General features: G+C 69.8%; 102 protein-coding genes and 2 tRNA genes (2 of these 104 running past the window's edge). 41 read left to right on the forward strand and 63 right to left on the reverse strand.

Annotated elements, in window-relative coordinates; all coding sequences use genetic code 11:
- The 6 genes from TSH58p_RS13770 to TSH58p_RS13795 all read left to right on the forward strand — a co-directional run.
- Window positions 1–58: the 3' portion of a F0F1 ATP synthase subunit delta gene (locus TSH58p_RS13770; protein ID WP_109070483.1), read on the forward strand. Its footprint begins 512 nt before the window's first position; only the last 58 of its 570 coding nucleotides appear in the window; the start codon falls outside the window, past its left edge; it ends in the stop codon at window positions 56–58.
- Window positions 58–1587 (forward strand): F0F1 ATP synthase subunit alpha, encoded by a 1530-nt coding sequence (gene atpA / locus TSH58p_RS13775; protein ID WP_035671446.1) that lies wholly within the window; start codon window positions 58–60, stop codon window positions 1585–1587. Before TSH58p_RS13770 ends, atpA begins: the two co-directional genes overlap by 1 nt.
- Window positions 1588–1659: 72 nt before the next feature.
- Window positions 1660–2550, forward strand: a complete 891-nt coding sequence (locus tag TSH58p_RS13780) for a F0F1 ATP synthase subunit gamma (RefSeq protein WP_109070482.1) — start codon at window positions 1660–1662, stop codon at window positions 2548–2550.
- 84 nt (window positions 2551–2634) lie between these two features.
- Window positions 2635–4074 carry a F0F1 ATP synthase subunit beta gene (atpD, locus tag TSH58p_RS13785; RefSeq protein ID WP_109070481.1) on the forward strand — a complete coding sequence of 480 codons (1440 nt, stop codon included), beginning with the start codon at window positions 2635–2637 and terminating at the stop codon, window positions 4072–4074.
- Window positions 4075–4164: 90 nt separating this feature from the next.
- Complete coding sequence (locus TSH58p_RS13790) at window positions 4165–4578, forward strand: F0F1 ATP synthase subunit epsilon (RefSeq protein ID WP_109070480.1); 414 nt, start codon at window positions 4165–4167, stop codon at window positions 4576–4578.
- 200 nt (window positions 4579–4778) lie between these two features.
- On the forward strand, window positions 4779–5597 hold the full coding sequence (locus tag TSH58p_RS13795) for an acyl-ACP desaturase (protein WP_109070479.1): 819 nt from the start codon (window positions 4779–4781) through the stop codon (window positions 5595–5597).
- A 25-nt stretch (window positions 5598–5622) separates the two neighbouring features.
- Here the strand turns inward: TSH58p_RS13795 and TSH58p_RS13800 are convergent, their stop codons facing one another.
- The 9 genes from TSH58p_RS13800 to TSH58p_RS13840 form a co-directional block, all read right to left on the reverse strand.
- A complete protein-coding gene (locus TSH58p_RS13800; RefSeq protein WP_109070478.1) occupies window positions 5623–6120 on the reverse strand; it encodes an RNA pyrophosphohydrolase in 498 nt (165 codons plus the stop codon).
- Between the two features lie 5 nt (window positions 6121–6125).
- Window positions 6126–7388 carry a divergent polysaccharide deacetylase family protein gene (locus tag TSH58p_RS13805; protein ID WP_109070477.1) on the reverse strand — a complete coding sequence of 421 codons (1263 nt, stop codon included), beginning with the start codon at window positions 7386–7388 and terminating at the stop codon, window positions 6126–6128.
- A 16-nt stretch (window positions 7389–7404) separates the two neighbouring features.
- The gene (locus TSH58p_RS13810; protein ID WP_109070476.1) at window positions 7405–8826 is read right to left on the reverse strand and encodes a S41 family peptidase; all 1422 of its coding nucleotides are present in this window, start codon (window positions 8824–8826) and stop codon (window positions 7405–7407) included.
- Window positions 8827–10239, reverse strand: a complete 1413-nt coding sequence (locus tag TSH58p_RS13815; RefSeq protein ID WP_109070475.1) for a murein hydrolase activator EnvC — start codon at window positions 10237–10239, stop codon at window positions 8827–8829.
- A 13-nt stretch (window positions 10240–10252) separates the two neighbouring features.
- Window positions 10253–11818, reverse strand: a complete 1566-nt coding sequence (gpmI, locus tag TSH58p_RS13820) for a 2,3-bisphosphoglycerate-independent phosphoglycerate mutase (RefSeq protein ID WP_109070474.1) — start codon at window positions 11816–11818, stop codon at window positions 10253–10255.
- 181 nt (window positions 11819–11999) lie between these two features.
- Window positions 12000–12458: a 23S rRNA (pseudouridine(1915)-N(3))-methyltransferase RlmH gene (gene rlmH, locus TSH58p_RS13825; RefSeq protein WP_109070473.1), complete on the reverse strand. Its 459-nt coding sequence runs from the start codon at window positions 12456–12458 to the stop codon at window positions 12000–12002.
- Window positions 12459–12500: 42 nt separating this feature from the next.
- Window positions 12501–12941: a ribosome silencing factor gene (gene rsfS, locus TSH58p_RS13830; RefSeq protein ID WP_014239450.1), complete on the reverse strand. Its 441-nt coding sequence runs from the start codon at window positions 12939–12941 to the stop codon at window positions 12501–12503.
- Entirely contained in the window at window positions 12938–13555 is a 618-nt protein-coding gene (locus tag TSH58p_RS13835) for a nicotinate-nucleotide adenylyltransferase (protein ID WP_109070472.1), read from the reverse strand. Before TSH58p_RS13835 ends, rsfS begins: the two co-directional genes overlap by 4 nt.
- Before the next feature lie 123 nt (window positions 13556–13678).
- Window positions 13679–14959 (reverse strand): glutamate-5-semialdehyde dehydrogenase, encoded by a 1281-nt coding sequence (locus TSH58p_RS13840; RefSeq protein ID WP_109072299.1) that lies wholly within the window; start codon window positions 14957–14959, stop codon window positions 13679–13681.
- Window positions 14960–15157: 198 nt separating this feature from the next.
- On the opposite strand from TSH58p_RS13840, the gene TSH58p_RS13845 reads away from it, so the two are divergent.
- Both TSH58p_RS13845 and TSH58p_RS13850 read left to right on the forward strand, forming a co-directional pair.
- On the forward strand, window positions 15158–16021 hold the full coding sequence (locus TSH58p_RS13845; RefSeq protein ID WP_109072298.1) for a c-type cytochrome: 864 nt from the start codon (window positions 15158–15160) through the stop codon (window positions 16019–16021).
- A 109-nt stretch (window positions 16022–16130) separates the two neighbouring features.
- A complete protein-coding gene (locus TSH58p_RS13850; RefSeq protein ID WP_109072297.1) occupies window positions 16131–16874 on the forward strand; it encodes a sulfite exporter TauE/SafE family protein in 744 nt (247 codons plus the stop codon).
- Between the two features lie 14 nt (window positions 16875–16888).
- Here TSH58p_RS13850 and TSH58p_RS13855 read toward each other — a convergent pair whose 3' ends face one another.
- From TSH58p_RS13855 to rplU, 5 genes are all read right to left on the reverse strand, one after another.
- The gene (locus TSH58p_RS13855; protein ID WP_109072301.1) at window positions 16889–17572 is read right to left on the reverse strand and encodes an HAD family phosphatase; all 684 of its coding nucleotides are present in this window, start codon (window positions 17570–17572) and stop codon (window positions 16889–16891) included.
- Between the two features lie 8 nt (window positions 17573–17580).
- Complete coding sequence (gene proB, locus TSH58p_RS13860) at window positions 17581–18777, reverse strand: glutamate 5-kinase (protein WP_247895503.1); 1197 nt, start codon at window positions 18775–18777, stop codon at window positions 17581–17583.
- Entirely contained in the window at window positions 18722–19963 is a 1242-nt protein-coding gene (obgE, locus tag TSH58p_RS13865) for a GTPase ObgE (RefSeq protein WP_109072296.1), read from the reverse strand. The genes proB and obgE overlap by 56 nt, the downstream gene beginning before the upstream one ends.
- A 159-nt stretch (window positions 19964–20122) precedes the next feature.
- Window positions 20123–20401: a 50S ribosomal protein L27 gene (gene rpmA / locus TSH58p_RS13870; protein ID WP_109072295.1), complete on the reverse strand. Its 279-nt coding sequence runs from the start codon at window positions 20399–20401 to the stop codon at window positions 20123–20125.
- Window positions 20402–20434: 33 nt separating this feature from the next.
- A complete protein-coding gene (gene rplU / locus TSH58p_RS13875; protein ID WP_014239459.1) occupies window positions 20435–20752 on the reverse strand; it encodes a 50S ribosomal protein L21 in 318 nt (105 codons plus the stop codon).
- A 209-nt stretch (window positions 20753–20961) separates the two neighbouring features.
- Here rplU and TSH58p_RS13880 point away from each other — a divergent pair.
- Window positions 20962–21051: transfer RNA gene (locus TSH58p_RS13880), tRNA-Ser, on the forward strand.
- Between the two features lie 77 nt (window positions 21052–21128).
- On the opposite strand, the gene TSH58p_RS13885 is transcribed toward TSH58p_RS13880, so the two are convergent.
- From TSH58p_RS13885 to TSH58p_RS13910, 6 genes are all read right to left on the reverse strand, one after another.
- The gene (locus TSH58p_RS13885; RefSeq protein ID WP_146205959.1) at window positions 21129–21971 is read right to left on the reverse strand and encodes an alpha/beta hydrolase; all 843 of its coding nucleotides are present in this window, start codon (window positions 21969–21971) and stop codon (window positions 21129–21131) included.
- Window positions 21961–22662, reverse strand: a complete 702-nt coding sequence (locus tag TSH58p_RS13890; RefSeq protein WP_109072293.1) for an ABC transporter ATP-binding protein — start codon at window positions 22660–22662, stop codon at window positions 21961–21963. Before TSH58p_RS13890 ends, TSH58p_RS13885 begins: the two co-directional genes overlap by 11 nt.
- Complete coding sequence (locus tag TSH58p_RS13895) at window positions 22662–23420, reverse strand: ABC transporter ATP-binding protein (RefSeq protein ID WP_247874270.1); 759 nt, start codon at window positions 23418–23420, stop codon at window positions 22662–22664. The genes TSH58p_RS13890 and TSH58p_RS13895 overlap by 1 nt, the downstream gene beginning before the upstream one ends.
- Window positions 23417–24463 carry a branched-chain amino acid ABC transporter permease gene (locus tag TSH58p_RS13900; RefSeq protein ID WP_256380049.1) on the reverse strand — a complete coding sequence of 349 codons (1047 nt, stop codon included), beginning with the start codon at window positions 24461–24463 and terminating at the stop codon, window positions 23417–23419. The genes TSH58p_RS13895 and TSH58p_RS13900 overlap by 4 nt, the downstream gene beginning before the upstream one ends.
- Window positions 24464–24581: 118 nt before the next feature.
- Window positions 24582–25955 (reverse strand): diguanylate cyclase, encoded by a 1374-nt coding sequence (locus TSH58p_RS13905; RefSeq protein ID WP_109072290.1) that lies wholly within the window; start codon window positions 25953–25955, stop codon window positions 24582–24584.
- Window positions 25956–26150: 195 nt separating this feature from the next.
- Window positions 26151–27521 (reverse strand): hypothetical protein, encoded by a 1371-nt coding sequence (locus TSH58p_RS13910; RefSeq protein ID WP_109072289.1) that lies wholly within the window; start codon window positions 27519–27521, stop codon window positions 26151–26153.
- A 254-nt stretch (window positions 27522–27775) separates the two neighbouring features.
- On the opposite strand from TSH58p_RS13910, the gene queC reads away from it, so the two are divergent.
- Window positions 27776–28471 carry a 7-cyano-7-deazaguanine synthase QueC gene (gene queC / locus TSH58p_RS13915; RefSeq protein WP_109072300.1) on the forward strand — a complete coding sequence of 232 codons (696 nt, stop codon included), beginning with the start codon at window positions 27776–27778 and terminating at the stop codon, window positions 28469–28471.
- Between the two features lie 194 nt (window positions 28472–28665).
- Here queC and TSH58p_RS13920 read toward each other — a convergent pair whose 3' ends face one another.
- From TSH58p_RS13920 to TSH58p_RS13935, 4 genes are all read right to left on the reverse strand, one after another.
- Complete coding sequence (locus tag TSH58p_RS13920; protein ID WP_109072288.1) at window positions 28666–29580, reverse strand: branched-chain amino acid ABC transporter permease; 915 nt, start codon at window positions 29578–29580, stop codon at window positions 28666–28668.
- A gap of 22 nt (window positions 29581–29602) precedes the next feature.
- Window positions 29603–30769, reverse strand: coding sequence for an ABC transporter substrate-binding protein (locus TSH58p_RS13925; protein ID WP_109072287.1), 1167 nt, complete (start codon window positions 30767–30769; stop codon window positions 29603–29605).
- Window positions 30770–30820: 51 nt separating this feature from the next.
- Window positions 30821–31459 carry an elongation factor P hydroxylase gene (locus tag TSH58p_RS13930; protein ID WP_109072286.1) on the reverse strand — a complete coding sequence of 213 codons (639 nt, stop codon included), beginning with the start codon at window positions 31457–31459 and terminating at the stop codon, window positions 30821–30823.
- Between the two features lie 118 nt (window positions 31460–31577).
- Window positions 31578–33587 carry a methyl-accepting chemotaxis protein gene (locus TSH58p_RS13935; RefSeq protein ID WP_109072285.1) on the reverse strand — a complete coding sequence of 670 codons (2010 nt, stop codon included), beginning with the start codon at window positions 33585–33587 and terminating at the stop codon, window positions 31578–31580.
- Between the two features lie 402 nt (window positions 33588–33989).
- Between TSH58p_RS13935 and TSH58p_RS13940 the strand changes: the two genes are divergently transcribed.
- From TSH58p_RS13940 to TSH58p_RS13950, 3 genes are all read left to right on the forward strand, one after another.
- Window positions 33990–35141: a glycosyltransferase family 2 protein gene (locus tag TSH58p_RS13940; RefSeq protein WP_109469232.1), complete on the forward strand. Its 1152-nt coding sequence runs from the start codon at window positions 33990–33992 to the stop codon at window positions 35139–35141.
- Window positions 35138–36829: a glycosyltransferase family 39 protein gene (locus TSH58p_RS13945; RefSeq protein ID WP_109068692.1), complete on the forward strand. Its 1692-nt coding sequence runs from the start codon at window positions 35138–35140 to the stop codon at window positions 36827–36829. Before TSH58p_RS13940 ends, TSH58p_RS13945 begins: the two co-directional genes overlap by 4 nt.
- A gap of 185 nt (window positions 36830–37014) precedes the next feature.
- The gene (locus TSH58p_RS13950) at window positions 37015–38193 is read left to right on the forward strand and encodes a serine hydrolase (protein ID WP_109068691.1); all 1179 of its coding nucleotides are present in this window, start codon (window positions 37015–37017) and stop codon (window positions 38191–38193) included.
- 28 nt (window positions 38194–38221) lie between these two features.
- Here TSH58p_RS13950 and TSH58p_RS13955 read toward each other — a convergent pair whose 3' ends face one another.
- The 3 genes from TSH58p_RS13955 to TSH58p_RS13965 form a co-directional block, all read right to left on the reverse strand.
- A complete protein-coding gene (locus TSH58p_RS13955; protein ID WP_109068690.1) occupies window positions 38222–38641 on the reverse strand; it encodes a nuclear transport factor 2 family protein in 420 nt (139 codons plus the stop codon).
- Window positions 38642–38783: 142 nt separating this feature from the next.
- A complete protein-coding gene (locus TSH58p_RS13960; protein WP_109068689.1) occupies window positions 38784–39767 on the reverse strand; it encodes a hypothetical protein in 984 nt (327 codons plus the stop codon).
- A 127-nt stretch (window positions 39768–39894) separates the two neighbouring features.
- Window positions 39895–41475: an FAD-dependent oxidoreductase gene (locus TSH58p_RS13965; protein ID WP_199230043.1), complete on the reverse strand. Its 1581-nt coding sequence runs from the start codon at window positions 41473–41475 to the stop codon at window positions 39895–39897.
- Between the two features lie 146 nt (window positions 41476–41621).
- On the opposite strand from TSH58p_RS13965, the gene TSH58p_RS13970 reads away from it, so the two are divergent.
- The gene (locus TSH58p_RS13970; protein WP_109068688.1) at window positions 41622–43286 is read left to right on the forward strand and encodes an NAD+ synthase; all 1665 of its coding nucleotides are present in this window, start codon (window positions 41622–41624) and stop codon (window positions 43284–43286) included.
- Window positions 43287–43296: 10 nt separating this feature from the next.
- Here the strand turns inward: TSH58p_RS13970 and TSH58p_RS13975 are convergent, their stop codons facing one another.
- Genes TSH58p_RS13975 through TSH58p_RS13990 form a run of 4 tightly spaced genes read right to left on the reverse strand, consistent with a single transcriptional unit; the run spans window position 43297 to window position 47073 of the window.
- Window positions 43297–44121, reverse strand: a complete 825-nt coding sequence (locus TSH58p_RS13975; protein ID WP_109068687.1) for an ABC transporter permease — start codon at window positions 44119–44121, stop codon at window positions 43297–43299.
- Window positions 44118–44858: an ABC transporter ATP-binding protein gene (locus TSH58p_RS13980; protein ID WP_109068686.1), complete on the reverse strand. Its 741-nt coding sequence runs from the start codon at window positions 44856–44858 to the stop codon at window positions 44118–44120. The genes TSH58p_RS13975 and TSH58p_RS13980 overlap by 4 nt, the downstream gene beginning before the upstream one ends.
- Before the next feature lie 20 nt (window positions 44859–44878).
- Complete coding sequence (locus TSH58p_RS13985; RefSeq protein WP_109068685.1) at window positions 44879–45847, reverse strand: YVTN family beta-propeller repeat protein; 969 nt, start codon at window positions 45845–45847, stop codon at window positions 44879–44881.
- Between the two features lie 53 nt (window positions 45848–45900).
- Window positions 45901–47073 (reverse strand): ABC transporter substrate-binding protein, encoded by a 1173-nt coding sequence (locus tag TSH58p_RS13990; RefSeq protein WP_109068684.1) that lies wholly within the window; start codon window positions 47071–47073, stop codon window positions 45901–45903.
- Window positions 47074–47337: 264 nt separating this feature from the next.
- Here TSH58p_RS13990 and pedF point away from each other — a divergent pair, with 264 nt between their 5' ends.
- The 6 genes from pedF to TSH58p_RS14020 all read left to right on the forward strand — a co-directional run bounded on the left by pedF (window position 47338) and on the right by TSH58p_RS14020 (window position 53509).
- Window positions 47338–47781, forward strand: coding sequence for a cytochrome c-550 PedF (gene pedF / locus TSH58p_RS13995; protein ID WP_109068683.1), 444 nt, complete (start codon window positions 47338–47340; stop codon window positions 47779–47781).
- On the forward strand, window positions 47778–48638 hold the full coding sequence (locus tag TSH58p_RS14000) for an ABC transporter substrate-binding protein (RefSeq protein ID WP_109068682.1): 861 nt from the start codon (window positions 47778–47780) through the stop codon (window positions 48636–48638). Before pedF ends, TSH58p_RS14000 begins: the two co-directional genes overlap by 4 nt.
- 198 nt (window positions 48639–48836) lie before the next feature.
- Window positions 48837–49661, forward strand: coding sequence for a quinoprotein dehydrogenase-associated SoxYZ-like carrier (locus tag TSH58p_RS14005; protein WP_109068681.1), 825 nt, complete (start codon window positions 48837–48839; stop codon window positions 49659–49661).
- Complete coding sequence (locus tag TSH58p_RS14010; protein WP_109068680.1) at window positions 49658–50593, forward strand: quinoprotein relay system zinc metallohydrolase 1; 936 nt, start codon at window positions 49658–49660, stop codon at window positions 50591–50593. The genes TSH58p_RS14005 and TSH58p_RS14010 overlap by 4 nt, the downstream gene beginning before the upstream one ends.
- A 272-nt stretch (window positions 50594–50865) precedes the next feature.
- Complete coding sequence (locus TSH58p_RS14015) at window positions 50866–52617, forward strand: methanol/ethanol family PQQ-dependent dehydrogenase (protein ID WP_109068679.1); 1752 nt, start codon at window positions 50866–50868, stop codon at window positions 52615–52617.
- A 226-nt stretch (window positions 52618–52843) separates the two neighbouring features.
- Window positions 52844–53509 (forward strand): response regulator transcription factor, encoded by a 666-nt coding sequence (locus TSH58p_RS14020; protein WP_014241328.1) that lies wholly within the window; start codon window positions 52844–52846, stop codon window positions 53507–53509.
- A gap of 17 nt (window positions 53510–53526) precedes the next feature.
- Here the strand turns inward: TSH58p_RS14020 and TSH58p_RS14025 are convergent, their stop codons facing one another.
- The 4 genes from TSH58p_RS14025 to TSH58p_RS14040 form a co-directional block, all read right to left on the reverse strand.
- Complete coding sequence (locus TSH58p_RS14025; protein ID WP_109068678.1) at window positions 53527–53961, reverse strand: hypothetical protein; 435 nt, start codon at window positions 53959–53961, stop codon at window positions 53527–53529.
- A 90-nt stretch (window positions 53962–54051) separates the two neighbouring features.
- Window positions 54052–54861, reverse strand: a complete 810-nt coding sequence (locus tag TSH58p_RS14030; RefSeq protein ID WP_109068693.1) for an ABC transporter ATP-binding protein — start codon at window positions 54859–54861, stop codon at window positions 54052–54054.
- Window positions 54752–55510, reverse strand: a complete 759-nt coding sequence (locus tag TSH58p_RS14035; protein ID WP_109068677.1) for an ABC transporter permease — start codon at window positions 55508–55510, stop codon at window positions 54752–54754. The genes TSH58p_RS14030 and TSH58p_RS14035 overlap by 110 nt, the downstream gene beginning before the upstream one ends.
- The gene (locus TSH58p_RS14040; RefSeq protein WP_109068676.1) at window positions 55510–56496 is read right to left on the reverse strand and encodes an ABC transporter substrate-binding protein; all 987 of its coding nucleotides are present in this window, start codon (window positions 56494–56496) and stop codon (window positions 55510–55512) included. The genes TSH58p_RS14035 and TSH58p_RS14040 overlap by 1 nt, the downstream gene beginning before the upstream one ends.
- A gap of 412 nt (window positions 56497–56908) precedes the next feature.
- On the opposite strand from TSH58p_RS14040, the gene TSH58p_RS14045 reads away from it, so the two are divergent.
- Window positions 56909–57496 carry a PQQ-dependent catabolism-associated CXXCW motif protein gene (locus tag TSH58p_RS14045; protein ID WP_109068675.1) on the forward strand — a complete coding sequence of 196 codons (588 nt, stop codon included), beginning with the start codon at window positions 56909–56911 and terminating at the stop codon, window positions 57494–57496.
- Window positions 57497–57511: 15 nt separating this feature from the next.
- Here the strand turns inward: TSH58p_RS14045 and TSH58p_RS14050 are convergent, their stop codons facing one another.
- The 3 genes from TSH58p_RS14050 to TSH58p_RS14060 form a co-directional block, all read right to left on the reverse strand.
- The gene (locus tag TSH58p_RS14050; RefSeq protein WP_109068674.1) at window positions 57512–57904 is read right to left on the reverse strand and encodes a cytochrome c family protein; all 393 of its coding nucleotides are present in this window, start codon (window positions 57902–57904) and stop codon (window positions 57512–57514) included.
- 152 nt (window positions 57905–58056) lie between these two features.
- On the reverse strand, window positions 58057–58452 hold the full coding sequence (locus TSH58p_RS14055) for a cupin domain-containing protein (RefSeq protein WP_109068673.1): 396 nt from the start codon (window positions 58450–58452) through the stop codon (window positions 58057–58059).
- Between the two features lie 162 nt (window positions 58453–58614).
- Window positions 58615–58701, reverse strand: a tRNA-Leu gene (locus TSH58p_RS14060).
- A gap of 137 nt (window positions 58702–58838) precedes the next feature.
- Here TSH58p_RS14060 and TSH58p_RS14065 point away from each other — a divergent pair.
- Both TSH58p_RS14065 and TSH58p_RS14070 read left to right on the forward strand, forming a co-directional pair.
- Window positions 58839–59366, forward strand: coding sequence for a disulfide bond formation protein B (locus tag TSH58p_RS14065; RefSeq protein ID WP_109068672.1), 528 nt, complete (start codon window positions 58839–58841; stop codon window positions 59364–59366).
- The gene (locus TSH58p_RS14070) at window positions 59363–59986 is read left to right on the forward strand and encodes a demethoxyubiquinone hydroxylase family protein (protein WP_109068671.1); all 624 of its coding nucleotides are present in this window, start codon (window positions 59363–59365) and stop codon (window positions 59984–59986) included. The genes TSH58p_RS14065 and TSH58p_RS14070 overlap by 4 nt, the downstream gene beginning before the upstream one ends.
- 21 nt (window positions 59987–60007) lie before the next feature.
- Here TSH58p_RS14070 and TSH58p_RS14075 read toward each other — a convergent pair whose 3' ends face one another.
- Complete coding sequence (locus TSH58p_RS14075; protein WP_109068670.1) at window positions 60008–60160, reverse strand: DUF1289 domain-containing protein; 153 nt, start codon at window positions 60158–60160, stop codon at window positions 60008–60010.
- A 42-nt stretch (window positions 60161–60202) separates the two neighbouring features.
- Entirely contained in the window at window positions 60203–60766 is a 564-nt protein-coding gene (locus tag TSH58p_RS14080) for an HNH endonuclease (RefSeq protein WP_038526361.1), read from the reverse strand.
- Window positions 60767–61108: 342 nt separating this feature from the next.
- Here TSH58p_RS14080 and TSH58p_RS33630 point away from each other — a divergent pair, with 342 nt between their 5' ends.
- The 3 genes from TSH58p_RS33630 to TSH58p_RS14090 all read left to right on the forward strand — a co-directional run bounded on the left by TSH58p_RS33630 (window position 61109) and on the right by TSH58p_RS14090 (window position 63957).
- Window positions 61109–61276, forward strand: coding sequence for a hypothetical protein (locus TSH58p_RS33630; RefSeq protein WP_014241314.1), 168 nt, complete (start codon window positions 61109–61111; stop codon window positions 61274–61276).
- A gap of 98 nt (window positions 61277–61374) precedes the next feature.
- Window positions 61375–62226, forward strand: a complete 852-nt coding sequence (gene gluQRS / locus TSH58p_RS14085; protein WP_109068669.1) for a tRNA glutamyl-Q(34) synthetase GluQRS — start codon at window positions 61375–61377, stop codon at window positions 62224–62226.
- A 168-nt stretch (window positions 62227–62394) separates the two neighbouring features.
- A complete protein-coding gene (locus tag TSH58p_RS14090) occupies window positions 62395–63957 on the forward strand; it encodes an ATP-binding protein (RefSeq protein WP_158282569.1) in 1563 nt (520 codons plus the stop codon).
- 232 nt (window positions 63958–64189) lie between these two features.
- Here the strand turns inward: TSH58p_RS14090 and TSH58p_RS14095 are convergent, their stop codons facing one another.
- A complete protein-coding gene (locus TSH58p_RS14095; protein WP_109068667.1) occupies window positions 64190–65038 on the reverse strand; it encodes a DUF4743 domain-containing protein in 849 nt (282 codons plus the stop codon).
- A gap of 146 nt (window positions 65039–65184) precedes the next feature.
- On the opposite strand from TSH58p_RS14095, the gene TSH58p_RS14100 reads away from it, so the two are divergent.
- From TSH58p_RS14100 to TSH58p_RS14115, 4 genes are all read left to right on the forward strand, one after another.
- Window positions 65185–65574, forward strand: a complete 390-nt coding sequence (locus tag TSH58p_RS14100) for a response regulator (RefSeq protein WP_109068666.1) — start codon at window positions 65185–65187, stop codon at window positions 65572–65574.
- Between the two features lie 816 nt (window positions 65575–66390).
- On the forward strand, window positions 66391–68337 hold the full coding sequence (locus TSH58p_RS14105) for a PrkA family serine protein kinase (RefSeq protein WP_109068665.1): 1947 nt from the start codon (window positions 66391–66393) through the stop codon (window positions 68335–68337).
- A 50-nt stretch (window positions 68338–68387) separates the two neighbouring features.
- On the forward strand, window positions 68388–69680 hold the full coding sequence (locus TSH58p_RS14110) for a YeaH/YhbH family protein (RefSeq protein WP_109068664.1): 1293 nt from the start codon (window positions 68388–68390) through the stop codon (window positions 69678–69680).
- Window positions 69681–69825: 145 nt separating this feature from the next.
- Window positions 69826–71382 carry a SpoVR family protein gene (locus TSH58p_RS14115; RefSeq protein WP_109068083.1) on the forward strand — a complete coding sequence of 519 codons (1557 nt, stop codon included), beginning with the start codon at window positions 69826–69828 and terminating at the stop codon, window positions 71380–71382.
- Window positions 71383–71485: 103 nt separating this feature from the next.
- On the opposite strand, the gene TSH58p_RS14120 is transcribed toward TSH58p_RS14115, so the two are convergent.
- From TSH58p_RS14120 to TSH58p_RS14140, 5 genes are all read right to left on the reverse strand, one after another.
- On the reverse strand, window positions 71486–72718 hold the full coding sequence (locus tag TSH58p_RS14120) for an adenylate/guanylate cyclase domain-containing protein (protein WP_109068129.1): 1233 nt from the start codon (window positions 72716–72718) through the stop codon (window positions 71486–71488).
- 56 nt (window positions 72719–72774) lie between these two features.
- Window positions 72775–73302, reverse strand: coding sequence for a DNA-binding protein (locus TSH58p_RS14125; RefSeq protein WP_109068084.1), 528 nt, complete (start codon window positions 73300–73302; stop codon window positions 72775–72777).
- Window positions 73303–73319: 17 nt separating this feature from the next.
- Entirely contained in the window at window positions 73320–75872 is a 2553-nt protein-coding gene (gene hrpB / locus TSH58p_RS14130) for an ATP-dependent helicase HrpB (protein ID WP_109068085.1), read from the reverse strand.
- 99 nt (window positions 75873–75971) lie between these two features.
- Window positions 75972–77288: an AAA-associated domain-containing protein gene (locus tag TSH58p_RS14135; protein ID WP_109068086.1), complete on the reverse strand. Its 1317-nt coding sequence runs from the start codon at window positions 77286–77288 to the stop codon at window positions 75972–75974.
- 13 nt (window positions 77289–77301) lie between these two features.
- Window positions 77302–79068 (reverse strand): ABC transporter permease subunit, encoded by a 1767-nt coding sequence (locus TSH58p_RS14140; protein ID WP_109068087.1) that lies wholly within the window; start codon window positions 79066–79068, stop codon window positions 77302–77304.
- A 699-nt stretch (window positions 79069–79767) separates the two neighbouring features.
- On the opposite strand from TSH58p_RS14140, the gene TSH58p_RS14145 reads away from it, so the two are divergent.
- Entirely contained in the window at window positions 79768–80238 is a 471-nt protein-coding gene (locus TSH58p_RS14145; protein WP_109068088.1) for a ferritin family protein, read from the forward strand.
- 59 nt (window positions 80239–80297) lie between these two features.
- Here the strand turns inward: TSH58p_RS14145 and TSH58p_RS14150 are convergent, their stop codons facing one another.
- The 4 genes from TSH58p_RS14150 to TSH58p_RS14165 form a co-directional block, all read right to left on the reverse strand.
- Window positions 80298–80510 carry a hypothetical protein gene (locus TSH58p_RS14150; RefSeq protein ID WP_014241290.1) on the reverse strand — a complete coding sequence of 71 codons (213 nt, stop codon included), beginning with the start codon at window positions 80508–80510 and terminating at the stop codon, window positions 80298–80300.
- A 139-nt stretch (window positions 80511–80649) separates the two neighbouring features.
- Complete coding sequence (locus tag TSH58p_RS14155; RefSeq protein ID WP_109068089.1) at window positions 80650–81912, reverse strand: PP2C family protein-serine/threonine phosphatase; 1263 nt, start codon at window positions 81910–81912, stop codon at window positions 80650–80652.
- A 19-nt stretch (window positions 81913–81931) separates the two neighbouring features.
- On the reverse strand, window positions 81932–82249 hold the full coding sequence (locus tag TSH58p_RS14160; RefSeq protein ID WP_236778167.1) for an STAS domain-containing protein: 318 nt from the start codon (window positions 82247–82249) through the stop codon (window positions 81932–81934).
- 161 nt (window positions 82250–82410) lie between these two features.
- Complete coding sequence (locus TSH58p_RS14165) at window positions 82411–83397, reverse strand: hypothetical protein (RefSeq protein ID WP_109068090.1); 987 nt, start codon at window positions 83395–83397, stop codon at window positions 82411–82413.
- A gap of 214 nt (window positions 83398–83611) precedes the next feature.
- Between TSH58p_RS14165 and TSH58p_RS14170 the strand changes: the two genes are divergently transcribed.
- Window positions 83612–84028 (forward strand): HRDC domain-containing protein, encoded by a 417-nt coding sequence (locus tag TSH58p_RS14170; RefSeq protein ID WP_109068091.1) that lies wholly within the window; start codon window positions 83612–83614, stop codon window positions 84026–84028.
- Window positions 84029–84392: 364 nt separating this feature from the next.
- Here the strand turns inward: TSH58p_RS14170 and TSH58p_RS14175 are convergent, their stop codons facing one another.
- The 3 genes from TSH58p_RS14175 to TSH58p_RS14185 form a co-directional block, all read right to left on the reverse strand.
- Window positions 84393–84821: an NfeD family protein gene (locus TSH58p_RS14175; RefSeq protein WP_109068092.1), complete on the reverse strand. Its 429-nt coding sequence runs from the start codon at window positions 84819–84821 to the stop codon at window positions 84393–84395.
- A 45-nt stretch (window positions 84822–84866) separates the two neighbouring features.
- Window positions 84867–85919: an SPFH domain-containing protein gene (locus TSH58p_RS14180; protein WP_109068093.1), complete on the reverse strand. Its 1053-nt coding sequence runs from the start codon at window positions 85917–85919 to the stop codon at window positions 84867–84869.
- A 69-nt stretch (window positions 85920–85988) separates the two neighbouring features.
- Window positions 85989–87101 (reverse strand): AI-2E family transporter, encoded by a 1113-nt coding sequence (locus TSH58p_RS14185; RefSeq protein ID WP_109068094.1) that lies wholly within the window; start codon window positions 87099–87101, stop codon window positions 85989–85991.
- A gap of 127 nt (window positions 87102–87228) precedes the next feature.
- Between TSH58p_RS14185 and TSH58p_RS14190 the strand changes: the two genes are divergently transcribed.
- Window positions 87229–87762, forward strand: coding sequence for a CreA family protein (locus TSH58p_RS14190; RefSeq protein ID WP_109068095.1), 534 nt, complete (start codon window positions 87229–87231; stop codon window positions 87760–87762).
- 316 nt (window positions 87763–88078) lie between these two features.
- Here the strand turns inward: TSH58p_RS14190 and TSH58p_RS14200 are convergent, their stop codons facing one another.
- A complete protein-coding gene (locus tag TSH58p_RS14200; RefSeq protein WP_109068097.1) occupies window positions 88079–89140 on the reverse strand; it encodes an AbrB family transcriptional regulator in 1062 nt (353 codons plus the stop codon).
- Between the two features lie 19 nt (window positions 89141–89159).
- Window positions 89160–90110: a succinylglutamate desuccinylase/aspartoacylase family protein gene (locus TSH58p_RS14205; protein WP_247873825.1), complete on the reverse strand. Its 951-nt coding sequence runs from the start codon at window positions 90108–90110 to the stop codon at window positions 89160–89162.
- Window positions 90111–90366: 256 nt separating this feature from the next.
- On the opposite strand from TSH58p_RS14205, the gene TSH58p_RS14210 reads away from it, so the two are divergent.
- Window positions 90367–91233: an N-formylglutamate amidohydrolase gene (locus TSH58p_RS14210; RefSeq protein WP_109068099.1), complete on the forward strand. Its 867-nt coding sequence runs from the start codon at window positions 90367–90369 to the stop codon at window positions 91231–91233.
- Between the two features lie 17 nt (window positions 91234–91250).
- On the opposite strand, the gene TSH58p_RS14215 is transcribed toward TSH58p_RS14210, so the two are convergent.
- The 3 genes from TSH58p_RS14215 to TSH58p_RS14225 all read right to left on the reverse strand — a co-directional run bounded on the left by TSH58p_RS14215 (window position 91251) and on the right by TSH58p_RS14225 (window position 95646).
- Complete coding sequence (locus tag TSH58p_RS14215) at window positions 91251–92105, reverse strand: NAD kinase (protein ID WP_109068100.1); 855 nt, start codon at window positions 92103–92105, stop codon at window positions 91251–91253.
- A gap of 228 nt (window positions 92106–92333) precedes the next feature.
- Window positions 92334–93359 carry a GTP 3',8-cyclase MoaA gene (gene moaA, locus TSH58p_RS14220; RefSeq protein ID WP_014241273.1) on the reverse strand — a complete coding sequence of 342 codons (1026 nt, stop codon included), beginning with the start codon at window positions 93357–93359 and terminating at the stop codon, window positions 92334–92336.
- A gap of 196 nt (window positions 93360–93555) precedes the next feature.
- Entirely contained in the window at window positions 93556–95646 is a 2091-nt protein-coding gene (locus tag TSH58p_RS14225) for a 4Fe-4S binding protein (RefSeq protein WP_109068101.1), read from the reverse strand.
- Window positions 95647–95814: 168 nt separating this feature from the next.
- Between TSH58p_RS14225 and TSH58p_RS14230 the strand changes: the two genes are divergently transcribed.
- Window positions 95815–96378, forward strand: coding sequence for a GNAT family N-acetyltransferase (locus tag TSH58p_RS14230; protein WP_109068130.1), 564 nt, complete (start codon window positions 95815–95817; stop codon window positions 96376–96378).
- A gap of 35 nt (window positions 96379–96413) precedes the next feature.
- Here TSH58p_RS14230 and TSH58p_RS14235 read toward each other — a convergent pair whose 3' ends face one another.
- From TSH58p_RS14235 to TSH58p_RS14245, 3 genes are all read right to left on the reverse strand, one after another.
- Entirely contained in the window at window positions 96414–98315 is a 1902-nt protein-coding gene (locus TSH58p_RS14235) for a response regulator (protein WP_158282552.1), read from the reverse strand.
- 129 nt (window positions 98316–98444) lie between these two features.
- Window positions 98445–98927 carry an MmcB family DNA repair protein gene (locus tag TSH58p_RS14240; RefSeq protein WP_109068103.1) on the reverse strand — a complete coding sequence of 161 codons (483 nt, stop codon included), beginning with the start codon at window positions 98925–98927 and terminating at the stop codon, window positions 98445–98447.
- Between the two features lie 94 nt (window positions 98928–99021).
- Entirely contained in the window at window positions 99022–100158 is a 1137-nt protein-coding gene (locus TSH58p_RS14245; protein WP_109068104.1) for a HAMP domain-containing sensor histidine kinase, read from the reverse strand.
- A 484-nt stretch (window positions 100159–100642) separates the two neighbouring features.
- Between TSH58p_RS14245 and TSH58p_RS14250 the strand changes: the two genes are divergently transcribed.
- From TSH58p_RS14250 to TSH58p_RS14265, 4 genes are all read left to right on the forward strand, one after another.
- Complete coding sequence (locus tag TSH58p_RS14250; RefSeq protein ID WP_247873826.1) at window positions 100643–102094, forward strand: hybrid sensor histidine kinase/response regulator; 1452 nt, start codon at window positions 100643–100645, stop codon at window positions 102092–102094.
- Between the two features lie 244 nt (window positions 102095–102338).
- Window positions 102339–104639 (forward strand): ATP-binding protein, encoded by a 2301-nt coding sequence (locus TSH58p_RS14255; protein WP_109068106.1) that lies wholly within the window; start codon window positions 102339–102341, stop codon window positions 104637–104639.
- A 590-nt stretch (window positions 104640–105229) separates the two neighbouring features.
- Window positions 105230–106681, forward strand: a complete 1452-nt coding sequence (locus TSH58p_RS14260) for a bifunctional enoyl-CoA hydratase/phosphate acetyltransferase (protein WP_371732422.1) — start codon at window positions 105230–105232, stop codon at window positions 106679–106681.
- 14 nt (window positions 106682–106695) lie between these two features.
- Entirely contained in the window at window positions 106696–107904 is a 1209-nt protein-coding gene (locus TSH58p_RS14265) for an acetate/propionate family kinase (protein ID WP_109068107.1), read from the forward strand.
- Window positions 107905–107992: 88 nt separating this feature from the next.
- On the opposite strand, the gene TSH58p_RS14270 is transcribed toward TSH58p_RS14265, so the two are convergent.
- Window positions 107993–108349 carry a hypothetical protein gene (locus tag TSH58p_RS14270; RefSeq protein WP_109068108.1) on the reverse strand — a complete coding sequence of 119 codons (357 nt, stop codon included), beginning with the start codon at window positions 108347–108349 and terminating at the stop codon, window positions 107993–107995.
- 437 nt (window positions 108350–108786) lie between these two features.
- On the opposite strand from TSH58p_RS14270, the gene TSH58p_RS14275 reads away from it, so the two are divergent.
- Window positions 108787–109227, forward strand: coding sequence for a CBS domain-containing protein (locus tag TSH58p_RS14275; protein ID WP_247873827.1), 441 nt, complete (start codon window positions 108787–108789; stop codon window positions 109225–109227).
- A gap of 57 nt (window positions 109228–109284) precedes the next feature.
- Here TSH58p_RS14275 and TSH58p_RS14280 read toward each other — a convergent pair whose 3' ends face one another.
- The gene (locus TSH58p_RS14280) at window positions 109285–110559 is read right to left on the reverse strand and encodes a hypothetical protein (RefSeq protein ID WP_109068109.1); all 1275 of its coding nucleotides are present in this window, start codon (window positions 110557–110559) and stop codon (window positions 109285–109287) included.
- Window positions 110560–110736: 177 nt separating this feature from the next.
- Here TSH58p_RS14280 and TSH58p_RS14285 point away from each other — a divergent pair, with 177 nt between their 5' ends.
- Window positions 110737–111838: the 5' portion of a DUF3095 family protein gene (locus TSH58p_RS14285; RefSeq protein WP_109068110.1), read on the forward strand. It continues 56 nt past the right edge of the window; 1102 of the gene's 1158 nt are visible here — the first part of the coding sequence; the start codon lies at window positions 110737–110739; its stop codon lies beyond the right edge, outside the window.

The following is a 111838-nucleotide window of genomic DNA, read 5'->3' on the forward strand; positions in this document are numbered from 1 at the left end:
GCGCACGAAGCTGAACAAATTGCAACTCGCCATGAAGGCCTCAGGGGGATCAGTCTGATGGATATCCGCGCCGCAGAAATCTCTGCGATCCTCAAGCAGCAGATCGCGAATTTCGGGACCGAGGCGGACGTCGCCGAGGTCGGCCAGGTCCTCTCGGTGGGTGACGGCGTCGCCCGCGTGCACGGCCTGGACAACGTGCGCGCCGGCGAGATGGTCGAGTTCCCCGGTGGCATCAAGGGCATGGCGCTGAACCTCGAGACCGACAACGTCGGCGTCGTGATCTTCGGCACCGACAGCGAGATCAAGGAAGGCGACACCGTCAAGCGCACGGGCACCATCGTGGACGTGCCGGTCGGCAAGGGTCTGCTGGGCCGCGTCGTGGACGGCCTGGGCAACCCGATCGACGGCAAGGGCCCGCTGGTGGACGTCACCCGCACCCGCGTCGAGGTCAAGGCCCCCGGCATCATCCCGCGCAAGTCGGTGCACGAGCCGATGCAGACCGGCCTGAAGGCCGTCGACAGCCTGGTGCCGATCGGCCGCGGCCAGCGCGAGCTGATCATCGGTGACCGCCAGACCGGCAAGACCGCCGTCGTCATCGACACCTTCCTGAACCAGAAGCCGATCAACCAGGGCGACGACGAGAGCAAGAAGCTCTACTGCATCTACGTCGCCGTCGGTCAGAAGCGCTCCACCGTCGCCCAGATCGTCAAGACCCTGGAAGACGCCGGCGCCCTGGAATACTCCATCGTCGTCGCGGCCACCGCGTCGGAGCCGGCCCCGCTGCAGTTCCTGGCGCCCTACACCGGCTGCACGATGGGCGAGTACTTCCGCGACAACGGCATGCACGCCCTGATCGTGTACGATGACCTGTCCAAGCAGGCCGTCGCCTACCGTCAGATGTCGCTGCTGCTCCGCCGTCCGCCGGGCCGCGAAGCCTACCCGGGCGACGTGTTCTATCTCCACAGCCGCCTGCTCGAGCGCGCCGCCAAGATGGGCGACGCCCACGGCAACGGCTCGCTGACCGCCCTGCCGGTCATCGAGACGCAGGCCGGCGACGTGTCGGCCTACATCCCGACGAACGTGATCTCGATCACCGACGGCCAGATCTTCCTCGAGACGGGCCTGTTCTATAAGGGCATCCGTCCGGCCATCAACGTCGGCCTGTCGGTGTCGCGCGTCGGCTCCGCCGCCCAGATCAAGGCGATGAAGCAGGTCGCGGGCACCATCAAGATGGAGCTGGCCCAGTACCGCGAGATGGCTGCCTTCGCGCAGTTCGCCTCGGACCTCGACGCCGCCACCCAGCGCCTGCTGGCCCGCGGCGCCCGTCTGACCGAGCTGCTGAAGCAGCCGCAGTTCCAGCCGCTGCCGGTCGAAGAGCAGGTCGTGTCGATCTTCTCGGGCGTGAAGGGCTATCTCGACAAGATCAAGGTCGAGGACGTCAACCGCTTCGAGCAGAAGTTCCTCGCCGAGGTCCGCTCCAAGGGGGCCGACATCCTGGCGACGATCCGCAACGAGAAGCAGATCACCTCTGCGACCGAGGAGCGCCTGAAGGCCTTCCTCGACAACTTCTCCAAGGTGTTCGTCTGATCGACGGCGGGGGCGCAGTCTCTGCGCCCCGTCCGTCAACCCGAACGACCCCGAGCGGAATGAAGGGCCGGCATGCCTAACCTCAAGGACCTAAAGAACCGGATCGCCAGCGTCCAATCGACGCGGAAGATCACCTCGGCGATGAAGATGGTCGCCGCCTCCAAGCTCCGCCGTGCGCAGGAGCAGGCGGAAGCCGGTCGTCCCTACGCCGAGCGCATGGGCCGCATGCTGGCCTCTCTCGCGGCCAACGTGCAGGACTCGGGCAACGGCCCGAAGCTGATGACCGGCACCGGTTCCGATCAGGTGCATCTCCTCGTCATCATCAGCTCCGACCGTGGCCTGTGCGGCGCCTTCAACGGCGCCATCGTCCGTGAGTCCCGCCGCCAGATCCAGCGCCTCCAGTCGGAAGGCAAGACGGTCAAGCTGCTCACCGTCGGCCGCAAGGCCCGCGACCAGCTGCGCCGCGAGTACGGCTCGCTGATCGTCGAGACCTACGAGGATGTGGGCCGCCGCAAGCTGTCCTTCGCCGACGCCGATGTCGTCGCGCAGAAGGTTCTGGCGATGTACGACGCGGGCGAGTTCGACGTCTGCTCGGTGATCTTCAACAAGTTCAAGTCGGCGATCTCCCAGATCGTGACCGTCCAGCAGCTCGTTCCCTTCGCCGTCGAGGCGCAGGCGGAAGAGGAGGCCGCGGGCGCCGAGGTCAAGGCGATCTACGAGTTCGAGCCCGACGAGGAGCAGATCCTCGCCGAGCTGCTGCCGCGCAACCTGTCGATCCAGGTCTACCGCGCCCTCCTGGAAAGCGCCGCGTCCGAACAGGGCGCCCGCATGACCGCGATGGACAACGCGACGCGCAACGCCGGCGACATGATCAACAAGCTGACGATCACCTACAACCGCACGCGCCAGGCCTACATCACCAAGGAGCTGATCGAGATCATCTCCGGCGCCGAGGCGGTTTAAGGGCGCAGCGTTCGCGGTCGATACGTTCGCAGTCGATACGACGGCACATCCGACAATTATCGAGTTCCGAGGGAGCTTTACTCCATGGCCACCACCACCCAGGCGACGAACGCCGTCGGCAAGATCACGCAGGTCACGGGCGCCGTTGTCGACGTCCAGTTCGACGGCGAGCTGCCGGCCATTCTGAACGCTCTGCACACCCAGAACGACGGCAAGACCCTCGTGCTCGAGGTTGCCCAGCACCTCGGCGAGAGCACCGTCCGCGCCATCGCCATGGACAGCACCGACGGCCTGGTCCGCGGCGCCGAAGTGACCGACACCGGCGCCCCGATCGCCGTGCCGGTCGGCCCGGCCACCCTCGGCCGCATCATCAACGTGATCGGTGAGCCGATCGACGAGCGCGGCGACGTCGGCGCCGAGCGCACCCTGCCGATCCACCGTGCGGCCCCGGACTTCGTCGAGCAGTCGACGGACGCCGAAGTGCTGATCACGGGCATCAAGGTCATCGACCTGCTGGCTCCCTACGCCAAGGGCGGCAAGATCGGCCTGTTCGGCGGCGCCGGCGTGGGCAAGACCGTGACCATCATGGAGCTGATCAACAACGTCGCGAAGGCGCACGGCGGCGTGTCCGTGTTCGCGGGCGTCGGCGAGCGCACCCGTGAGGGCAACGACCTCTACCACGAGATGATCGAGTCGGGCGTCATCAAGCTCGACGGCCCGGGCTCCAAGGTGGCCCTGGTGTACGGCCAGATGAACGAGCCGCCGGGCGCCCGCGCCCGCGTCGCCCTGTCCGGCCTGACCCTCGCGGAGTACTTCCGCGACGAGGAAGGCCAGGACGTGCTGTTCTTCGTGGACAACATCTTCCGCTTCACGCAGGCCGGTTCGGAAGTGTCGGCTCTGCTGGGCCGCATCCCGTCGGCGGTGGGTTACCAGCCGACGCTGGCCACCGACATGGGCGCCCTGCAGGAGCGCATCACCTCCACGAAGAAGGGTTCGATCACCTCGGTGCAGGCCATTTACGTGCCCGCCGACGACCTGACCGACCCGGCCCCGGCCACCTCCTTCGCCCACCTGGACGCCACCACGGTGCTGTCGCGTTCGATCGCCGAAATGGCGATCTTCCCGGCGGTGGACCCGCTGGACTCGACCAGCCGCATCCTGGACCCGCGCGTCGTCGGTGAGGAGCACTACACCGTCGCCCGTTCGGTGCAGCGCGTTCTGCAGACCTACAAGTCGCTGCAGGACATCATCGCGATCCTGGGCATGGACGAGCTGTCGGAAGAGGACAAGCTGGTCGTGGCCCGCGCCCGCAAGATCCAGCGCTTCCTGTCGCAGCCGTTCCACGTCGCCGAGGTGTTCACCGGCACCCCGGGCGTGCTCGTCAGCCTGGAAGACACCATCAAGGGCTTCAAGGGCATCGTGAACGGCGACTACGACCACCTGCCGGAAGCGGCCTTCTACATGGTCGGCACCATCGACGAAGCCATCGCCAAGGCGAAGAAGCTGGCCGCCGAAGCCGCCTGATCAGGGTCGGCTGAGGTTCGGTAACGAGGCTAACCCTCTCCTCCGCCCGCGCGGGGGAGGGGGTTCTTATGAAGAGGCACCAGGAAACCCATGGCCGATAAAGTCGAATTCGAGCTGGTCTCCCCGGAGAAGCTGCTGACCTCGCAGCCCGTCGACATGGTCGTGGTGCCGGGTTCGGAAGGTGACTTCGGCGTCCTCGCCGGCCACTCGCCGATGATTTCGACCGTCCGTCCGGGCGTGATCGACGTCTACGAGGCCGACCGCGTGGTCGACCGGGTGTTCGTCGCCGGCGGCTTCGCCGAGGTGACCGAGACCCGCTGCACCGTCCTGGCCGAGGAGGCCATCGCGGTGGCCGAGATCGACCGCGGCAAGGTCGAGCAGCAGATCCGCGACCTGAGCGAGGATCTGGAAGACGCCAAGTCCGACGACGAGAAAGCCCGCGTGGAGGCGAAGATCGCCATCGCCCGCGCCAAGCTCGACGCGACCGGCGCGACCACGCACTGACACCGGGCACGGCCCGGCGGCGGCGACCGCCGGCTGGGCCGTTTCCGTTGCATTGCGCCATCGCAGCCATACATAGTGTCCCCTAGGGGATCGAACGCCTCCCGGCCCGTCCGTCGAGGCGTTTTTGTTTTTATCGTCCTATTCTCCGTCAGAGCGTGGAACAACCGGCCCGGAACGGCGGCCAGCAGCGGGAGTGGAGTGTGGCGTTGCATTGGAAATACGAAGAGCTTCCCTGGGATCAGTTGGACCATACGAAGGTCGATCCCGATCTCGTCCCGCTCATCAAGGCGGCGGCCCTGGTGGAGTTCAACGCCGACGACTACACGGCCTATCTCTGCAACGTCTTCCACGACGATCCCGAGTTCCAGGAGGTCGCGCACGGCTGGGCGGTCGAGGAGGTCCAGCACGGCCGCGCGCTCGGCAAATGGGCGGAACTGGTCGATCCGACCTTCGACTTCGACCGGGCCGTCGAGCGCTTCCGCGCCGGCTACAAGGTGCCGATCGACCTCAACGCCTCGGTCCGCGGCTCGCGCACCGGCGAGATGATCGCCCGCTGCATGGTCGAGACCGGCACCAGCAGCTATTACGCGGCCATCGGCGACTCGACGGACGAGCCGGTGCTCAAGCTGATCTGCAAGAACATCGCCGCCGACGAGCTGCGCCACTTCAAGCTCTTCTACACCTACACGAAGAAGTATCTGGAGCTGGAGCAGCTCAACAAGTTCCAGCGGCTCAAGGTGGCGCTGTCGCGCATCGGCGAGTCGGAGGACGACGAGCTGGCCTACGCCTACTACGCGGCCAACGCGCCGGAGGGCGAGCCCTACGCGCACAAGACCTACAATCAGGCCTACATGCGCCGCGCCTACGGCCGCTACCAGCCCAAGCATGTCGACCGGGCGGTGGCGATGGTTTTCAAGGCCTGCGGGCTGAAGCCGCACACCCGCTTCTACAGCGTCGCCGCCCGCGGCGCCTGGTGGCTGATCGAAAGCCGCGCCAAGCGGCTGGCCAAGGTCGCGTAAGAAAAAAGGCCGGACGCGGCGGGGTTCAGCCCCGCCGCAGCGCCGCGATGACCGGGGCGAATTCCGCCAGCACCGACTCGTAGACCGGGCGTTTGAAGGGCACGATCAGACCGGGCAGGTCGTCGGCGTCGACCCATTTCCAGGCGTCGAACTCCGGATGCTCGGTGGCGAGGTCGATGTCGGAATCCGCGCCGGTGAAGCGCGCGGCCAGCCAGACCTGCTCCTGACCGCGCCAGCGGCCCTTCCAGACCTTGCCGATCAGATGGTCGGGCAGGTCGTAGCGCAGCTTCTCCGCCGTCTCGCCGAGGATCTCGGCCTTGTCGGTGCCGATCTCCTCCTTCAGCTCGCGCAGGGCGGCCTCGTGGACGCCCTCGCCCTCGTCGATGCCGCCCTGGGGCATCTGCCAGGCGTCCTTGCTGTCGCAGCGCCGGGCCACGAAGACCTGCCCGCGGTCGTTCAGCAGCATCACCCCGACGCAGGGGCGGTAGGGGAGGGACTCGCGGTCGATGACCTTCTTGCTCATGCGCCTTATTGCTTCTGCATGTTGGCCACGGCGGAGACCGGTACGATGGCGATGCCACGGTCGGCCAGCCCGGTGAGCCACAGGTTGATCCGTTCGATGGTGCTGGGGTAGGGCGCGCCGATGCCCACGGCGGCCCCGTTGGCCTTGGCGATGGCCTCCAGCTCGGCGAGCTGGTCGTCGATGGCGCCGCGCGACAGGTCGCGGTCGATCACCCGGTCGGCGAAGGCCCGCGGCACGCCCGCCTGACCCGCCAGGGTGCCGGCGACGCTGCGCGGGTTGGCGCGGGCGTCGAGCACCATCAGGCCGCGCGCCTTCATAGCCGCGATGACCGGGTTCACCGCGTCGGGGTTGGCGGTGAACTTGCTGCCCGTGGTGCTGGTGATGCCGACATAGCCGACCGCCTTGCCCAGCGACCATTCCAGCCGCTCCATGTTGCGCTCCGGCGGCAGCATGGTCAGCAGGGCGTTGGGGCCGGGATCGTTGCGCGGGTAGTCCTGCGGCTCCATGGGGACGGAGAGCATCACCTCGTGCCCCTTGCCGCGGGCGCGCTCGACCCAGTTGTCCAGCCGCTCGGCGTAGGGGACGAAGGCCAGGGTGATCGTCGGCGGCAGCTTCTGCAGGGCGTTGCCGGTGGTCACGCCGGAGATGCCCATCTCGGCCAGCACGATGGCGATGCGCGGGCGCCGGTCGGCGGCGGGAAAGGGGCGGGCGTAGACCTGCCAGGGCTTGCGCCCGTCCTCGGCGATGCGCGGCAGCGGGCCGTTGCGTGAATCCTCGACCAGTCCGGGGACCGGTGCCGGCGTCAGGGTGACCGGCTCGTTCATGGCGACGGCCACGGCGGGCGGCGGGGGAGCCGCGGCGGCGGGCGGCGGAGCCGTCGCCGGTGTGATGGCCGGAGCAGCGGCCGGAGGAGCCGGCTGGACGGGAACGGCCGCTGCCGCTGCGGGGGGTGCCACCGGCGGTGTCGGCGCCTGCGCGCCCTTCACCGGCACCTCGACGCTGGGAATGGCGGCCCGCCACGCCTCGGTGGTGTGCTCAGCGTTCATCGCCAGCCAGCCGGCCAGCCCGCCCAGCCCGAGGGCCAGCGCGGCGTAGGCGCCGAGCAGCCTCTTGGCGAGCGGCGAGAGGGGGCGGCGCTCCTTGCGGACGCGCGGAGCGTCGTCCGAATCGCCGCCGGCCTTCCGGCGCCGGAGGCGCGCCAGCAGGCCGGGTCCGGAACGTTCCCGTTTCGCGGGCTTCAGGCGGCCCAGCAGGGCGGCAGCGTTCACGGACCCGTCACTCCCCTCAGTGCGCGCGGGCCTGGAACAGGGCGACGCCCCGCAGCAGGTCGAGCGCGCGGGCCAGCTGGTAGTCGAAGGGCGGCTGGTTGGGCGCGCCCTCGCCATTCTCCGCGGACGGCGCCGCCGGGGCGTTGCCGTTGGCGGGGGCCGGCGTTGCACCCGGCGTTGCAGGGGCTGCACCCGGTGCAGCGCCCGGAGCCGGAGCGTTGCTGGCGCCCGGCGCCGGGGCCGGCTGGGTGGTGGCCGGGCGGGGGGCGTCCGGGTTGCGCAGCGCGCCGCGCAGGTCGCTCTCGCGACGGCGGATCAGACCCTGGTCGGTCTCCTCGACGCGGGCCGGGTGCACCTCGATGTCCGGGGTGATGCCCAGCGCCTGGATCGACTTGCCCGACGGCGTGTAGTAGCGCGCCGTGGTCAGGCGCATGGCGCCGTGGCCGGGCAGCGGGATGATCGTCTGGACCGAGCCCTTGCCGAAGGACTGGGTGCCGAGGACGAGCGCCCGCTTGTGGTCCTGCAGCGCGCCGGCGACGATCTCCGACGCCGAGGCCGAACCGCCGTTGATCAGCACCACCACCGGCAGGCCCTTGGCGAGGTCGCCGGGCTTGGCGTTGTAGCGCGTGCCCTCCTCGGCCTTGCGGCCGCGGGTGGAGACGATCTCGCCCTTCTCCAGGAAGGTGTCGGAGACCGAGACCGCCTGGTCGAGCAGGCCGCCGGGGTTGTTGCGCAGGTCGAGGACGTAGCCCTTCAGCTTGTCGCCGAGCTGCTGCTGGATGGAGGCGATGGCCTTCTCCAGCCCCTGCTGCGTCTGCTCGTTGAAGCTGGTGACGCGGACGTAGCCGATGTCGCCCTCGGTGCGGTAGCGGACCGACTGCACCTTGATGACGGCGCGGGTCAGCGTGACCTCGAACGGCTCGCCGGCCTCGCCGCGGCGCACGGTGACCTTGATGTCGCTGCCCACCGGGCCGCGCATCTTCTCCACCGCCTCGTTCAGCGACAGGCCCATCACGGCCTCGCCGTTGAGCTGGATGATCAGGTCGCCCGGCTGCAGACCGGCGCGGAAGGCCGGCGTCTCGTCGATGGGCGAGACGACCTTGATCAGGCCGTTCTCCATCGTCACCTCGATGCCCAGCCCGCCGAACTCGCCGCGGGTCTGAACCTGCATGTCCTGGAAGCTCTTGCGGTTCAGATAACTGGAATGCGGGTCGAGCGAGGTGAGCATTCCGTTGATGGCGGATTCGATGAGCTGCTCGTCCGTCGTCGACTCGACATATTCGGCGCGCACGCGCTCGAACACGTCGCCGAACAGGTTGAGCTGGCGGTAGGTCTCGGAACTGTTGCCGGTGCTGTTCACCTGCGCGGTGACGGTGGCGACGCCGGCCCCCAGAAACACCAGGGCCGCGGCGGTGGCGGCACGCTTGACTATCCTCATCTACCCTTGTCCTTTCCCCTCCGGGGCGCCGAAACCGCGCTGTGGATTGATCGGCTGTCCGTGACGTCGAAGCTCGAAGTAAAGATCGGGTGACCCGTCGGCGGGCATCAGGCCGATGGGTTCCCCCGTGGCCACGCGCCGTCCGACGGCCGTGTCGATGCGGCCAAATCCAGCGATGAGACTATGATATCCGTGGCTGTGTTCCACGATCAAGATTTGGCCATAGCCGCGGAACGGCCCGGCGAAGACGATCGTCCCGGCCTGCGGTGACACCACCGTCGAACCGGCGCGGGCCTGGATGGTGACACCCCGGCTGGTCGCGCCATAGCGGTCGGCCTCGCCGTAGCGGACGGTCACCCGCCCACCCACCGGCAGGCGTTCCCCGGCGGGCGCGCTGGGCGCGGCGCGGGCGGTTTCCGTCTCGGCCCTGGCCCGCTGCTCCGCGAGCTTCTGTTCAGCGGCGCGCTGCTCCGCCGCCCTCTGTTCCGCCAGCTTCTGCTCGGCTTGTCTCTGCTCCGCGGCCCGCTGCTCGGCGAGCCGGCGTTCGGCTTCCCGGCGCTCCGCCTCCAGCCGTTCGGCCTCGCGCTTGGCCGCCGCCGCCGCCGCCGCGGCGCGGCGTTCGGCCTCGATGCGGTCCATCAGCTGGCGCAGGTCGGCGGCCTGACCGGTCAGCCGGGCGGTGCGCTGGGCGACCTGCTGGCGCTCCTCCTCGGTCTGGCGCGACAGCTCCTCGCGCCGGGCGACGAGCTGGCCGATCTCCTTCTGGCGGTCGATCAGGGTGAGGCGGGCGGCGTAGGTGCGGCTGCGCTGGGCCTGCAGCGTCTCGCGCGTCTCGGCCAGCCGGGTCAGCGCCTGGGCCAGCGCGTCGGCACGGGCGCGCAGGGCCGGAACCGTGTCGCGCAGCAGCAGGGCGGAGCGCAGCGTGTCCACCGGCCCGTCCGGGCGGGCCAGCGCCGCTTCCGGCGGGATGCGGGCGACGCGCTGCAGGGCGGCGAGCAGGGCGGCGATCTGCTGCCGCTCGCCTTCCAGCTTCTCGGCCTGATTGCGCTCCTGCGTCTCCAGCGCGGTCAGGGACTCTTCGAGATGGGCGAGTTCGTCCTCCTGCGCCCGTTCCTGGTCGGCCAGACCGACCAGCCGCTCGCGCAGTTCGTCCAGCTCCTTCTGGAGCGTCTGGGACTGGCGGTCGAGCTGCCGTTGCAGGGCCTTGTCGGACTGGAGGTCCTGCTCCACCCGCTTCAGCGTCTGGCCGGGGGACTCGGTCTGCGCCGCGGCGGTGGCGGAGATGGCGAGAAGGGTGGCGGTCAGCAGGGCCGGCCGCCAGGGAAACGCCCGTCTCCCCCCCGCGCCTTGCGGACGGGAGACGGGGAGGGGGAGCAGAGCAACACCCGCCGGATGATCGCGCCCTGCGCCCATGCCCTGTTCCGCCTTATTCCGCGGCGGCCCGCGCGCTGGCGCGGTCGATCAGGCTCTTGCCGGTCATCTCCGCCGGCTGCGGCAGCTTCATCAGGTCGAGCAGCGTCGGGGCGATGTCGGCCAGACGCCCGCTGCGGATCGCGGACACCCCGGCGGGGCCGTTCACCAGCACCAGCGGCACCTTGTCCAGCGTGTGGGCGGTGTGCGGGCCGTTGGTCTGCGGGTCCTTCATCAGCTCGCAATTGCCGTGGTCGGCGGTGACCAGCATCACGCCGCCCTGGGCGCGCACGGCGGCCTCCAGCCGGCCCAGGCTGACATCCACCGCCTCCACCGCCTTGATGGCGGCGGACATGATGCCGCTGTGGCCGACCATGTCGGGGTTGGCGTAGTTGATGACCACCAGATCGTACTTCCCGCTGTCCACCGCGGCGACGACCTTGTCGGTCACCTCGGCGGCGGACATCTCCGGCTGGAGGTCGTAGGTCGCGACCTTCGGCGACGGCACCAGGATGCGGTCCTCGCCCGGATACACGCGCTCCTCGCCACCGTTGAAGAAGAAAGTGACGTGCGGGTACTTTTCCGTCTCGGCGATGCGCAACTGGGTCAATCCGGCCTCGCTGACCACTTCGCCCAGCACCTTGGTCAAGGATTTCGGCGGAAAGATGGTCGTCATCAGCTTGGCGAGCGTGGACGAATACTCGACCATGCCGACCGCGGCGGCGAGCTTCGGCACGGCGGCGCGCTCGAACCCGTCGAAGGCCGGGTCGACGAAGGCGGCCAGGATCTCGCGGGCGCGGTCGGCGCGGAAGTTCGCCATCAGGATGGCGTCGCCGTCCTTCATGCCGGTGTAGCCGTCGATGACGGTCGGCAGGATGAACTCGTCGTGGGTGCCGGCGGCGTAGCTCTGCTCGATGGCCTGGATCGGGTCGGCGGCCTTCTCGCCCTCGGCGCTCACCAGCGTGGCGTAGGCCTTGGCGACGCGGTCCCAGCGCTTGTCGCGGTCCATGGCGTAGTAGCGCCCGCTGACCGTGGCGACGTTGACGCCGGGCAGGGCGTGCACGTCGGCCATGAACTCGGCCATCTGGTCCTTGGCGCTCTGCGGCGGCACGTCGCGGCCGTCGGTGAAGGCGTGGATCTCGACCGGGACGCCCTCATGGGCCAGCACGCCGGCCAGCGCCGCGATGTGGTCCTGGTGCGAATGCACGCCGCCCGGCGACAGCAGGCCCAGGATGTGGCAGCGCCCGCCCGAGGCCAGCAGCGTCTTGGCGAGGTCGTTCAGCGCGGCGTTGCGCTCCAGCTCGCCCTCGACGATGGCGTGGTCGATCATCACCAGATCCTGGCGGACGACGCGGCCGGCGCCCAGGTTCATGTGCCCGACCTCGGAGTTGCCCATCTGGCCCTTGGGCAGCCCGACCTCCTCCTCGCTGGCCTCCAGGAAGGCGCGCGGCTCCGACGACCACAGGCGGTCCCAGTTGGGCGTGTTGCCCTGCGCGATGGCGTTGTCCTCGCGCTCCTCGCGGTAGCCCCAGCCATCCAGGATGCACAGCACTACGGGTCGGGGACGATTGGTCTCGGTCATCACGCTCCTCATACGCCTGTCACGGTCGGGTTGCGGGTCTCTCGGTCGAACTGTCTGACGTCGGTGTTCTTAAAGCCGTGTTCTTATGGCCGCGTTCTTCTGGCCACGTTCTTCTGGCCACGTTCTTCTGGACTGGGGCCGGATCAGAAAATGGCACGCCTGCGCACGCGCACAATGGGAGTCATGCACGGTGATAGGGGTGTCCGGCCAGAATTTGCTGGGCACGGTAGATTTGCTCCGCCAACATGCCTCGCACCAGCATATGCGGCCATGTCATGGCGCCCAAGGCCAAAAGAAAATCGGCGCGCGCCCGCACGGCGTCGCCGTGGCCGTCCGCCCCGCCGATCAGAAAGGCGATGTCGCCCGCCCCCTGGTCCCGCCAGCCGCCGAGCTTGGCGGCGAAGGCCTCGCTGGTGATGGTCTTGCCGCGCTCGTCCAGCGCCACCACGATGGCCCCGGTGGGGATGGCGGCCAACAGCAGCTCCGCCTCCTGCCGCTTCAACTCGTCGGAGGCGAGGCGTTTCTTGACCTCGACCTCGCGCAGCGTCAGCGGCCAGGACAGCCGGCCGGCATACTCGTCATAGAGATCGCGCGCCGGACCGGTCCGTGACCGCCCAACCGCGGCAAGCCACAGACGCATCGGTCCGACTCCCGTTCCTCACCCGTCCAGACTGCTCGACCGTCAGGCGCTCATGCGCTCGGCGGAGGGCCGCGGCGTCTCCAGACCCCACATCTTCTCGATGTTGTAGAAGGTCCGGACTTCCGGGCGGAACAGGTGGATGATGACGTCCCCGGCGTCGACCAGAACCCAGTCGCACTGGTTCAGGCCCTCGACCTCGACGCCGCGCAGGCCGGCCTGCTTCATGCGGTCGGCCAGCTTCATGGCCATGGCGGCGATGTGCCGGGTGTTGCGGCCCGACGCCACGATCATGTAGTCGGCGATGCTGGTCTTGCCGGCAAGGTCGATGACGACGACGTCTTCGGCCTGATCGTCGTCCAGGGACTTCTCGACGAGCGCCTTCAGTTCGTCCGGCTGGGGAACGGGAACGGGCGCGGGCCGCACAACGGGCGCGGCCGGTTCGATGAACGTGTTGATGGTACCTACCTCGCGATACAGGGTCACGATCCGCTGGCGCGTGCCCGGCGGATCGCCGTTGCCGAAGCCGGATGCAGCGGGTTGCGGAGGAAAATCCAGGCCGGTGTTTTCGAACCGGCCACCCCCTTGGCCTTGTGCATGCTGACCCGGCGACGGGCATAGCGCTGAGCGGCTATGCCACCAAGCGCTCCCATAGAATAAGTTGGACGGGCGAGAACTGCAACCGGCACCAGCCGGAAGATGCGCGTCCAGTGCCGCCAACGGGGGATTTGCCGAAGATTGTCCGCCCCCATCAGCCAGACGAAGCGCGTTTTCGGGAAGCGAAGCGTCAGCTTGGCCAGCGTGTCGGCGGTGTAGCGGGTGCCAAGCTCCCGCTCGATGGCGGTGATCCGGATGGCCGGATGACGGGCGGTGCGCCGGGCCTCCTCCAGCCGCTCGGCGAGTGGCGCCATGCCCCGCACGGGCTTCAGCGGGTTCTGCGGGCTGACCAGCCACCACACCTGATCCAGCCCCAGCGCCTTCAACGCGTACAGGCTGATGTGCCGGTGCCCGGCGTGGGCCGGGTTGAAGGACCCGCCGAGCAGCCCGACGCGCAGGCCGGCGTGGAGCGGGCCGGCGTAGCGGTGGGGGGGTGGTTTCACGGTGCCCCCACCGCCGGCAACGATGCCCCCACCCTAACCCTCCCCCGCTGGGCGGGGGAGGGAGCAAGCTCCTCCCCCTGCGAAGTGGGGGGAGGGTGGGAGGGGGGCTCGTGGATGGAGGTGTTACGGCCGCGTCTGGCCATCGCCGCGCACGACATACTTGTAGCTGGTCAGCTGCTCCGCCCCGACCGGGCCGCGGGCGTGGAACTTGTCGGTGGAGATGCCGATCTCCGCGCCCATGCCGAACTCGCCGCCGTCGGCGAACTGGGTGCTGGCGTTCCACAGCACGATGCCGCTGTCGATGCGCTGCAGGAAGCGCTCCGCCGCCGCCGGGTCCTCGGTCACGATGGCGTCGGTGTGGTGGGAGCCGTGGCGGTTGATGTGGTCGATGGCCCCGTCCACCCCGTCCACCACGCCGCAGGCGATGATGGCGTCGAGATACTCGGTGTCCCAGTCCTCCGGCGCCACCGCCGTCACGCGCGGGTCGGCGGCCTGGGCGGCGGCGTCGCCGCGGACGGCGCAGCCGGCGTCCAGCAGGTCCTTCACCAGAACCGGCAGGACGGCGTCGGCGATCCTGCGGTCGACCAGCAGCGTCTCGGCGGCGCCGCAGATCGAAGTGCGGCGCATCTTGGCGTTCATCACCACCTTGCGCGCCTTCTCCGGGTCGGCCCCGGCGTCGACATAGACGGTGTTGTTGCCGTCCAGATGCTTGATGACCGGGATGCGGCTCTCCTCGGCGATGCGCTGGATCAGCGACTTGCCGCCGCGCGGGACGATCACGTCGATGAAGTCGCGCATCGTCAGCATGTGGCCGACCGCCGCCCGGTCCGTGGTGGGGACGAGCTGGATCGCCGCTTCCGGCAGACCGGCGGCGCGCAGGCCGTCGGCCAGACAGGCGGCGATGGCGCGGGACGAGCGGATGCTCTCCGACCCGCCGCGCAGGATCGCCGCGTTGCCCGACTTCAGGCAGAGGCCGCCGGCGTCGGCGGTGACGTTGGGGCGGCTCTCGTAGATGATGCCGATCACGCCCAGCGGCACGCGCACGCGCTGGATGACCAGCCCGTTGGGGCGGGTCCATTCGGCGATGACGCCGCCGATGGGGTCGGGGAAGTCGGCGATGTCCTCCAGCCCCTTGGCCATCGCCTCGATGCGGGCATCGTTGAGGGCGAGGCGTTCGATCATGGGACCGGCGAGGCCGCGCTCCCGGGCGGCGGCGACGTCGGCGTCGTTGGCCGCCTGGATCTCCGCCTTGCGGGCGCGGATCGCGGCGGCCGCCGCCCGCAAGGCCTGATCCTTCGACGGGCTTGGCACGGTCGCCAGCTCCGCCGCGGCGGCGCGGGCGGCGCGGCCGAGGGCGAGCATCTGATCGTGCAAGGCGTCGGTGGTCTCAAGCAGGGCGGACATCGGTCTCACTCCAGTGGCGTTCGCCAGTCAAAAAGGCCGGAAACAAAAAAAGGGCCGGAACCATAGCCCATCCCGCGCTTCCGCGAAAGCCATGGCGGCTAAGCCGAAATGCTGAGTGGAATACTCAACAATCCGTCTGGGCCGCGGATTGTTGCGCGGGTAGCGTTCCGTCATGCGACATCGGTGAGGGAGCCTTCCATGAACGGGCTGGTCCGCCGCGGCACGGCCGTGGCCGTCGTGGTGCTGTGGCTGGGCGGAGGGGCCTTGGCCGAAACGCCGCCGGAATCGCCGCTGGAGCGGGGGCGCGCCCTGGTCAACGGGATCGTCGCCTGCGGCAACTGCCACACCCCGCAGGGGCCGAACGGTCCGGTCGCGGGGCGGGAACTGGCCGGCGGGACGCCCTTCGTGGAGGAGCCCTTCACCGCCTACGCCTCCAACATCACGCCGGACCCGGAGACGGGGATCGGGCGCTGGACCGACGAGCAGCTGATCGCGGCGATCCGCGAGGGCCGGCGCCCCGACGGCAGCCTGATCGGCCCGCCGATGCCCTTCGGCTTCTACCGCGGCCTGTCGGACGGCGACCTGCGCGCCATCGTCGCCTATCTGCGCAGCGTTCCGCCGGTGCGGCATTCTGTCCCGAAGTCGGAGTACCGCATGGCGCTGCCCGCCGCCTACGGCCCGCCGGTCGGGACGGTGGCGGAGGTGCCGCGTACGGACCCGGTGGCGTACGGCGCGTACATGGCCGGGCCGCTTGGCCATTGCATGGAATGCCACACGCCCATGCTGCCGGACGGGCGGCTCGACATGACCCGCGCGGGGGCCGGCGGGCGGAACTTCACCGGGCCGTGGGGCAACGCCGTGTCCCGCAACATCACGCAGGACAAGGAACATGGGCTGGGCGGCTGGACCGACGCGGAGATCGGCCGGGCCATCACCGAGGGTGTACGTCCCGACGGCAGCCGGCTGAGCCCGCCCATGGGCTACCACTACTACAAGTCCATGAGCGACGGCGAGTTGGGCGCCCTGGTCGCCTACCTCCGTACGCTTCCCCCGACCCGCTAGACCCCACCGGCCGTGCGTGAAATACCGCACCGCCGAAAACGCAGTACCGTAAGCCTTGCCGAGAGGGCATAGTCCGCGGGCTTTTTCCCACCCGCCGGACCGTGGCCCCATGCTGACCCTGCTGCTGATCGTCTCCGCCTTCTTTGCGGGCGTGCTCAACGCCGTGGCCGGTGGCGGCAGCTTCCTGACCTTCCCGGCGCTGATCATGGCCGGCGTGCCGCCGCTGAACGCCAACGCGACCAGCACGGTGGCGGTGTCGCCGGGCGCGCTGGCCAGCGCCTACGGCTACCGGCGGGAGTTGGGGCGGATCAAGGAGGTCAGCCTGCCGGCCTTCCTCGGCGTCAGCCTGGTCGGCGGGCTGCTGGGCGCGCTGCTTCTGCTGTGGACGCCGCAGCGCGTGTTCGAGGAGATCATCCCCTGGCTGCTGCTGTTCGCGACGGTTCTGTTCGCCTTCGGCCCGAAGGTGTCGGCCTACATCCGCCGCAACTTCAAGGTCGGCCACAGCACCGTGCTGATCGTGCAGTTCTTCATCGCCATCTACGGCGGCTATTTCGGCGGAGGGATCGGCATCCTGATCCTGGCGACGCTGGGCGTCTTCGGCCTGACCGACCTGCACGCGATGAACGGGCTGAAGGCTCTGGTCTCCGGTTGCCTGAACGCGGTCGCGGTGGTGGCCTTCGTGTTCGGCGGTGCGGTCTATTGGAACGAGGCGCTGATCATGATGGTGGCCGCCGTGGCCGGCGGCTACGCCGGGGCCGCGGTCGCCCGCCACATCCCGCCGCCGATCCTGCGCAAGTTCGTGATCCTGGTGGGCGTGGCGATGACGGTCTATTTCTTCGTCGCGAAGGGCTGAGGGGGCGGCGGCGGTCAGTCCGCCGCCATGCGCTCCGCAAGGCCGCACAGGCCGTCCCAGTCCAGCGCCGCCGGGTCCGACACCACATGGTCGGCGGCGTCGAACAGCAGGTCGGCGTGCTGCGGCCAGGCGATGGTCAGCATGCCGGCGGCCTTGGCGGCGCGGGCGCCGGTCGGGCTGTCCTCGATCACCGCGCAGGCCGCGGGCGGCACGCCGAGGCGGGCGGCGGCGGTCAGGTAGGGCTCGGGGTCCGGCTTGCCCTTGCCCACGTCGTCGCGGCTGAGCCCGAACAGGAAATGCGGGCTGCCCATATGGCGCAGGTTGGCCTCCACCACGCGGCGCCCGCTGTTCGACACGCAGGCCTGCAGCAGCCCCCGCTCCGCGAAGGCGTCGACCAGCGCCAGGGCGCCGGCCCGCGCCTCCACCTCGGCGATGCGCTCCAGATAGAGGTCGGTGATGGCGTCCGCCCATTCCCGGAAGGTCAGCGCCATGGGCCGGGCGGCGTGCAGCCGGGCGTACAGCTCCGGGAAGGCGACGCCCAGCGTCGCCGCGTAGTCCGTGTCGGACATGACATGGCCGTGCAGCCGGCAGACCGCGATGGTGGCGCGCTGGTGCCAGGGCTCGCTGTCCAGAAGCGTGCCGTCGATGTCCCACAGGATGGCCTGAAGGGGCGGGCGGGCCAGGATCGAACGGTTCACCGGGCCGCTCACCGCACCACCAGATCGTCGCGGTGGATCATCTCGTCGCGGCCCCGGTAGCCCAGGATCTCCTCGATCTCGTGGCTCTTGCGGCCGGCGATGCGGCGGGCGTCCTCGGCGGCGTAGGCGGTCAGGCCGCGCGCCACCTCGCGCCCGTCCGGCGCCTTCACCACCACCACGTCGCCGCGCTCGAAGTCGCCCTCGACGGCGCGCACCCCGGCGGGCAGCAGGCTGGCCCCCCGGGCGAGCGCCGACAGCGCGCCGGCGTCCACGGTCAGCGCGCCGTGGGCGTTCAGGTTGCCGCCGATCCAGGCCTTGCGGGCGGAGGAGGGGGAGGCGGCGGGCAGGAACCAGGTGCAGAGCGCGCCGCCCTGCTCGGGCCGCTGTTCGAGCGCGGCCAGCGGGTTCATGCGCTTGCCCTTGGCGATGACCATGCGGCAGCCGGCAGCCAGCGCAACGCGCGCCGCGACGATCTTGGTCACCATGCCGCCGGAGCTGTAGCCGGGCGGCGGCTCGCCGGCCATGTTCTCGATGTCGGAGGTCAGTTCCTGGACGACCGGGATGTGCCGGGCGTCGGGGTCCTTGCGCGGGTCGGCGGTGTAGAGGCCGTCGATGTCCGACAGCAGGACCAGCGTGTCGGCGCTGATCATCTGGGCGACGCGGGCGGCCAGACGGTCGTTGTCGCCGAAGCGGATCTCCGCGGTGGCGACCGTGTCGTTCTCGTTGATGACGGGGACGGCGCCGAGCTTCAGCAGCGTGTCGATGGTGGCGCGGCCGTTGAGGTGGCGGCGGCGCTCCTCGGTGTCCTCCAGCGTCACCAGCACCTGGGCGACGGTCAGGCCGTGGCGGGCCAGCGTCTCCTGATAGGCGGCGGCGAGCCGGATCTGGCCGGTGGCGGCGGCGGCCTGCTTCTCCTCAAGGCGCAGGGCGCGCCCGACGAGGCCGAGATGCTCGCGCCCGCAGGCGACGGCGCCGGAGGTGACGATGACCACCTCCTGCCCGCGCTTGCGGCAGGCGGCCACGTCGTCGGCCAGCGCGTCCAGCCACTCGCGGCGCATCCGGCCGGTGGCGCTGTCGACGAGCAGGGCGGAGCCGATCTTGACGACCAGCCGCCGCGCGTCGAGCAGGGTGGGGAGCAGGGAGGGAGCCTCAGCCTTTGGCGTTGTCGTCGCCGTTGCCGCTGTGTTCGGTGTCGTCACCGTCATCGTCGCCTTCATCGTCCCAGTCGTCTCCGTCCGAGTCGTCCCCGGCCGCGTCCTCATCCGAGTCGTCTTCGGGGAGATCGTCGTACTCGCCCGTCTCCTCGTTCCAGCCCGCATACTCGTCGTCCATCTTCTGGCCGACCGGGGGCCGGGGGATGGAGCGCGTGACTGGAGCCTGGATGACGTCGGGCTCCTCTTCCTTGGACTGTTTGATGAGCGTGAGCAAGCGGTAAAGCACCGCCTGGACGCCCTGGCCGGTGGCGCCGGACAGGACCATCACCTCGGCGCCCGACGCCGCCTCCAGCGCGGCCTTCTTCTCCGCGATCTCCTCGTCGAGCAGGGCGTCGGCCTTGTTCAGGCCGATGATCTCCAGCTTGTCGGCGAGGTTGCCGCCATAGGCGACCAGCTCGTTGCGGATGGTGGTGTAGGACTGGACCACGTCCTCCGCCGTGCCGTCGATCAGGTGGAGCAGCACGCGGGTGCGCTCCACATGGCCGAGGAAGCGGTCGCCCAGCCCGTGCCCCTCGTGCGCGCCCTCGATCAGGCCGGGGATGTCGGCGATGACGAACTCCTCGTCACCCGCGCGGACGACGCCCAGATTGGGGGCCAGCGTGGTGAAGGGGTAGTCGGCGATCTTCGGCTTCGCCGCCGTGGTGGCGGCCAGGAAGGTGGACTTGCCGGCGTTGGGCAGGCCGAGCAGGCCGGTGTCGGCGATCAGTTTCAGCCGCAGCCAGACCCAGCGTTCCTCGCCCGGCCAGCCGGGGTGCGACTTGCGCGGGGCGCGGTTGGTCGGGGTCTTGTAATGGGCGTTGCCGAAGCCGCCGTCGCCGCCCTTCAGGATGACGACGCGCTGGCCGGGCTCCGTCAGGTCGAGCAGCACGGTCTCCTGATCCTCGTCCAGGATCTGGGTGCCGACCGGCACGCGCAGGACCACGTCCTCGCCCCTGGCGCCGTTGCGGTTGGCGCCCATGCCGTGGTTGCCGCGCTGCGCCTTGAAATGCTGCTTGTAGCGGTAGTCGATCAGCGTGTTGAGGCCGTTCACGACCTCGATCACGACGTCGCCGCCGCGGCCGCCGTTGCCGCCGTCCGGTCCGCCATACTCGATGAACTTCTCGCGGCGGAAGGCTATGGCGCCGGGGCCGCCGTCGCCGCTTTTCAGATACACCTTGGCTTGATCGAGGAACTTCATCGGGGACCGTGCCGGCCAATCTACCGTTTGCGCACCGTCCTCCAACCGTGGGAAGGGGGCGGTGACCACACCATCGACAAAAGATGGCAACAAAAGAAAATCGGGGGCCGGTTGCCCGAACCCCCGATCATCCCAACACACCGTACGGGCCGGACGAGATTACTCGGCCGCGACCGCCGGGACCTCGACCGCCTCGATGGCGACGTAGGTGCGCCCCTGGGCGCTGCGCTTGAAGGCCACCACGCCGTCCGACTTGGCGAACAGGGTGTGGTCCTTGCCGATGCCGACGTTCTCACCGGGGTGGAACTTCGTGCCGCGCTGGCGGACGATGATGTTGCCGGCGACGACGTTCTCGCCACCGAAACGCTTCACGCCGAGGCGGCGGCCAGCGGAATCGCGACCGTTGCGCGAGGAGCCGCCTGCTTTTTTATGGGCCATGGGGAGTTACTCCTGTGACTGGTCGGCGGCCGTTCAGGCGGCGCCGTTGATCCCGGTGATGCGCAGGACGGTCAGGTCCTGGCGGTGGCCGTTCTTACGGCGGTAGTTCTGGCGGCGCTTCTTCTTGAAGACGATGATCTTCGGACCGCGATCCTGGGCGACGATCTCGGCGGTCACAGCAGCGCCGGCAACCGTCGGGGTGCCAAGGGTGGTGCTGCCGCCGTCGCTGACCATCAGCACGTCGTTGAGCGTGATGGAAGCGCCGGCCTCGGCCTCGAGCTTCTCAACGCGGATCACGTCGCCATTGGCGACCTTGTACTGCTTGCCGCCGGTGCGGATCACTGCAAACATCGTCGTCACTGCCTATCTCAAAACAAACGGAAGGGCCGCTCGCCCACCGTTTGAGGTGCAAGCCCGTTCGTGAGAGCGGGGATTTAACCGATGGGCCACCGGGAGTCAACAGGCATGGTGGCATTTTCCCGTTCATTTTCTTGCAAACAAGGGCTTGCATCCCCCCAGGCTTTTGGGTAGGTTCCGCGCCACCCCGGAAACGGGGCAGCGGATGGGTGGCAGAGCGGTTGAATGCACCGCACTCGAAATGCGGCATACCCGCAAGGGTATCGGGAGTTCGAATCTCCCCCCATCCGCCACTCTCATTCGAGCGAACGCTCAGAAAGAAGCCTTCCCAGCCGGGAAGGCTTTTTTCGTTTCCGGCCTCGTCTGTTCCTCAGGCGTCCTTGAGCATCGCCAGCGCCGCCTCGAACAGCGCGCTGCCCGGTTCGGCGAAGCGGTCGACCACGCTGAAATGGTCGGCGCCCGGCTCCACGATCTCCCGCACCGCGTTGCCCTGCGCCGCCCAGGCCAGGGCGTAGTCGGCCTGCTGGCGGTGCATCGCGTCGGTCTCAAGGCCGCCCAGCGCCGGCATCAGCAGCGGGGCGGGGGCCGGAACGGCGTGGATCGGGCTCAGCCGCCGCGCCGAGTCGGGATCGAGCCGCAGCTGCTCGTTCACCTCGAAGCCGAGCATCGGTTCCAGGTCGTAGAGGCCGCTGATCGGAATGCCGCCGGCGACGCGGTCGCGGTTCTCCGACACCAGCTTGGCCGTCAGGTGGCCGCCCGCCGAATGGCCCGACACCACCACCCGCCGCGGATCGCCGCCGAAGCCCGCCGCGTTGGCGATCACCCAGTCCAGACCGGCCTGGGCGTGGCCGCACAGCTCGTCCATCGTCACGTCCGGGCACAGGCCGTAGCCGAGCAGGACCACCGCCACCCCGCGCTCCACATAGGGCGCGGCGATGAAGGAATGCAGGTCCTTCGACAGGGCCCGCCAGTAGCCGCCGTGGATGAAGACCAGCACCGGCGCCCCCTCCCCGGCGGGGAAGACGTCGGCGCGCTGGCGCGGGTGCGGGCCGGTGGGGACGTCGTATCGCCCGCCGAGCCGGGCGCGCACCGCCTCGCTCTCCGCCTGCCAGCGGGCGAAATAGGCCGGGTGCTCCGGCACCAGCTTGCGGAAATTGTACTGGCGGTCGATCTCGGCGGCGGTCATGCCGCTGTACAGGGCTTCAGACGCCAAGATAGCGCTCCTTCAGGGTGGGGTCGGCGAGCAGGGCGGCGGAACTGCCGGACCACACCAGCCGCCCCTTCTCGATGACGTGATGGCGGTCGGCCAGGGCGGCGAGGGCGTGCACGTTCTTGTCCACCACCAGGATCGCCTGCCCCTCGCCCTTCAGGCGGGCGAGGCAGTCCCAGATCTCCTGGCGGACCAGCGGGGCCAGCCCCTCCGTCGCCTCGTCGAGGATCAGCAGCTTCGGGTTGGTCATCAGGGCGCGCCCGACGGCGAGCATCTGCTGCTCCCCGCCCGACAGGTTGCGGGCGAGGTTGCCAGCGCGCTCGGCCAGCCGGGGGAACAGGGCGTGGACCCGCTCCACCGTCCAGGGGTCGGAGCGCCCGAAGCGGTTGGCTGCGGTGGCGATCAGGTTCTCGCGCACGGTCAGGGTGGGGAAGACCTGCCGCCCCTCCGGCACCAGGGCGATGCCGGCCCGCGCGATGCGGTGCGGCGGCCGGCCGGCGATCTCCGCCCCCTCGAACGTGATCGAGCCGCCGGTCGGCGCCACGAGGCCCATGATGGCCTTGATGGTCGTGGTCTTGCCCATGCCGTTGCGGCCCATCAGGGTCACCGCCTCGCCGGCGTCGACGGACAGCTCCATGCCGAACAGCGCCTGGCTGGAGCCGTAGGCGGCGGTCAGGTTGGCGACGCGCAGCATCAGGCGACCTCCAGCTCGTCGCCCAGATAGGCCTCGCGCACCGCCGGGTCGTTGCGGATCTGCGCCGGGGTGCCGCTGGCGAGGTCCTTGCCGCGCACCAGCACGGTGATGCGGTCGGCCAGCGCGAAGACGGCGTCCATGTCGTGCTCCACCAGCAGGATGGTCACGCCGCCCTTCAGCTCCCGCAGAAGCTCGACCATGCGGGCGGAGTCCTCCGGCCCCATGCCGGCCATCGGCTCGTCGAGCAGGAGCAGCCGCGGCCCGGTCGCCAGGGCCATCGCCAGTTCGAGCTGCCGCTTCTCGCCGTGGGCCAGCGCGTCGGCGCGGGTGTCGGCCCGCGCGCCCAGCCCGACCCGCTCCAGAACCGCGCGGGCCGGGTCGGCCAGCCGGCGGTCGCGCCCGGCGTCGCGCCAGAAGCGGAAGCTGTGCCCGGCGTGGGCCTGCACCGCCAGCGCCACGTTGTCGAGCGCGGTGAAGCTGGGGAAGATCGAGGTGATCTGGAAGCTGCGCGCCAGCCCGCGCTGCGCCCGCCTGTGCACGGGCAGGCGGGTCACGTCGCGCCCGTCGAACAGGATGGTCCCGGAATCGGGCGTCAGCTCCCCCGAGAGCTGGCCGATCAGGGTGGTCTTGCCCGCTCCGTTCGGGCCGATCAGGGCGTGCAGCTCCCCCTCCGCGACGGAGAGCGAGAGGCCGTCGGTGGCGGCCAGACCGCCGAAGCGCTTGACCAGCGACTCGGTGCTCAGCAAAGGGGGGCTCACGGGCGCCTCCCGGCGACGACGCCCCACAGGCCCTTGCGGGCGTACAGCACCAGAAGGATCAGCACCGGCCCCAGCACGATCTTCCAATGCTCGCCCAGCCCGGCGTGGGCGAGGTCCATCAGCTCCGGCACGAACTCCTCCAGCAGCAGCAGCGCGGCGGCGCCCAGCACCGGGCCGATCAGCGTGCCGATGCCGCCCAGCACGACCATCACGATCAGGTCGCCCGAGCGGCTCCAATGCAGATACTGCGGCCCGACGAACATGGTGGCGTTGGCGAGCAGCGCCCCGGCCAGCCCGGCCAGCGCCCCGGCGATGACGAAGGCGGCGAGCTTGTAGCGGGTGACCGGGTAGCCGAGGGCGGCCATGCGCCGCTCGTTGTCCTTGGCGCCGCGGATCACCCGGCCGAAGCGGGAGTTGACCAGCCGCCAGCCCAGCGCCAGCGCCGCCACCAGAAGCCCCAGCACCACGTAATAGAAGGTGGTGTGGTCGGCGATGTTCAGCGGGGCGGGCAGGGTGGAGCGGCTCCACAGCGCGATGCCGTCGTCCCCGCCATAGGCCTTCAGCCCGGTCATCAGGTAGAACAGCATCTGGGCGAAGGCCAGCGTGATCATGATGAAGGGCACGCCGCTGGTGCGCAGCGAGATCGCCCCCACCGGCAGCGCCGCCAGCGCCCCGGCCAGCATGGCCAGCGGCCAGACGATCAGCCCGTTCACCGTGCCGGGAAGGCCGAACAGCGTCGATCCGTCCGACTGGTGGGCGAACAGGATGCCGACGACGTAGCCGCCGATCCCGACGAAGGCGGCGTGGCCGAAGCTGACCATCCCGCCGAAGCCCAGGATCAGGTCGAGGCTGACCGCCGCCAGGGCGAAGACCAGGATGCGGGTCGCCAGCCGCACGTAGAAGGGTTCCCCCATCCAGTCGGCGACGGTGGGAAGCGCCAGCGCGACGGCCAGCAGGATCAGCAGGGCGATGCGGGGGCGGGTGAGCAGGGCGGTTCGGGGCGCGGTCGGGGGCATGGAGGGCCGGAACAGAGGGGCGGTCAACCAATCGCCAGGCCAATCGGCAGGCCAATCGGTAGGCCCGTCTTTTCGCACAGATGGGCGGGCTTGAACACAAAAGGTCGCGCCGGCCCGCTCATCCCCGCCCACTCACCCCGCCCTCTCACCCCCAGGGCGTGTCGTGGTGGTGGCGCCGCCGCGACCGCTGGAGGAGCTGGCGTTCGGTGCAGCGCTTCATGTGCTCCGGCACCTCCGAATCCTCGCCGATGATGGGGCCGCTCAGATAGGCGGCGCCCGCGGTCTCCGCCGCCTCCAGCTCCACCGGGGTGCGCACGCCGTCCACATAGGCGAACATGCCGAACTTGCGCGGCCCGGGGCAGAAGGCCTGCAGCCGCTCCAGGATGTGCAGCTCGTCCTCCCGCCCGTCCAGCCGCAGTCCGACCCCCTTGACGCCGGCGGTGGCGTAGACCGACAGGTCGCCCGCGTCCTCGTGCAGGATGACCATGGCGGCGCGGGCGAAGGGGCGCAGCATCGCCACGATCTCCGCCAGCCGGCCATAGGGAACGCCGGCCGGCAGCCCGTCCAGCTCGAAGGCCAGGAAGGGCATCAGCACGCGCGGGATCATCCGGCAGGCCTGGATGTATTCCCGCCGCCGCCGGCTGGAGGCCAGCGTGCCGAAATGGACGGGGATGGTCTGGGCGTAGCGGAATTTGTTGGCGTACAGCTCGTTGTAGGTGCTGACCGCGAGGCTCAGGGTCTCCATGTCCAGATCGAAGACGGCCTCCTCGCGCTCCGGATCGAAGGTGTCCATGCAGTTCAGGGTGCGGGCGGTGTCGGCGTCGGTGCGGCAGCAGTAGGTCGACACCACCTTGTGCTTCACGTCGAAGACCGGACGGAACAGCACCTTGGGGCGGAGCGGCGGCGTGTTGGCGTCCGCCGGCATCTCGGTCCAGTGCGGGCGCCGCGCCTCCGCCGCCGGGATCGCGCCGTCCGCCGGCAGGGGGGGCGCGGTCGTGGCGCTCTCCGGCTTGTGGACGGCGTCCTTGAGCAGGTCGGCCAGCCGCGCGGTGTCCAGGGCGACCCCGCCGCCGACATCGACCACCGCGGTCTTGACGGTGATGCGCTGCGTGTCGGCGTGGCCCAACAGCGCCTGATGCAGGCTTTCCATCACCTTGCTGCAGGTCAGCTGCGCCGATTTCCGGTCGGCCTGGGCGAAGACGATGATGTAGTGGTTCTCGCCGTAGCGGAACCAGACGTCGCGCGGCGACAGCACCTTCTTGAGCATGCGCTCGGTGTAGACATGGACCCGCTCGTTCACGCTTCCCCAGCGGTCGCCCAGCTCCTGCCGGATCTCGTCGAGGCCGATCAGGTGCACGGACCCCGCGGTGACCGTCTGGCCGTGCGCCAGGATCTGCCGGGCGCGCTCCTTGAAGGACTCGTCGATCGATTGGGTGGGGGACGGGGCCAGCGACGAGGCGGGGCCGTCGTCCTGTTCCGGCGGGGCGTCGTCGGGACCGGAGGGGTGGTGTGAAACCATGGCCGAGCTTCCCTTTCCGGTTGTGGGGAGCGCGAACCCAAAGGCAGGGCAGCCGCCTGGAATGGGTGCGAACATGTTTGGATCGACTGCAGAAACAGCATGATCCTTTCGCACTTGCTAATGCGTTAACAGGGCCGTCCTGCCGGCGCTTTCTGACGTTCTATGCGGAAAGGGGCGTGTCTTCGCCGGGCTTGGCTATGCCGATCCGCGGCGTGCCTTCACCCTGGCCCGCAAGAGCATCTGCCGTTCGGTGCAGCGCCGCATGTGTTCCGGAAACTCGGAATCCTTGCCGACCACGGCCCCGCCGACATAGGCCGCCCCGGCCTCGATCGCGGCCTGGAACTGCTCGACGTTCCGGATGCCGTCCAGATAGGCGAACAGGCCGTGCTTGCGCGGGACGGGGCAGAAGGCGTTGATCTTGTCGATGCAGCGCTGATCGCCGTCCCGGAAGTCCATGGACAGCCCGACACCCTTGACGCCGGCTCTGGCGTAGGTGCCGATGTCGGTGTTCTCCTCGCGCAGGATGACGATGGTGGCGCGCCCGAAGGGGCGGAGCAGGGTGACCAACTCGGCCAGCCGGCCGTTGGGAATGCCCTGCGGCAGCCCTTCCAGCTCGAAGGCCAGGAAGGGGATCAGACAGGCGGGGATCATCCGGCAGGATTGGAGATACTCCCGCCGCCGCCGCGCCGAGGCGAGGGTTTCGAAATGCACAGGGATGGTCTGGGCGTAGCGGAAATTCTTCCTGTACAGCTCATCGTAGGTGCGGACGGCGTGGCACAGGGCCTCCATGTCGTATTCGAAGATGGCCTCCTCCTGCAGGAATTCGGCCATGATGATCTGGTTGATGTGCCGGCAGGTCAGGAGGTCCGGGCGGCAGGTGTAGGTGGAGATCACCTTGTGGCGCACGTCGTAGACCGGGCGGAAGAGCACCTTGGGCGGCGGCGGCGGCTCGTCGTTGCCGAGCGCGAAGGCCGACAGCGAGGGGCGCCGGCGCTCCTCGGACTGCGGCCGGCCGGCCGGCTCTTTCGACTGGCTGGCGGCGTTGAGCAACTCGTCCAGCCGCGCGCTGCCGACCGCGATGCTGCCGTCGATCTCCACCAGCGCGGTCTTGACGACGATCTGGCTGGTGTCGCTGTGCCCCAGCAGGGACTGGTGCAGGGATTCGACGATCTTTCCGCAGATGAGCTGCGCCGCCTGGATGTCCGCATGGGCGAACACGATGATGAACTGGGAATCGCCGTGCCGGAACCACACGTCCTGGGGGGACAGCATCTTTTCGAGCAGGCGGTCGGTGTAGACGTGGACCCGCTCCTTCACCCGCTCCCAGCGGTCGCCGAGATGATCCCGGATGTCCTCCAGCCCGATCAGATGCACCGCCCCGGCGGTGATGACCCGGCCGCTGAAGAGGGTTTCCTTGGCCCGCTCCCGGAAGGCCGCGTCGTTCAGGTGGCAGGAGGATTGGCAATCCGCCGCTTTGGCGGCGCCGGTGCAGTGACAGGCCAGGTCGGTGCAGAGCGAGTCCGCGTGTTCGTCCTGGACGCTGGGCGGCGGTTGGACTGCGTTCACGGCAATGTCTCCCTCGCAACCGGCGGACGTCGCGGTGCCGGTTCTATGCCTGCCTTCTGAATGTTCGTTTCACGAACAAGAATGCTTCAGGGGGAATTTCCGAAGCGTTAACAGCCTGAGGTTTTTTCGATCGGGCCGTGGGCCGGGAGCCCTGGCTGAGGGGCGGGATCGCCGTCGGTCGGTCACCGCCGTTGACCCATGGCAAGGAGCGGATTATGCCGGGCCGGACGGTGGCCATGGGAAAGGGCGGGGACATGAACGCAAGGAACGCGGTGGTGCTGGTCAGCGGCGGGCTGGACTCCACGACGGTGCTGGCCATCGCCCGGGAGCAGGGCTACCGGCTGAACGCGCTCAGCTTCCGCTACGGGCAGCGCCACGCGGTGGAGCTGGAGGCGGCCAAGCGCGTCGCCGCGGCCATGGCGGTGGACCGCCACGTCATCGCCGACATCGACCTGCGGGCCTTCGGCGGCTCGGCCCTGACCGACGCCATCGCCGTGCCCAAGCACGCCAGCGCGGCGGATCTGGGGACGGGCATCCCGGTGACCTACGTCCCGGCGCGCAACACGGTGTTCCTGTCCTTCGCGCTGGCCTGGGCGGAGACTCTGGAGGCGTCGGACATCTTCATCGGCGTGAACGCGCTGGACTATTCCGGCTATCCGGACTGCCGGCCCGAGTACATCGCCGCCTTCGAGACCATGGCGAACCTCGCCACCAAGGCGGGGGTGGAGGGCACCAGCCGGTTCAAGATCCACGCCCCGCTGATGACGCTCGACAAGGCGGGCATCATCCGCCGCGGGCTGGAGCTGGGGGTGGACTACAGCCTGACCCACTCCTGCTACGACCCGGCGCCGGACGGCACGGCCTGCGGGTCCTGCGACAGCTGCCTGCTGCGGTTGAAGGGCTTCCAGGAGGCCGGGCTGGCCGACCCGGTGGCCTACGGGCCGCGGTGAGGGGGGCGGATTCTCGGCGGCGACAGGGTCTTCGCGGATTTCGCGGATTCCGACGCGGATTTCACGGATTTTCTTTTATCCGTCCCCAGTGCAGGCCTTTCCGGTTGGCACGCGCGGAGCACGCTCAAAAAGAAATCCGTGTCATCCGTGCCCAAATCCGTGAAGACCCTGTTGTCTCCCAGGAATCCCGAACGTCAGTGCGCCGGGAACAGCCCCTTGGGCTTGATCGCCAGGACCACCGCCATCAGCACGTAGATCGCCATGGAGGCCAGCGCGGCCCCCGCGGCGCTGGCGTTGGCGGCGTCCATCACCAGACGGAAGGCGGCGGGCAGCAGGGCGCGGCCCAGCGTGTCCACCATGCCGACCAGCAGCGCGCCGGCCAGCGCCCCGCGGATCGAGCCGATGCCGCCGATCACGATGACCACGAAGGTCAGGATCAGGATCTGCTCGCCCATGCCGACCTGAACGGCCAGCACCGGCCCGGCCATGGCCCCGGCCAGACCGGCCAGACCGCAGCCCAGCGCGAAGACCAGCCCGAACAGCAGCCGGACGTCCACCCCCAGCGCCATCACCATCTCGCGGTTGGTGGCCCCGGCGCGGATCAGCATGCCGACCCGCGTGCGGGCGATCAGCAGCCACAGGAACACCGCCACGGCGATGCCCACGGCGAGGATCGCCAGCCGGAAGGCCGGGTATTTCAGCCCGAACAGGTCCACCGTCCCGGCCAGCGCCGCCGGCGGGTTCAGGAAGATGGGGACCGGGCCGAAGATGATCTTCACCAGCTCGTTGAAGAACAGGATCAGCCCGAAGGTCGCCAGCACCTGATCGAGATGGTCGCGGCGGTAGAGCGTGCGCAGCGCCACCGCCTCCACGACCAGCCCGAGCAGCGCCGTCAGCAGAACCGCCGCCGCCAGCGCCAGCGGGAAGCTGTCCAGCACCGGCACCAGCGCCGCCGTCAGGTAGGCGCCGACCATGTAGAAGGTGCCGTGGGCGAGGTTGATGAGGTCCATGATGCCGAAGACGAGCGTCAGCCCGGCGGCCATCAGGAACAGCATCACGCCGAGCTGAAGCCCGTTCAGCCCCTGTTCGACGAGGAGGAGCGCGTCCATTCTCCGGCGTCCTGGCTCCGCCTCACTTCATCGGGCAGTCTTTGACGTAGGCGTCGGCGTGGTTGGTGAAGACCGTGGCGACCGTCTTGTTGGTCACCGCACCGTCCGCACCCTTCACCACCTCGCGCAGGTAGATGTTGTGGATCGGGTAGTGGTTGGTGTTGAAGGCCACCTCGCCGCGCAGGCTCTGCAGCTTGGCCGAGGCCAGCGCGGCGCGCAGCTTGTCCTTGTCCTTCAGGTTGCCGCCGACCGCCTTCACCGCCGTGTCGATCAGCAGCGCCGTGTCGTAGCCCTGGGCGGCGTACATGGACGGGATGCGCCCGTACTTGGCCTTGAAGTCGGCGACGAACTTCTTGTTGGCGGCGTTGTCGAGGTCGGGGCTCCACTGCGCGGAGTTCTTGACGCCGAGCGCGGACTCGCCGACCGCCGACAGGATGTCCTGGTCGAAGGAGAAGCCGGGGCCGAACAGCGGCACCGCGCCCTTCAGCCCGGCCTGCTCATACTGCTTGATGAAGTTGATGCCCATGCCGCCCGGGTAGAAGACGTAGACGGCGTCCGGCGCCGCGGCCTTGAGCTGCGCCAGCTCCGCCGCGTAGTCGAGCTGCCCGACCTGGGTGTAGACCTCGCCCGCGACCTCGCCCTTGTAGTAGCGCTTGAAGCCGGCCAGACCGTCCTTGCCCGCCGGGTAGTTGGGGGCCATCAGATAGACCTTCTTGAAGCCCTCGTCCTGGACATGCTTGCCCACGGCCTCGTGGATCTGGTCGTTCTGGTAGGCGGCGTTGAAGAAGTACGGGTTGCACTGCGCGCCCGCCAGCTGCGACGGGCCGGCGTTCGGGCTGATGAAGAAGGTCTGCCCGCCGGCCAGCGTCGGCAGCATGGCCAGCGCGAGGTTCGACCAGACCACGCCGGTCACCACCTGCACGCGGTCGCGCTCGACCATGCGGTTGGCGAGGCCGACGGCGACGTCGGGCTTCTGCTGGTCGTCCGCCTCGATGACCTGGGTGTCCTGCCCGCCCAGCTTGCCGCCCGCATGCTCCACCGCCAGCGCGAAGCCGTCGCGGATGTCGATGCCCAGCCCCGCGCCGGGGCCGGACAGGGTGGTGATCATGCCGATCTTCAGCGTGTCCGCCGCCGCCGGGGTGGCGAGCAGGGCCAGCGCGGAGGCCAGCGTAAGCAGGTTGCGGGTCATGACGGTCCAGCCTCCAGGGGTGTTATGATTGATTTATGGGCAGTGCGAATGTCAGGCCGCCTGCATCCGTCCATCCGCCCAGGCGCGCGCCGTGGACGGGCGGCCCTCGGCGTCGATCAGGCCGCGGGTGAAGAGTTCCTCGACATGGCGGATGAAGAAGGCGGCGGTGCTCTCCCGCTCCCAGCGCTCCATCCAGTTCTGCTCCAGGAAGGCGAGGATCGCCGGCTGGCCCAGCTCGGCCTCCCACAGCACGCCCAGCAGGGAGGTCTGCTGCTCCTCGTGCATGCACTCCTCGAAGGTCAGCTTCTGCTGGCTGCGCGCCTCCTTGCGCAGGGTCGTCTCCGGCCCCGGCCCCAGGCCGAAGTCGTAGAGCGCGCGGCGCTCGGGCGCCGCGACCAGCCAGTGGGCGACCTCATGCACGATGACCGTGGATTCCACGTCGGTGCGGATGACCTCCCCGTCCCACATGAAGGAGGCGTTCGGCGGCTCGTCCAGCGTGCCGATGCCGTGGGCGTGGGCCAGCCGCACCGCCTCGGCGCGCTGCTCCGGCGTGTCGACGCCGCCGGGCACCGGCCATGTCGCGGCGATGCGCCGGAAGGCGGCGAGGGGCAGGGGCTTGCCGGCCAGCAGGCGCTCGAAGGTCGCCAGGGCCTCCGGCATCGTCTCGGCCGGGATCGGAGTCAGGATCATGATGGGAAAGGCAGTCCGGGGTGCGCAATGGCCCCTATTTGCCCAACAGGGCCGGCGCGGCGCAAGAAAAACCCCTCCTCCATCGCAATCGGATGGAGGAGGGGTGAAGAAAAGGCCGTCAGGCCGCCCGCATGTCGGTCAGGAAGCGGGAGACGAAGCCGCGCAGCCCCTCCGCCTCGCCGCTCAGCCCGTCGGCGGCGTCCAGCACCTGGCGGGAGGCGTCGCCGGTGGCTTCCGCCGCCTGGGTCACCCCGGCGATGTTGCCGGACACCTCCTGCGTGCCGCGGGCGGCCTGCTGGACGTTGCGGCTGATCTCCTGGGTGGCCGCACCCTGCTCCTCGACCGCCGCGGCGATGGTGGTGGAGATGTGGCTGATCTCGCCGATCACGCGGCCGATCTCGGCGATGGCACCGGCCGCCTCGCGGCTGACCTGCTGGATGCCGGCGATCTGGCCGGAGATGTCCTCGGTCGCCTTGGCGGTCTGGTTGGCGAGGCTCTTGACCTCGCTCGCCACGACGGCGAAGCCCTTGCCGGCCTCGCCCGCACGCGCCGCCTCGATGGTGGCGTTCAGCGCCAGCAGGTTGGTCTGGCTGGCGATGTCGTTGATGAGCTGCACCACCTCGCCGATGCGCTGGGCGGCATCGACCAGACCGCGCACGGTGGCGTCGGTCCGCTCGGCGGTGCTGACCGCCTGCCCGGCGATGCTGTTGCTCTGGGCGACCTGCCGGCTGATCTCCTGGATCGAGCTGGACAGCTCCTCCGCGGCGGCGGCGACGGTCTCCACGTTGGCGGTCGCCTGTGTGGAGGCGGCGGCGACGGCGCTGGCCTGCCGGGTGGTCTGCTCGGCGGTGGCCGACATGCCCTGGGCCGTGCTGTTGAGCTGGGTGGCGGCGGAGGAGACGCGGGACAGCACCTCCATCACCATGCGGTCGAACTCGCGGGTCAGGGAGTCGATGCGCTCCGACCGCTCGCGGCGGGTCTCATGCTCGGCGGCCTGTTCCGCGGCCATGCGGTCGGCCTCGATCAGGCTGTGCTTGAAGACCTCCACGGCCTTGGCCATGCCGCCGATCTCGTCGCCGCGGTCCAGGCCCGGCACGTCCACCCGGCGGTCGCCGCCGGCCAGACGGGTCATGGTGTCGGTCATCGAGACGATGGGCCGCGACAGGCCGCGCCCGATCAGCAGGGCGGAGAGCAGCCCGAGCAGGACGGCGACCACGGCGGCGGCGGTGGTCATCGTCCGGGCGCGGTCGATGTTCTCCGTGGCGGTGGCGCCGAGCGCCGCCTGCTGGCGGGCGCTGGCGTCGCGCAGCTGCTCAACCCGCGCGTTGACGGTCGGGCCGAGCGTCTCCAGCACCTGCGAGACCAGCTCGTCCCGCTTGGTGGTGGCGACGACCGCCTTCTCGAACTGGGTGGCGAAGACGCGCTGGTAGGCCAGGAAGGACGAGGCGCCGCGGCGGCGCTCCAGCTCGGTCAGCTTGGCGAGCATCGCGTTGCCGCGCTCGCGGGCGTTCTGCAGCTCCTTGCGGAAGCTGTCGGCGCTCTCCGCCGAGCCGTCGGTCAGGAAGCGGTTGACGTTGTTGCGGGCGGCCAGGAAATGGCGGGCCGCCATGCCCGCCTGATAGGCGGCTTCGGTGTCGCCGTCCGCGTAGGCGCTGTCCATGACGCCGCTCAGCGCCTTCTCCATCTTGACCCCGAGGTCCAGAAGCTCCGCCGCCGCCTCGTTGCGGGTCGCCTGGAACTCCATGATGCGGGTGAAGGCCTCGCGGTACTGGCCCAGCTCGTTGTCCATCTGCGTCACCGTGCGGTTCAGCGTCGGCTCGGTGAACAGGGTCTTGGCCTCGTCGATCCGCCCGTCGAGGTCGGCGGCCAGCGAGTCCACCGTGTGGGCGGCCTCCTCGCTGCCGGTCAGCAGGAAGGTCTTGGCCTGGAGCTGGACCTCCAGCATCGTCGCCTGGATGCGCCCGACCTCGGTGGTCTGGCGGGCCAGCGTCTGATAGGTCGCGAAGCCGTTCTTCGCGTCCATCAGGGCGTACACCCCGATGCCGCCGATGGCGACCAGGAAGAGGAGAACCCCGGCGTTCGCCGCCGTGATCTTGGTGCCGACCCGCAGATGGTTGAACAGGCTCATGGTCGGGAAAACTCCGGATGAGGCTGAATGGTTTAGATACAAAACATGGCAGTGTCCGCTTACCAATTCATTAAGTGTGCCAACTGGTTTCCAGCTCTCGAAAACGGTCGCGCGCGGCGGTCCGCGCACCCTTGGGGATGTCCTTATCCTTCCGGGTTCTGGCGGTTTCGCGGGGGCTTGGAATATTTGTCCTGCCCGCGGCGTTAGCCCACAGCGACGGGCCGTTCCGGCACCGGCTCCAGCGGCGTGCTGGTCACGGCTTAGGCCGTGGATGGTCACAATAGAGGCGTTTTGCTCATCCGCATGTATCGTGCTATATGCCAAAGGGCGAAGCGCCCCGCCGGGGACGCCTGCCTGGACCCCTCCGACCCGGCTCGTGATGATCTTACCCAACGGCCGGCCATGTCCCTGACCGACGCGCCCACTCTGGCGGCTTCCGCCAGCACCGCCCCCACCGCCGCCCCCACCACCGCCCCCAGGCCGAGCGACGCCGCTTCCGCCCCGAAGCCGTCGCGTTCCGCCCGCACGAAGCGGGGGCGCCTGTCGGTGGTGATCCCCTTCTACAACGAAGGCCCCAACATCGCGGCGCTGTTCGAGCGGCTGGTGCCGGTGCTCGACCGGCTGGACGCCGAGTGGGAGGTGGTCTGCGTCAACGACGGCAGCCGCGACGACACGCTCGACCGCCTGCTGGACGTCCATGACGCCGACCCGCGGGTCAAGGTGGTCGACCTGTCGCGCAACTTCGGCAAGGAACTGGCCCTGTCGGCGGGGTTGCGCCACACCACCGGCGACGCCGTGGTGCCGATGGACGCCGACCTGCAGCACCCGCCGGAACTGCTGCCGCAGTTCCTCGCCAAATGGCGCGAGGGCTACGACGTGGTCGTCGCCGTGCGCCACGCGCGGGTGGGGCAGAGCCTGAAGCACCGGATGTTCGCCCGCGCCTTCTACTGGATCTTCGACAACCTGTCGGAGGTCAAGCTGCCGCGCGAGGTCGGCGACTTCCGGCTGATGGACCGCCGGGTGGTCGACGTCATCAACCGCATGCCGGAACGCACGCGCTTCATGAAGGGCATCTTCGCCTGGGTCGGCTTCCGTCAGGCCAGCATCCCCTACGAGCAGGGGGAGCGCGCGGGTGGCGAGACCAAGTGGGGCTTCCTGAAGCTGCTCAGCCTGTCCTTCGACGGCTTGACCGCCTTCTCCACCTTCCCGCTGCGGGTGTGGAGCCTGGTGGGCATGGCGATCTCCGGCTTCGCCTTCGTCTACATCCTGCTGCGCCTGCTGCGCACCCTGATCTACGGCATCGACGTGCCCGGCTATGAATCGCTGCTGGCCGCGGTGCTGTTCATGGGCGGCATCCAGCTCGTCACGCTGGGGGTCATCGGCGACTATCTGGGCCGCGTGTTCAACGAGGTGAAGGGGCGCCCCCTCTACATCGTCCGTTCCGCGCACGGCTTCGAGGACGAGGCCGCCGCTCCGGCATCCAATTTGGCGGCCAATCCGGGGGCCAATGCAGGCGCTTGGCGCCGGCCCGGAAGCGAGGACCGCCCTTCATGAGCCTGATGCCGCCGCTCGGCCTGAATCCCCTCGGGGCGACGCCCCCGGCGGGCGCTCTGTCCCAGCGCCGCGCCGGCGCCCTGTGGGACGACATGGCGCGCGCGCTTCTGCTGTGCCTGATCATCCTCGCCGGGCTGACCTTCCGGAATTACGGGATCAGCACCGACGAGGAGGTGCAGCACATCTACGGCAAGAAGCTGCTGTCCTTCTACCTGTCCGGCTTCACCGACCGGTCGGCCTTCCATTTCAAGGACCTGTACCTCTATGGCGGGCTGTTCGATCTGGTGACCGCCCTGGTGGTCCCGATCTCCCCGTTCGAGGAGTACGAGACGCGCCACCTGCTCTGCGCGCTGGTCGGGGTGCTGGGCATCGCCGGCTGCTGGCGCTACGCCCGGCTGCTGGCCGGGCCGCGGGCGGGCTTCCTGGCGGCGGCGCTGCTGGCGCTGTCCGGCGTCTATTACGGCGCCATGTTCAACAACACCAAGGACGTGCCCTTCGCCGCGGGCATGGTGTGGACGCTCTATTTCGCCACCCGCATCATCGGCCAGATGCCGGCCCCGCGCCGCAGCGCGGTGCTGAAGTTCGGGCTGGCGCTGGGCCTGACCCTGTCGATCCGGGTGGGCGGGGTGCTGGCCGGCTTCTACCTCGCGGTGGCGCTGGCGCTCTATGTGGTGCTGGTGGCGTGGCAGGGCGGGCTGCGGCCGGCGCTGGGCGTCGTCCGGCGCGCCGTGCCGCCCCTGCTGCCGGCCATTCCGCTGGCCTACGCGGTGATGGCGCTGTTCTGGCCCTGGGCTGTGCAGAAGCCGCTGAACCCGCTGGAGGCGCTGCGCGTCGTCTCGCACTTCCCCATCGACATCCAGACGCTGTTCATGGGGCAGATGGTCAGCTCCGCCGCCCCGCCGGCGCTCTATCTGCCGGTCTATCTGGGGGTGAAGCTGCCGGAGGCGGTGCTGCTGGGCACCCTGGCCGCGGTGGTGCTGGCCGTCCTGTGGGCGGCGCGCGGCGGCTGGCGGAGCGTGGACGGCGCCTTCGGGGCGGTGCGCTGGGTGCCGCTGGCGCTGGCGGCCTTCCTGCCGGTGATCCTGTTCATGCTGATGCGCCCGTCCGTCTACAACGGCATCCGCCATTTCCTGTTCGTGGCGCCGCCGATGACGGTGCTGGCCGGCATCGCCTTCGACCGGCTGTGGAGCGGGGCCGAGGCGCTGGGCCGGCGTACGGGGCAGGCGTACGGGGCCGCCGCCATCGCGGTGGCCGTGCTGTACGCGTGGCAGCTCGGCGCCATGCACCCGAACCAGTACGTCTACTACAACCAGTTCACCGGCGGTCTGAAGGGGGCCGAGAGCCGGTTCGAGCTGGATTACTGGGGCAACTCCCAGCACGAAGCGCTGGCCGAGCTGGTCGCGCTGGTCGAGCGCGAGAACGGCGGCAAGGCGCCGTCGCGTCAGTACACCCTGTCGGTCTGCGGCAACACGCTGGCCGTACGCTTCGAGCTGCCGCCCTGGCTGAAGCTGGTCAACGGCACCGGGCTGGACTGGCGCAAGGCGGATTTCTTCATGGCCTTCACCCAGGTGAAGCAGTGCCCCAGCCTGCTGGGCGGCCAGCCGATCATCGAGATCGCCGCCGACGACGTGCCCCTGACCATCGTGAAGGACCGCCGCCCGCCTCAGGCGGAGATACCCACCGAGTGAAATTCGGCCGAGTAGAATTCGACCGAGCAGAATTCGACCGAGTGAGCCACCTCTCACCGGTCTAACCCGGCCGGGGCCGGCTGCTCCGTTGGCGTGATGTCCGTCCGCGGCCGTACCCGCGGGCGGGACCGCTTCCCACTCTTCCCTCAGCGCGTCCATTCCGCGCGCGATGACGGAGGCTGGGGATGCGGGGGCCGGTGCTCGGTGTCGTGTCGTTTCTTGCGCTCACCGTCTGGGCGACGGCCCCCGCCCCGGCGGACGCGGTGGCCCCGGACCGTCTGGGCGAGGCGGTGACGGCGCTGGCCGACCGCCGGCTGGCCGAGGCGGGGGCGGGCAGCATCGTCGTCGGGGTGATCCGCGACGGGCGCAGCCTCGTCGTCGGTCGGGGCGACAGCGGGCGGCCCGATGGCGGCCCGCCGGACGGGCGCACCCTGTTCCAGATCGCCTCGCTGACCAAGCCCTTCACCGGCACCATCCTGGCCGAACTGATCCGCGCCGGGCGCGTCGCCCCGACCGACCCGCTGGCCCGCCATCTGCCCAAGCCGGTTCACGCCCCGGACTATGACGGCACGCCGATCCGCCTGCTCGACCTCGCCACCCACACGGCGGGGCTGCCCAACGTGCCGGAGACGCCGCGCTTCTCCTGGAGCCGGCTGGAGGACCCGCGCAACCCCTACAAGCCGCTGACGCGGGAGGAGGTGGGGGCCTGGCTGTCCGGCTTCAGCCTGACGGTGCCGCCGGGCACGCGCTTCCGCTATTCCAACGTCGGCATGGCGGTGCTGGGGGAGGCCCTGTCCACCGCCTCCGGCATCCCGTACGAGACCCTTCTGAAGCGGGTGGTCACCGAGCGTTTCGGCATGACCGACACCACCCTGGCGCCCAACGCCGGTCAGCGCGCCCGCAAGGCGGTGGGCCACGCCCGCGGGCAGGTGGTGCCCGATTGGGAGGCGCCGGCCATGCAGCCCTCCTTCGGCCTCTATTCCACCGCCGACGACCTGCTGCGCTGGCTGCGCGCCAACATGGGCGACTGCACCGGCCTGGGAAAGGCCGCCTGCGACGGCGAGACCGCCGCGACCCTGGCGCTCGCCCAGTCGGTGCAGGTGGACGGGCGGGCGCTGCGCGATCCGGGGGCGCTGGGGCAGGGGGCGATGGCGCTGGGCTGGTTCGTCGCCTGGGCGGCGGACGGCACGCCGATCCTCTGGCATTCCGGCTCCACCGGCGGCTTCAACGCCTACATCGCCTTTTCACGCGCGCACCGATGGGCCGCGGTGGCGCTGACCAACAGCGACCCCGAGCGCATCGCCGCCGACCGGGTGGTGGGCGACCTGATCTGGCATCTGGAGAACGCGGCGGAGCGCCGCTGAGACGCGGAAGGCGGATGAGAGGCCGCGGTCAGTGCAGCAGGCCGCCGGGTGGCGGGCGGTCGGGAGGCGTCAGGATCTGCGAAGCCGGCTCGGCGATCGGTCCGGCCTGATGGTGGGCCAGCCGCCATTCGCCGTCCTCGCGCGCGAACAGGTTGGTCGCGGCCAGGACCGCGTCTCCCACGATCTCCTCGCAGAGGACGACCGCGGTGTCGCCGTACAGGCTGACGCGTTCGTTGCGCGACTGCACCGCCGGGCCGCGGGGGGCGCGCAGCACGTCCTGCCAGCTCGACACCACCGCCTCCCGGCCGAACAGAATGGTCCAGCCGGGATGGATGCAGGATACGGGCAGGCGGGAGGCCCACAGCCGGTCCATGGCGGGGAAGTCGCGCGCGGTGAAGGCCTGATAGAAAGCCCGGTTCGCGGCCAGCACGGCGTTGCGGTCGGTCATGGGGAAGCGAATCTCCGAAACAGCGAAAGCCGCTTCTATACGGGCAGCCGGCTCAACGGCAAGCATGGGCCCCCGTTATCACAGATCGCACCCCTTTTGCGGGAACCCCCTTCGCGGGAACGGGAAAACGGCCCGCGCCGCCTCACGCCGTGATGTCCACCTTCTGGGGCGCTTCCGCCGCGGTGCCGCCCTTGGCGGCGCTGCTGCCGTCGGTCAGGCCGGCGATGGGCTGCGACAGGTCCAGGTTCAGGTGCATCACACCATCGGCGCTCTTGGTCGGGGTCAGCGCGCCGAGGCCGTTCATCCCGCCCTTCGCGGCCATGCCGTTCAGCTTCTCCAGGACGCCCTTGATCTCATCGTCGCTGAAGCCGTTGGCGCGGACGATCATGCCGGTGGCCTTGCCGGACACCTTGGTCGTGGCGGCGGAGAACATGGCGCTGCCCGAGCCGTCCGCGTTCAGCGTGGCCGACAGGCCGCGGTCCTCGCGGGTGAAGTCCAGGGTGGACTTGGCGAAGGAGATGCGGACCGACTTGTCGCCGTCCTGGATGGTCAGCTCCATGCCGCGGGACTCGATGGACCACTGCGACCGGGCTTCCTCCATGCTCATGCCCATCTGGCTGAAATCCATGGACTTCAGCTTGTCCTTCATGGCGCTGCCGAAATCGCCGACGGCACCCTTCACGTCGTCGTCCGACATGCCCAGCCCGCCGAGCAGGCTGCCGAGGTCGCCGGCCATGTTGTCGATGGCCTTCTCGAACAGGCCGGAGAGGCCCTTGGACTGCTCCAGCGCCTTCTGCATGATCTGCTCGGCCTGCTTGGCCCGGTCGGCCATGGCCTGGGCGCCGGTCTTGCCGCCGGCGGCCGCATCGCCCGCAGCACCGGCGTTCGCGCCGTCGGCGCCCGCCGCCGCGGGCTTCTTGCCCGACAGGTTGTCGAGCAGGTTCTCCATCGACTGGCTGATCGTGTAGGCCGGGCTGGCGCTTTTCGCGGGAGTCGCGGCGTCGGTCGTGGTGGCGGCCTTGGCGCCGTCCGCGGCCTTGCTCTCGGTTGCCTTCTTGGCGTTGTTCGCCTGTTGCAGGACCGTGCTGGTCGTCCCTGTCGGTCCGGACATTTCCGAGTAATACATCGCCGCCTCCCGCGCGTGATTGTTTCGCCGTAAGGGTATGATCGTACCGGAGTCCTTTACCACAGGTTAATTCGTCGCAGGGCTCCTGCAACGCCCGGTCGAAACTCTTCGGTTTCGAAGGATTTTATCAGTTTTTGCTTGCGGAGTCCTCCATGGCCGCAAGGGGCTGGGTGGCCGGGCCGTTCAGAACCGTCCCATCCACGGCGAAGCGGGAGCCGTGGCAGGGGCAGTCCCAGCTCCGTTCGCCGGGATTCCAGCGCACCACGCATTTCAGATGGGGGCAGATGGCGGAGCGGCGGTGCAGCGCCCCCGACTCGTCGCGGAAGACGGCGACGGGCCAGACGCCCGACTTCAGGACCGCCCCCTGACCGGGTTCGATGCGGTCCTCCCCCTCCAGCTCCGGGCCCTGGACATAGGGCAGGAAGTGGCGGGCCGCGTCCAGATTCTCCCGCAGGTAGGTGCCGAGCGTGCTGGTCATCTTGCGGCCGGGATCGTACAGCGCGGCCCAGGGGCTGCCGCTGCCGTGGATCAGCTCGCACAGCACCAGCCCGGCGATGGTGCCGTGGGTCATGCCCATGCCGCTGTCGCCGGTCGCCACGAAGACCCGCCCGCCATAGGCCGGGTCGGGGCCGATGAAGGCCAGCCCGTCGAAGGGCTCCATCACCTGCCCGGACCAGCGGTGCTCGACCGCCCCGGCCTGGGGGAAATGCGCGCGCGTCCAGGCTTCCAGCGCGGCCCAGCGCTCCGCCATGTCGCGGGCCTCGCCGGTCTTGTGGTCCTCGCCGCCGACGATCAGCCGGTCGTGGTCGGCCTCCGGCTGGAGCCGTGCGTAGTGATAGGCGTCGAGCGTGTCCCAATAGAGGGCGTCGGGCACGCTGCCCTTCGGCACCCGCACGGAGATGGCGTAGGTGCGGTAGGGCGCCTGCTTCGAATGGATGGCGAAGCGGTCGCTGATCGGCGAGTTGGTGGCGACGACCACCGCGGCGGCCTCGACCAGCGCGTGGTCCGGCCCGGCCTCGACGCGCACGCGCTCCCCGTCCTGCCGGACCGTGGAGACATGGGCCCCGGTGGCCAGCGCGCCGCCGCGCGCCAGAAAGGCGCGGGTCAGCCCGGCCAGATAGTCCAGCGCGTGGATGCGCGCCTGCCGGGGGAAGCGCAGGCAGGGGCCGGGATGCCGGATGGGCGGGGCGTCCAGCCGCTCCACATCGTCCAGCCCGGCGCGGCGGGCGGCGTCGCGCTCGCGGTCCAGGGTGGCGGGGTCCTGCCCCGGCGCCAGCATCAGATAGCCGTCGAGCCGGGCGAAGCCGCAGTCGATTCCCTCCTCGCGGGCGATCCGCTCGATGGTGTCGATGGCGGCGCCGTGGCTGTCCGCGGCCATGCGGGCGCCGGACCCGCTGTGCAGCCGTTCGATCTCGGTGAAGCGGTCGTCGATGACGTTGGACAGATGCGCCGTGGTGCGCCCGGTCTCGCCGCTGCCCGGCGGCCCGTCGTCCAGCAGCAGGACCGACTTGCCGGAGCGCTGGAGCAGATAGGCCGTGGTCACCCCGGCGATGCCCGCCCCGATGACGATCACGTCGGGTGATCGGTCGGGCCGCAGGGCGCCCAGCGCCGCGGCGGTGGGGGCGACCGTTCCGGCGGGCATCGCCGCCCCGCCGCGGTCCATCCAGACGGAGGTCGTGGCACCGGAACCTTGCCCGGGCTTCTGCATGACCGGTCATCCTTCTGTTGGCGTCCTGTCCTTCCGGCAACACAGCGTGCGGTGGCGCGGTTCCGCTGTGGCCGTGCGCCGCTTCCGCCCCCGGCCTCCGGCTGTTACGGTGTCGCCGATCCGCCGCTTCACCGGACGACGCCGCCATGACCGACCGCCTTTCCATCGCGCTGGCCCAGATCAACCCGACCGTCGGCGCCATCACCGCCAACCTCGACCGCATCCGCAACGCGCGGGCGGAGGCCGCCGCGCGCGGCGCCGACCTGATGGTCTGCCCGGAGCTGGCGGTGACCGGCTACCCGCCGGAGGATCTGGTGCTGAAGCCCTTCTTCCTGGACGTGGTGGAGCAGGCGGTTCGTGAACTCGCCGCCGAGACGGCGGACGGCGGGCCGGCCCTGCTGGTCGGCGCGCCCTGGCGCGACGGCGGCAAACGCCACAACGCCGCCCTGCTGCTCGACGGCGGGCGGATCGCGGCGACCCGCTTCAAGGTGGACCTGCCGAACTACGGCGTCTTCGACGAGAAGCGCCTCTTCGACCCCGGCCCGCTGCCCGGCCCGATCAACGTCCGCGGCGTGCGGCTGGGCGTTCCGATCTGCGAGGACATGTGGTCCGCCGACGTGATCGAGACGCTGGCGGAAAGCGGGGCGGAGATCCTGGTGGTCCCCAACGGCAGCCCGTTCGAGCTGGGCAAGCACGACCGGCGCGTGCAGCTCGCCGTGCGGCGGGTCACCGAGTCCGGCCTGCCGCTGCTCTACGTGAATCAGGTGGGCGGGCAGGACGAGCTGGTCTTCGACGGCGCCAGCTTCGCGCTGGGCGCCGACCGCCGGCTGGTGGCGCAGGCTCCGGCCTTCGCCGAGCATCTGCTGATCACCCGCTGGGAGCGCGGCGAGGACGATGTGTGGAGCTGCGCCGACACGGAGTGCGTCGCCCCGCCGGACGAGCTGGAGTCGGTCTACGCGGCGCTGGTCCTGGCCTTGCGCGACTATGTGACCAAGAACCGTTTCCCCGGCGTCATCCTCGGCCTGTCGGGCGGCATCGACTCGGCGCTGTCGGCGGCCATCGCGGTGGACGCGCTGGGCGCCGACCGGGTGCACGGCGTGATGATGCCGTCGCCCCACACCGCGCCGGAGAGCCAGGACGACGCCGCGGAGTCGGCGGAGCTGCTCGGTTGCCGGCTCGACACCGTTCCCATCGTCCCGGCGATGGAGGCGTTCGAGCGGATGCTCCGGCCGGCCTTCGCCGGGCGCGATCCGGACGTCACGGAGGAGAACATCCAGGCGCGGTCGCGCGGTGTCACGCTGATGGCGCTGTCGAACAAGTTCGGCCCCATGGTGCTGTCCACCGGCAACAAGTCGGAGATGTCAGTCGGCTACGCCACGCTCTACGGCGATCTGTGCGGCGGCTACGCCGTCCTGAAGGACGTCTACAAGACGACGGTCTACGCGCTGGCGCGCTGGCGCAACGCGCATGTGCCGGAGGGCGCGCTCGGCCCGGCGGGCCGCGTCGTTCCGGAGCGGGTGCTGGTCAAGGCGCCGACCGCCGAGCTGAGGCCCGGCCAGACCGACCAGGACACGCTGCCGCCCTACGAGGCGCTGGACGACATCCTGCGCTGCCTGATCGAGGAGGATCTGGGCGTCGCGGAGATCGTCGCCCGCGGCCACGCGCCGGAGGTGGTGAACGCGGTCTGGCGCATGCTGCATCTGGCCGAATACAAGCGCCGCCAGGCGCCTCCCGGCCCGAAGATCACCCGGCGGCAGTTCAGCCGCGAGCGGCGCTACCCGATCACCAACGGGTTCGGCAGCATCCTGTGAGGGGTGCCGCCTACTCCCCGCCCGTCTTCCGTGCCAGGAAGCCCTGCGCCGGGTTGTAGCCGTAGATCGCCCCGCCCAGGAACAGCGCCAGCGCCAGCACCGTCCAGCCCAGTGCCGGCAGGTTGACCTGCTGGTAGAGCGCGAAGCGGATCAGCTCGACCGCCTGGCTGAAGGGGTTGACGGTGCACAGGGCATGGAGAAGCTCCCCCGCCTCCTGCATCTTCCACAGCGGATAGAGCGCGGTGGACAGGAAGAAGGTCGGGAAGATGACGAAGTTCATCACGCCCGCGAAATTCTCCAGCTGGCGGATGGCCGAGGACAGCAGCATCCCCAGCGCCCCCAGCATCAGCCCGCTGACCACCAGCGCCGGCAGCACCGTCACGTAGCCGAGCGGCGGCGCCTGCACCCCGTAGACCCAGGCGACGGCGAGGAAGGCATAGACCTGGAGGATCGACACCGCCGTCCCGGCCAGCAGCTTCGCCGTCAGCAGGAACCAGCGGGGCAGGGGGCTGACCAGCAGCATCCGCATGCTGCCCATCTCGCGGTCGTAGACCATCGACAGCGAGCTTTGCATCCCGTTGAACAGCTGCACCATCCCGGCGAGGCCGGGGACGATGTAGACCTCGTAGGGGATGTAGGTCTCGTAGGGCGGGGTGATGGCGATGCCCAGCGCCGCGCGGAAGCCCGCCGCGAAGACGAACAGCCAGAGCAGCGGGCGCACCAGGGCCGACAGGAAGCGTTCCCGCTGGTGGACGAAGCGCAGCACCTCGCGCCCGACGATCCCGCCAAGCGCGCGGGCGTAATGGGCGGGGCCATTATGGGCAAAGGCCGTCACGCCGCCTCCTTCGCGGTCAGCCGGGTGAAGCTCTCGGTCAGCGAGTCCGCTCCGGTCGCGCGGTTCACCTCCGCCACCGGGCCGGCGGCGCGGACCCGACCGCGGTGGATCACCACCACCCGGTCGCCCTCGCCGATCTCGTCGATCAGGTGGGTGGCCCAGAGCACGGCGATGCCGCGCTCGCGGCACAGCGCGTGGACATGCTCGACGATGGCGCGCCGCGCCGGAACGTCCAGCCCGACGGTCGGCTCGTCCAGCACCAGCAGGGCCGGCTCGTGCAGCAGGGCGCGGGCCAGCTCCACCCGGCGGCGGTGGCCGCCGTTCAGCGCCCGCACCGTCTCGCCGATGCGTTCCGCCATGCCCAGCCGCTCCAGCGACTCCCGCGCCCGCGCCTCGGCGGTGCGGCGGGGGATGCCGTGCAGGGCCGCGAAATAGAGCAGATTCTGCCGCACCGTCAGGTCGAGGTCGAGCGTCGGCTGCTGGAACACCACCCCCATGCGGGCCAGCGCCCTGGCCGGCTCCCGCCGCAGATCGACGCCGCCGATGCGGATGGTGCCGCCCGGCGATTCGAACAGGCGGGTGACCAGCGCGAACAGAGTCGTCTTGCCCGCCCCGTTGGGGCCGAGCAGGGCGGTGAAGGACCCCGCCCCGACCGCCAGCGACACGTCCTTCAGCGCAAAGGCGCTGCGCCCGTAGGCGTAGCTCAGCCCTTCGACCGACAGCGCCGGTTCCGCCATGCCCTTACCCTTTCACCCGCTTAGCCCTTCACCGCGACGCCCCAGGGGTAGCGGCCGACCTTGATCGACTTGACGACCTTCAGGCTGTCCACGTCGATCACCGACACGTCGCCCGACACGCCGTTGGTGGCGTAGAGCCGCTTCTGGTCGGGGGACAGGTCGAGCTGCCAGACGCGGCGGCCGACCAGCAGATAGTCCTTCACCGCGAAGGTCTGGGCGTCCACCACCGCGACGTGGTTGGCCGGGCCGAGCGCCACGAAGGCGTAGCGCCCGTCGTCGGTCAGCTTGACGCCCACCGGCTGGATGCGGTCCTGGGGGACGCCCTTGATCTTGAAGCGGATGGTCTGCGCCACCTTGCGGCTGGCCGTGTCGATCACCGACAGGGTGCCGCCGATCTCCGCCGACACCCACAGGCGGCTGCCGTCCTTGTTGAACTGGGCGTAGCGCGGGCGGGCGTCGACCAGCGTGTTGTCGACGACGGCGCGCTTCTCGGTGTCGATCCAATGGACCATGTTCGTCGTCTCCGACGTGTTCACCGCCCATTTGCCGTCGGGGCTGACCGCCATGCCCTCCGGCTCCACCCCGACATCCACCTGATAGGCGACCTTGCGGCTCGGCACGTCGACGATGGTGACGACGTTGCTCTCCTCGTTGGCGATGAACAGATGCTTGCCGTCGGGATGCAGGGCGAACAGCTCCGGGTCCTCGCCCGAGGGCAGGTTGTGCAGGATCTTCCTGGTCGCGAGGTCCATCACCTGCACCGTGTCGTCGTCGCTGGCGCAGATGTAGAGGTGCTTGCCGTCCGCGCTCAGCGTGATGCCGCGCGGGCGCCGCCCGACCTTCACCGTCTCCGTCACCGTCAGGGTCGCGCCGTCGATGATCGACAGGGTGTTGTCCTTCTCGTTCGAGACATAGACGGTCTCCGCCAGGGCGGGGGCGGCGCAGCCTGCCAGCAGCGCGGCGAGGAGAAGGGAGCGGGCGGTGGTCATCGGGGCGGCGTCCTTATCGGCGGAAGCGTTTGGGGAAGGTCAGCGACGGCCCATCAACGGCGGCAGGCCGTTTCGGGCTGGTCGTGGCCCAGCGTGTCGAGTTCGGTCCTGGGATGCAGGAAGCCGTCCTGCGGCGAGACGGAGACCAGAGAGCGGTCGGCGGCGAGAAGCACCGGCTGGCGCAACTGCCCGTCCCAGCTGCGGAAGGACAGCGGCACGCCCTTGAAGGCGGCCAGCGTGAAGTCCGGCCCGCGGATGTGGGCGGCCAGCGCCGCCGGATCGGTGGAGCGGGTGCGGGTCGCCGCCTCGCCCACCGCGCGGATGGCGGACCAGACGGCGTGGTCGCGGGGCAGCATGGTCCGCTGGGCGGCGGCCTTGAAGCGGGACTGGAGCTGTGCGGCCCCCCAGGCCTCGTGGGCGCGGTGCCAGTTGGTGGGGACGAGGCCCTGCGTGCCGACGACCGGGCGCGGCTCCCAGGTGCGGTAGAGCACATAGTCGCCGAAGTCGCCGATCTCGTCGGCGACGATCACCACGTCGTGCCGCTTGCCCTGGGTGAAGACCGGCATTTCGGCCTGGGCGGTGCGGCGGGCGTCGTGGTCCTCGCTCCAGGTCTTCTCCTCGACCACCTCGGCGCCGAAGCGCTTGGCCGCCCGCTTCACCGCGGCGGCGTAGAGCCGGTCCTCGGGCCGGGTGCCGACGATCAGCAGCCATTTCGTCCAGCGCTTCACCGCCAGATACTGGGCCAGCGCGTCGGCGAGCATGGCGCGGTCGGGGGCGGTGTGCAGCAGGTTGGGCGCGCACAGCGCGTTGCGCAGGCTGTCGTCGGTCGAGCCGGCGTTGAACAGCAGCAGGTTCGCCGCCTCCGGCAGGCGGGCCAGGGCGCCGGGCGCCTCGCCGGGCAGGTCCAGCACGACGATGCGGTGCCCGGCGGCGGCGAGGTCGCGCAGCGCCTGCGCCGGGTCGCCGTCGATGGGGACGGTCACCGCCTCCAGCTCGAAGCGCTGCTTGAGGAAGCGGCCCGTGCTGTTGTTGTCGGCCACGGCCAGCCGGGCGCCGGCCAGCCCTTCGTCGGCGGGCGGTTCGTCGAGGTTGGACAGGGCGGGGGGATGATCGACCTCCTGCGTCAGGTAGGCGATGCGGACGGTTGAGAGGTCCGCGGTCGCCGCCTCCTGCGAAAAGGCGGCCGGCGGGGCGCACAGCCCGCCGGCCAGCAAGGCGATCTGCATCAAGGAGGGTAACCAAAGGCTGAAACGCATCGCGGGTTTGCACTCGCCTGGTTTCGGGAGATCAGGGTATCCCCGCCGGGCGGCGTCCCGGAATGCAACTTTGGTACGATTGCGCGGGCGGAAAACAGCAATTCGGTCCGATCGCGGGGGGCTCCACGCACGGTTGCTACCAAAGTCCAATTATTGGCGGCACGGACCGCCCGCTATGCTCCGGGGCAACGGACAACGCTCCATTCGCATCTTCTCTGAATGAGGACGCCCCTTATGAACGCACGGCTTCTCCGGCTTGCGATGGCCGGTTTCCTGACCGGCGCGGCCGCCGTCATCTCCACGGTTGTCCCCACCGCGGCCTTCGCCCATGGCGACGTGACCCCCCAGGCCGTGGACACCACCGGCCTCGACAAGCTGGGCGAGGACTGGCGCGACGCGAACCCCTACCGCGGCAACCCGCGCGCGATCGAGATCGGCGCCTCCGCCTTCAACCAGAATTGCGCGCGCTGCCACGGGCTGGGCGCGGTGTCGGGCGGCATCGCCCCGGACCTGCGCTATCTGGAGAAGGGCGACGCGGGCGACGAGTGGTTCAAGGAGCGGGTGACCAACGGCTCCATCCGCAACGGCGTCACCTACATGCCGCGCTTCGGCGAGGCGCTGGGCCAGGAGGCGCTGTGGGCGATCCGGTCGTGGCTGGAGACGGTGCACGAGGAATGAAGGCGCTTCCGACGCGGCGCCAGCTGCTGTCCTTCGCCGCCGCCGCGCTGGCCGCCGGGGTTCTCCCCCGGCGCGCCGGCGCGCGCCCGTTGGACGACGTGGTGGCCGCCGGGCGGCTGATGGTCGCGGTTTATCGCGACAACCCGCCTTTCTCCCACCGCAAGGGCGGCGCCCTGGTCGGCGTGGACGTGGACATCGCCCGCGCCATCGCCGGGCGGCTGGGCGTCGGCGTCGAGTTCATGGAGCTGACCGCCGGGGAGGCCGTGTCGGACGACCTGCGCAACGCGGTGTGGCGCGGCCCGGTCGTCGGGGGCGGCGTGGCCGACGTGATGATGCATGTGCCCTATCAGAAGGAGTTCGGGCTGCGCAACCCGGAGGCCGTGCTGTTCGGCCCCTACCAGCGGGAAGGATTCGCGCTGGCCCGCAACCCGATGCGCATGACCCAGCCGATGCTGGCCTCCCTGCCCGACGAGCCGGTGGGGGTGGAGATCGACAGCATCCCCGACTTCTATCTGCTGGGGGCCTTCGGTGGGCGGCTGCGCGAGCGGCTGGTCCACTACATGACGATCCCCGAGGCGGTCGAGGCCCTGGTCAAGGGCGACGTCGCCGCCGTCGTCGCGACGCAGAGCCAGGTGGAGGCCGCGCTGGGCGACCGCGCCGCCGGCTTCCCGATCACCCCGGTCACCTTCCCCGGCATGATGGCGTCGAGCTGGGACATCGGCATGGCGGTGAAGGAGAACTCCCGCGATCTCGCCTATGCGGTGGGCGACGCGGTGACCGCGATGCTGGAGGACGGGACGTTGCCGGAGATTTTCCGGAAGCATGGAGTGACGCACAACGCGATTCCGGTGGAGTGACGGTGCTTGCCCCCCTCCCAACCTTCCCCCGCTTCGCAGGGGGAGGGGCTTGATTCCCTCCCCTGCGTAGCTCTCGCGCAAACCAAAGGTTTGCGCTGACGCGGCAGGCGGACCTTTGGTCCGCCGAGAGCGGGGGAGGGTTAGGGAGGGGGCAAGAGCCCGCACAAGAACAACGACGCAAGGGAGGGGGAAACCGCCATGAACCGCCATCTCGCCGCCGCGGCGCTCCTGGCCGCGCTCTCCAGCCCGGCTTATGCCGGCCCGCCGGACCCCGCCGACCCGCTGGCCTCCGTCATGTGGGACGTGCTGCGGCCGGAGCTGTTCGGAACGGCCCCCGTGCAGTTCGACGAGCGGGTGACCGTCACCGCCCCCGACAACGCCGAGAACGCCGCCGCCGTCCCGGTGATGGCCGACGCCACGGCGCTGGGCGCGGTGGAGGAGATGGTGCTGTTCGCCGACCTCAACCCCTTCCCGGTCATCCTGCGCTTCCAGCCGCTGGCGGCGAAGCCGGTGATCGCCACGCGCTTCAAGGTGCAGCAGGCGACACCGCTGCGCGCCGCCGCCCGCACGCCGGACGGAGTGTGGCACATCGGGGGCAAGCTGCTCGACGCGGCGGGCGGCGGCTGCACCGCGCCGCCAGCCACCTACGCCGCCGCCGACTGGGCCGACCATGTGGGCGAGGTGCAGGGCCGCGCCTGGGCGCCGGCCGGTGAGGGGGCGGGTGAGGGGGCGGGTGAGGACAAGGCGACGCGCGTGCGCTTCCTCGTCCGCCACCCCATGGACACCGGTCTGGTCGCCGGCATTCCCGCCTACTTCATCGAGGCGCTGACCCTGCGCGACGCCGACGGGCGGGCGCTGGCCCGGCTCCAGACGGCGGAGCCGCTGTCCGAAAACCCCGTCTTCACGCTGGAGGTGCGGCCCGGAGCGGGCGCGCGCAGCCTGACGCTCGACGGGCGCGACAACCAGGGCGGCGAGGTGAAGGCGGCCATCCCGCTGCCCTGGGTGCAAGGGGCACTGCCATGAGAGCGCTACTCGCCCTTCTCCTGCTGCTGGTCGTCTCCGCCGCGCCGGGCTGGGCCGCCGGCCCGCTGAGCTACCAGCTGAAACCCGTCGCCATCGCGCCGGACACCTGGGTCTTCGAAGGCACGCGGGAGCATTTCACCCGCAGCAACGGCGGCAACATCCTCAACCCCGGCTTCATCGTGACCGACGACGGGGTGATCGTGATCCAGACCGGCCCGTCGCGCCGCTTCGGTGAGGAGATGCGCGCGGCCATCGCGACCGTCACCGACAAGCCGATCCGCAAGGTCTTCGTCAGCAACCTGCACCCCGACTACTGGCTGGGCAACCGCGCCTTCGCCGACGTGCCCATCGCCGCGCTGCCCGGCACCATCGAGGGCATCAAGGCCGAGGGGCAAGGGATGACCGAGAACATGTACCGCCTCGTCGGCGACTGGATGCGCGGCACCGAGCCGCTGGTCCCGACCGAGGCGGTCTATGGCTCGACCGTCGTCTTCGGCGCGCACCGGCTGCGGCTGATCCCGCTGGAGGGCCACACCGCCGCCGATCTCGCCATCCTGGACGAGACGACGGGCGTGCTGTTCGCCGGCGGAGTCGTCTTCTCCGACCGGACGCCGACGACGCCCCACGCCGACATCGGCCGATGGCTGGCGGCGCTGGATGCCCTGGACGCGCTGGACGTGACGGTGCTGGTGCCCAACCACGGGCGCATCCGGTCCGACAAGGCGGCCATCGCCCAGACCCGCGACTGGCTGACCTGGCTGGACCGTACGCTGCGCGAGCGGGCGGAGGGCGGGGCCGACATGGCCGAGCTGCTCGACGCGCCGATCCCCGAGCGCTTCGCCGGGATGGGCGTGCTGCGCGAGGAGTACCGGCGCTCCGTCTCCCATCTCTGGCCGCGGATCGAGCGGGCAATCCTGCCGCGGGTCAACTGACGCCCTTCTCAATGAAACGTTTCCCGGTGCCAGCAGAACGCTCCGCCCATTCGACTATTTGCCAATGGACCCCAATCGGGGTGCCGGTAAACTGCTTTATTGTCAGAAGGATAGGGGCTTCGCGATGCCGCGTCGCCCCTGCGTCGAACCCCTGATTGTTCCGAAAAGAAGCCGAGGACGGGCGGAGAAGGCAGACGGATTCCGCCATTCGTCTGCAAACGACCTCTGCCCGCGACTCCGGCTGTCCATTTCCCCTGGGAGGTATCCGCACCATGAAGCGTCTCTTCCGCACCTGCCTGCTTGCAAGCGCCATGGCCGCCGGCCTTGGTCTGGGCGGCCCCGCATTGGCCGCCGACGGACCCAGCAACGACGACCTGCTGAACGACGCCAAGTCGACGGGCGACGTACTGACCTACGGCATGGGTCATCAGGCGCAGCGCTTCAGCCCGCTCGACAAGCTGAACCCGGACACCGTCAAGGGGCTGGTGCCGGTCTGGTCCTTCTCCTTCGGTGGCGAGAAGCAGCGCGGGCAGGAGTCGCAGCCGATCATCCATGACGGCACGATCTACGTGACCGGCTCCTACTCCCGCCTCTACGCCGTGGATGTGAAGACCGGGCAGAAGAAGTGGCAGTACGACCACCGCCTGCCCGAAGGAATCATGCCCTGCTGCGACGTCGTGAACCGCGGCGCCGCGCTCTACAAGGACAAGATCTACTTCGCGACGCTGGACGCCCGTCTGGTCGCGCTGAACAAGGACACCGGCAAGGTCGTCTGGTCGAAGAAGATCGAGGACTACAAGGCCGGCTATTCGGCGACCGCCGCCCCGCTGATCGTTGACGGCAAGGTCATCACCGGCAATTCCGGCGGCGAGTTCGGCATCATCGGCATGGTCGAGGCGCGCGACGCCGAGACGGGCGAGCTGGTCTGGCAGCGCCCGACCATCGAGGGCAACATGGGCACCCTCAATGGCAAGGAATCGACCATGACCGGCGTGATGAACGCCAGCTGGTCGGGCGATCTCTACAAGACCGGCGGTGGCGCCACCTGGCTGGGCGGCACCTACGACCCGGAGACCAAGACGCTGTTCTTCGGCACCGGCAACCCGGCGCCCTGGAACTCGCACCTGCGTCCGGGCGACAACCTCTACACCTCCTCGACCCTGGCCATCGACCCGGCCAACGGCGACATCAAGTGGCACTATCAGACCACGCCGCACGACGGCTGGGACTTCGACGGCGTCAACGAGCTGGTGTCCTTCGACCTGAAGAAGGACGGCCAGACCATCAAGGCCGGCGCCAAGGCCGACCGCAACGGCTTCTTCTACGTGCTGGACCGCACCAACGGGAAGCTGCTCAGCGCCTCGCCCTTCGTCACCAAGATCACCTGGGCCAAGGAGATCGACGTGAAGACCGGGCGGCCGGTCTACAACGACGACAACCGTCCGGGCACCCCGGTCGGTGCGGAAAAGGGCACGTCGGTCTTCGCCGCCCCGGCCTTCCTCGGCGCCAAGAACTGGATGCCCATGGCCTACAGCCCGGCGACCGAGCTGTTCTACGTCCCGGCCAACGAATGGGGCATGGACATCTGGAACGAGCCGATCACCTACAAGAAGGGTGCCGCCTATCTGGGCGCCGGCTTCACCATCAAGCCGCTCTATGACGACTACATCGGCGCGCTGCGCGCCATCGACCCGAAGACCGGCAAGATCGTCTGGGAATACAAGAACCCGGCGCCGCTGTGGGGCGGCGTGCTGACCACCGGCGGCAACCTCGTCTTCACCGGCACGCCGGAGGGCTATCTGAAGGCGTTCGACGCCAAGTCCGGCAAGGAGGTCTGGAAGTTCAACACTGGCTCCGGCGTCGTCGGCTCCCCGGTCACCTGGGAACAGGACGGCGAGCAGTATGTGGCCGTGGTCTCCGGCTGGGGCGGAGCGGTGCCGCTGTGGGGCGGCGACGTGGCCAAGCTGGTCAAGGACATCAACCAGGGCGGCTCCCTCTGGGTCTTCAAGCTGCCGAAGGCCTGACGGGGAAACCCCGTGCCGTGACCGGACCAGGAAAGGGCGGCCCGAAGGGTTCGGGCCGTCTTTTCTTGCGAATCGCTTGCAACAGGATTTGGGCCGGGATTTAAAACGGAATTGCCTACGATCGGCTGTTTTGGGGAATACCCGTTCCCGTCCTTGCGCATTCTTGAACAGTCCGGCATGATCACACCCGGAAACGCCCCGAAACGATGAGCGTGGGAACCACGCCATGAGCCGAATTCTGATTGCGGACGATCATCCGCTGGTGCGCGACGCCCTGCGCAGCGCCGTTCTCTACTCCTGCCAGGCGCAGGAGATCCACGAGGCCGGTTGCCTGGACGAAACCATCTCCATCCTCGACTCCATGCACGGCGGCAAGGGGGAGCCGGACCTCGTCCTGCTCGACCTCAACATGCCGGGCATGAACGGGCTGACCGGGCTGATCGCCCTGCGCCGCCGCTTTCCGGCCATCCCCGTCGCCGTCGTCTCGGCGCACGAGGACCGCAAGGTGATGCTGGAGGCGGTGCGCTGCGGCGCCGCCGGCTTCATCCCGAAATCGACGCCGCGGGACGCCATCGCCGGCGCGCTGCGCCAGATCCTGGCCGGGGAGGTCTATCTGCCCGCCTCGGTCGAGGAGGGCGCCGCGGCGGAGGACGAGGAGACGGCCGAGATCGCCCGCCGACTGTCCACCCTGACGGCGCAGCAGCTCCGCGTGCTGGAGATGCTGGGCACCGGCAAGCTGAACAAGGAAATCGCCTATGAGCTGAGCATCACGGAAACCACCGTGAAGGCCCATGTCTCGGCGATCCTGCAAAAGCTGAAGGTCTACAGCCGCACCCAGGCCGTGGTCTTCGCCAACCGCCTGCAACTGGAAAAGGCCCGCTTCGGCATCTGAGCCGGCGGGCCGTTCCTTCAGCGGTTCCGCATCCGCCGCGCGTCCGCGGCGGCGCGCGCCGCCTCCTGCCCCGGATCGCCCCGCCCGAAGCCGAGCGGCACCGGGCTGTCGAGCCAGCCGAAGCCGTCCAGGGCATGGCCCTCGAACTCCGTCCAATCCTGCCAGTCCTTGTCCTTGCTGCGCCGCTTCACCTCCGCCTTGCGCACGGCGCGCCGGGCCTCCAGGCCGGGGTCGCGCCGCCCGAGCTGCTCGTCGCGCGTCGTCCGTTCGATGATGACGATGGAGGAGCCGGTGACCGGATCGCCGATGATCGCCAGATCGCGCGACCGGTCGGCGTGGTTGGGACCGTGGCCGTGCTGGTCGAGGATCACGATCTCCCCGGCGAGCGACGCGCCGGATTGCAGCGCCAAGCCGGCGCCCAGCAGAAGAAGGGGCAGGAACAGGGTGCGCATCGTCGTCTCCGCCGGTTTCACCTCAGCGGGACAGACTGCGCCCGGCGGGCAGCGGCGGATGTGAGCCGCTTCACAGGTTCGGCGAAAAAGTCAGGCGAGCAGCCGGAAGGCCGGGTCGGGTCGGGCCAGCAGGTCCGCCCGCACGCGCTCGATCAGCGCGTCGTCGCGCAGCGCGCGCGGCGTCTCCAGCGGCACCTCCGCCGCCACCCGTGTCGGGCCGGGGGCCATCACCAGAATGCGGTCGGCCAGTTGGATCGCCTCGCGCAGATTGTGGGTGACGAACAGCACGGTGGCCGGGGAACGCTCCAGCATGGTGGCGAGGAGGGCGCGCATCCGCTGCGCCGTCGGTTCGTCCAGCGAGACGAAGGGCTCGTCCATCAGCAGCAGGCCGGGCTCGACCGCGAAGGCGCGGGCCAGGGCCACCCGCCGCGCCATGCCGCCGGACAGGCGCGCCGGATACTCGTCGGCCACCGCCTCCAGACCCATGGCGGACAGCCAGCGCTCCGCCGTGCCGTCGCTCCGCCGCGCCTTGGGCAGCACCAGCGCCACGTTCTGCCGCACCGTGCGCCAGGGCAGCAGGCGGGGCGTCTGGAACACGCAGCCCAGAACCGGTTCCGGCCCGCCGAAGTCGAGGGTTCCGTCGAAATCGCGGTCCAGCCCGGCGGCGATGCTCAGCGCGGTCGTCTTGCCGCAGCCGGACGGGCCGACCAGCGCCAGGAACTCGCCCGGCGCGGCCGTCAGCGACAGGCCGCGGATGACCTCCCGCCCGGCGAAGCGCTTGGAGCGGACCTCAAGCCTCAGCGCGCACCGGCCGCCAGCGGGTGAGCCGGTGCTCGACGGGTTGCAGGACGCACAGCTCGAGAAGTTGGACGACGGCCACGAAGGCGACGGTGTACGCAAGAATGCCGGCCACATCGAACATCTGGAAGTAGAGGTGGATCTGGAATCCCACCCCGTCGCTGCGGCCCAGAAGCTCGACCACCAGCACGATCTTCCAGATCAGCGCAAGGCCGGACCGCGCCGCCGCGGCGAAGTAGGGGGTGAGCTGGGGCAGCAGCACATGGCGCAGCACGTCGGACCGCGCCATGCGGAAGGTCCGCGCCATCTCGACATACTGCTCGTCGATGGCGCGCGTCCCTTCGCGCAGGACGACCACGACGTTGGGGATCTTGTTGACGGCGACCGCGCCGACCGCCGCCGCTTCGGTCAGGCCGAACCAGACATAGGCGAGCACGATCACGACCAGCGCCGGGATGTTCAGGAACACGGTCAGCCACAGACCGAACAGCCGGTCCGCCGTGGCCGAGCGGCCCAGCAGGATGCCCAGCGCCGACCCGATGGACATGGCAATGACGAAGGCCGCGGCCATCCGCGCCAGCGTGATCCCCAGGTGATGGAACAGCGCGCCGTCCGCCGCCTCGCGGACCAGCACGGACATTACGGCGGCCGGGCCGGGCAGGCTGCGGCTGGCGGCCAGTTCCGCGGCCACGGCCCACAGCCCGACCAGCAGAGCCAGCGACAGGACCGGGGCCAGCCGCCGCCACCGCATCAGAAGCGGACCCCCGGCCAGAAGGTGCCGTCCGGCAGGGCCATGGCGCTGCCGACCAGCTCCCGCCCGCCGAGCTTGGCCATCAGCCCATAGAGCCGGGCGGCGGCTTCCCGCTCCTCCTCCGTCCAGCGGTCGGGGATGCCGGCGCGGAACTGGTCGCGCAGCGCCGCCCAGGTGGCCTCGTCCTCCGCCTTCATCAGCGGGCGCAGCCGGTCCCACTCCGCGTCGGATCGGGCCATGATCGCCTTGGCCTTGCGCGAGGCGGCGACGAAGGCGTCGAGCGCCGCCGGGTTGGCCCTGGCCCAGCTCTCGTGGAAGACGAAGCCGACCGCCGGCACCTGGGCCGACAGGCCGAGGTCCCGCATCATCCCGTCCACCCCGATGACCGTCCGCATCCCCGCCGCCTGGAGGCGCGCGGCGTAGGGCCAGAAATTCAGCACCGCGTCCAGCTCCCCCGTCGCGGCCTTCTGGTTCAGCAGGGGCGGGGCGGCGAAGACCGGCGTCGCCGCGGCATCAAGGTCGAGCGCGTAGCGGTCGAGGGCCAGCGCCTTCAGCAGCAGCCAGCTCTTGTCGATGGGGGTTCCGGCGACGCCGATGCGCTTGCCCTTCAGGTCGGCGACGGAGGCGATGAGGGAGGCCGCCGGCACCATCAGCGCGCCGACCGCCGCGGAATGGGGGATGAAGGTCAGGTCGGCCCCCGCCGCGCGCTGGCGGGCCACCCACAGCCAGTCGCTGGCGATCATGTCCACCGCCCCGCCCTGCAGGGCGATCTGCGCCGCCTGACCGCTCGCCAGGTCCATCAGCTTCAGCTCGAAGCCGGCGGCCTCGTCCAGCCGGTGGTGGCGGATGACGTCCAGCTCCCAGCTGACCGTGCCGAATTTCAGCACCCCGATGGTCACCGTGGGCCGGTCCGCCGCATGCGTCACGGAGGCGACGCAGACCAGCGCCAGGACCAGAAACAGCCGGACGAGGGACATCAGGCGCATGGTACCGGCCCTGCGTCAAAAATTGCATTTGTATAGAAGATGGGCCGCGTCATGGTTGCGCGGTGGACCGGGCGGCGGATTGGCCACCGCCCGTGTCCCATCACAAGGAGGCGTCGAGGATGGAGAAAATCCTCACTCTCCTGATCCTGCTGCTTCGGGTGATCAAGGGCATCCTTGATCTCCTGAACCGCTAAGGATCGGGCCGGGAGGCAGGGGTGGCTAGACCCCTGTCTCCCTAGCCTGATGATGATGCGTCCTGCGGTCGTTTGCAAGGCAGGCCTCTGCGGTGCGGTGGCGCAGCGGAACGCGGGAATTCCACGATGGCGAACAATGAGCTTAGGCCCCGCCCACCGGTCCCCGGTATTCGACTATCGGGCAACTTGACCCTGTCGGGCACGGGGGGATTTCGTGGATGCCGCAGAACAATCGGGGAGGGAAGGTGGTGCGCGCAGGATGGCTGGGCGCCGCCGGGCTGGCGCTGTTGCTGGCCGGGCCGGCGGGAGACGTCGCGGCAGACATGGTTCCGGTGCCCGATGGCTACCGGATGGCCGAATACCGGTCGCCCACCCCGGCGTCGTTGCCTGGGGCCGAGACGGTGGACACGGTGCGGGCCCGCGCTCTGGTGGAGTCGGGCGCCGCCCTTCCCATCAACGTGATGAAGCTGGACCGCAGCACGCTGCCCGGCGGTCCCTGGCTGGTGCCGAAGCCCTTTGCGCAGATCCCCGGCAGCGTCTGGCTGCCCAACGTCGGGCTCGGGGCGCTGCCGCCGGAGCTGGACGGCTATTTCCGGGCCAACCTGGAGCGGCTGACCGGGGGCGACCGCGGGCGCGGCCTGCTGTTCTACTGTCTGGCGGACTGCTGGATGTCGTGGAACGCAGGCAAGCGTGCCCTGGAGATGGGCTACCGCCGCGTCCTCTGGTACCGCGACGGGGCGGACGGCTGGGCCGAGGCGGGCCTGCCGACCGAGGAGGGGAAGCCGGTTCCGGTCGCCGCACCGTAACCGGCCTGCCGGTGTTTACTGCTTCAGCGATTTCAGGAAGGCGATCAGATAGTCCTGCTCCGCCGGGTCGGTGATGGCGACGTGCCGCATGCGGGTGCCGGGCACGAAATTGTCGTTGCCGGCGATCCAGTGGCGCAGGTTGTCCTCGGTCCAGGTGATGTTGGACGCCTTCAGCGCGTTGGAATAGTCGAAGCGCGGGATCGAGCCGGCCTTGCGCCCGACGACGTTGTACAGGCTCGGGCCGAAGGCGTTCTTGCTGGAATCCAGCGAATGGCAGGCCGCGCACTGATGGAAGATCTGCTTGCCGGCGGCCTCCTCGGCCGTCTTGGGCTGCGGCCCGCCTTCGGCGTTGGCCGTCCCGGCGGCGAGCAGAAGGGCGGCGGCGATGACGAATCTGGAAACGGTCATGTGAGGTGGCTCCCCAGCCAGAAATCCGCGGCGCCGGTCGCGGCGGCGGTCGATGCCGCGCATTTTAAGTGGCTGGGTCGGGCCGCCGAATTGGACTTTGGAACAAGCCCGCAAACGCAATGAGGTTTTGGGTGCGGAACGGTTCCGCCGCATCACCCCCCGTACTGCTCGTCGGTGACCTTTTCCATCCAGTCGACGGCCTTGCCGTCGAGCTGCTCCTGGATGGCGATGTGGGTCATGAACATGGTCGGCGACGCGCCGTGCCAGTGCTTCTCGCCGGGCGGGAACCAGACGACGTCGCCGGGGCGGATCTCCTCGACGGGGCCGCCCTCGCGCTGGACCCGGCCGACGCCGGCGGTGACGATCAGGGTTTGACCCAGCGGATGGGTGTGCCACGCCGTGCGGGCGCCGGGCTCGAAGGTAACGCTGGCCGCCGCGGTGCGGGCCGGGGCTTCGGTCTGAACGATGGGGTCGATGCGGACGGTGCCGGTGAACCAGTCGGCCGGTCCGGTGACGGATGGCTGCGTGCCAACCCGCGTGATTTTCATGATCGAATCCTCCGGTGATCGCCCCATGGGGGCGCGGTCGTCGTGCCGCCACTCTATCGGGGACCGTCGATGCGGATTAGACCGGCGGCGTCACATGCCGTCATGAACCGCGTTCATGAATGAAAGGCACGGGGCCGTAGGGGAGGAACTCGGGAGAAGGGGTGGTGCGGGCGGTCGGACTCGAACCGACATATCCGTGAGGACGGCGGATTTTGAGTCCGCTGCGTCTACCAATTCCGCCACGCCCGCACGGTGCCTGCCGGACCCGGCGCTCGCGGCGACCGGTGCCCGCTATATAGAGGGGAAATCGCCCTGGGACAAAGTGTTTTGTGCGGATGCGTCGGCGTGTCTGGCCTAAGCCTGTGGGGCGCGCTAATCTCACCCGCATGATGAACCGTTTCCCCATCGACGATCCGCGCTACACCGCCGGGCTGCTGGCCATCGCCAGCGCCGGCGTGCTGGCCGCCGCGCTGTTTTTCCAGTTCGTGCTGGGCTACCAGCCCTGCGTGCTGTGCCTGTGGCAGCGCGTGCCCTACGGCGCGGTGATGGCCTTCGGCATCGTCACCCTGCTGTTCCGCCAGTGGCGCGGGCTGGGCGACGCGTTGCTGGTGGCGAGCGGGCTGGCCCTGCTGGCCGGCGCCGGGATCGCCGCCTACCATGTCGGGGTGGAGCAGCACTGGTGGGCCGGCACCTCGGCCTGCGGCGCCAGCGGGCGCGCTCCCCAGACGCTGGAGGAGTTGCGCGCCCAGGTGCTCGCCGCCCCGGTCACCCGCTGCGACGAAGTGGCGTGGTCGCTGTTCGGGATCTCGATGGCGGGCTACAACGTTCTGATTTCGCTGGCGCTGTCCGCCTTCGCCTTCGTGGCGGCCCGCACCGCCTACATCCGGACCTCGGCATCCAGGACCTTCGCATGACCCCGCCCGACAGCCTTGCCACCAGCACCGCGGCCGCTTCCGCTCCGTCCACCGGCGAGTCGTCCGCCCCGCGGCCCCGCCCGCGCGGGCGCCTGCCCGGCGACCCGACTCCGGAACAGCGGCTGGCGCGGATCGTCCGCGTGGACCATGCCGGCGAGTATGGGGCCAAGCGCATCTACGAAGGCCAGCTCTCCGTCATGGGCCGGGGGCGTCACGCCAAGACGCTGCGCCACATGGCCGACCAGGAGTTGGAGCATCTCCAGTATTTCGAGAAGCAGCTCGTCGCCCGCCAGGTGCGGCCGACCGTGCTGCAGCCGCTGTGGCATGTGGCCGGCTTCCTGCTGGGCGCCGGGACCGCGGTGATGGGTGAGCGGGCGGCCATGGCCTGCACCGTCGCCGTCGAGCAGGTCATCGACGGCCATTACGAGGCGCAGCTGAAGCATCTCGGCCCGGAGGAGGAGGAGCTGAAGACCTCCATCCTCAAATTCCAGGCGGAGGAGGTGGAGCACCGCGACATCGGCCTGCTCAACGGCGCGGAGCAGGCCCCGGCCTATCCGGTGCTGTCCGCCGCCATCAAGGCCGGCACCAAGGCGGTCATCTGGGTGGCCGAGCGGGTGTGACCCGCGGCCGGCGGAGCGGACTCAGTCGGCCTGACCGTCCGCTTCGTTTTTTGTCGGCGTCGGCGCCGGAGTGGGGGAAACGCCGTAGATCTCGTCCTCGCTCCGCCCGCAGCCTTCGCAGTAGCCGTCCTCGCCGATGATGCAGATGCCCACGCAGGGATTCTCGTCGTCCATACCCAAATCGTCCTCGGTCCAGCCTTTCCGATCGCGGCGTTTCTACATCGGATCGAGTTCGGTGTCCCAATAAAGAAAATCCCGCCAACTTTCGTGAAGGAAGTTTGGCGGGAATGCACGTCCGTTCTCTTGAAGCTGGTAGGCACTCGGCTGGAACGGGGGACTGAGGGGGATCATGCCACAACTGTGCGGCAGCCTGTTTCCCTTCGCCAGATTGCAGGCCGAGCAGGAGGTGACGACGTTGTCCCAGGTGGTGCGCCCGCCGCGCGACCGTGGGATGACGTGATCGAAGGTCAGTTCCTGCGTGGGGAAGTGGTGGCCGCAATACTGGCAGGTGAAGCGGTCGCGCAGGAAAACGTTGAATCGGGTGAAAGCCGGCCGCCGTGTCGCCGGAATGAACTCCTTCAACGAAATGACGCTCGGCAGCTTGACCTCGAAGGTGGGGGAGCGGACGACGCGATCATATTCGGAGATGATGTTCACCCGGTCCAGAAAGACGGCCTTCACCGCCTCCTGCCAGGACCAGAGCGACAGAGGGAAGTAGCTGAGCGGCCGGAAGTCGGCGTTCAGCACCAGGGCCGGACAGTGATCGGGTGGTGGAGCCAATGGCCACTCCCTTATCTGTGACGTGTCTGGAACCTTTCTGGTGTTCCGCTCCCCCTTGCGGGATGACACGCCGCCGGGTGACCGGAACACCAGATACATAGTTGATTTGTGCCTCGAACTCAATATGTCGCGCCGCACTGCGTCATTTCTTCACGATCCTGTAACCCTTTCGATAGGCAGGGTTCCGGCCTTGCCGGGCGGCGGCATGCCCCCGCCAGAATGGCTGTGACATTTGGTTGCAAGGCCTTGATCGTGCATTTTCCGACATCGTGGTTACCGTGCGTTAACCATGCTCTGAGATGGTGGCGGCGCCCTAGGGGGACGCTTTCGAAGGGAACATCCATGAGCGCCACGATCATCGACCTTGCCGAGAAACGCGCCGAGCGCGAGGAGCGCGACCGCCAGCGCCGCATCGACGCCTTCGACCGCGAACTGCGCCGGCGCCTCGCCATGTATCTGGAGGGCGAGGACATTCCGGTCGAGCCGATCAAGGACAATCCCTACATCTGACCTCCCCCGCATCCGATCGCCACGGCGGTCGGCCTCCCCCGTTTGCGGCGCCCGCCGTCCCACATGCAGGCCGGGCGCGGTTGGGGTATAAGGCGGGGATGACCGATGTCGTCACCCGCTTCGCGCCGAGCCCGACCGGCCATCTCCATCTCGGGCACGCCCATTCCGCTCTGGTCGGCTGGAGCACCGCCCGCAAGGCCGGGGGGCGCTTCCTGCTGCGCATCGAGGACATCGACCCGCAGCGCTGCCGTCCCGAGTTCGACCGCGACCTGCGCGAGGATCTGGCCTGGCTGGGCCTGACCTGGGAAGAGCCGGTGCGCCGCCAGTCGGAGCATCTGGACGATCACCGCGCCGCGCTGGCGCGGCTCCGCGGCATGGGCGCCGTCTATCCCTGCTTCTGCACCCGCAAGGACATCGCCGCCGAGATCGCCCGCGCCGGCCACGCGCCGCACGGGCCGGACGGTCCGCTCTATCCCGGCACCTGCCGCGGCCTGTCGGACCTGGAACGGCAGGACCGCATCGCCGCGGGGCAAGCCTATGCCGTGCGATTGGACGTGGGTCGGGCCATGGCCATGACCGGGCCGCTGCGCTGGCACGACCGGCGGCGCGGCTGGCAGGAGGCCACGCCGGGAATCCTGGGCGACGTCGTGCTGGCCCGCAAGGACGCGCCGACGAGCTACCATCTGGCGGTCACCGTGGACGATCATCTCCAGGGCGTGACCCTGGTGACCCGCGGCGAGGATCTTTTTTTCGCGACCCACGTGCATCGGTTGCTTCAGGAACTCCTTCGAGTCGGTCCTCCCGACTATTGTCATCATCCTTTGCTGGTGAACGAGCGGGGTGAGCGGCTCGCCAAGCGCGACAACGCCAAGACCTTGCGATCTCTTCGGGAATCGGGACAAACGGCGGCGGCGGTGCGCGCCTTGGCCGGCTTTCCGGAAGAGTTATGATCTACCACCAACTGTGTATTACAATGACGGGCAAACTATCCGTTTGAGGCGGGTCGCCTGGAATCTCTTCCCTCTTGCACGTATCTTTTGAATCGCGACCGAATGTTTGCGATGCCAAATGGTTGGCGCCAAGCGGTCGGCCGGCTTGCAATCCGAAGGGGGCAAGCGATGCAAGAGGAGGATGAGGCGGAGGACAATCCCTGTCCCGCCGACTCCGCCGGACTGCGGCGGATCTTCGACACGATCGGCGTGGCGATCGCCCTGCTCGATCAACAGGGCCGCATTGCCGATCTCAACGCGGCGATGCTGCGCGCCATCGGGTGTCGGCGGGACCTCCTGATCGGACAGCCCATGGCCGGCGCGTTCGTCTGGGGTGGCCGGGAGGACGCGGCGGACCGCTTTGTCCAGGCGGTGGCGGCCACAGGCCGGGGGCAGGTCCAGGAACTGACCCTGACGGGTGACGGGAATTGGCTCGACATCGCGTTGACGCCGCTGCCGGCGGAGTCCGGCAACGATGCCGCGGGCATCGTCATGACCGTCACCGCCGCCGGCCGCCGCATGGCCGCGGAGGCGCAACTGCGCGGGCAGGAGGAGCGTCTGCGCGCCGCTCGGGACGATGTGGTGCGCGCCGGACAGGCCAAGGTGCGCTTCCTCGCCGCGGCCAGCCACGATCTGCGCCAGCCCGCCCAGTCGCTGACCCTGTTCGGCGCGGTCCTGGCGGAGCGGCTGGCCGGTCATCCGCAGTTGCCGCTGGTCCAGACGATGAACCGGGCGGTCGAGGCGATGCGCGGCCTGCTCGACGCGTTGCTGGACGTGGCCCGGCTCGACTCCGGGATCGTGTCGCCCGATCTGGCGCCCTTCGCGCTGACCGAGATGATCGAGCGGCTGGCGGCCGACTATGGCCCGCGCGCCGCCGCCAAGGGGCTGAAGCTGCGGGTGCGCCCGCTCCGGGCGCAGGTCCGCAGCGACGCCGCCCTGCTGGAACGGCTGCTGCGCAACCTGCTCGACAACGCGGTGCGCTACACGGCGTCGGGCGGCGTGCTCCTGGCGTGCCGGCGGCGGGGCATGATCGTGTGCATCGAGGTGGCGGACACGGGCGTCGGCATCCCCGCCGACAAGCTCGACGAGATTTTCGAGGAGTTCGTCCAGCTCGGCAACGCCGAACGCGACCGCAGCCGCGGCCTCGGCCTCGGGCTGGCGGTGGTGAAGCGGCTGTCGCACCTGCTCGGTCTGCCGGTCCATGTCCGGTCGCGGCCGGGGCGGGGCACATGCTTTACGGTGGAGGTTCCCTTGCATGCATCCTGGAATCCCAACGCGACGGAACGCGCCATGCCGTCCTTGGACCGCCCCGGCGCCCTGGCCCTGGTCATCGACGACGAGGAGCTGATCCTGCAGAGCCTGCGTCTGGTGCTGGAGCAGTGGGGGTGGGACGTGCTGTCCGCCGCGTCGGGGGAGGAGGCGTTGCGTCAGCTCGACGGGGCGGAGCGGCTTCCCGACGTCATCATCGCCGACTACCGCCTGCGCTACGGCCGGACGGGGGTGGACGCCATCCGTGACATCCACGCCTTCGCCGGGCAACTCATCCCCGCGATCCTGCTGACCGGCGACACCAGCCCCGACCGCATCCGCGAGGCGCGGCGCAGCGGCTTCACCGTGCTGCACAAGCCGGTCACCCTGTCCGAGCTGTCCTCCCACCTGGAGGAAGCGAGGGCGCGCGCCGCGGCCGAGTGACCGCCGCGCGCGATGGTCGACATCGCGGCGGCTTCCAAAGCGAACGTCCGTTCGCTTTCGATTCACATCGCCTCATTCGCCGGCTCTCAGCGGATGCCGATGGCATCCGCCTGCCGCCAGCGGGAACGATGGTTCCGCGAGAGGCGGGTTTCGGCCGCATGTGCGGCCGGGACCGCCGTGGCCGCATGTGCGGCCGGGACCGCCGTCGCGGTCCAAAGCGGTGCAATCCGCTTCAGCGCCGCAGGCCCGTCACGATCTCCAGATAGCCCGGCTCCTCCGGCCTCAGCCAGCCGTGGCGGACCATGAAGTCGATGACGACGAGGTTCACGTTGAACTTCCAGTCCTTCGTCTCCCGCACCGATTCCGCCACGCGGTCCAGCGGCCACAGCTCGAACCGTTCGACCTCGCCGTCGGTGTTCCGCGGCACGAAATCCGCGTCGAGTTCCAGGTCGTAGAGGAACAGCGTGTCCTGCTTCAGCCCGGCCTCCGTCTCCATGCGGTAGGTGACGGCCCCGACGGGAACGGCCCGGGACGCCAGGGCGGCGTCGATCCCCGCCTCCTCCTGCGCTTCCTTGACGAGGTTCTCCGCCAGCGTCAGGCCGATGGGCTGGCCGCCGGCGATCATGTTGTCGAGCTTGCCCGGCGCCACCTCGCGGTCGCGGGCGCGGCGGCCGATCCACAGCGACAGGCCGCCGTCCGGCCCGCGCACGAAGCCGTTGACGTGCAGCCCGTAGGCGGGCGTGCCGAACTGCGCCACCACCGCGCGGTCGATGCGCATCAGCGGTTCCGCTCCCCAGGCCGGCGTGACCGGGTAGAACTCGCCGCGCAGGGCGGTGACCGCCCCCGTTTCGACGAGGAACTGGGCGGCGTGCGCCAGCACGGAGGACCGCGCCTCGAAGTCGCGGACCTCCGGGGCCAGCGTCACCCGGTCGGCGGTGACGACGAAGCCCGGATCGACGCCGGGAAGCTGCTCGGCCAGCGCGTGGCGGACCCAGCCGAGGCGGTGCCCTTCCAGCTCGAACGGACGGAAGCCGGAGAGGTCGTGCGCGTTGCACGCGCGGATGTGGTCGAGATAGCTCATGCGACTCCGTGTAGCCCCAGCGCCCCCCGCCGTGCAACCGTTCTTCGGCGAGACGATTCCCAGCCGGCTGGAGGTGTTGCGAGCCGGTTGCAAAGGACGTCCTTGCGGCGTACACACACGGCCTATCGGACTCGGGGGACAGGTCGATGCCGGCGGCGTTCGGGGATTTTTCGGTTCTGGTGATCGAAGACGAGAGCTTCACCCGCATGGTGCTGGCCAGGATGCTGGCGGCGCTGGGCTTCCGCTCCGTCCATCAGGCCGCCGACGGCGAGGCCGGGTTGGCCGCCGTGCGGGCGCATGGCCCCGATCTGGTCGTCTGCGACGTTGAGATGCAGCCGATGGACGGGCTGGGCTTCCTGAAGGCGCTGCGGGCCAGCCCCGACGCCCGCCACCGCGCGCTGCCGGTGGTCTTCATGACGAACCGCGCCGACCAGAGCCGCGTGGACGAAGCCGCGGCCTTCGGCGCCGACACCTTCATCCTCAAGCCGGCCACGCCGGCGTCGCTCAAGGAAACGCTGGGCGCCAAGCTCGGCTGAGGACGCCCGGCGGCCCGCGACGGTCCGGCCGGTCACACTTTTTCCCCGACCTGTGGCAGGACTGCAAGAACGCGGCCAAGTGCTTGATTCCAGGCGCGTTCCGGAATCCGTGCGGTTTGTGCGGCGCAACGACGACGGGGGTTCACCCAAATTCCGCCTTGTTGATCTGCTGTGATGAGGCTCACCATCCTTCTTTGGAAGGTGTGGACCGCGCCGTTCGCCCATGCGTTAATATCCGGAGGCGAGGCGGTGGTCACGGGCATGGAAGTGTGTTGTTAAGAAATAGTCGGCACACTTAACGTTAACCGTAGCGCCTTAGTGGGTTAAGGCGCGTGGATGCACTGGAGGTCGATGGGTGATCGGCGAAGTCCAGCGAGTCCCCGACGAACGGCATCCGGACCGCGTTCCGGAAGCCGGCTGGAAGTTTCAACCCCATCGAACTTCGTTGCTTTTGCCGTCCTTTCCGCCGGTGCTTGCGCGCCGGTTTTACCGGACAACCCGGACGCGTGGTCTATTACTGAAGACCGGTGTGTCCGGCCGCCCGTCTTTTCCGGCTATCAAGGCTTTCCTCCTGGAAAGCTCTAGGTCGAGCATTACATTCAGTTTTGAAGCATTCGAGTTTAGCACTCCGAAGGGGGCGCTTCATTTGAAGGGCAACTGGATAAAAGGTCTGGCTTTCGACGGTGAGCGGGGGTGCCGCGGGACCGTTGTGTCCGCGACATCCCAGAGATCGCACCTGCGGCAGGTGCCGCCCCCGCCGCCCGGGTCCCCCGGCGGCAGCCCCGACGCATCGGACTAAGAGACACGGAGAGCGGAATGTTCCCGGCCGACGAACTGTTCACGCGCTACACACAGTCCTACGAGGGGCGCCGTGAGGTCGAGATGAGCCTCACGGAATACCTCCAGGAATGCCGCGACGACCCGATGATGTATGCCTCCGCGCCGGAGCGCATCCTCGCCGCCATCGGCGAACCGGAAGTCGTCGACACCGCCAAGGACCCGCGCCTTGGCCGGATCTTCATGAACCGGACGATCAAGATCTATCCGGCCTTCGCCGACTTCTACGGCATGGAGGAGACGATCGAGCGGATCGTCGGCTTCTTCCGCCACGCCGCGCAGGGTCTGGAGGAGCGCAAGCAGATCCTCTACCTGCTGGGCCCGGTGGGCGGCGGCAAGTCGTCGCTGGCGGAGCGGCTGAAGTCGCTGATGGAGAAATGCCCGGTCTATGTCCTGAAGGCCGGCAAGGAGGTTAGCCCGGTCTTCGAGAGCCCGCTCGGCCTCTTCAACCCGGACGAGATGGGCGACCTGCTGGAGGACCGCTACGGCATCCCGCGCCGCCGCCTGACCGGCCTGATGAGCCCCTGGGCGGTGAAGCGGCTGGACGAGTTCGGCGGCGACATCTCCCGCTTCCGCGTCGTCAAGCTGCATCCCAGCAAGCTGCGCCAGATCTGCGTCACCAAGACGGAGCCGGGCGACGAGAACAACCAGGACATCTCCTCGCTGGTCGGCAAGGTCGACATCCGCAAGCTGGAGATGTACAGCCAGAACGATCCCGACGCCTACAGCTTCTCCGGCGGCCTGAACCGGGCCAGCCAGGGCCTGCTCGAATTCGTCGAGATGTTCAAGGCCCCGATCAAGATGCTCCACCCGCTGCTGACGGCGACCCAGGAGGGCAACTACGTCGGCTCGGAGAACATCGGCGCCATCCCGTTCCAGGGCATCATCCTCGCCCACTCGAACGAGGCGGAGTGGCAGTCCTTCAAGAACAACAAGAACAACGAAGCCTTCATCGACCGCATCTGCGTCATCAAGGTCCCCTACTGCCTGCGCGTGCAGGAGGAGCAGCGGATCTACGACAAGCTGGTCAAGGGCTCCGACCTCGCGACCGCGCCCTGCGCGCCGTCGACCCTGGAGATGCTGGCGAAGTTCTCGGTGCTGTCGCGCATGCGCGACCATCCGAACTCCAGCCTCTACTCCAAGATGCGCGTTTATGACGGCGAGAGCATGAAGGAGACCGACCCCAAGGCCAAGTCCATGCAGGAATACCGCGACCAGGCGGGCGTGGACGAGGGCATGGACGGCATCTCCACCCGCTTCGCCTTCAAGGTTCTGGCCGCGACCTTCAACTACGACTCCAACGAGATCTCGGCCGATCCCGTCCACCTGATGTACATCCTGGAGCAGTCGATCAAGCGGGAGCAGTTCCCCGACGACACCGAGAAGAAGTACATCGAGTTCATCAAGGCCGAGATGGCGCCGCGCTACGCGGAGTTCATCGGGAACGAGATCCAGAAGGCGTATCTGGAATCCTACAGCGACTATGGGCAGAACCTGTTCGACCGCTATGTGGATTACGCCGACGCGTGGATCGAGGACCAGGACTTCAAGGATCCGGACACCGGCCAGCTGATGAACCGCGAGCTTCTGAACCAGGAGCTGACCAAGATCGAGAAGCCCGCCGGGATCGCCAACCCGAAGGACTTCCGCAACGAGGTCGTCAAGTTCGCGCTGCGCGCGCGGGCGGCGAACGCCGGGCGCAACCCCTCCTGGACGTCGTACGAGAAAATCCGTGAGGTGATCGAGAAACGCATGTTCTCCCAGGTGGAGGATCTGCTTCCGGTCATCAGCTTCGGGTCCAAGAAGGACGGCGAGACCGAGAAGAAGCACAACGAGTTCGTGTCGCGCATGATGTCGCGCGGCTACACCGAGCGGCAGGTCCGCCGGTTGGTCGAGTGGTACATGCGCGTGAAGCAGGCCGGCTGACGGCCCGCTTCGCCACACGAGCGTGAACGGGTAGGAGGGGCTCCCCCTTGATGAACATCATCGACCGTCGCCTGAATCCGCAAGGCAAGAGCCTGGCCAACCGCCAGCGTTTCCTGCGCCGCGCCAAGGAGCAGGTGGTGAAGGCGGTGCGGGATGCCTCCGGCAAACGCGGCATCCAGGACATCGAAAACGGCGAGAAGGTGACCATCTCGACCGGCGGCGTGCGGGAGCCCTCCTTCCACCGCTCCGGGGCCGGCGGCGTGCGCGACTACGTCGTGCCGGGCAACAAGGAGTATGTGGAAGGAGACACCATCGCACGGCCCGAGAGCGGGGGCGGTCGGGGCGGCAACGAGGGCAGTCCGGACGGGGAGGGCGACGACGATTTCCGCTTCGTCCTGTCCCGCGAGGAGTTCCTGGACATCTTCCTGGAGGACCTGGAGCTTCCCGACCTCGTCAAGCAGAAGGTCAAGCAGACGGAGTCCCACTCGCTGACCCGGGCGGGCTATTCGGTGACCGGCTCGCCGGCCAACCTGAACCTCGTCCGCACCATGCGCAACAGCCTCAGCCGGCGCATCGCGCTGAAGCGGCCCAAGCCGGCGGACATGCTGGAGCTGGAGGCGCTCCTGCGCGAGGCGGAGGACCGCGGCGACGATCCCGAGACGCTGCGGGAGATGCGCGACCAGTTGGAGCGGCACTATCTCCGCTCCAAGCGCATCCCCTTCATCGATCCGATCGACGTCCGCTACAACCGGTTCGAGACGGTGCCGAAGCCCATCGCGCAGGCGGTCATGTTCTGCCTGATGGACGTCTCCGGCTCGATGACCGAGCACATGAAGGACCTCGCCAAGCGCTTCTTCATGCTGCTCTACCTGTTCCTGAAGCGGCGCTACCGATCGGTGGACATCGTCTTCATCCGCCACACCCACGAGGCCAAGGAGGTGGACGAGGACACGTTCTTCTACTCCACCGAGACCGGCGGCACCGTGGTCTCCACGGCGCTGGAGGAGATGCAGCGCATCGTCAAGGAGCGCTATCCGGAGAACGAGTGGAACATCTACGCCGCCCAGGCGTCGGACGGCGACAACATGTCGTCGGACAACGCGCGGTCGGCGGGCCTGTTGCGGGACGGCATCCTGCCGCTGTGCCAGTACTTCGCCTACATCGAGGTGGCGGCGGAGCACAACATGGGCCTGTCGGCGCTGGGCCGCGAGACGGAGCTGTGGCGGACCTACAAGACGGTCCAGGGGCCGGATCTGCCGATCGCCATGCGCCGCGTCCGCTCCCGCCGGGAGATCTTCCCGGTCTTCCGCGACCTGTTCGCCCGCGAGAAGGCGGGGGCCTAAAAGCGATTGCCCCCACCCCAACCCTCCCCCGCTTCGCAGGGGAGGGGGCAGGGGAGGGGGCAGGGGAGGGGGCGACACCCGCCACCGCGAGGGCGCACCAAGGAATCGGGGCCAACACCCCGCAGAGTTTGAGAGGATGTGAGGCATGAGCGCTGTGATCGACAAGACCGACAGCCTGCTCTACGACGGGGCGGACTGGGATTACGACCAGATCAAGCGTGTCTACGACGCCATCGAGGACATCGCCCTGAAGGACATGGGCCTCAACGTCTATCCCAACCAGATCGAGGTCATCACCGCCGAGCAGATGCTCGACGCCTATTCGTCCATCGGCATGCCGCTGATGTACAAGCACTGGTCCTTCGGCAAGCATTTCGCCCGCGACGAGATGCTCTACCGCAAGGGCTATCGCGGCCTCGCCTACGAGATCGTCATCAATTCCAGCCCCTGCATCAGCTACATCATGGAAGAGAACACCATGACGATGCAGACGCTGGTGATCGCCCACGCCGCCTTCGGGCACAACCACTTCTTCAAGAACAACCAGCTCTTCCAGCAGTGGACGGACGCCGAGGGCATCCTCGACTATCTGGAATTCGCCAAGTCCTACATCGCCCAGTGCGAGGACCGCTACGGCCATCACGCGGTGGAGCGGGTGCTCGACGCCGCCCACGCGCTGATGAACCAGGGCGTGCACAAGTACCCGAAGAAGCGCAGCCTCGACCTGCGGCTTGAGCAGAAGCGCGAGCGGGAGCGGCAGGAGTACCAGGAGCAGACCTTCAACGACCTGTGGCGCACCGTGCCGAAGGTCGCGGTCGGCGGCAACCGCCCCTCCAAGTCGGTGTCGGAGCGCAAGAAGCTGCTCGGCCTGCCGGAAGAGAACCTGCTGTATTTCCTTGAGAAGAAGGCGCCGCGGCTGGAGCACTGGCAGCGCGAGATCCTCCGCATCGTCCGCCACATGGCGCAGTATTTCTACCCGCAGAAGCAGACCAAGCTGATGAACGAGGGGTGTGCGACCTACACCCACTACACCATCCTGAACGAGATGCACCGGCGGGGGATGATCAGCGAAGGCGCGATGCTGGAATTCCTGCATTCGCACACCTCGGTGGTGTTCCAGCCGGAGTTCGACGACCAGCGCTTTTCGGGCATCAACCCCTATGCGCTGGGCTTCGCGATGATGCAGGACATCCAGCGCATCGCCGAAAACCCGACCGACGAGGACCGCTACTGGTTCCCCGACCTCGCCGGGCGTGGCGACGGCATGGGCGCGCTGCGCGACGCCTGGGCCAACTTCCGCGACGAGAGCTTCGTGCTCCAGTATCTCAGCCCGCACCTGATGCGGAAGTTCAAGATGTTCAGCGTGCGCGACGACGCGGAAGACCCCTATCTGCTGGTCGAGAACATCCACAACGAGCGCGGCTACCGCGGCATCCGCAAGCTGCTGGCGCGGCAGTACGACCTGGGCTTCCTGGAGCCGGACATCCAGATCGTCGATGTGGATCTGGCCGGTGACCGCAAGCTGATCCTGCACCACCGCGTGACCAACGGCGTGCTGCTGGACGAGAGCGACGCCAAGGCGGTGCTGCGCCACATCGCCAACCTGTGGGGCTACGAGGTCCAGCTTGTCGAGGTGTCGGCGCTCTCCGACGCCATCCTCAAGGAGCACGCCGTCACCGCGCCCAGCGGCATCGGGGGGTGATGGGGGCGTTTTGCCCCCCACCCCGGTCCTCCCCCGCTAACGCAGGGGAGGGACTTTGTAGCGAAGCGGCAGTAGTCCCCTCCCCTGCGAGAGCGGGGGAGGGTTAGGGTGGGGGCGACGCCTCCGGGTCCAGCGTGTACAGCTCCTGCGGGCGGCCCACCCCGCGCAGCAGGTAGCGCCCGACCGAGATCAGCCGCTCCCGGCATTCCGGAGCGGACTCGGTGAAGGCGGAGGACAGCAGGATGTCCTGGTCGAGCGACCGGCACATGGCGGCGATGCGGCTGGCCTCGTTCACCGCCGGGCCGACCACGGTGAAATCGAGCCGGTCCACCCCGCCGATGTTGCCGTAGAACACCTTTCCCTGGTGCAGCCCGAGATAGAAGCGCGTCACCGGCAGCCCGTCGGCGGAGCGGCGGGCGTTCAGCTCCTTGCAGCGCGCCCGCGCCTCCTCCGCCGCGTCGAGGGCGGCGCGGCAGGCGTCCTCGGCGCTGGAGCGGTCGAAGACGGCCAGGATGCCGTCGCCCATGAACTTCAGAACCTGCCCGTGGTGCCGGTGGATGGCCGTCACCACCAGCTCCGCATAGTCGTTCAGCAGCGGCAGGATGGTTTCCGGGGCGGCGGTGTCGGTGATGCGGGTGAAGCCCTGGAGGTCGCTGAACCACAGCACGGCGTCCAGCTCCTCGGCCACGCCGCGGCGGATGTGGCCGCGCAGCACCCGGTGGCCGGCGTCCCGCCCCAGATAGGTCTCCGCCAGCGTGTTGGCGATGTGCGCCATGGCGTGGCCGCGCAGCGCCAGCGCCAGGCTGCCGGTGAGGGTGAGCAGGGCGTCGCGCTGGGCGTCGCTGAAGCCGTCGGGATGGTGCGAGACCCAGGAGGAGAAGATGCAGTCCAGCTCCCCGATGGCGGCGCGGGGGCCCAAGCGGTTGACGATGGCCATGTAGTCGGTGGCGCCTTGCGCCCGCAGTTCGTCCACGATCGGGAAGTCGCTGTTCTCCGCAGCACCGCCGGTCAGCCGCAGGCGCAGCATCGTCTCGCCGGAGGCGTAAAGCCGGTGGAAGGGGCTGCGCAGCCATTTCTCGTCGATCTCGGGATCGCTGCCGTTGCCGTAATCGCTCTGGTGGACCTCGGCGGCGTTGCGCCCCGTGCTGTCCCAGGTGACGACGTGGCCGGCGATGGTCGGGTGCAGCGTGTCCGCCCCGACCACCGTGCGGGTCAGCGGCACGCCCGCCGCGACCAGCCGTTCGCAGAGGCCGCCGATGAGGTCCGTTTCCGGCACCCCCTGCAGACCGGCCTCCGCGATCCAGCGGCTGAGGTCGAGAATCCCTTGCGCATCCATGCCCGCCATCCTGCCACAGGTCGCCTTGTCCGAGAACCTTGTCCGGGAACGGAGGGTCAGCGGCGGGACAGGGCGTCCGCGATGAAGGCCGTGACCGTTCCGAAGTCGCCGGTTGTCCGCAATTCGGCGGGCATGGCCCGAAAGTCAAGCTCCGGTCCGAAACCGATCATAGGCTTTCCGAAGCGCAGGGCCAGCCGCACCTCGTCCAAGGTCCCGTGACGGCCCGGCAGGACGACGATCACGTCGCTGGTCAGGATGTTGACGTGGTTGCGGCTCAGCTCCGTCGGCGGCGCGTCGGCCGGCTTGCGCGCGAAGGGCGTCAGGATGGGCAGGTCGATGTAGGGGTTGGGGTAGCCGGGCAGGGGCGCGTGGCCGCGGACCGGATCGGGCTCGGAGGGCAGGATGCCGATGGAGCGGCCCCGGCGCCCCGGCGTGCCGTGGAAGGCCCTTGCGGCCGACCGCATCACCCCGCCGCCGCCGCCGGTCAGCAGGTCGTGCCCGGCCCCGGCGATCCACGCGCCGAGCGGCTCGGCATAGTCCGCCCATTCCTCCTGCCCCGACCCCATCACCCCGATGATCGCCATGACCGCCCGCCTTTCCGTTATCGTCCGCGTGGTTTCGCCCGCGCCGTGGGCTCGGCCTCCAGCGGGTTGTCGGGCCAATAGTGCTTGGGATACTGACCCTTGAGGTCCGCCTTCACCGCCTTGTAGGCGTTGGCCCAGAAGCTGGCGAGGTCGCGCGTCACCTGCACCGGGCGGCGGGCCGGGGACAGCAGGTGCAGCAGCAGCGGCACCCGCCCGCCGGCGATGCGCGGCGTCTCGGCCAGCCCAAACATCTCCTGCAGCCGCACGGCCAGCACCGGCTCGTCCCCACTGTAGTCGATGGGAACGCGGGAGCCGCTGGGCACCTCGACATGGGTCGGCGCCTCCTTGTCCAGCCGCTGCTGCATCGCCCAGGGCAGAAGCCCGCGCAGCGCGTTGCCCAACTCCACCCGCTCCAGATGGGCGCGGCGCGACGCGCCGTTCAGGAAGGGCGCCAGCCACTCCTCCATCGTCTCCAGCAGGGCGGCGTCGGACACGTCCGGCCATTCCTCCCCCTCCCGGCGGCGCAGGAAGAGGACGCGCGTCTGCCACTTGCGCAGCTCGTCGGTCCAGGGCAGGGCGGTCAGTCCCATCTCCCGGATGCCCTCCAGCATGGCTGCGGCGATGGCCTCGGCGGGCGGGTTGGGCAGGCGCTTGTCCTCCAGCGCCAGGGCGAACAGCATGCGGCGGCGGCGGGCCAGCACCGTCTGCTCCCGCCCGTCCCAGGCGACCACGGTCTCGCTGCGGATGTGCTCGGCGAAGGCCTCCTCCAGCTCGGCCAGGGAGAGCGGGGCGGCGAGGAAGATGCGCGACTCGCGGGCCGCCCCGTCCAGATCGGCGACGGCCAGCCAGTCCTCGGCGCTCAGCGGCTCGGCGTCCTGGAAATAGGCGCCGCGCCCGTTGGACAGCCGGTATTGCGCGGCGGCTCCGCCCGCACTGCCTCCGGGGCGGCGCTGGCCGATGCGGTCGGGATAGGCCAGGGCGACCAGCAGGCCGGTGGAGCCGAGATCGCCACCGCCTCCCTTCACGCCCAGCTGCCGTTTCCAGTTGCGGGCCTGCTTCAACGCCTGCTGGGCGCCGCCGCGCTCCACGGTCAGGCCGCGCCCGGCGCCGCGCACCCGGCCGTCATCATCAAGCCCGCGCAGCAGTTCCACGCGCAGCCGCAGGTCGGCGTCGCGGAAACCGGGCTGGGCGCGGACGATGTCGCGCTCGCCGAGCAGGGCGGCGACCTCGCAGGCCAGCGCCCCCAGCCCCATCGCCTTGCCCTTCAGCATCATGTGGGCCAGCCGGGGGTGCACGCCGAAGCCTGCCATGCGGCGGCCGTGGGCGGTGATGCCGCCGTCGGCGTCCAGCGCCCCCAGCTCCCTCAGCAGCTCCCGCGCCTGGGCCATGGCGGCGGCGGGCGGCGGGTCGAGCCAGGCGAGCGACGACGGGTCGGACACGCCCCACACCGCCAGCTCCAGCGCCAGCGGTGCGAGGTCGGCGTCCATGATCTCCGGCGGGGTGAAGGGGGCCAGCGCCTTGTGCGACGGCTCCGGCCACAGGCGGTAGCAGACTCCAGGCTCCAGACGGCCGGCGCGGCCCCGCCGCTGCTCCGCCGAGGCCTGGGAGACCTTGGCGGTGACCAGCCGCGTCATGCCGCTGCGCGGGTCGAAGCGGGGAACGCGCATCAGCCCGCCGTCCACCACGATGCGGATGCCCTCGATGGTCAGGCTGGTCTCGGCGATGGGGGTGGCCAGCACGATCTTGCGCGTGCCCGGCGGGCTGGGGGCGATGGCGCGGTCCTGGGCGTCCGCCGTCAGGTCGCCGTAGAGCGGGGCGATCACCGTGCCGGGGCCGAGGTCCGCGGACTCCAGAAGGCTCTGCACCCGCCGGATCTCCCCCGCGCCGGGCAGGAAGACCAGCGCGTTGCCGCTTTCCTCGCGCAGGGCGCGGCGGACGGCGGCGGCCACGGCGTCCTCGACGCGGGTCCCGCCGCTGGTGCTGGTGGCGGGGGCGTCGAGATGGCGGGTCTCCACCGGGAAGGCGCGGCCCTCGCTGGTCACCATCGGGGCGTCGCCCAGCAGGGCGGCGACCGGCGCGCCGTCCAGCGTCGCCGACATCACCACCAGCCGCAGGTCGTCGCGCAGCGCGCCGCGCGCCTCCTGCACCAGGGCGAGCGCCAGGTCGCTGTCGATGCCGCGCTCGTGGAACTCGTCGAACAGCACGGCGCCGACCGCCGGCAACTCGGGGTCCTCCTGGAGCTGGCGCAGGAACAGGCCGTCGGTCACCACCTCGATCCGCGTCCTCGGCCCGACCTTCGTGTCCATCCGGACGCGGTAGCCGACCGTCTCGCCGACGCTTTCCCCCAGCATCGCGGCCATGCGGCGGGCGGCGGCGCGGGCGGCCAGCCGCCGCGGCTCCAGCACGATCACCTTGCGCCCGGCCAGCCAGGGCCGGTCGAGCAGGGCCAGCGGCACGCGGGTGGTCTTGCCGGCCCCCGGCGGCGCCTGGAGCACCGCCACGCCGCGCCCGTCCAGCGCGGCCAGCAGCTCGGGAAGCACGGGATCGATGGGAAGGGGCGGGATGTTCATGGACTCTGTGACGTGGTGGGCGACTGGCGGAGAAGGGCGCCGCCCGTGTTCCTGGCAGCGGCGGGCGCCCCGGTCAAGCCTTCCGCCGGGACGCCCCGGCTATTCGGCTTCCTCCCGGCGGAAGACCCCGGCCTCGCGGTCGTGGGTGAACAGCTCGGCGTAGCGGGCCCAGCCGGTCACGGCGTTCAGCGTCTCCTCGGCGTAGCCCTCGCTCATGAAGGCCTCCAACTCGCGGGCGAAGGGGGCGTAGGGGGCGCGGTGGTCGGCGCGCTCCGACAGGGCCGCGTGGATGTGCGCGGCGAGCGGCACGAAATGGACCAGATGCTCGGCGAACAGGGCTTTGCGGTCGCCCATCCCGGCCTCGGCGAACAGGCGGCCGGGTTCGGTCAGCCGGATGTCGCCCTCCGCCACCTCGGCGAAGCCCAGCATCTGGAGCGTCTCGGCGATGGGGAAGAGGTCGTCGATCTCGTGCCGCAGGGTCGCCGCGAGGTGCGGCAGGTCCGCCTTGCCGTGGTAGGGCGGGGCGGCCAGCGTCTCCATCAGGCCGGCCAGCCGGTTGGTCGAGACCTGCTGGAGCGGCTCGGCATAGACCGGCCGCTGGCGCCCGGTCGTCGCCACCGTTGTTGTTGCCGGAGCGCTCAGCGGCTTGCGCGCGGTCATCCGGCCGTAGATGTCGTCGACCAGGTCGCGGAAGTCCGGGGCCAGCCGGTTGCGCGGGTGCGGGATGTCCACCCGGATCTCCGCCGCGACGCGGCCCGGGTTGGAGGCGAAGACCAGGATGCGGTCGCACATCAGCACCGCCTCCTCGATGTTGTGGGTCACCATCAGGATCGACCGGGTCGGCAGCTTGCGCTCCATCCACAGGTCGAGCAGGTCGGTGCGCAGCGTCTCCGCCGTCAGCACGTCGAGCGCCGAGAAGGGCTCGTCCATCAGCAGGATTTCCGGGTGGACGACCAGCGCGCGGGCGAAGCCGACGCGCTGGCGCATCCCGCCGGACAGCTCCTTGGGGTAGGCGTTCTCGAAGCCCGACAGCCCGATCTGGTCGATGGCCTCCTCGGCGCGCGCCGCCGCTTCGTCTCCCGGAACGCGGAGCGCCTTCAGCCCGGCCAGCACATTCTCCTCGACGGTCATCCAGGGGAACAGCGCGAAGGACTGGAACACCATCGCCACGCCGTCGGTCGGCCCGGACACCGGCGCGCCGTGGTGCAGGACCTTGCCGGAGGTCGGCGGCGCCAGCCCGGCGACGATGCGCAGCAGCGTGGACTTTCCCGAGCCGGAGCGGCCGAGCAGCCCGACGATCTCGCCGTCGCGCAGCGTCAGGTCCACGCCGTCGAGCACGACATACGGCTGGCCGGATGCCTTGCGGTAGGCCTGCCGGACGCCGCGGAGTTCGAAGAGGGGGGAATGCTGCGTCATGATACGGCCTCCGTCAGGCAAGGCGCAGGCGGCGTTCGGCGTAGCCGTAGAGCGGGCGCCAGAGCAGCCGGTTGAGCAGGGTGACGAACAGGGACATCACGGCGATGCCGAGCACGATGCGCGGGTAGTCGCCCGCGGCGGTCGCCTGGGCGATGTGGCTGCCCAGCCCGTGCGCGGTGACCTCCGCGTCGCCCCAGCGCACCGCCTCGGCGACGATGCTGGCGTTCCACGAGCCGCCCGCCGCGGTCACCGCACCGGTCAGGTAGTAGGGGAAGACGCCGGGCAGCATGACGTCGCGCCACCACTGCCAGCCGCGGATCCGGAAGCTCGACGCGGCCTCCTTCAAATCGTTGGGAAAGGCGGAGGTTCCGGCGATGACGTTGAACAGGATGTACCACTGGGTGCCCAGGATCATCAGCGGGCTGAGCCAGACGTCCGGATTCAGGTCGAAGCGCAGGATGGTGACGACGGCGACCGGGAACAGCAGGTTGGCCGGGAAGGCCGCCAGGAACTGGGCCACCGGCTGGACCGCCTCGGCGAGGCGCGGGCGCAGCCCGATCAGCACGCCGAGCGGCACCCAGACGAGCGACGCGATGGCGATCAGCACCACGACCCGCAGCAGCGTCGCCGCCCCGAGCAGCAGCGCGGTCCCGACGTCGCTCCAGCCGGCGCCGCGCGCGATGAACGCCACCAACGTCCAGCCCAGGGCCAGCGCCGCCGCGGCGACGGCCGCGTACCACGCCCGATCGAGCGCCCGGTCGAGCGCGGGGGAGGACGGGCCGGCGATCCGGCGCGTCAGGGCGGCGGGCAGTGTGGAAGCCAGGGCGGAGAGGGGCGACAGGCGCAGCCACGCCAGCCGGCCGAGCAGCGCCTGGACCGGCGTGAGCAGAGCCCGGCAGAAGCGGGTGCGCTGGAACAGCCGCAGCACCCAGGACCCCGGCGCCTCCTGCGCGCCGGTCTGCTCGACGCGGAACTTGTCGGCCCAGGCGACCAGCGGGCGGAACAGGAGTTGGTCGTAGAGCAGGATGACCGCCAGCATCGCCAGCACCGCCCAGCCGACCGCGCCGAGATCCTTGCGCGCGATGGCCTCGGCCAGATAGGAGCCGATGCCGGGCAGCGTGACGGTGCGGTCGCCGACGGTGATCGCCTCCGACGCGACGACGAAGAACCAGCCGCCGGACATCGACATCATCATGTTCCAGACCAGCCCCGGCATAGCGAAGGGCGCCTCCAGCCGCCAGAAGCGCTGCCAGCCGGAGAAGCGGAAGCTGGTGGCCGCCTCCTCCAGGTCGCGCGGCACCGACCGCAGCGACTGGTGGACGCTGAAGGTCATGTTCCAGGCCTGGCTGGTGAAGATGGCGAAGACCGCCGCGCATTCGGCCCCCAGCACGCTGCCGGGGAACAGCGACAGGAAGAAGGCCACCGTGAAGGAGATGTAGCCGAGCACCGGCACTGACTGGAGCACGTCCAGCACGGGGATCAGCACCATCCCGGCCCGGCGGCTCTTGGCCGCCAGCGTGGCGTAGGCGAAGGTGAAGAGCAGCGAGGCCGCCATCGCCGCCAGCATGCGCAGCGTCGAGCGCAGCGCGTAGTCCGGCAGGTGCCAGGGGTCGAGCGAGACGGTGGGTGTGTCGAGGCTCGCCAGCGGGGCGCCCATCTGGTGACCGCCGACGGCGGCCAGCGCGAGAAGGCCGACGACCAGCGGCAGGGCCAGGAGATCCCAGCGGTTGGGCGTTGCCGCCGCCGCCTTCACGGAAACGCTTGTCTGGGTCCAGACCATGGCCCCTCCATCCTGCGGCCGGATCGGAGTCCGGTCGCCTTCGGCATGCGCAATCGGCGTGTGCAGGCACCCGGCGCCGGTCGGCGTCGGGCGGACGTCACGGGTGGAGGAGGGTGGTCAGCCCGGTGTGGGCGTCGACGGCCGCCAAGCGTGGCGCGCGCCGCGGAGTGCGGGCGCGCGGAGCGGCATCAGAATGGTGACAAAAGGATTCCCCATGGTTCACCTGTGCGGCTGTCGGCGTCACGGCCGGCCGTGGCGAACCTGCGAAAGGGTCAGCCCAGGATCGGCGGAGAACCGGAAATATGTCGGGATCGACGACTGTGGCTGTCCATCTCTTGCTTTCTCGGCGCGGGACCGGACCACGCGTCCGGACGCCCGCCAATCATGCGGTGACGTTGTCGCTCATCTACTCCTGCGTCCGGAACCGGTCAAGCGCGCGGCGGCGTTTCTTGGCGATCATTGCAGAGGTTTCATGTTCGCCGCCCTCCGGTGCCCAAAGGAAAACACAACAGGCCATTTTAACTCTCTCGCCAGAGGGGCGAGGGAACTTCCGAACGGAGGTTAGGGAGGCGGGACACATGGGCGCGGCAAAGTGCCGCAGAAGCCCGCAATCGGCCGGCGATCCGAGAAGCTTTCGCAACAAGACGTTATGGTTCAAATAACCACAATCCATTTGTGACTTAACGATCCCGGGACCCGATGGCCAACATTCACGACCCCGCCCTGTTCCTCGCCCACGCCTGCGCGCTGGAGGAGGACGCCGCCAACCGTTTCGCCGATCTGTCGGAGGCCATGAAGACCTACGGCAACGCGGACGTCGCGGCCTTCTTCGCCAAGATGGCCGAGTTCTCGCGCCTGCATCTGGCCGACGCCCGCAAGCGCTCCGGCTTCCGCGACGTGCCGGCGCTCTCCCCGGACGACTTCCAGTGGCCGGACGGCGAAAGCCCCGAAGCGGCCTCCATGGAAGGCTCGCACTATCTGATGACGGTGGATTACGCGCTGGATCTGGCGCTCGACAGCGAGAAGCGCGGCCACGCCTTCTACGCCGATGTGGCCGCCACCACCACGGACCCGGAGGTCCGCATGATGGCCGAGGAATTCGCCTCCGAAGAGGCGGAGCATGTGGCGGAGCTGGAGCGCTGGATCGAGCGCTTCCCCAAGAAGGGGTAAGGGCCGTTTCCCGCGGTTCCCGCCCTTGCGGGAACCGCGGGAAGGGCGAAGAACGCGCCTTACTTGGACAGGTCGGCGTAGTCGTACTCGTACTTCTTGTCCGCCGGCTTGAAGGTCTTGAAGGCGGCGATGACGTCGTCAACCGACACGCCCGCCGGCACGTTGAGAATCTCGTACACGACCGAGCTGCCGCTGGTCGGGCCAACGTCGGCGTTGCGGTGAGCCTGGGAAATCAGGCCCTCGCCGGCCTTCTTGATCATGATCGAAGCCATATCCGTTCCGTCTCCTGTTACACGTCGCCCGACGCAGAAATATCCATAACTCGAATAAGGGTATGGGGCCAATGGATAAATTGCCGACACGCTCCGCGTGAGCCCCTCTCCCGGGACGGGAGAGGGATAAGACCGCGCGTCAGCGGCGGGTGATCCAGAGGGCGGTCACGTCGTCGTGCAGCCGTTCGCCATGGGCCGCGGCGTGGCGGGTCATCAGGGCGGGCAGGGGGCGGTCGGGGGCGTCCGCCACCGCGCGCTCGGCCAGACGGAGCAGGCCGTCCTCGCCCAGCATGGCGCCCTCGGCGTTCCTGGCCTCGCTCAGCCCGTCGGAATAGAGGAACAGGCCGTCGCCGCGCCGCAGCGGCACACGGCGGTTGGTGTAGGCCGAGTCCGGGAAGGCGCCGAGGAGCGGGCCGGAGGCGTCCAGCGGCTGGAAGCCATCGCCGTTCGCCAGGAGGGGGCTGGGCGACGCGGCGGCGGCGTAGAGCAGCGTGTCGTCGGCGCGGTCGATCACCCCGTAGAAGGCGGTGGCGAACTGGCCCAGCGGCAGGATCTCGCACAGCCGCAGGTTCAGCTGACGCAGCAGGCGGGCGGGGTCGCGCACCTCCTCCGGCGGGGTGCGGGTGAGCAGCGTGTGCAGGCGGAAGGCGTTGATCGCCGCGGCGATGCCGTGGCCCGACAGGTCGGCGGCGAAGACCCCGACGCACGTTCCGTCGAACTCGAAGGCCGTCCAGAAATCGCCGCCGATCTCGTCCGACGCGCGGAAGACCGGGTCCACCGTCAGCCCGTTCCGCTCGGCGAGGGCGGCCAGCTCGGCCGGTTCCGGCACCAGGGCGAGCTGCATGGCGCGGGCCTGCCGCAGATCGCGCTCCACCCGCTCGTGGAAGGCGCGCAGCTCCTGCACCATCGACCGGCGCTCCAGGTGGTAGCGCACGCGGGCGATGCATTCGCCGGGGTTGATCGGCTTGGCGATCAGGTCGGTCGCCCCGGCGCTGAAGCACACCGTCCTCATCTGGTCGGAGTGCAGGGCGCTCTGCATCAGGATCGGCAGGTCGCGCCAGCGCGGGTCGCCGCGCAGGCTGCGGCAGACGCCGATGCCGTCCATCCGCGGCATGGCCGCGTCGAGCAGCAGCAGGTCGGGCGCGAAGCTCTCCAGCCGCTCCATCACCTCCTCCGCCGAGGAGGCGAAGGCGACCTGGGTGATGCCGGCCCATTGCAGGAAGCGGGTCAGCGTCTTGCGGTTGAAGGCGCTGTCGTCGGCGATCAGCACCCGGCAGCCGCCGAGCGGGATGCCCAGTTCCATCCCGTAGACCGACGCGCCGGCGCCAAGGCGGGCGGGGCGGGGCGAAGCGGCGTCGCCCTCCGTTCCGGGCGGCACCGCCATGGCGCGTAGGTGGCCCATCGCGTCCGTTCCAGCCGCGTCAGTCGGCGATGTTGAACATGGTGTGGAACTTGGCGATCGTGATCAGGCGCCGCACCTCGTCGCGGGCGCCGCGGATCGCGAAGTCCAGATTGCGCCGCTGCGCCGTGTCGCGGGCGATGATGAACATGCCGAGGCCGGAGGAGTCGACGAAGTCGAGCCGCGACAGGTCGAACACCACACGGTGCCCCGCCGGACGCTCGAAGGTGGCGATGACGTCGCGGAACGTGTCGTGGTCGGCAAAGGTCATGCGCCCGCTCAGCACGATCTCGGTGCTGGCCGGGGCCTCGCGGACGGAGAAATCCATGGCGGCGCTCATCTGTGGTTCACCCGTGGCCGAAGAGAGGCGCATCCCTCCGCCGGTGCGCTTGATGGGCGGTGGGCCCGGCGGGGACGCGGGCGCATTCTAGGGCGCCGGGAATTGCACTTTGATGACGCTGCCGTGTCAGCGCCGCGTTATCCGGCCGGGACGGGCGGACTTTATTGCAGCGCGGCCTCTTCCACCCTTGGATGCGACAGATGTTCGGCGATTCCGCCGGCCAGCCATGCCGAGTAGGCATCGCGGCCCTCCGGCGCGAGCATGCCGCTGCGGCAGAAGGCCGTCGTTTTGCGCGCCGAGTCGGGGAAGCGCCACAGCGGCAGGTCCGCCTGCCCGCTCAGCCGGTCGAGCGCCGCCGGGCGGTAGCCGTTGCCCGCGCCGTACAGCCGCTCCTCCACCGCCGCCGGGCGGGGCGGAAGCAGCAGGGCGATCCCGGCCCCGGCGGCGCGCGCCTGATCGACGAAGCGGCGCACCCGCTCGAAGGCCGGCGAGTCGTCGTTCATCCGGACGGCGGCGTTGCGGGCTTCCACCCAGCGGTCGGCCCGGCGGTTGGCGGCGGTATCGGTCCAGCCCTGCGGGCCGACGGCGTGGCACGGCTTGGCGTATTGCAGGGCGCTCTGGTCGGGCAGGTAGGAGCGGCCGAGCATCGCCACCTCGGTCAGGTGCGAGCCGTAGCGACGCAGGCCGGTAAAGTCGCTGCGCTCCGCGAACAGCAGGTCCACGTCCAGAAGGACCAGCGCCGGCTTCAGCTTCAGCACGTCGCCCAGCAGCGGTTCGAAGTCCTCGATGCGGGCGTGGTCATGGACGATGCGCAGGAAATGCAGGCTCTCCACCCCGTGCTTCGCCGCCAGCGCGGCCATGCCCGGCTCGTCCAGGGTGGCGTGGCGCAGCGCCGAGTCGCCCAGCGCCACCACCACGACGGGGGAGAGGTCCCGCGCCGCCCGCTCCGCCGTGGCGGCGATGCGGTTGCCGTTGTACCAGGCGAAGGGCCGGTCATGCAGGCTGTAGCCGGTCCAGAAGGCCCCCGCCGTCCCGGCCGCGAACAGGGCGGGGATCACCGCCAGCAGGGTGATCCACAGCCACCGCGGCTTCGCTCGCGGCCCGGTCCGCTTATCGTGGTGCTTTCGCGGTTCGACAGGCCCGGTCATGGTCCCTCTGCTCCTCCCAGCGGTGCGCCCGGCGCTGCGCCCGGCAGTGTGCGGCGTCCTGTGACACAAACGCTTCGGGAGGGAGCGGGGTCCCGCGCCCCGCCGTGTTTTCCTATGACGAAGGGGGCATCCGTCCGGATCGTGCCGGAGTAGCCGGGTACGGCCAATTTCGTGTAGTCTTGCGCGAACGGCGAGGCACGCATCGAGGCACAGGATGAGCACCGAAATCCGCACCTTCACGATCCCCGACGCGAGCGCGGACGAGGCCCAGGGGCAACTCTCCTCTTTCCTGCGCACGGTCGAGGTGCAGCGCATCGACACCGCTTACGCCGACAGCGGCTGGCGTGTTCTCGTCCTCTACAAGGACCTGAAGCGCAAGGAGGAATCCCTCCAGATCGAGGCCGCGATCAACGCCGCCCTCAACGGTTGGCGGGACCGCAAGGCGACCGGCGAGGGGCTGTCGCGCGACGCCGTCCTGCCGGACGAACTGGTGCCGGAAATCGCCCGCTTCGCCCCCACGACGGAGCGCGAGCTGTCCATCATCGTCGGCGCGCGCGACCTCGACGTCAGCCATTACGGCGGAGAGATCGTGCAGGTCGTCCGGGCGACCTTGGACGAGCTGATCGACTGACGAAGCTTCTCTGCGGAAGAGCATAGGCCGACGGGCCTAAAGGCCCTTCTCGCTGTGCCGAAAGAGAAGCCGGACCCGCCGTAAGCCCGATTCCAGACGCGTCCACGCTGTGCCAGCATACCCTCGTAGTTTGCGGCAATGCAGCATGGCGGGGGCCATGGACGGGACATCCGGATCGAGAAGCGGCGCTCCCGATTACCGCGCGATGGCGCGGGAACTGGAAGCCTTCAGCCGTCAGGCGGCGGAGCGCGCGGCGGCCACCGGCGACGGCAGCATGGACGCCCTGGCGCAGCGGCTGGGGCGTCACGCCGAACAGATCCGGCACGATCTCGCCGAAGCCCCGACGCGCCGGTTCGGCTGGCGTCTAGGCCTTCTCCACCTTCAGCAGAGTGCCCTCGGCGCCGACGACGCGGACGCGGGTGCCGGCGGGGAGGTCGGGCCCCTCGACGGTCCAAAGCCCGTCTCCGATCTGCGCCCGGCCCCGCCCGTTGACGATGGGGCCGTCCAGCGTGTGCAGCGTCCCGATATATTGCGCCGTCCGGCGGTTCAGATGCGGCGTGTGCGTCGTATGCGCTGACCTGCGGGACAGGAAGCGGGTTCCCACCAGCGCGGCGATGGCCAGCAGGGCGAACAGCAGACCCTGATGCTCCCACGGCAGGGACGGCCAGACCAGCAGCACGAAGCCGACCAGCGCGGCGGCCCCGCCCAGCCAGAGGAAGGCCGCCCCCGGCGCCACCGTTTCCAGCGCGCCCAGCAGCACGGCCAGAACCCACCAGTGCCAGAATTCGATCATCGCGCCTCCGCCTTCGGAATTTCGCTCAATTCTACGACTCCGGCCCTACGATTCCGGCGGCGCCGGCGCATCGCGCCTGTTCGGCTCCTCGCGATTCCAGGGGCCGCGCGGCGCCGGCGGCGGCGCGGCGGCAGGTCCGCCTGATGCCGGCTGGTTCGGGGGGCGGTTCGGGAAGGCTTCGCGGGCGATCTCCGCGATGCCGCCGATGGCGCCGATCACGTTGGCAGCCTCCAGCGGCATGAACAGCACCTTCTGGTTCGGGGCCGCGGCCACAGCGGTCAAAGCGTCGACGTAGCGCTGGGCGACGAAATAGTTGATGGCCTGGGCGCTGCCTCCGGCGATGGCGTCGGAGACCAGCCGGGTCGCCTCGGCCTCGGCCTGGGCGGAGCGTTCGCGGGCCTCGGCGTCGCGGAAGGCGGCCTCGCGCCGGCCCTCGGCCTGGAGGATGGCGGCCTGCTTGGCGCCCTCCGCCCGCAGGATCGCCGCCTGGCGCTGGCCCTCCGCCTCCAGGATGGAGGCGCGGCGGTCGCGCTCCGCCTTCATCTGGCGGGCCATGCTGTCCACGAGGTCGCGCGGCGGCTGGATGTCGCGGATCTCGATGCGGGTCACCTTGACGCCCCAGGGGCTGGTCGCCTCGTCCACCACGCCGAGCAGGCGGGCGTTGATCTGGTCGCGCTGCGACAGCAGCTCGTCCAGGTCCATCGAGCCCATGACCGTGCGGGTGTTGGTCATGGTCAGGTTCAGGATCGCCAGTTGCAGGTTGTTGACCTCGTAGGAGGCCTTGGCGGCGTCGATCACCTGGAAGAAGACAACGCCGTCCGCGGTGACCATGGCGTTGTCGCGGGTGATGACCTCCTGCGAGGGCACGTCGAGCACCGTCTCCATCATGCTCTGCTTGCGCCCGATCCGGTCGATCAGCGGCAGCAGCAGGTGCAGGCCCGGCTGGAGCGTGCGGGTGTAGCGGCCGAACCGTTCCACCGTCCATTCCTGGCCCTGTGCCACGGTCCGCACGCCGAGCAGAACCAGCGCCAGCGCGAAGATCAGAAGCGCGATGACGAAGAGCGTCAAGCCGCTGACCACCATCACCCCACCTCCCATCCGGTCGTTTCCTCCCTCGGACCATGCCACGCCCGCACCGCTCCGGCCAGAGCTTCAGCGGCCGGAGCGTCAGCCCAGCAGGGCGCCGATCGGCTTCAGCGGCTCGTGCGCGTCAAACAGGATCTTCAGGATGGCCAGGATCGGCACCGCCAGCAGCGCGCCGGGGATGCCCCACATCCAGCCCCAGAACAGGATGGACACGAACACCCCGATGGGATTCAGCGCCAGCCGCCGCCCGACGATCATCGGGGTCAGGAAGTTGCCCTCGACCATCGTCAGCGCCACGAAGGTCAGCGGCGGCCCGAAGATGTGCAACCCCCCGTCGAAGGTCAGCGCCGACACCAGGAACAGCACCGCCGTCATCACCGCCGGCCCGATGAAGGGGACGTAGTTGATCAGCCCGGCGAGCGTTCCCCACAGCGCCGCGTTGGGCACCCCCCACAGCCACATCGCCAGCGCCGTCGCGAGGCCGAGCCCGATGTTGATGACCGTGATGGTCGCCAGATAGGCGGCGATGTTCTGCTGCACCGTGGCGGCGACCATGGCGTAATGCACGCGGTCGTCGACGTCGCGCATCGTGCCGATCAGCGCCTCCAGGCTCTGCCGCCCGCGGGCCAGGAAGAAATAGAGCAGCACCTGGAGGATCACCACGTTGGCGATCACCGCCTCCGCCTGATGCAGCACCTGCTCGGCCAGCGACGGGCCGCGCACCACCACCTCCCGCGCGGCACCGTTGCGGTCGGAGGCCATCTGCTCGATCTGGCGGGAGGCCTCGCGGGCACGGTCGATCCCCTCGCGGATGTCGCCCAGCTTGAACTCCAGCTCATGGACCACGCGGGGCATCCGGTTGACCCACTCGGTGGCCGGGGTCGCCAGCGCGTAGATGGTCCCAAGCCCGGCGCCGAACACCGTGATCACCACCACCGCCGCGCCCAGCGCCTCCGGCAGGCCGAGCCGGTAGAGGCCGCGCACGCAGGGCCGCAGCAGGAGGCTGAGGATCAGCGCCAGCATGATCGGCAGCAGCACGTCGCGCCCGAAATACAGCGTGAACAGCAGCGCGATGACGAACAGCCCCACCACCGCCACCCGCACCGGGTCGCGGGGGTTCCGGGCCGGGGGCAGGGGCTCGGTCACCGGCTCCGGCGGCGTGGTCAGGGGCGGATCGATCGTGCGGTCGCTCATCGGGGGCAGGCACTCCGGGATAGGCGGGCCGGGGGGCGCTTGACGGCGCCGGACCCCCGCCCGATTTAGGGGTATTCCAGGACCGCGCCCACGCGGCCCCGCTTCGCGATGACCGGAGTTCCACGAGATGCGCAGCCCGTTCCCTTCGATAAACATCCGCCGCGGCCTGATGGTCCTGGCGCTATCCGTGCTGCCACCGATGGCCGCGTCCACCGCTGCTTTGGCCGAGGACCTCGTCGTCGGGCGCTTCTCCAACGACTGGACCGGCAACGGGCTTCAGGTGCAGGCGATCGAGGACCCGAAGGTGAAGGGCATCACCTGCCATCTGGTGGATTTCGACCGCAGCGTGCTCGACCGGCTGACCAAGGGGAACTGGTTCGAGGACCCGTCCAACGCCTCCATCTCCTGCCGGCGCACCGGGCCGCTGGTGATCGGCGACATCGAGCTGTCGCAGAAGGGCGAGGAGGTCTTCTCCGAGCGCAAGAGCCTCGTCTTCAAGTCCATCGCCATCCGACGCATCTACGATCGGGTGAACGACACGCTCATCTACGTCGTCTACAGCCGGCAGGTGAAGGACGCCTCGGCGAAGATGGCCATCTCCAGCGTGCCGCTGATCGACACGAACCCCCAGTGGGAAAAGGGTAAGCCTGCCGTGAAATGATCGGATGGCTTGCATTCGGGCGGGTGCGGCGCCATCATCAGGCTTGGGAGGCAGGGGAGTCGACCCCCCGCCTCCCGGCCCGATCACTGCCGGTTCAGAAGATCAAGGATCGCCTTGACGATCTGGAGCAGCAGGATCAGGAGACCGAGGATTTCCTTCATCCTCCGAGCCTCGTTGAGCGGCGGGGTGGTGGCGCTCCACCACCCGTCTGCGCCTCCGCCTCGCACGGGGCGCGGGATGGACGCAACGGAAAATCCACACATGCGTGTGCGGCGGATTGGCCGCCGGGATTGACCACCGGTCCGGTGGCGACTCGTCAGGTCTTGCCGCGGCGGGACCGCCATTTGCGCCACAGCAGATAAAAGCCGGGCGCCAGCGTCACGATCAGGATGATGCGCACCATGTGGTGGGTGGCGACCAGCGCCACGTCGATGTTCAACGCCAGCGCGACCAGCGTCATCTCCGCCAGCCCGCCCGGCGCGAAGGCGAGGATCAGCGCGGCGAGGCCCAGCCCCGTGGCCTCGTCCACCATCCAGGCCGCCGCCGTGGTGACCAGCAGCATCAGCCCGGTGAGGCCCAGCGCGGTCAGCCCGTCGCGCCCGATGCGACGGATGTTCAGCCCGGTGAAGCGGCAGCCCAGAGACGCCCCGATCACCACCTGGGCGGCGGCGACCAGCACGCCCGGCGGCTTGCCCTCGGTCAGGCCGGCGAGGTGGATCGCGGCGGACAGCAGCATCGGCCCGACGATCTGGGCGGCGGGGATGCGCAGCAGCTTCGCCAGGGGATAGCCCAGGGCGCAGGCGGACAGCAGCGCCACGTCCAGCGGGGCGTGCGAAAGCAGGGGCGGGCCGAGCGCGCCGCGCCGCGCCGGGTCGTAGAGGCCCAGCGCCTGGAAGGCGAAGGGGATGACCAGCACCACCAGCATCACCCGCAGCGCGTGGGACAGCGCCATGGTCCGGCTGTCGCCGCCCATCTGGGTGCCGACCATCACCATCTCGTTCAGCCCGCCGGGGGTGGCGGTGAAGAAGGCGGTCGGCGGGTCCAGCCGGCCCGCGCGGCGCAGATACTGCACCCCCAGCGTGGTCGCCAGCACGAGATAGACGGTCAGCGCGCCCAGCGACAGGCTCCATTCGCCGAGCCGCCCCAGGATGTCCGGGGTGAAGCCGCTGCCCAGCATCACGCCGAGGATCATGATCATGGCGTTGCGCAGCGGCTTCGGCACATGCAGCGCGACACCGGCCATGGCGGCGACCGTGGTGGCGGTCATGGCGCCGATCATCCAGGCCAGCGGCAGATGGAAATAGCTGAACAGCGCGCCCCCGGCCGTCCCCAGCGCGAGGGCGAGCGCGAAGGGCCGAAACCCCGGTCCGATGGTCATGCCGTGTATTGAGTTCGGTTCAAGGAACGATCCGCCCCAGCCGGACGGCGGTCTGCCCGGACTTGGGGCGCCGCGCCGGCATGATCAGCACGCAGTCGTCGTAGGGCGTCACGATCGGGCGGTCGCCGTCGCGGCCCAGGACCGTTCCGGCGCGGGGAATGATCTCCATGCCCACATAAGGCTCGTCGAAGAAGAACTCGTCGGTCTCCGCGGTCACCGCCTCGGTCACTTCGACGGTGCGCAGCGGATCGGCGTGGCGGCGGATGTGGCGGTCGGCCAGCGACGGGTCGATCATCTCCTGGGCGAGCAGGAAACGCATGGCGCTTTCCAGGGCGACCAGCGCCGTCTCATTCCGCCAGTGCTGGCCGCATTCGACCAGGATGGCGGTGCGCCGCCCCTCCGCCTCGGCGAAGTCCGCGTAGTCGATCACCCGCCGCCCCGCCGCGTGCCCCTCGTCCGCGACGATCCAGGCCGGGTAACCGAGCCGGCGGGCCAGCGCGCGGGCGCGGTCGGTCCGTCCGCACAGAGTCAGGGGCGGGGTGTCCGCCGTCATGGAATGCAGGTCGAGAATCACGTCCGCCGCGTCGAACACGGGGCGGAGCTGCCGGGCGCGGCGCAGTTCCACGCTGTCGCGCGGGCCGTCCAGCACGTCCGGCGACCAGACGCGGTTCATGTCCTCGTCGACGAAGCGGGAGGCGTAGGGCCGCTCGGCGTCGAAGCCGTGATAGGCGGCGGTGTTGGCGAAGACCAGCGTCAGCCGCCCGCGGGTGGGGCGGACGCCCATCCGGAAAAGCCGGTCCATCGCCACCGCCCCGCCGATCTCGTTGCCGTGGATCAGCGCGACAATCACGGCGTGCGGGCCGGAGCGCCCGGACTCCAGCGTCGTGACATGGTCGATGCCGGTGTTGCCACGGCGGTAGGGGCCGATGTCCGGCGGCGTCAATTCGATCGGTGGCAGGGATTCGGTCAAGCGGATCTCGCCTTTGCGGGTCTGGCCGGTGCCGGGCGCTTTCGCCGAACGGTCAGTATGGCGGAGAGTCCGGCGGTGCGCCAGCCCCGCCATTTCCCCGCTTCATCGTGTCCTTTGCCTTACCGGTGTATGACGGTTTTTGGTCGACGGGCACCCGGCCATCGTCTATACCCGAATCCATCCGCCGCAGCGTCCTGCTATGCCTTCCGGGCAGGTGCCGCGGTTGGTCGGCGCAGTTGGTACACCGGGGTCAGCCATGAGTTTCGTGATCGAGGACGTGCTCGTCCGCAACGATCCGATCGTCCCGCGCCTGCCGGTGTTCTTCGATTCACCGCACAGCGGCACCGTCTACCCGCGCGACTTCGCCTTCGTCTGCCCGCTGTCGACCCTGCGGCAGGCCGAGGACACCCATGTGGACGAGCTGTTCGCCCACGCGCCGGAGCATGGCGCCACTCTGCTCTGCGCCCTCTTCCCGCGCACCTACATCGACGCGAACCGGGCCATCGACGACATCGACCCGGCGCTTCTCGACGGGCGCTGGCCCGAACCGCTGCGGCCGACGGAGAAGAGCGCCGCCGGGATGGGGCTGATCCGCACGCTGTGCCGTCCGGGGATGCCGCTCTACGACGGGCGGCTGTCGGTCGCCGAGGTGGCGGAGCGCATCGACCGCTACTACCGGCCCTATCATTTCCAGGTCGCCAGCGTGATCGACGATCTGGCTGCCCGGTTCGGCGCCGTCTGGCACATCGACTGCCATTCGATGCCCTCCGCGGTCGGGCCGGGAGCGGCGCACAAGCTGGGCATGGATTTCGTGCTGGGCGACCGCGACGGCACCACCTGCGAGCCGGGCTTCACCGCCCTGGTCGAAGAGGTGCTGACCGGGCTCGGCTACAAGGTCACGCGGAACCATCCCTTCAAGGGGGTCGAGCTGGTGTCCCGCCATTCCAACCCGGCGCGGGGCCGCCATTCCCTTCAGCTCGAAATCAACCGCCGCCTCTACATGAACGAGGAGACGCTGGAGCGCAACGAGGGCTTCGCCCGGCTCCAGGCCGACCTGACCACGCTGACCCGCCGCATCTGCGCCCACGCGCAGGCCGGCACCGTGCGCCGTGCCGCCGAGTAACCGACGGTCGGCGCGGGTTACGGCGAGAACTGCTCCTTCAGAATCCGCTCCTCGAAATTCAGCTCCGGATCGAACAGCAGGGTCAGCGCGACGTCGCGCGCCTCCTCCACGTCGACACGGATGACCTCGCGCACTTCGGTCGAATCGGCCACGGCGCTGACCGGGCGCTTGACCTCCTCCAGGATGTCCACGGTGATCTTGGAGCTGTGGGGCAGCAGCGCGCCACGCCAGCGCCGCGGCCGGAAGGAGCTGATGGGGGTCAGCGCCAGCACCCCGGCCCCCAGCGGGATGATCGGGCCGTGGGCCGACAGGTTGTAGGCGGTGCTGCCGGCGGGGGTGGCGACCAGCACGCCGTCGCAGATCAGTTCCGGCAGCCGGACGACTCCGTCCACGGTGATGCGCAGCTTCGAAGCCTGCCGCGTCTCGCGCAGCATCGACACCTCGTTGATGCCCAGCGCCTCCACCTGCTCGCCGTTGCAGCGGGTGGCCCTCATGCGCAGGGGGTGCAGCTTGACGCTCTGGGCGCTGGCCAGCCGCTCGGCCAGCTCGTCCTCGCGGAAGACGTTCAGCAGGAAGCCGACCGATCCCCGGTTCATGCCATAGACCGGCGGCGGGTTCTGCCCGTCGCGCTTCAGCGCGCGGTGCAGCGTCTCCAGCAGGAAACCGTCGCCGCCCAGCGCCACCACGACGTCGGCGTCCTCCAGCGGCGCGTTGCCGTAGCGGTGGACCAGCCGGGTGCGCGCCCGCATCGCCTCTTCCGTGTTCGCCGCGCAGAAGGCGATGCGGAGGTCGGCGGGCTTGCGGGCCGAGGAATCGGGCGCCAGCGGGTCCAGGGTCGGATCGGCGGGCAGCTTGGCGGCGGTTTCGGTCATGTCACGGGGACCATAGCGCAGAGTGCCCGGTTGCAGAAGGCCGCTTCGGTCGACGGGTGGGGCGGTTGCACTTCATGTTCCCTCTCCCCTCCGGGGAGAGGGGCAGGGTGAGGGGGATGAGCTTTTGCCGAACGCACCACCACGTGCAACCCCCTCACCCTCCCCACGCCTGCGGCGTGGGTTTCCTCCCTCTCCCCAGAGGGGCGAGGGCGTTCGGCGGAATGGGAATCATCCGCCGGTCACGCTCATGTGGCGGGGCACCGCCGGGCCTTGGTGGCGGCGGTCGATGATGAAGTCGTGGCCCTTGGGCTTGCGGGCGATGGCGTCGCGCACCGCCTGGACCAGCAGCCCGTCGTCGTCGCTGAGGCGCAGCGGGGTGCGCAGGTCGGCGGCGTCCTCCTGGCCCAGGCACATGTAGAGGGTGCCGGTGCAGGTCAGCCGCACGCGGTTGCAGCTTTCGCAGAAATTGTGGGTCAGCGGCGTGATGAAGCCGATGCGCCCGCCGGTTTCGGCCACCCGCACATAGCGGGCCGGGCCGCCGGTGCGGTAGTCGATCTCGTCCAGCGTCCAGCGCTTGGCCAGCTCCGCCCGGACGAGGCTGAGCGGCAGATACTGGTCGAGCCGCGCCTCGTCGCCGATCTCGCCCATCGGCATGACCTCGATGAAGGTCAGGTCGAAGCCCTGCTCGCCGCACCAGCCGACCAGCCGGTGGAACTCGTCGTCGTTCACGCCCTTCAGCGCGACCGTGTTGATCTTGACCTGGAGCCCCGCCTCCTTGGCGGCCTGGAGCCCGCCCAGCACCTTGTCCAGCCGGCCCCAGCGGGTGATCGCCTGGAACTTGTGGGGGTCGAGCGTGTCCAGCGACACGTTGATCCGGCGCACCCCGGCCTCCACCAGATCGCCGGCGTACTTGAACAGCATGGTGCCGTTGGTGGTCAGGGTCAGCTCGTCCAGGTCGCCGGCCTTCACGTGGCGGCCCAGGCTGTGGATCAGCTCGTGGATGCCCTTGCGGACCAGCGGCTCGCCGCCGGTCAGGCGCAGCTTGCGGGTGCCCAGCTTGACGAAGGCGGAACAGACGCGGTCGATCTCCTCCAGCGTCAGCACCTCCGCCTTGGGCAGGAAGCTCATGTCCTCCGCCATGCAGTAGACGCAGCGGAGGTCGCAGCGGTCGGTGACGGACACGCGCAGATAGCTGACGGTCCGCCCGAAGGGGTCGACGAGCGGGGCGGCGGCGGTCGGCGGAACGGTCGTCATCGTCAGGCTTCTCCCCAAGGGGGTCCGTATCGTGCAGTCCGGGCGGCGATTATGACGCCGAACCCGATCCTGATATATAGGTCCGAGTTGCGGATTTTTCGCCACCTGGAATTTCAGGCGCAGGAGACCACGGGGCGGGACGCCGGGACTTGACGGGGATCAAGTCCCGGCGCCGCGGTGGGGCCGCTGGCCGCGCTCAGTGGATGCTGCCGCCGTCCGGCCCGCCATCCTTGCCGTTGCCGTTGCCGTTCGGGGTGTTCTGGGCCAGCTCCCGCTCGCGCAGATAGTCCTCGGTCGTGCGCGGCGCGCGCGGGGCGCCCAGCGCGAAGGGCGAGTCGCCCCGCTCGAACTGGTCCACGACGCGGCAGTCGCCGCACATGCGCATGCGGTCGGCGGCCTCCGGCGTGGCGAACATGGCGTGCCGCCCGGCCAGCACCGCCACGATCTTGTCGATCGAGGACTTGGTGGCGAAGGGCTTGCCGCACTTGACGCAGCAGAAGGGCTCCTCCTCCTTCAGCACCTTGGCGCCGCGGGCGCTGTCGCGGAAGTCGATCTCCGGGACCAGCGTGATGACCTTCTCCGGACAGGTCGTCTTGCACAGGCCGCACTGCACGCAGGCGTCCTGCGAGAAGGACAGCATCGGCTTGTCGGCGTTGTCGAGCAGCGCCCCGGTCGGGCAGGCGCCGACGCAGGACAGGCAGAGCGTGCAGCCCTCCACCGTCACCTGCACCCGCCCGAAGGGGGCGCCCGGCGGCAGCGGCAGGACCTCCACCGGCTCCGGCGCGACCTTGTGCAGGTGGCGCAGCGCCAGCATGGTGACGGTGCGCTTGCCGCCCATCGGCAGGAAGGAACCGGGGGCGGGAGCGCCCTCGCGCGGCAGGCTCCACAGCTCCGCGGCGACCGCGTCGGGGTCCTGGGCGTCGATGATCGACACCCGGCCGGAGCCGTAGCCCAGGCCCGCCATCGCCGTCTCCGCCAGACCGATCTGGCTGGCCAGCCCCGCCGTCTCGCCGGCGTTGCCCGGCCCGACCAGAACGCGCACCCGCGCCGCGCCATAGGCGAGCGCCGCCGCGAACACGTCGAAGCCGAGCTGCGTCACCTCGTTCACCGCGAAGGGCAGGACGCGGGCCGGCAGGCCGCGCCCGTACCGCGCGATCAGCGAGATCATCTCGTCGCCGTGCCGCGGGTCGTGGACGAGCAGCACCGGCTCCGTCCCGCCGGCCTTGGCGTAGGAGGACAGAAGCGTGCGCAGCCGCTCGTAGACGGTCTGGAGCGGCGGCAGGGCGTAGGTGCTGGCCCCCGTCGGGCAGACCGAGGCGCAGGAACCGCAGCCGGCGCAGATGTGCGGATCGATCGCCACATGGTCGCCGTTCGGCGTGATGGCGCCGGTCGGACAGACCTCCAGGCAGCGGGTGCAGCCGGTCTTGCGGCTGCGCGAATGGGCGCAGAGGTCGGCCTTGAAGTCGATGTAGCGCGGCTTCTCGAACTCGCCGACCAGATCGGCGGCCTCGAACACCGCCTTGGCGACGGCGGCGGGGCTGTCCGGATCAGGGCGCAGGTAGCCGTCGCGCTTGCCGTGCGCCGGGAACAGCGGCGCGCCGCCGGTCAGGTCCACGATCACGTCGCAGCGCGAGGCGGCGCCGTGCCGCGGCGGCTCGAAGCCGAGGACGGCGCGCGAGGCCGGGATGGCCGGGGCGTAGTCGTCCACGACGATCTCGAAATTGCCGAGCCAGCCCTTGGCGGCGCGGATGGTGCCCTTGAAGACCGGCACATCCATGACGCGCGGCGGGGCGACGTCCTTCGGGGACTTCAGCAGCACGGTCACGTCCAGGCTGCCGGACAGTTGCCGGGCCACCTCGATGGCGCGCTCGTCGGTGCCGTAGACCAGCGCGGTGCCTTCCGACGCCAGGGTGATCGTGCCGGTCGGCGGGATGTCCATGGCCGCCTCGGCCAGCAGGGCGGCGATCTTCGGCCCGGCCAGCGCGCCCTCGTCCGACCAGCCGGCGCGCTCGCGGATGTTGGTGAAGGCGAGGGCGGCCTCCGGATTGTCCTGGGCGGCGATCTCCGCGAACAGCGGGGCCTCCTGGGTGCAGGCGACGAGCAGCGGGGCGCCCTCCGCCACGCGCGCCTCGAACCGGTCGAGCTGGGTGCGGCAGAGCTGGGTGGCGACCGGCAATTCGCCCTCCGCCCCCGCCGCGGCCCCGCAGGCCCTGGCCAACGCCTTGCCGTCGAGCGCCATGCTGTGGGCGCAATCGCAGACGAGCACCGTCCGGCCGTTGATCTTCATCGCTTCCAACCCCTTGCCCTGAAAAGCCCTGCCCTAAAAGCCCTGTTGCACAGGGCGCGTTCCAGTTCTGTACATATCGGCTGGGTGGCACGGTTGCGACAGCAAAATGCGTGCGGCAGGATGGCCGTCCCGCCAATCCACGGCCCCTTCTTCGGATCGCCCCCGGCCATGACCAGCGCCCCCACCCTCCGCGACGCCCGCATCGAGGACGTCCCCGCCTTCCAGCGGATCTACGAGCACCATGTCCGGCACGGCGTCGGCACCTTCGAGGAGGAGCCGCCCGACGTGGCGGAGCTGGAGGGGCGCTTCCGTGCCATCACCGGCGCCGGGCTGCCCTGGCTGGTGGCGGAACGCGACGGCGTGGTCCTCGGCTACGCCTACGGCAGCGCCTACCATGTGCGCTCCGCCTACCGCTTCACCATCCAGGACTCCGTCTACATCGCCGAGGCGGCGCGCGGCCAGGGCCTCGGGCGCCTGCTGCTCCAGGCGCTGATCGACCGCTGCGTGGCGCAGGGCTACCGCCAGATGGTGGCGCTGGTCGGCGGGTCGGAGAACGCCGGGTCGATCGGGCTGCACAGCGCGCTGGGCTTCCGCACCTGCGGCGTGGTCGAGGCTGTCGGGCTGAAGTTCGGGCGCTGGCTGGACGTGGTCATGATGCAGAAGGATCTGGGCGCCGGCCGCTCCGACATTCCGGACGGCGAGGGGCCGAGCCAGCCGGTGGCCGTGCGCTGAAGGCGATGTGAGTCCAAGGCGAACGCACGGTCGCGTCAGCCGCCGCTCCAGCGGTCCAGGGCGGCGAGCGCCGGCGGAACGGCGGCGTCCAGCGCGCGGCGCAGGGCGTCCGGATCGCCGTCGCCGGTCTCCAGCGCGGCTTCGAGCGACCTTGCGGCGCCGCGCAGCGCCACGCAGCCGTAGATTCCGGCCACTCCGGCGATCTTGTGGGCCATGGCCCCGGCGGTCGCCCGGTCCCCGGCGGTCCAGGCCTGCTCCAGCGCGGCGTGGTAGCCGCGCAGCGTGACGAGGGTGTTGGTCACCAGGGCGGCCACCCGCTCCGCCGGCAGATGCTCGCGCATCTGGAGGATGGCGTCCTCATCGAACACGGGAAGGGCGGATTCCTGCTCTGGCGACAGGGCCTTGCCCGCAACGGCGGAAGCCGCGCCGGAGCCTGTGGACAGGCGGTCCAGCAGGGCGGACAGCACGGGCAGGCGCAGCGGCTTCTCAAGGACGGCGTCGGCTCCCGCCGCCCGGCAGCGCTCCACCGCGCCGGGCGCGGAGGCGGCGGTCAGCGCGACGATGCGCAGCCCCGCCGCCGCGGTTCCGGCCCCATGGGGGAGGGCGCGGATGCGGCGGGTCGCCTCGATCCCGTCCATATCCGGCATCTGCATGTCCATCAGGACGAGGTCGTAGCGGTCGCCCTGCACCGCCGCCAGGGCGGCCCGCCCGTCGCCCACCACCGTCACCTCGTGACCGGCGCGGCGCAGCAGCATGGCCGCGGCCTGCTGGCTGACCGGCTCGTCCTCGGCCAGCAGGACGCGCAGCGGGGGCGTGTCGGGCGGCGCACCGGTCCGCTTCGCCCCGTCCGGATCGGACCGGGGGACGCGCGGGGCGCGGCTCCGCGCGACGCCCAGCCCGGCCGCGAGGACCGCCAGTCCGGTGACGAGTCCGACCCCGGCCGGGGCGGCGGCGGACAACTCCATGCCCGCCCAGCGGACGTGGGAGGCGTCCCCCTCCCGCAGCCCGTCGCGCAGGGCCAGCGCGCCGCGGCCGCTCCGCTGGGCAAGGTCCGTGGCGGTGCCGCGCAGCAGCGCGGCGATCCCCGCCGCCTTGGCGGTCAGCGCCTCCACCTCCTGCCGCAGGTCGAAGAGGTTCTGGTCGTCCATTCCCAGCGCGACGAGCTGGCGCGCGGCATCGGCGCGGCGTGGGCTCGCGGCGTCGATCGGCAGCTCGTTCAAAGCGTCGAACAGCGCACCGGCAGCCTTGCGGAAATCGCCCCGCGCCGAGGTGGCCGGCGCCGTCGTGGTGGCGAGCAGGCGCAGCGCCACCGCCTGCCGTGAATCGTCGATCCGGCGCAGCGATTCACCGTCCGGCGGTGGCGTGCGCGATGCGGCGAGAGCCGCCGCCAGCGCCTCGCTGCGGGCCGCCACCTGCCCGACGAGATCCTGAAGGCTGTGCTGCACGCTCAGGCGGCGCTCCACCGTGGCGTTCAGCTCGTCCGCCTCCGCGCGGATGGCCAGGGTGGCGAAGCGCAGCTCGGCGTGCCAATCCCGCGGCAGGGTGTCCAGCGTGGCGCCGAGCTGGTGCGTCCTCTGGCGCAGGGCGTTGTGGGCGGCCAGCCGGCGCTGGGCGGTGCCCGCCGCTTCCAGCTCGGCCGCGTCGGCGGTCAGCCCGGCGGCCAGCTCCGCGACGCGCATGAGGTCGAGCGCCTCGTCCAGGCTGCGGGCGGCCTGGCCGCGGGCGCGGGCGTCCATCTCGGCCAGGGCGAGCCACACGGAGCCGCCGGCCCCGGCGCCGGCCAGCAGCGCGGCCAGGGCGAGCGCGGCGATCCAACCGATGCCGATCCTGGGTGCACCGACTCCGGGAGCGCCGATCCCAGGGGATTCCATCCGCGGGCCGCGGTCGTGATGGTGCGTCTGCGCCGCGGCGGCTGGCCCGGCGTCCTGTGCGTGCATGTCGGCCCGCCCGTTCCCGTTGGTGGCGCAGAGTACACCGGCTTGGCGCGGCTTTGCCATGGAGCTTCGGGGAGCTTCGGGGAGCTTCAACCGGATGGAGCGGCCGGATGGAGCGGCCGCGCCGGGCGCTCACACTGGCGAGGTGTCCTGGCTCCAGGACGGGTCCTCGATCCGGTGCAGGCGGCCGGCCCCGGTGAGCGCGGCGCGCAGGGTCAGCGCCTTGCGCCGCGCCGGGGCCAGCCGGTGTTCCGGCGCCTCGCGCAGGATCTCCGCGCCGTAGGCGTCGGCGACCATCAGGCCGCAGTCGTCGGGGATCAGCTCCGCCGGGAAGGCGTCGTCGACGGCGAAGTAGAAGGCGTCGCACCAGTCCCGGTAGTCCGGCCATTTCTGGTCGGACCGGAAATCGGCCACGCAGCTTTTCACCTCGACGATGACGACGGTGCCGGCGCCGTCCATCGCCAGGACGTCGGCGCGGCGTCCGCTGGCCAGCCGGAACTCCGCCATGCTGACGAAGCCGCGCGCGGCCAGCGCACGGCGCACCCCGCGGAAGATCGGGACGGCGCCGCCCGCCGGGATCGGCGGCTCGTCGCCCTGCAACAGGATATCGGCCATTTCGAATGGAACAGTTCAGGAACGAAGGGGCACAATGACCCGGCTTCGCGCCTTTGCCAAGGGACTTTTGCCGTATCCAGGCCGCGCGGAAGGGTCAGGCGCGGGCAGCGGCGTGGGGAATGCCCTGGGAAGCCGCATGGGGCAGGCTGCGCCGCGGCGGGAACATCAGGATGGCCGTCGTGCCGGCGCCGGGCTCGCTGTAGAGGTCGAGCCGCCCGCCGTGCATCTCCATCAGCCGCTTGACCACGGGCAGGCCGATGCCCGTCCCGGTGGCGCCGCGGGGGACGGCCATGTCGGCGCGGCCGAACGGTTCCAGGACGCGGGCCAACTCGTCCTCGGCGATGCCGGCGCCGGTGTCGGCCACCATCAGCCCGATCCCACCGTCCGGCATGGGGCTGGCCGACAGCATCACCTGCCCGCCCGAAGGGGTGAACTTCACCGCGTTCGACAGCAGGTTGGTCAGCATCCGCTGAAGCGCCCGGGCGTCGCCGTAGAGCAGGGGCAGGTCCCTGGACAGATCCTCTCCGATGTCCACGCCGCGGGCCGCCGCCTTGTCGCCGACCTGGGCCAGCGCCTGACGGGCGGCGTCGGCCACGTTGATGGCCTCCTCCTGCATGTCCGTCCGGGCGGTCTCGCTCTGCGACAGGTCCAGGATGCCGTCGATCAGCGACAGAAGATGCGTGCCGCTGGCGTGGATGTCCGCGGCGTAGCTGCGGTAGCGGGGGGAGCCGAGCGGGCCGAAGGTCTCCGCCAGCAGCACCTCGGAAAAGCCCAGCACCGCGTTCAGCGGGGTGCGCAGCTCATGGCTCATGTGCGCCAGGAACTCCGCCTTGGCCCGGTGGGCGCGGTGCGATTCCGGCACGGCGGGAACCTCCGCGCCAAGCTCCACGAGGGACACGCAGACGGTCGGCGCCGCGCGGTCGGCGCCCGGAGGAGGGGTGTCGAGCGGGGTGGCGGCGATCCGCCAGCGCGCGCCGCCTGGGGCGATCACCAGACGGCGCACCGTCTGGCGTTCCATCAGGCAATCGGCGAGGCAGGCGAACAGGCCGGCCCCCTCGCCATCCTGGAGATCGTCGGCGCGCAGCCGGCGCCCGGTCAGGGGATGCCCGAACAGCCGCTCCGCCGCGCGGTTGGCCGTCAGCCACTCGAAGTCGTCGACGGCGCCGGTGCCGTCACGGACCGCGGCCAGAACGCCGATTCCGTCGGCCAGCGCCGCCAGCGCCGCGCCCATCAGGGCATCGTCGGCCGGTGTTCTGGTTGCCGGCGCATCGCCAACCCGTGCAAGGCCGGCCGTACCGTTCCCCTCCGGCCCGCCGCGATCCAAAAGCGCAGCAGGCGCCGCGCCAGCCGGCGTTGCCGCCTCCGGTTGTCGGTCGCGGAAAGGGGGTTCGATCACGGCATCCATTGGCCGCATAGTCGAAAACTTTTGAGAAACATGCAACCGACAAATTGCGACAACCTCTGTCGTTACTACGGTGTTCCGGACCATGCTCATGGCCTTTTCTTGACTTTTATATAAAAATGCGCTGAATTGTTCGCGTGGTCAGCGGCCTCGAAGGCAAGGCCGGGCGCCGTGCCGGATGCCAAGCCGAATAGTCCTGTCGGTGGTCGGACGAACGGTGGGCTTGATCCTGGGCGCCGCATCCGTAGCCTGTTCGCAGGGGACCGCTTCCGGTCGCCAGGAAACCGCGTGCATGCAGTGGGAGACGCCGCCCGTGACGAGCGAAGGAGCTTATCCGCATGGCGTGGGACGGCACGGCGCGGTCCTGGTCTTCGACGCCGACGACCGGCTGACCGCCTGGAACGAGGCGGCGGAGGCGCTGGCCGGCGCCGGCCGCCTTCTGGTCCAGGGCGCCTTGCCGGAAGCGCTGGCGCCGCTGTTCCGCTGTCTGCCGCCCGGCCACACCGTCACCGACTGGCCGCTCAGCGGAGGCGGGTTCATCCGCCGCACCGCCGGAGCGGACGCCGCGGGGGCCGGGCCCACGGCGGGCGCCGACCTGTCGGGCCGCCTGTTCGCCGCGGCCAGCCACGACCTGCGCCAGCCGCTGGCCGCCCTGTCGCTCCTGTTGGGGGCCTTGGAAGGGCGGCTCGACGGGGCCGCGGCGGGTGGCGGCAAGGGCGCTCCGGGGCGGGGCGGCGCCCTCAACGACCCGGCGGCGCGCGACCTGCTGAACGCCATGGGCAACGCGGTGCAGTCGCTGCGCGGGATGGTGGACGGGCATTTCGACCTCGTGCGGCTGGAGGCCGGTCTGGTGCAGCCGGACATCGGCGCGCCCGTGGTCAACGGCATCCTGACGCGGGTGGCGCTGGACGCCGCCCCGCGCCTCGACGGGCGGGGGTTGCGCTTCTCGGTGCTGCCCTGCTCGGTGCGGGTCGCCACCGACGCCTCGCTTCTGGAGCGCATCCTTCAGGGATTCGTGGCCAGCACCCTGCGCCACACGGAGCGGGGGCGGGTCGTGCTCGGCTGCCGCCGCCAGGGGGCGCATCTGCGGATCGAACTGTGGTCCACCGGTCGCGGCCTGCTTCCCGACCAGCTTCTCGCCCTGAGGGAGGAGTTCCAGCGCCCGGACGGCTCGGGTGACCCCTCGGCGATCGATCTCGGCCTGCGGCTCGCCTGCGGTCTGGCGCGGCGGCTGGGGCACCGGCTCGAGGTGGACTCGGCGCCCGGCCGCGGCACGATGCTGGCGGTGCTGGTGCCGCGGGCGGCGGACGGTGCGGACGAGCCGCCGGCCGCCGCGGAACCCGGTCCCGCCGATGCCCCCGCTCCCGGCGCGGACGTCAGCCGCGCCCGCGTGCTGGTCATCGAGGACGACCCGATGGTGCTGGACGCGCTGGGCGCGCTGCTCGGCCAATGGGGCTGCGCGGTGGTCGCCGCGGACTCGGTGGACGACGCGCTGGAGCGGCTGGGTCCCGGTCCGCAGCCACCCGACCTCGTCATCTCCGACCTGCGGTTGAAAGGCGCGATGAACGGGATCGTCGCCATCCGCCAGATCGGCAAGGCGCTCGACGCCACGCTGCCCGGGCTGATCCTCACCGGCGACACCGATCCGATGCGCCTGCGCGAGGCGCGGCTGTCCGGATATCCGTTGCTTCACAAGCCGGTGGCGCCGATGGCCCTGCGGGGGGCGGTGGCGCGGCTTCTCGGTCGCGAGCGGCTGAAGTCCTGAGGAGGTTTCGGGTCGCTTTGAAGTGCCGAGCCCCATCGCCGGCTTTGTATTGCAGGATTGACATCAAAATGGGCGCGCAATCCCCTTGCAAATGACAATCAATAGTCGGCCGCCCCGGTGTTCTCCCCGGAACATACTATCCATTTGGGAGGATAAGGGCTTTTCCATTATCGAGGCGTGGGGCTGCTTGCTATAGTCGAACGATCCGACGATTTCGGTGATAAGGCGTTTGGGAACGGGTGGCATGGCGCTGCTGGACAGAAGGAGGCGGGGCTCGTTTGCGGTTCCGGTGCTGGTCGCCGCGGGCCTGACGTTGACCCTGGGCGCCTTTTTCCAGATGCGCGCCGCCAACCGCGATGCGGAGCGCGCGCAGCACGAGCGGCAGTTCGCCCAGTTCCACGACGCCCTGACGGAGCGGATCGGCAGCCACGCGCTGCTGCTGCGCACGCTGCGCTCGGCCTTTTCGGACGCCCGCCCGGCCACCCGCGACGCCTTCGCGGCGGCGGTCCGGCCGATGATGCCCCTCTATCCCGGACTGTGGTCGGTCACCTGGGTGCGTCGGGTTCCGCCGGCCGAGGTTCCGGCGCTGGAGGCGGACATGAGGGCCGCCGGACGCCAGGACTTCGCGGTTCAAGACGGGGCTGTTCAGGACGGGGCCGTTCAGGACAGGGCCGTTCAGAACAGGGCCGTTCAGAACAGGGATGAGACGGGCGGCGACACCGCCGGCGCCCCCCCGGCCTCCTCCCAGGGGGATCTGTTCGTCAACACGCTGGTGGAGCCGGAGCGCGGCGGGGTCTTCGGGCAGGGGATCAACATCCTGTCCCTGCCCAACCGGGCGGAGGTGCTGGCGCGGGCCTGCGCGTCGGGCGAACCGACGGCGACGGAGGCCCTGCCGCCGCGTCAACGGGGGGAGTCCGGGCGCAGCATCGGCCTGTATCTTCCCGTTTACCGCTATCCCGTGGACGAGATGGACGGGGCCGACCGCTGCGCGGAAGTCGCCGGCTACGTCGCCTCGGTCTTCGGCATCGCCCGCCTTCTGGAGGAGGCGGGCAACCGCGTGAACGGCCTGCACGGGGCCGTGCATCTGCTCGACGGGCCGGCGGGGGACGGCGGGCGGGTCCTGGCGTCCCGCGACCTCGACGCCCCGTCCGCGAGCCGGGAGGGCATGCCCTTCAGCGAGATCCGCAAGGATGGCGAGACGGTGGTCGAGCGCGATCTGCTGATCGGCGGCCGGCGCTGGACCCTGGCGCTGGCGATTCCGCCCGAACCGCGGCTGGGGCCGGTGGATTATCCGGCCTGGATCGTCCTGGTGATGGGGCTTCTTCTGACCGGCGCGCTGGCCGGCTACACCCGGCGCGAGGCGCAGGCCAAGCGCCTCCTGGTGACCGAGGCCCGCGCCCGCGCCGCCATGGCCCGCGCGCTGCGCGAAAGCGAGGAGCGGTTCCGCATGGCGCTGCGCCATTCGCGGGTCGCCGTGTTCAGCCTGGACCGCAACCTGCGCTACATGTGGATGTACAACCCGCAGACCGGGCGGGCGGCGGAAACCTTCATCGGGCGGACCAACGCCGGAATCCACGCGCCGGACGACGCGGCCCGGCTGGACGCGGTGAAGCGGGCCGTGCTGGACACCGGCACCGGCTCCCGGCAGGAGGTCCGCATCGGAGGGGCGCCCGGCCCGGAGCAGGTGTTCGACCTGATCGTCGAGCCGCTGCGGGACGAGGTCGGCGCGGTGTCGGGCGTGATCTGCGCCGCCATCGACATCTCCGACGGTGTGCGCATCCGCGAGGCGCTGGCGGAGGCCCATGCCGAGGCGGAGCGGGCCAACCGGGCCAAGTCGCGCTTCCTCGCCGCGGCCAGCCACGATCTGCGCCAGCCCTTCCAGGCGATGAGCCTGTTCCACCACATCCTGTCCGCCCGCCTGTCCGACGCCAAGCAGATGGAGGTGGCGGAGAAGCTGGGCGAGGCGATCGCCGCCGGCAACACGCTGCTCAACACGCTGCTCGACACCTCCGCGCTGGAGGCCGGCAACGTCAAGCCGCGCCCCACCGTCTTCCCATTCCAGGACATTGCCAACCGGCTGAACCGCGAGTTCGCGGAGCAGGCGGCCAGCAAGGGCATGGTGCTGCGGATGGTCCCGACCTCCGCCTGCGTGCTCAGCGACCCGGTCCTGCTGGAGCGCATGGTGCGCAACCTGCTGGTCAACGCGCTGCGCTACGCCGGGACCGGGACGATCCTGCTGGGCTGCCGGCACCGCGACGGGCACGCGCTGGTCGAGGTGTGGGACACCGGGCCGGGCATCCCCGCCGACCAGCTCAAGCTGATCTTCGACGACTTCTACCGCTGCGGCACCGACCAGCGGGACAGCGGGCGCGGGCTGGGGCTGGGGCTCTCGATCGTCCGGCGCACCGCGCAGATCCTCGGCCATCAGGTCGATGTCCGGTCGCGCGTCGGCAAGGGCACGGTCTTCTCCATCGCCGTGCTGATGGTCGGCGACCGCCACCACCCGTTGCCCGAGGAGCCCACCACGTCGGTGGCGAGCGCCTGAGCCCGTCCGGCTTTGCCATCCTTGCCATGCGCGCGGCGGGCGTGTGCGCTGCGGAATCGTCGGGATGGCGGGACGCTGTTCTCCCCGTTTCACGAAAATCCCGATAATCCGTCAATCCCGGACCTGGACGCGCAAGGTCTTGCCATGCTGCGCCTGCTCAGTGATACAATGCTGCGCGAGCGGATTGTGGTGCCGGAAAGTAAACGGATTCCGTCTTCCAACCGCTTGACATAGGTCATGGGGTGAGACCTTGGGCCGTCGTAAGACCGTGACGGAACGACATTTCCGCCGGTCGTCGAAGACGGACGGCGCGGGGTGCGGCGGGGACGGCGGAACCGGCGGCGACGGGGGGGTGCGACATTGTTGCACCGCAACGGAACCGCGAAATGCGCCACCCTGTCACATCTCTTTCACGGTGCCACGTTATTCAGGGCACCCCGAACCGGCCCCTGGCGGGCGGCCCTTCCCGGGCCGGCCGATCCAGGGGTCCAACAAAAAGGCCGCGGACGACAGGGCGATCCGCAGGCCGGGAGGATTCGGCCCGGGGATCACGTGATTCCGAGCCGCTATCCGATTGAGGAGCTTCTCCAATGGACCGTGTTACCGCGCCCGCCACCCCCGACTTCGGCAAGAACGGCTCAGCCATGATCGAGAACGTCACCTTCGAGGAAATCCAGATCGGCCAGCAGGCGAGCCTGTCGCGGCGTCTGACCATGTCCGACATCGAGCTGTTCGCCACGGTGTCCGGCGACATCAATCCGGCGCACCTCGACGAGGAGTATGCGGCGGACAGCCAGTTCCACAAGGTGATCGGCCACGGCATGTGGTCGGGGTCGCTGATCTCCGCCGTTCTCGGCACGCTGCTGCCCGGTCCGGGGACGATCTATCTGGGCCAGGACCTGCGCTTCAAGCGCCCGGTGGGCCTGGGCGACGTCATCACCGTGACGGTCACCGCCAAGGAGAAGCACGCCGAGAAGAACATCGTCGTCTTCGATTGCGTGGCCCGCAACCAGGACGGCAAGGAGGTCGTCTCCGGCCTCGCCGAGGTGATCGCGCCGACCAGGAAGGTCCGCCGCGCGGCGCACGAGCTGCCGCAGGTCCAGGTCATCCGCCACGACGGCCATGACGAGCTGCTGGGCAAGACGGAATCGCTGCCCCCGGTGCCGACCGCCGTCGTCCATCCCTGCGACGAAAGCTCGCTGAAGGGCGCGGTCGAGGCCGCCGAGGCCAACCTGATCGACCCGGTGCTGATCGGCCCGGCCTCGAAGATCAAGTCGGTCGCCGAGGCCCACGGCCTGGACATCAGCCGCTACCGCATCGTGGACGTGGCGCATTCCCACGCGTCGGCCGAGACCGGCGTCCGGCTGGCCCGCTCGGGCGAGTGCGAGGCGGTGATGAAGGGCAGCCTGCACACCGACGAGCTGATGGCCGAGGTCGTCCGCAAGGAGACCGGCCTGCGCACCGGTCGGCGGCTCAGCCACGTCTTCGTGATGAACGTGCCGACCTATCCGCGCACGCTGCTGATCACCGACGCGGCGATCAACATCTACCCGACGCTGGAAGACAAGGTGGACATCGTCCAGAACGCCATCGACCTCGCCAAGGTCCTGGGCGTCGAGACGCCGCGCGTCGCCATCCTGTCGGCGGTGGAGACGGTGAACCCGAAGATCGCCTCGACGCTGGAAGCGGCGGCGCTGTGCAAGATGGCCGACCGTGGCCAGATCAAGGGCGGCATCCTCGACGGCCCGCTGGCCTTCGACAACGCCATCAGCCTGGAGGCCGCCCGCACCAAGGGCATCGTGTCCGAGGTCGCCGGCCAGGCCGACATCCTGCTGGTCCCCGATCTGGAGGCCGGCAACATGCTGGCCAAGCAGCTCTCCTTCCTGGCGAACTCCGACGCCGCCGGCATCGTGCTCGGCGCCCGCGTGCCGATCATCCTGACCAGCCGCGCCGACAACGTCCGCACCCGTCTGGCGTCCTGCGCCGTGGCCGTCCTGGCCGCCGCCGCCCGCCGCCGTGGCGCCGCCGCCGCGGCCGAGTGAGAGGGGCGCCCGTCATGAGCAGCCAGAACGCGGGTGGCGGCAACGCCATCCTGGTGATCAACGCCGGCTCCTCCAGCCTGAAATTCTCGGTCTTCCGAGAAAGCGGGGCGGGGGGGCTGCGGGTGACCATCAACGGCCAGATCTCCGGCATCGGCACCGAGCCGAAGTTCGAGGCCAAGGACGCCGCCAAGAATCCGCTGGCCGAGCGGGTCTGGGCGGCCGGCGAGCCGTCCGACCGCACCGCCCTGCTGGCCTTCCTGCTGGAGTGGATCGAAGGGCGGCTGGACGGGGCGAAGCTGCTGGCCGCCGGCCACCGCGTCGTGCACGGCGGCACCCGCCACGCCGCCCCGGTGCTGCTGACCCCGGCCGTGATGGAGGAGCTGGAAAGCTTCATCCCCCTGGCCCCGCTGCACCAGCCGCGCAACCTCGCCGCCATCCGCGCGTTGGCCGAGGCCCATCCGGAGTTGCCGCAGGTCGCCTGCTTCGACACCGCCTTCCACCGCGGCCAGCCCTGGCAGTCGCAGATGTTCGCCATCCCGCGCGAGCTGACCGACGAGGGGGTACGCCGCTACGGCTTCCACGGCCTGTCCTACGAGTACATCGCCCGCCGCCTGCCGGAGCTGGCTCCCGAACTGGCCGACGGCCGCGTGGTCGTCGCCCATCTCGGCAGCGGCGCCAGCATGTGCGCCATCCACGCCGGGCGCAGCGTGGACAGCACCATGGGCTTCACGGCGCTGGACGGGCTGCCGATGGGCACCCGCTGCGGCAACATCGACCCCGGTGTGCTGATCTACCTGATGCGCCAGAAGGGCCTGGGCGCCGACGCCATCGAGAAGCTGCTCTACAACAAGTCGGGCCTGCTCGGCGTGTCGGGCCTGTCCAACGACATGCGCGCCCTGCTGGACAGCGAGGACCCCCACGCCGAGGAGGCGGTGGAGCTGTTCTGCTTCCGCATCGCCAAGGAGACGGGCGCGCTCGCCGCGTCCATGGGCGGCATCGACGCGCTGGTCTTCACCGCCGGCATCGGCGAACGCTCCGCCCCGGTGCGGGCGCGGGTGGGCGACAAGCTGGCCTGGCTCGGCGTGGTCCTCGACCCGGCGGCCAACGAGGCCAACGGCCCGCTGATCTCCGCCCCGACCAGCCGCATCCCCGTCTACGTCATCCCGACCGACGAGGAGCAGATGATCGCCCTGCACAGCCGCAAGGCGCTGGAGACCGCCTGACCGGCGGTCCGCTTGGTGACGCCCATGAAGAAGGCCCGCCGTCGCAACGGCGGGCCTTCGGACTGTCCGGGCTTGGATCGACCTGCGTTTACAGGCCTTTCCAAAGCTTGAGATATTCGATCAACTTGCGCGTGTGAAGCGGCGGCGGCTGATGGAAGCGGGCGACCAGACCGGCCTGATCGTCCATCTTCACCACGACGCCGCGGCAGGCGAAATCCGAACTTTCCTCACCGAGCCGGAAGAGGATGCGGAAGTCGAACTGCTGCTTGGCGATCAAATCCCCGTCATAGGGACGGATGCGGAAAGATCCGAGGACGAATTCTTCCGGCACATATTCATGGCTGTCGATCCGGATGATCGGAGGGGTGGTGGGGCGTTCCTTGGCGGATGACGCGGAAGCCGCGGTGGATTTGCCTCGTCCGCTCAATTTCGACAACCACGACATGGCGGCCCAGGCCCCTTCCAGACAACATCGTGACAGAACTGCAATTGTCCGGAGTTTCGGACCTATTTCCTTTAATAATGGTTAAGGATGGTTCGCCGGAGCCGAAGGTCTGATTTTTCATGCCACAACCACCCCTATCGGCCAATGGTGAGTGGTTTTGTCGCATGTTGCGCCGTCATGGCAACCATGACGTTGCTTTGCGGTGGCTTTGCTCGTCAAGTGGCGGGAAAGTGTTTACCTTTTTCAACACTTGATAAAAAGGTCTGTGGACAGACTTCGCCCGTTTCGGCATTTCGCAGATGCGGAATTTTCTTCGCGTCTGCAAATGAACGGTGAAAGGAGGCACGAGCCGGCGGCGAAGCACGGCGCGGCGGTCCGACCAACGAAAAACAGCCGCCGTGGTCTTCCCAAACATCCGCACTTGGAGGAGGAAAGCCATGATGCATCGCAACATCGGGGATCTGTTGAACCGCCGCCGCGTGGTCAGCCTTCCGGCGGGGGCGTCGGTGCGGGATGCCGCGCGGCAGATGAAGGCCGCCCATGTGGCGTCCGTCGTGGTCACCGCCTCCATCAACGAACAGATCGAAGGCATCTTCACCGAGCGCGACCTGACCGACCGCGTGGTGGCCGACGGGCTGGACCCGGATCAGACCCGGCTGTCGGAGGTGATGACCCCGTGCCCGGTCACCGCGGCCCACGACATCACGGTGGGCGAGGCGTTGCGCCGGATGGCCGACCATGGCCTGCGCCACCTGCCGGTCGTCCGCGACGGCCACGTCATCGGCGTCGTGTCGATGCGCGACTTCCTGGGCCAGGAGCTGATGCTGATCGAGCACGAGCGGGAGATGATGGACAGCCTGACCGAAGTCATAATGTGAGGCCGCCCGAAGCCTCCCACGCCGTCCGGGCGGCGGGGGAGGCTGTGCGCGGTCCCTTTACCCGAGCTTCTTGAGGGCGGTCTCGACCTTGTCGATCTTGGTCTCGGCCTTGGTCAGGGCGGCGTGCGATTCCTTCAGCCCGTCCAGGGACACCTTCGCCTCGGCGAGCAGCGGGCCGAACTCGGGGTCCTTGTCGGAGACCATGGACGGGAAGGACTTGCGGGTGCCGGTGATCTCGTTGGCGGCGGCGAGGATCTCCTTCTTCGCCTGGGCGGCCTGCTGGCGCACCTGGGTGATGTAGAAGGTCGCCGTCTTGATCGCCGCCGCCCGCCTGTCGTCCTCCGCCTCGTCGGCGACCATCTGCTCCTGCTGCGCGCGGTCGGCCTGCCCGCCGACGTCGCGGGCGATGTTGTCGTAGAAGGCGTCGGCGTCGCGCGCCCGCTTGGCCAGCTTGCGGCAGCTCGTCAGATAGGTGGCGCGCAGGTCGAGGGCGCCCTTCAGCGCCTGGGCGGCCTCCTTGACGATGCCGGCGGCCTCGGTGGCGGCCTCGGCGGCGTCGTCCTTCAACTGGTCCAGCTTCATGACGATGGCGTCGGCCCGGTCGAAGGCGCCCTGGGCCGGGTCGCGTCCGCCATGCTGCTTGGGGTCGAGCTTCATCTTGGCGACGGCGGCCTTGCCCTGCGAGAACAGCTTGGCGGCCTGGGCGGCGGTCGCGGCGACCTTCTTGGCCTGGGCGTCCACCGTCTTGGCGGCGGCCTGGACCGCGGCGGCCTGGGCCTTCGCCTCCTTGGCGTTGCCGGCCCCCTGGGCCTCCAGCACGTTGCGCAGCGCGAGGTCGGCGTTGGCGGCGGCCTGATCGAGCAGCTTGATGTCGGCGTTGGTGGTCTTCAGCAGCCCGTCGATCTGCACCGCGGTCTTGTCGGCGATGGCGCGGGCGGCCTTGCCCTGCTCCTCGACCTCCTTGGCCTTCTCCGCCTCGGCGTCCTCGCGCATCTCGGCGATGCGCTCGTTGACGGCCACGCCGGCGCGGCGCCCGATGTCGTCCAGCGCCTGCCCCAGCTTCTTCAGCTCCGCCGCGATGGTCGCGACGCCCTCGGCCTTGGCCGACTTCTCCAGCGTCGTCTGATAGGCGGTGGCGCTCTTCACATAGTCGAGCAGCGCCTTCTCCAGCGCCTTGGCGTCGCTCTTGCCGAGCGCGGTGTCGAGCGCCTTGGTGACGTCCTCCAGCCCGGACTTGTGGAAGACGCCCATGAACTTGGCGCTCGGCTTCTTCTTGCCGGTGGCGGTTTCAAAAGCCGTCTTGGCGGATTTCCAGTCGTTCGCGAATCCCATGGCGTTCCTCCCCGGATTGGACCGCGGCACGATGAAACGGACGGATCGGACCGACAATCCGGGATGGGTCCATTGCGGATGGGTTCGGGGGGCGACGATGGGGGCGATTCACAGGGCGCTCACGGCGGCGTAGACTGGCGCGGCCCGTCCCTGGAACCTCCTGGCGCGAGGAAGGCGATGTTTCTGCCGTCCATCCACGACTTCACCGCCGAAGCCGCCGACCCCGCCCGTTACGCGGCGCTGGACGGCGATTGGTCGCTGGCCGTCGCCGACGTGGTGGCGAGCACCCGCCTGGCCGGGGAGGGGCGGCACCGCGACGTGAATTTCGTGGCCGCCGCGGTGGTCGCCGTCCTGTCGGAGGCGGTGCGGGAGCCGGAGCAGCCCCCCGCCTGCCAGTTCGGCGGGGACGGCGCCATCGCCGCGGTTCCGCCGGGCCGCCGGGCGGCGGCGGAGCAGGCGCTGGCGGCGCTCGCCCATTGGGCCGGGACGGAGATGGACGTGCCGCTGCGGGTCGGCCTCGTGCCCGTGCGGGCGCTTCTCGACGAGGGGCTGGAGGTGCTGGTCGCCCTGCAGGATTTCGGCAACGGCGACGCCTTCGGCCTGTTCCTGGGGCGCGGGGTCGCCGCGGCCGACGCCTGGGTGAAGGCCGATCCGCGCTGGCGGCTGGAGCCGCGGCCCGGCCCGCTGACCGGGCTGGAGGGCGTGTCCTGCCGCTGGAACCCGGTGGTCAGCGGGCGCGGCGTGATCCTGTGCGTGATCGTCGACCCGCTGCCCGGCGGCGGTCCGGGGCTGTCGGTGCTGGCCCGGGTCCAGGCCGACATCGAGCGGATCGTCCCCACCGCCACGGCGGCGCCGCTCGGCATGGGGGAACGGCTGGCGGTGCGCTGGCCGCCCTCCTGGCGGTCGCTGTGGCTGGAGGCGCGGACGCGCCCGCGCGGGCGGCGTCTGGCCTGCGTCCTGTCGCTTCTCGGGAAATCCGCCCTGCTCGCCGCGATGCTGGGCGGCGGGTGGCGGCTGGCCGGCTTCGATCCGGCCCGCTACCGCCGCGGCATGGCGGAGCGGTCGGACTTCCGCAAATCGGCGGGCGGGCCGCGCCTCGTCCTTGACGTGACGGAGGCGGAGGCCGCCGCCATCGAGGCCATGCTGGCCGCCCACGCGGCGGCCGGGCGCATCCGTTACGGCACCGCGCGGGCGGCGGCCTCCACGGTGACCTGCCTGGTCGGCGACCTCGCCGCCGACCGGCACGTCCATTTCGTGGATGGGGCGGACCTCGGCTTCT

Source organism: Azospirillum sp. TSH58 (genome assembly GCF_003119115.1).
Taxonomy (GTDB): Bacteria; Pseudomonadota; Alphaproteobacteria; order Azospirillales; family Azospirillaceae; genus Azospirillum.

Coding starts and splice junctions, on each gene's coding strand:
- TSH58p_RS14120 (WP_109068129.1), bottom strand. CDS start 72,718: ATGGATGCGCAAGGGATTCTCGACCTCAGCCGCTGGATCGCGGAGGCC.
- TSH58p_RS13925 (WP_109072287.1), bottom strand. CDS start 30,769: ATGACCCGCAACCTGCTTACGCTGGCCTCCGCGCTGGCCCTGCTCGCC.
- rpmA (WP_109072295.1), bottom strand. CDS start 20,401: ATGGCCCATAAAAAAGCAGGCGGCTCCTCGCGCAACGGTCGCGATTCC.
- TSH58p_RS13790 (WP_109070480.1), top strand. CDS start 4,165: ATGGCCGATAAAGTCGAATTCGAGCTGGTCTCCCCGGAGAAGCTGCTG.
- TSH58p_RS13990 (WP_109068684.1), bottom strand. CDS start 47,073: ATGCAGATCGCCTTGCTGGCCGGCGGGCTGTGCGCCCCGCCGGCCGCC.
- TSH58p_RS14175 (WP_109068092.1), bottom strand. CDS start 84,821: ATGATCGAATTCTGGCACTGGTGGGTTCTGGCCGTGCTGCTGGGCGCG.
- hrpB (WP_109068085.1), bottom strand. CDS start 75,872: ATGAACATCCCGCCCCTTCCCATCGATCCCGTGCTTCCCGAGCTGCTG.
- TSH58p_RS13940 (WP_109469232.1), top strand. CDS start 33,990: ATGTCCCTGACCGACGCGCCCACTCTGGCGGCTTCCGCCAGCACCGCC.
- TSH58p_RS14150 (WP_014241290.1), bottom strand. CDS start 80,510: ATGGCTTCGATCATGATCAAGAAGGCCGGCGAGGGCCTGATTTCCCAG.
- TSH58p_RS13850 (WP_109072297.1), top strand. CDS start 16,131: ATGCTGACCCTGCTGCTGATCGTCTCCGCCTTCTTTGCGGGCGTGCTC.
- TSH58p_RS14165 (WP_109068090.1), bottom strand. CDS start 83,397: ATGACCGGGCCTGTCGAACCGCGAAAGCACCACGATAAGCGGACCGGG.
- TSH58p_RS14180 (WP_109068093.1), bottom strand. CDS start 85,919: ATGGGAGGTGGGGTGATGGTGGTCAGCGGCTTGACGCTCTTCGTCATC.
- TSH58p_RS14215 (WP_109068100.1), bottom strand. CDS start 92,105: ATGACCGAAACCGCCGCCAAGCTGCCCGCCGATCCGACCCTGGACCCG.
- TSH58p_RS14110 (WP_109068664.1), top strand. CDS start 68,388: ATGAACATCATCGACCGTCGCCTGAATCCGCAAGGCAAGAGCCTGGCC.
- TSH58p_RS14185 (WP_109068094.1), bottom strand. CDS start 87,101: ATGAGCGACCGCACGATCGATCCGCCCCTGACCACGCCGCCGGAGCCG.
- TSH58p_RS14005 (WP_109068681.1), top strand. CDS start 48,837: ATGAACCGCCATCTCGCCGCCGCGGCGCTCCTGGCCGCGCTCTCCAGC.
- rplU (WP_014239459.1), bottom strand. CDS start 20,752: ATGTTTGCAGTGATCCGCACCGGCGGCAAGCAGTACAAGGTCGCCAAT.
- TSH58p_RS13980 (WP_109068686.1), bottom strand. CDS start 44,858: ATGGCGGAACCGGCGCTGTCGGTCGAAGGGCTGAGCTACGCCTACGGG.
- queC (WP_109072300.1), top strand. CDS start 27,776: ATGAACGCAAGGAACGCGGTGGTGCTGGTCAGCGGCGGGCTGGACTCC.
- TSH58p_RS13970 (WP_109068688.1), top strand. CDS start 41,622: ATGACCGACCGCCTTTCCATCGCGCTGGCCCAGATCAACCCGACCGTC.
- TSH58p_RS13780 (WP_109070482.1), top strand. CDS start 1,660: ATGCCTAACCTCAAGGACCTAAAGAACCGGATCGCCAGCGTCCAATCG.
- TSH58p_RS13945 (WP_109068692.1), top strand. CDS start 35,138: ATGAGCCTGATGCCGCCGCTCGGCCTGAATCCCCTCGGGGCGACGCCC.
- TSH58p_RS13960 (WP_109068689.1), bottom strand. CDS start 39,767: ATGTATTACTCGGAAATGTCCGGACCGACAGGGACGACCAGCACGGTC.
- TSH58p_RS14255 (WP_109068106.1), top strand. CDS start 102,339: ATGGCGCTGCTGGACAGAAGGAGGCGGGGCTCGTTTGCGGTTCCGGTG.
- TSH58p_RS14240 (WP_109068103.1), bottom strand. CDS start 98,927: ATGGCCGATATCCTGTTGCAGGGCGACGAGCCGCCGATCCCGGCGGGC.
- TSH58p_RS14100 (WP_109068666.1), top strand. CDS start 65,185: ATGCCGGCGGCGTTCGGGGATTTTTCGGTTCTGGTGATCGAAGACGAG.
- TSH58p_RS14275 (WP_247873827.1), top strand. CDS start 108,787: ATGATGCATCGCAACATCGGGGATCTGTTGAACCGCCGCCGCGTGGTC.
- TSH58p_RS14140 (WP_109068087.1), bottom strand. CDS start 79,068: ATGGTCTGGACCCAGACAAGCGTTTCCGTGAAGGCGGCGGCGGCAACG.
- TSH58p_RS13815 (WP_109070475.1), bottom strand. CDS start 10,239: ATGGGCGCAGGGCGCGATCATCCGGCGGGTGTTGCTCTGCTCCCCCTC.
- TSH58p_RS13920 (WP_109072288.1), bottom strand. CDS start 29,580: ATGGACGCGCTCCTCCTCGTCGAACAGGGGCTGAACGGGCTTCAGCTC.
- TSH58p_RS13810 (WP_109070476.1), bottom strand. CDS start 8,826: ATGAGGATAGTCAAGCGTGCCGCCACCGCCGCGGCCCTGGTGTTTCTG.
- TSH58p_RS14035 (WP_109068677.1), bottom strand. CDS start 55,510: ATGCGGTGGCGGCGGCTGGCCCCGGTCCTGTCGCTGGCTCTGCTGGTC.
- TSH58p_RS14160 (WP_236778167.1), bottom strand. CDS start 82,249: ATGAGCGCCGCCATGGATTTCTCCGTCCGCGAGGCCCCGGCCAGCACC.
- TSH58p_RS14015 (WP_109068679.1), top strand. CDS start 50,866: ATGAAGCGTCTCTTCCGCACCTGCCTGCTTGCAAGCGCCATGGCCGCC.
- TSH58p_RS14025 (WP_109068678.1), bottom strand. CDS start 53,961: ATGCGCACCCTGTTCCTGCCCCTTCTTCTGCTGGGCGCCGGCTTGGCG.
- TSH58p_RS14090 (WP_158282569.1), top strand. CDS start 62,395: ATGCAAGAGGAGGATGAGGCGGAGGACAATCCCTGTCCCGCCGACTCC.
- TSH58p_RS13935 (WP_109072285.1), bottom strand. CDS start 33,587: ATGAGCCTGTTCAACCATCTGCGGGTCGGCACCAAGATCACGGCGGCG.
- TSH58p_RS14210 (WP_109068099.1), top strand. CDS start 90,367: ATGAGTTTCGTGATCGAGGACGTGCTCGTCCGCAACGATCCGATCGTC.
- atpD (WP_109070481.1), top strand. CDS start 2,635: ATGGCCACCACCACCCAGGCGACGAACGCCGTCGGCAAGATCACGCAG.
- TSH58p_RS14115 (WP_109068083.1), top strand. CDS start 69,826: ATGAGCGCTGTGATCGACAAGACCGACAGCCTGCTCTACGACGGGGCG.
- TSH58p_RS14135 (WP_109068086.1), bottom strand. CDS start 77,288: ATGACGCAGCATTCCCCCCTCTTCGAACTCCGCGGCGTCCGGCAGGCC.
- TSH58p_RS13845 (WP_109072298.1), top strand. CDS start 15,158: ATGAACGGGCTGGTCCGCCGCGGCACGGCCGTGGCCGTCGTGGTGCTG.
- TSH58p_RS13950 (WP_109068691.1), top strand. CDS start 37,015: ATGCGGGGGCCGGTGCTCGGTGTCGTGTCGTTTCTTGCGCTCACCGTC.
- TSH58p_RS14065 (WP_109068672.1), top strand. CDS start 58,839: ATGATGAACCGTTTCCCCATCGACGATCCGCGCTACACCGCCGGGCTG.
- TSH58p_RS14145 (WP_109068088.1), top strand. CDS start 79,768: ATGGCCAACATTCACGACCCCGCCCTGTTCCTCGCCCACGCCTGCGCG.
- TSH58p_RS14020 (WP_014241328.1), top strand. CDS start 52,844: ATGAGCCGAATTCTGATTGCGGACGATCATCCGCTGGTGCGCGACGCC.
- rlmH (WP_109070473.1), bottom strand. CDS start 12,458: ATGCGTCTGTGGCTTGCCGCGGTTGGGCGGTCACGGACCGGTCCGGCG.
- TSH58p_RS14105 (WP_109068665.1), top strand. CDS start 66,391: ATGTTCCCGGCCGACGAACTGTTCACGCGCTACACACAGTCCTACGAG.
- TSH58p_RS13930 (WP_109072286.1), bottom strand. CDS start 31,459: ATGATCCTGACTCCGATCCCGGCCGAGACGATGCCGGAGGCCCTGGCG.
- TSH58p_RS14260 (WP_371732422.1), top strand. CDS start 105,230: ATGGACCGTGTTACCGCGCCCGCCACCCCCGACTTCGGCAAGAACGGC.
- TSH58p_RS13955 (WP_109068690.1), bottom strand. CDS start 38,641: ATGACCGACCGCAACGCCGTGCTGGCCGCGAACCGGGCTTTCTATCAG.
- TSH58p_RS14235 (WP_158282552.1), bottom strand. CDS start 98,315: ATGCACGCACAGGACGCCGGGCCAGCCGCCGCGGCGCAGACGCACCAT.
- TSH58p_RS13800 (WP_109070478.1), bottom strand. CDS start 6,120: ATGAGCAAGAAGGTCATCGACCGCGAGTCCCTCCCCTACCGCCCCTGC.
- TSH58p_RS14225 (WP_109068101.1), bottom strand. CDS start 95,646: ATGAAGATCAACGGCCGGACGGTGCTCGTCTGCGATTGCGCCCACAGC.
- TSH58p_RS14265 (WP_109068107.1), top strand. CDS start 106,696: ATGAGCAGCCAGAACGCGGGTGGCGGCAACGCCATCCTGGTGATCAAC.
- TSH58p_RS14095 (WP_109068667.1), bottom strand. CDS start 65,038: ATGAGCTATCTCGACCACATCCGCGCGTGCAACGCGCACGACCTCTCC.
- TSH58p_RS14075 (WP_109068670.1), bottom strand. CDS start 60,160: ATGGACGACGAGAATCCCTGCGTGGGCATCTGCATCATCGGCGAGGAC.
- TSH58p_RS14125 (WP_109068084.1), bottom strand. CDS start 73,302: ATGGCGATCATCGGGGTGATGGGGTCGGGGCAGGAGGAATGGGCGGAC.
- TSH58p_RS14280 (WP_109068109.1), bottom strand. CDS start 110,559: ATGGGATTCGCGAACGACTGGAAATCCGCCAAGACGGCTTTTGAAACC.
- TSH58p_RS14245 (WP_109068104.1), bottom strand. CDS start 100,158: ATGGGCGCGGCGCTGGCGGCGCTGGCCGACGGAATCGGCGTTCTGGCC.
- TSH58p_RS14190 (WP_109068095.1), top strand. CDS start 87,229: ATGCGCAGCCCGTTCCCTTCGATAAACATCCGCCGCGGCCTGATGGTC.
- TSH58p_RS14055 (WP_109068673.1), bottom strand. CDS start 58,452: ATGAAAATCACGCGGGTTGGCACGCAGCCATCCGTCACCGGACCGGCC.
- TSH58p_RS14270 (WP_109068108.1), bottom strand. CDS start 108,349: ATGTCGTGGTTGTCGAAATTGAGCGGACGAGGCAAATCCACCGCGGCT.
- proB (WP_247895503.1), bottom strand. CDS start 18,777: ATGACGGTGACGACACCGAACACAGCGGCAACGGCGACGACAACGCCA.
- TSH58p_RS14050 (WP_109068674.1), bottom strand. CDS start 57,904: ATGACCGTTTCCAGATTCGTCATCGCCGCCGCCCTTCTGCTCGCCGCC.
- TSH58p_RS13905 (WP_109072290.1), bottom strand. CDS start 25,955: ATGGTTTCACACCACCCCTCCGGTCCCGACGACGCCCCGCCGGAACAG.
- obgE (WP_109072296.1), bottom strand. CDS start 19,963: ATGAAGTTCCTCGATCAAGCCAAGGTGTATCTGAAAAGCGGCGACGGC.
- TSH58p_RS14200 (WP_109068097.1), bottom strand. CDS start 89,140: ATGACCATCGGACCGGGGTTTCGGCCCTTCGCGCTCGCCCTCGCGCTG.
- TSH58p_RS13890 (WP_109072293.1), bottom strand. CDS start 22,662: ATGCTGCGCGTCGCCAACCTGACCGCCGCCTACGGCTCCAGCCAGGCG.
- TSH58p_RS14230 (WP_109068130.1), top strand. CDS start 95,815: ATGACCAGCGCCCCCACCCTCCGCGACGCCCGCATCGAGGACGTCCCC.
- TSH58p_RS14070 (WP_109068671.1), top strand. CDS start 59,363: ATGACCCCGCCCGACAGCCTTGCCACCAGCACCGCGGCCGCTTCCGCT.
- TSH58p_RS13965 (WP_199230043.1), bottom strand. CDS start 41,475: ATGCAGAAGCCCGGGCAAGGTTCCGGTGCCACGACCTCCGTCTGGATG.
- TSH58p_RS14170 (WP_109068091.1), top strand. CDS start 83,612: ATGAGCACCGAAATCCGCACCTTCACGATCCCCGACGCGAGCGCGGAC.
- TSH58p_RS14000 (WP_109068682.1), top strand. CDS start 47,778: ATGAAGGCGCTTCCGACGCGGCGCCAGCTGCTGTCCTTCGCCGCCGCC.
- TSH58p_RS14040 (WP_109068676.1), bottom strand. CDS start 56,496: ATGCGCCTGATGTCCCTCGTCCGGCTGTTTCTGGTCCTGGCGCTGGTC.
- TSH58p_RS13840 (WP_109072299.1), bottom strand. CDS start 14,959: ATGTCCGCCCTGCTTGAGACCACCGACGCCTTGCACGATCAGATGCTC.
- TSH58p_RS14155 (WP_109068089.1), bottom strand. CDS start 81,912: ATGGGCCACCTACGCGCCATGGCGGTGCCGCCCGGAACGGAGGGCGAC.
- gpmI (WP_109070474.1), bottom strand. CDS start 11,818: ATGACCGAGACCAATCGTCCCCGACCCGTAGTGCTGTGCATCCTGGAT.
- gluQRS (WP_109068669.1), top strand. CDS start 61,375: ATGACCGATGTCGTCACCCGCTTCGCGCCGAGCCCGACCGGCCATCTC.
- pedF (WP_109068683.1), top strand. CDS start 47,338: ATGAACGCACGGCTTCTCCGGCTTGCGATGGCCGGTTTCCTGACCGGC.
- TSH58p_RS13985 (WP_109068685.1), bottom strand. CDS start 45,847: ATGACCACCGCCCGCTCCCTTCTCCTCGCCGCGCTGCTGGCAGGCTGC.
- TSH58p_RS14010 (WP_109068680.1), top strand. CDS start 49,658: ATGAGAGCGCTACTCGCCCTTCTCCTGCTGCTGGTCGTCTCCGCCGCG.
- TSH58p_RS14045 (WP_109068675.1), top strand. CDS start 56,909: ATGCCGCAGAACAATCGGGGAGGGAAGGTGGTGCGCGCAGGATGGCTG.
- moaA (WP_014241273.1), bottom strand. CDS start 93,359: ATGACGACCGTTCCGCCGACCGCCGCCGCCCCGCTCGTCGACCCCTTC.
- TSH58p_RS33630 (WP_014241314.1), top strand. CDS start 61,109: ATGAGCGCCACGATCATCGACCTTGCCGAGAAACGCGCCGAGCGCGAG.
- atpA (WP_035671446.1), top strand. CDS start 58: ATGGATATCCGCGCCGCAGAAATCTCTGCGATCCTCAAGCAGCAGATC.